At 71.0% G+C, this 115,343-nt stretch carries 85 protein-coding genes and 4 pseudogenes (2 of these 89 running past the window's edge); 31 read left to right on the top strand and 58 right to left on the bottom strand.

The genetic code is table 11. The features are described from left to right. Together BCF44_RS06260 and BCF44_RS06255 are read right to left on the bottom strand one after the other, a co-directional pair. Window positions 1-497, bottom strand: the 5' end (the start) of a protein-coding gene (locus BCF44_RS06260; RefSeq protein ID WP_116173151.1) for an aminotransferase class III-fold pyridoxal phosphate-dependent enzyme. The gene continues 781 nt to the left of window position 1, outside the view; only the first 497 of its 1,278 coding nucleotides appear in the window; its start codon is at window positions 495-497; the stop codon falls past the left edge of the window. Between the two features lie 60 nt (window positions 498-557). Then, the gene (locus tag BCF44_RS06255; protein WP_342775570.1) at window positions 558-1,415 is read right to left on the bottom strand and encodes an alpha/beta fold hydrolase; all 858 of its coding nucleotides are present in this window, start codon (window positions 1,413-1,415) and stop codon (window positions 558-560) included. 84 nt (window positions 1,416-1,499) lie between these two features. On the opposite strand from BCF44_RS06255, the gene BCF44_RS06250 reads away from it, so the two are divergent. After that, window positions 1,500-2,006 (top strand): CGNR zinc finger domain-containing protein, encoded by a 507-nt coding sequence (locus tag BCF44_RS06250; protein ID WP_170217365.1) that lies wholly within the window; start codon window positions 1,500-1,502, stop codon window positions 2,004-2,006. Window positions 2,007-2,051: 45 nt separating this feature from the next. On the opposite strand, the gene BCF44_RS06245 is transcribed toward BCF44_RS06250, so the two are convergent. From BCF44_RS06245 to BCF44_RS06215, 7 genes are read right to left on the bottom strand one after another with little or no spacing between them, the layout of a single operon-like run. Continuing rightward, window positions 2,052-2,468 (bottom strand): hypothetical protein, encoded by a 417-nt coding sequence (locus BCF44_RS06245; protein ID WP_116173148.1) that lies wholly within the window; start codon window positions 2,466-2,468, stop codon window positions 2,052-2,054. A 12-nt stretch (window positions 2,469-2,480) separates the two neighbouring features. Then, entirely contained in the window at window positions 2,481-2,900 is a 420-nt protein-coding gene (locus BCF44_RS06240; protein WP_116173147.1) for a hypothetical protein, read from the bottom strand. Window positions 2,901-2,935: 35 nt separating this feature from the next. Further along, window positions 2,936-3,364, bottom strand: coding sequence for a hypothetical protein (locus tag BCF44_RS06235; protein WP_116173146.1), 429 nt, complete (start codon window positions 3,362-3,364; stop codon window positions 2,936-2,938). Between the two features lie 11 nt (window positions 3,365-3,375). Then, window positions 3,376-3,801, bottom strand: a complete 426-nt coding sequence (locus BCF44_RS06230; RefSeq protein ID WP_147328401.1) for a hypothetical protein — start codon at window positions 3,799-3,801, stop codon at window positions 3,376-3,378. Further along, window positions 3,801-4,232: a hypothetical protein gene (locus BCF44_RS06225; protein WP_147328400.1), complete on the bottom strand. Its 432-nt coding sequence runs from the start codon at window positions 4,230-4,232 to the stop codon at window positions 3,801-3,803. The genes BCF44_RS06230 and BCF44_RS06225 overlap by 1 nt, the downstream gene beginning before the upstream one ends. A 2-nt stretch (window positions 4,233-4,234) precedes the next feature. Further along, on the bottom strand, window positions 4,235-4,693 hold the full coding sequence (locus BCF44_RS06220) for a hypothetical protein (RefSeq protein WP_116173143.1): 459 nt from the start codon (window positions 4,691-4,693) through the stop codon (window positions 4,235-4,237). 34 nt (window positions 4,694-4,727) lie between these two features. After that, the gene (locus tag BCF44_RS06215) at window positions 4,728-5,129 is read right to left on the bottom strand and encodes a serine/threonine protein kinase (RefSeq protein WP_116173142.1); all 402 of its coding nucleotides are present in this window, start codon (window positions 5,127-5,129) and stop codon (window positions 4,728-4,730) included. A 270-nt stretch (window positions 5,130-5,399) separates the two neighbouring features. On the opposite strand from BCF44_RS06215, the gene BCF44_RS06210 reads away from it, so the two are divergent. From BCF44_RS06210 to BCF44_RS06200, 3 genes are all read left to right on the top strand, one after another. Continuing rightward, a complete protein-coding gene (locus tag BCF44_RS06210; protein ID WP_116173141.1) occupies window positions 5,400-8,357 on the top strand; it encodes an AfsR/SARP family transcriptional regulator in 2,958 nt (985 codons plus the stop codon). A gap of 129 nt (window positions 8,358-8,486) precedes the next feature. Continuing rightward, entirely contained in the window at window positions 8,487-9,125 is a 639-nt protein-coding gene (locus tag BCF44_RS06205; protein WP_116173140.1) for a class I SAM-dependent methyltransferase, read from the top strand. Continuing rightward, window positions 9,118-9,642: a pyridoxamine 5'-phosphate oxidase family protein gene (locus BCF44_RS06200; protein ID WP_170217364.1), complete on the top strand. Its 525-nt coding sequence runs from the start codon at window positions 9,118-9,120 to the stop codon at window positions 9,640-9,642. The genes BCF44_RS06205 and BCF44_RS06200 overlap by 8 nt, the downstream gene beginning before the upstream one ends. Here BCF44_RS06200 and BCF44_RS06195 read toward each other — a convergent pair. Continuing rightward, window positions 9,639-10,517, bottom strand: a complete 879-nt coding sequence (locus tag BCF44_RS06195) for a LysR family transcriptional regulator (protein WP_116173139.1) — start codon at window positions 10,515-10,517, stop codon at window positions 9,639-9,641. The two genes, BCF44_RS06200 and BCF44_RS06195, sit on opposite strands and share 4 nt — an antisense overlap. A 70-nt stretch (window positions 10,518-10,587) precedes the next feature. On the opposite strand from BCF44_RS06195, the gene BCF44_RS06190 reads away from it, so the two are divergent. Beyond that, the gene (locus tag BCF44_RS06190) at window positions 10,588-11,511 is read left to right on the top strand and encodes a threonine ammonia-lyase (protein ID WP_116173138.1); all 924 of its coding nucleotides are present in this window, start codon (window positions 10,588-10,590) and stop codon (window positions 11,509-11,511) included. Here BCF44_RS06190 and BCF44_RS06185 read toward each other — a convergent pair. The 5 genes from BCF44_RS06185 to BCF44_RS06170 are packed head-to-tail and all read right to left on the bottom strand — an operon-like array spanning window position 11,499 to window position 15,111. After that, a complete protein-coding gene (locus tag BCF44_RS06185; RefSeq protein ID WP_116173137.1) occupies window positions 11,499-12,239 on the bottom strand; it encodes a metallophosphoesterase family protein in 741 nt (246 codons plus the stop codon). The two genes, BCF44_RS06190 and BCF44_RS06185, sit on opposite strands and share 13 nt — an antisense overlap. Then, window positions 12,236-12,484: a BON domain-containing protein gene (locus BCF44_RS55335; protein ID WP_170217363.1), complete on the bottom strand. Its 249-nt coding sequence runs from the start codon at window positions 12,482-12,484 to the stop codon at window positions 12,236-12,238. The genes BCF44_RS06185 and BCF44_RS55335 overlap by 4 nt, the downstream gene beginning before the upstream one ends. Continuing rightward, window positions 12,481-13,032, bottom strand: a complete 552-nt coding sequence (locus tag BCF44_RS06180; protein WP_170217362.1) for a nucleotidyltransferase family protein — start codon at window positions 13,030-13,032, stop codon at window positions 12,481-12,483. Before BCF44_RS06180 ends, BCF44_RS55335 begins: the two co-directional genes overlap by 4 nt. Before the next feature lie 29 nt (window positions 13,033-13,061). After that, a complete protein-coding gene (ligD, locus tag BCF44_RS06175; protein WP_342775568.1) occupies window positions 13,062-14,003 on the bottom strand; it encodes a non-homologous end-joining DNA ligase in 942 nt (313 codons plus the stop codon). Between the two features lie 4 nt (window positions 14,004-14,007). After that, window positions 14,008-15,111 (bottom strand): FAD-dependent oxidoreductase, encoded by a 1,104-nt coding sequence (locus BCF44_RS06170; protein WP_116173136.1) that lies wholly within the window; start codon window positions 15,109-15,111, stop codon window positions 14,008-14,010. 73 nt (window positions 15,112-15,184) lie between these two features. On the opposite strand from BCF44_RS06170, the gene BCF44_RS06165 reads away from it, so the two are divergent. Together BCF44_RS06165 and BCF44_RS06160 are read left to right on the top strand one after the other, a co-directional pair. After that, on the top strand, window positions 15,185-15,841 hold the full coding sequence (locus BCF44_RS06165) for a TetR/AcrR family transcriptional regulator (RefSeq protein WP_116173135.1): 657 nt from the start codon (window positions 15,185-15,187) through the stop codon (window positions 15,839-15,841). Window positions 15,842-15,886: 45 nt separating this feature from the next. Then, window positions 15,887-17,359: an FAD-dependent oxidoreductase gene (locus tag BCF44_RS06160; RefSeq protein ID WP_116173134.1), complete on the top strand. Its 1,473-nt coding sequence runs from the start codon at window positions 15,887-15,889 to the stop codon at window positions 17,357-17,359. Here the strand turns inward: BCF44_RS06160 and BCF44_RS06155 are convergent. Further along, window positions 17,337-17,723 carry a winged helix-turn-helix transcriptional regulator gene (locus tag BCF44_RS06155; protein ID WP_116173133.1) on the bottom strand — a complete coding sequence of 129 codons (387 nt, stop codon included), beginning with the start codon at window positions 17,721-17,723 and terminating at the stop codon, window positions 17,337-17,339. The genes BCF44_RS06160 and BCF44_RS06155 overlap by 23 nt on opposite strands. Before the next feature lie 48 nt (window positions 17,724-17,771). Here BCF44_RS06155 and BCF44_RS06150 point away from each other — a divergent pair, with 48 nt between their 5' ends. Then, window positions 17,772-18,650 (top strand): LLM class flavin-dependent oxidoreductase, encoded by an 879-nt coding sequence (locus tag BCF44_RS06150; protein ID WP_116173132.1) that lies wholly within the window; start codon window positions 17,772-17,774, stop codon window positions 18,648-18,650. 70 nt (window positions 18,651-18,720) lie between these two features. Here the strand turns inward: BCF44_RS06150 and BCF44_RS06145 are convergent, their stop codons facing one another. Beyond that, window positions 18,721-19,338: a P-loop nucleotide/nucleoside kinase family protein gene (locus BCF44_RS06145; protein ID WP_116173131.1), complete on the bottom strand. Its 618-nt coding sequence runs from the start codon at window positions 19,336-19,338 to the stop codon at window positions 18,721-18,723. A 65-nt stretch (window positions 19,339-19,403) separates the two neighbouring features. After that, a complete protein-coding gene (locus BCF44_RS58920; RefSeq protein WP_116173130.1) occupies window positions 19,404-20,756 on the bottom strand; it encodes a beta-1,3-glucanase family protein in 1,353 nt (450 codons plus the stop codon). A 243-nt stretch (window positions 20,757-20,999) separates the two neighbouring features. Here BCF44_RS58920 and BCF44_RS06135 point away from each other — a divergent pair, with 243 nt between their 5' ends. After that, on the top strand, window positions 21,000-22,769 hold the full coding sequence (locus BCF44_RS06135) for a galactose-binding domain-containing protein (protein WP_116173129.1): 1,770 nt from the start codon (window positions 21,000-21,002) through the stop codon (window positions 22,767-22,769). A 14-nt stretch (window positions 22,770-22,783) separates the two neighbouring features. On the opposite strand, the gene BCF44_RS06130 is transcribed toward BCF44_RS06135, so the two are convergent. Continuing rightward, window positions 22,784-23,500: an SDR family NAD(P)-dependent oxidoreductase gene (locus tag BCF44_RS06130; protein WP_116173128.1), complete on the bottom strand. Its 717-nt coding sequence runs from the start codon at window positions 23,498-23,500 to the stop codon at window positions 22,784-22,786. 56 nt (window positions 23,501-23,556) lie between these two features. On the opposite strand from BCF44_RS06130, the gene BCF44_RS06125 reads away from it, so the two are divergent. Continuing rightward, on the top strand, window positions 23,557-24,075 hold the full coding sequence (locus tag BCF44_RS06125) for a MarR family winged helix-turn-helix transcriptional regulator (RefSeq protein WP_116173127.1): 519 nt from the start codon (window positions 23,557-23,559) through the stop codon (window positions 24,073-24,075). A 109-nt stretch (window positions 24,076-24,184) separates the two neighbouring features. Then, window positions 24,185-24,958: a pentapeptide repeat-containing protein gene (locus BCF44_RS06120; protein WP_170217361.1), complete on the top strand. Its 774-nt coding sequence runs from the start codon at window positions 24,185-24,187 to the stop codon at window positions 24,956-24,958. On the opposite strand, the gene BCF44_RS06115 is transcribed toward BCF44_RS06120, so the two are convergent. Both BCF44_RS06115 and BCF44_RS06110 read right to left on the bottom strand, forming a co-directional pair. Then, window positions 24,950-27,166 carry an ATP-binding protein gene (locus BCF44_RS06115; RefSeq protein WP_116173125.1) on the bottom strand — a complete coding sequence of 739 codons (2,217 nt, stop codon included), beginning with the start codon at window positions 27,164-27,166 and terminating at the stop codon, window positions 24,950-24,952. The two genes, BCF44_RS06120 and BCF44_RS06115, sit on opposite strands and share 9 nt — an antisense overlap. Before the next feature lie 19 nt (window positions 27,167-27,185). Beyond that, window positions 27,186-28,112: an SDR family NAD(P)-dependent oxidoreductase gene (locus tag BCF44_RS06110; RefSeq protein ID WP_116173124.1), complete on the bottom strand. Its 927-nt coding sequence runs from the start codon at window positions 28,110-28,112 to the stop codon at window positions 27,186-27,188. A gap of 113 nt (window positions 28,113-28,225) precedes the next feature. Between BCF44_RS06110 and BCF44_RS06105 the strand changes: the two genes are divergently transcribed. Beyond that, window positions 28,226-29,044, top strand: coding sequence for a helix-turn-helix transcriptional regulator (locus BCF44_RS06105; protein ID WP_116173123.1), 819 nt, complete (start codon window positions 28,226-28,228; stop codon window positions 29,042-29,044). On the opposite strand, the gene BCF44_RS06100 is transcribed toward BCF44_RS06105, so the two are convergent. Continuing rightward, window positions 29,022-29,696: a hypothetical protein gene (locus BCF44_RS06100; RefSeq protein ID WP_116173122.1), complete on the bottom strand. Its 675-nt coding sequence runs from the start codon at window positions 29,694-29,696 to the stop codon at window positions 29,022-29,024. The two genes, BCF44_RS06105 and BCF44_RS06100, sit on opposite strands and share 23 nt — an antisense overlap. 259 nt (window positions 29,697-29,955) lie before the next feature. Here BCF44_RS06100 and BCF44_RS06095 point away from each other — a divergent pair. Beyond that, window positions 29,956-31,047: pseudogene (locus BCF44_RS06095) on the top strand (transcription termination factor Rho, short form); the annotation flags it as partial. A 15-nt stretch (window positions 31,048-31,062) separates the two neighbouring features. Further along, complete coding sequence (locus BCF44_RS06090; RefSeq protein WP_116173120.1) at window positions 31,063-31,935, top strand: NAD-dependent protein deacetylase; 873 nt, start codon at window positions 31,063-31,065, stop codon at window positions 31,933-31,935. On the opposite strand, the gene ligD (BCF44_RS06085) is transcribed toward BCF44_RS06090, so the two are convergent. From ligD (BCF44_RS06085) to pyrH, 3 genes and pseudogenes are all read right to left on the bottom strand, one after another. After that, entirely contained in the window at window positions 31,922-32,827 is a 906-nt protein-coding gene (ligD, locus tag BCF44_RS06085; RefSeq protein ID WP_170217399.1) for a non-homologous end-joining DNA ligase, read from the bottom strand. The two genes, BCF44_RS06090 and ligD (BCF44_RS06085), sit on opposite strands and share 14 nt — an antisense overlap. Window positions 32,828-32,863: 36 nt before the next feature. Next, window positions 32,864-33,295: pseudogene (locus BCF44_RS55330) on the bottom strand (DNA polymerase ligase N-terminal domain-containing protein); the annotation flags it as partial. A 10-nt stretch (window positions 33,296-33,305) separates the two neighbouring features. Further along, complete coding sequence (gene pyrH, locus BCF44_RS06080; RefSeq protein ID WP_116173118.1) at window positions 33,306-34,049, bottom strand: UMP kinase; 744 nt, start codon at window positions 34,047-34,049, stop codon at window positions 33,306-33,308. A gap of 62 nt (window positions 34,050-34,111) precedes the next feature. On the opposite strand from pyrH, the gene BCF44_RS06075 reads away from it, so the two are divergent. Then, window positions 34,112-34,633, top strand: a complete 522-nt coding sequence (locus tag BCF44_RS06075) for a YdcF family protein (RefSeq protein ID WP_116173117.1) — start codon at window positions 34,112-34,114, stop codon at window positions 34,631-34,633. Here BCF44_RS06075 and BCF44_RS06070 read toward each other — a convergent pair. The 5 genes from BCF44_RS06070 to BCF44_RS06050 all read right to left on the bottom strand — a co-directional run bounded on the left by BCF44_RS06070 (window position 34,630) and on the right by BCF44_RS06050 (window position 39,720). Then, window positions 34,630-35,208 (bottom strand): helix-turn-helix domain-containing protein, encoded by a 579-nt coding sequence (locus BCF44_RS06070; RefSeq protein ID WP_379800064.1) that lies wholly within the window; start codon window positions 35,206-35,208, stop codon window positions 34,630-34,632. The genes BCF44_RS06075 and BCF44_RS06070 overlap by 4 nt on opposite strands. A gap of 107 nt (window positions 35,209-35,315) precedes the next feature. Then, window positions 35,316-36,239, bottom strand: coding sequence for an aldo/keto reductase (locus BCF44_RS06065; RefSeq protein WP_116173115.1), 924 nt, complete (start codon window positions 36,237-36,239; stop codon window positions 35,316-35,318). 10 nt (window positions 36,240-36,249) lie between these two features. Then, window positions 36,250-37,212: a carbon-nitrogen hydrolase family protein gene (locus tag BCF44_RS06060; protein ID WP_116173114.1), complete on the bottom strand. Its 963-nt coding sequence runs from the start codon at window positions 37,210-37,212 to the stop codon at window positions 36,250-36,252. Further along, window positions 37,205-39,337: an oxidoreductase gene (locus BCF44_RS06055; protein ID WP_116173113.1), complete on the bottom strand. Its 2,133-nt coding sequence runs from the start codon at window positions 39,335-39,337 to the stop codon at window positions 37,205-37,207. Before BCF44_RS06055 ends, BCF44_RS06060 begins: the two co-directional genes overlap by 8 nt. Further along, window positions 39,334-39,720 carry an acyl-CoA thioesterase gene (locus BCF44_RS06050; RefSeq protein ID WP_116173112.1) on the bottom strand — a complete coding sequence of 129 codons (387 nt, stop codon included), beginning with the start codon at window positions 39,718-39,720 and terminating at the stop codon, window positions 39,334-39,336. The genes BCF44_RS06055 and BCF44_RS06050 overlap by 4 nt, the downstream gene beginning before the upstream one ends. 67 nt (window positions 39,721-39,787) lie before the next feature. Here BCF44_RS06050 and BCF44_RS06045 point away from each other — a divergent pair, with 67 nt between their 5' ends. The 7 genes from BCF44_RS06045 (at window position 39,788) to BCF44_RS06015 (ending at window position 47,186) form a co-directional block, all read left to right on the top strand. Beyond that, window positions 39,788-40,897, top strand: a complete 1,110-nt coding sequence (locus BCF44_RS06045; RefSeq protein ID WP_116173111.1) for a cupin domain-containing protein — start codon at window positions 39,788-39,790, stop codon at window positions 40,895-40,897. Window positions 40,898-40,907: 10 nt separating this feature from the next. Next, a complete protein-coding gene (locus BCF44_RS06040) occupies window positions 40,908-41,726 on the top strand; it encodes a fumarylacetoacetate hydrolase family protein (protein WP_116173110.1) in 819 nt (272 codons plus the stop codon). Between the two features lie 30 nt (window positions 41,727-41,756). Further along, complete coding sequence (locus BCF44_RS06035) at window positions 41,757-42,611, top strand: PaaX family transcriptional regulator (protein ID WP_211352938.1); 855 nt, start codon at window positions 41,757-41,759, stop codon at window positions 42,609-42,611. Between the two features lie 56 nt (window positions 42,612-42,667). Continuing rightward, a complete protein-coding gene (locus tag BCF44_RS06030) occupies window positions 42,668-44,281 on the top strand; it encodes an AMP-binding protein (protein ID WP_116173565.1) in 1,614 nt (537 codons plus the stop codon). Window positions 44,282-44,343: 62 nt separating this feature from the next. Continuing rightward, complete coding sequence (locus BCF44_RS06025) at window positions 44,344-45,147, top strand: SAM-dependent methyltransferase (protein WP_116173108.1); 804 nt, start codon at window positions 44,344-44,346, stop codon at window positions 45,145-45,147. 168 nt (window positions 45,148-45,315) lie between these two features. Then, entirely contained in the window at window positions 45,316-46,608 is a 1,293-nt protein-coding gene (locus BCF44_RS06020; protein ID WP_116173107.1) for a M14 family zinc carboxypeptidase, read from the top strand. Beyond that, window positions 46,599-47,186: a TetR/AcrR family transcriptional regulator gene (locus BCF44_RS06015; RefSeq protein ID WP_116173106.1), complete on the top strand. Its 588-nt coding sequence runs from the start codon at window positions 46,599-46,601 to the stop codon at window positions 47,184-47,186. Before BCF44_RS06020 ends, BCF44_RS06015 begins: the two co-directional genes overlap by 10 nt. On the opposite strand, the gene BCF44_RS06010 is transcribed toward BCF44_RS06015, so the two are convergent. Further along, window positions 47,176-48,027 (bottom strand): NADP-dependent oxidoreductase, encoded by an 852-nt coding sequence (locus BCF44_RS06010; protein WP_116173105.1) that lies wholly within the window; start codon window positions 48,025-48,027, stop codon window positions 47,176-47,178. The two genes, BCF44_RS06015 and BCF44_RS06010, sit on opposite strands and share 11 nt — an antisense overlap. Window positions 48,028-48,120: 93 nt before the next feature. Here BCF44_RS06010 and BCF44_RS06005 point away from each other — a divergent pair, with 93 nt between their 5' ends. Beyond that, window positions 48,121-48,522 carry a winged helix-turn-helix transcriptional regulator gene (locus BCF44_RS06005; RefSeq protein ID WP_246014866.1) on the top strand — a complete coding sequence of 134 codons (402 nt, stop codon included), beginning with the start codon at window positions 48,121-48,123 and terminating at the stop codon, window positions 48,520-48,522. A 326-nt stretch (window positions 48,523-48,848) separates the two neighbouring features. On the opposite strand, the gene BCF44_RS06000 is transcribed toward BCF44_RS06005, so the two are convergent. Continuing rightward, window positions 48,849-49,676, bottom strand: coding sequence for an SDR family NAD(P)-dependent oxidoreductase (locus tag BCF44_RS06000; protein ID WP_116173104.1), 828 nt, complete (start codon window positions 49,674-49,676; stop codon window positions 48,849-48,851). Window positions 49,677-49,756: 80 nt separating this feature from the next. On the opposite strand from BCF44_RS06000, the gene BCF44_RS05995 reads away from it, so the two are divergent. Beyond that, the gene (locus BCF44_RS05995) at window positions 49,757-51,343 is read left to right on the top strand and encodes an MFS transporter (RefSeq protein ID WP_116173103.1); all 1,587 of its coding nucleotides are present in this window, start codon (window positions 49,757-49,759) and stop codon (window positions 51,341-51,343) included. A 5-nt stretch (window positions 51,344-51,348) separates the two neighbouring features. Here the strand turns inward: BCF44_RS05995 and mftE are convergent, their stop codons facing one another. Genes mftE through mftA form a run of 12 tightly spaced genes read right to left on the bottom strand, consistent with a single transcriptional unit; the run spans window position 51,349 to window position 62,907 of the window. Further along, a complete protein-coding gene (gene mftE / locus BCF44_RS05990) occupies window positions 51,349-52,032 on the bottom strand; it encodes a mycofactocin biosynthesis peptidyl-dipeptidase MftE (RefSeq protein ID WP_342775567.1) in 684 nt (227 codons plus the stop codon). Then, window positions 52,029-53,390 (bottom strand): mycofactocin biosynthesis glycosyltransferase MftF, encoded by a 1,362-nt coding sequence (gene mftF / locus BCF44_RS05985; protein WP_116173102.1) that lies wholly within the window; start codon window positions 53,388-53,390, stop codon window positions 52,029-52,031. The genes mftE and mftF overlap by 4 nt, the downstream gene beginning before the upstream one ends. Then, window positions 53,387-54,172, bottom strand: coding sequence for a mycofactocin-coupled SDR family oxidoreductase (locus BCF44_RS05980; RefSeq protein ID WP_116173101.1), 786 nt, complete (start codon window positions 54,170-54,172; stop codon window positions 53,387-53,389). The genes mftF and BCF44_RS05980 overlap by 4 nt, the downstream gene beginning before the upstream one ends. Then, window positions 54,169-55,017: a mycofactocin-associated electron transfer flavoprotein beta subunit gene (locus tag BCF44_RS05975; protein ID WP_170217360.1), complete on the bottom strand. Its 849-nt coding sequence runs from the start codon at window positions 55,015-55,017 to the stop codon at window positions 54,169-54,171. Before BCF44_RS05975 ends, BCF44_RS05980 begins: the two co-directional genes overlap by 4 nt. A 5-nt stretch (window positions 55,018-55,022) precedes the next feature. After that, complete coding sequence (locus BCF44_RS05970; protein WP_116173099.1) at window positions 55,023-55,313, bottom strand: ferredoxin family protein; 291 nt, start codon at window positions 55,311-55,313, stop codon at window positions 55,023-55,025. Beyond that, window positions 55,310-56,665, bottom strand: coding sequence for an FAD-dependent oxidoreductase (locus tag BCF44_RS05965; RefSeq protein WP_116173098.1), 1,356 nt, complete (start codon window positions 56,663-56,665; stop codon window positions 55,310-55,312). Before BCF44_RS05965 ends, BCF44_RS05970 begins: the two co-directional genes overlap by 4 nt. Next, window positions 56,658-57,575 carry a mycofactocin-associated electron transfer flavoprotein alpha subunit gene (locus BCF44_RS05960; protein ID WP_116173097.1) on the bottom strand — a complete coding sequence of 306 codons (918 nt, stop codon included), beginning with the start codon at window positions 57,573-57,575 and terminating at the stop codon, window positions 56,658-56,660. Before BCF44_RS05960 ends, BCF44_RS05965 begins: the two co-directional genes overlap by 8 nt. Then, window positions 57,572-59,512 (bottom strand): mycofactocin system FadH/OYE family oxidoreductase 2, encoded by a 1,941-nt coding sequence (locus tag BCF44_RS05955; protein WP_116173096.1) that lies wholly within the window; start codon window positions 59,510-59,512, stop codon window positions 57,572-57,574. The genes BCF44_RS05960 and BCF44_RS05955 overlap by 4 nt, the downstream gene beginning before the upstream one ends. Continuing rightward, a complete protein-coding gene (locus BCF44_RS05950) occupies window positions 59,512-61,380 on the bottom strand; it encodes a mycofactocin system FadH/OYE family oxidoreductase 1 (RefSeq protein WP_211352907.1) in 1,869 nt (622 codons plus the stop codon). Before BCF44_RS05950 ends, BCF44_RS05955 begins: the two co-directional genes overlap by 1 nt. Beyond that, complete coding sequence (mftC, locus tag BCF44_RS05945; protein ID WP_211352906.1) at window positions 61,377-62,537, bottom strand: mycofactocin radical SAM maturase; 1,161 nt, start codon at window positions 62,535-62,537, stop codon at window positions 61,377-61,379. The genes BCF44_RS05950 and mftC overlap by 4 nt, the downstream gene beginning before the upstream one ends. Continuing rightward, window positions 62,538-62,807 (bottom strand): mycofactocin biosynthesis chaperone MftB, encoded by a 270-nt coding sequence (mftB, locus tag BCF44_RS05940; protein WP_116173094.1) that lies wholly within the window; start codon window positions 62,805-62,807, stop codon window positions 62,538-62,540. Between the two features lie 4 nt (window positions 62,808-62,811). Continuing rightward, a complete protein-coding gene (gene mftA, locus BCF44_RS05935) occupies window positions 62,812-62,907 on the bottom strand; it encodes a mycofactocin precursor MftA (protein WP_116173093.1) in 96 nt (31 codons plus the stop codon). Between the two features lie 86 nt (window positions 62,908-62,993). Here mftA and mftR point away from each other — a divergent pair, with 86 nt between their 5' ends. The 4 genes from mftR (at window position 62,994) to BCF44_RS05915 (ending at window position 68,653) form a co-directional block, all read left to right on the top strand. Further along, window positions 62,994-63,629, top strand: coding sequence for a mycofactocin system transcriptional regulator (gene mftR, locus BCF44_RS05930; protein WP_116173092.1), 636 nt, complete (start codon window positions 62,994-62,996; stop codon window positions 63,627-63,629). An 86-nt stretch (window positions 63,630-63,715) separates the two neighbouring features. Continuing rightward, the gene (locus BCF44_RS05925) at window positions 63,716-64,945 is read left to right on the top strand and encodes a cytochrome P450 (protein ID WP_116173091.1); all 1,230 of its coding nucleotides are present in this window, start codon (window positions 63,716-63,718) and stop codon (window positions 64,943-64,945) included. Continuing rightward, on the top strand, window positions 64,942-65,139 hold the full coding sequence (locus tag BCF44_RS05920; protein WP_116173090.1) for a ferredoxin: 198 nt from the start codon (window positions 64,942-64,944) through the stop codon (window positions 65,137-65,139). The genes BCF44_RS05925 and BCF44_RS05920 overlap by 4 nt, the downstream gene beginning before the upstream one ends. 229 nt (window positions 65,140-65,368) lie before the next feature. After that, a complete protein-coding gene (locus BCF44_RS05915; protein ID WP_116173089.1) occupies window positions 65,369-68,653 on the top strand; it encodes a S8 family serine peptidase in 3,285 nt (1,094 codons plus the stop codon). Window positions 68,654-68,736: 83 nt separating this feature from the next. On the opposite strand, the gene BCF44_RS55325 is transcribed toward BCF44_RS05915, so the two are convergent. Continuing rightward, window positions 68,737-69,168, bottom strand: a complete 432-nt coding sequence (locus BCF44_RS55325; RefSeq protein WP_211352905.1) for a VOC family protein — start codon at window positions 69,166-69,168, stop codon at window positions 68,737-68,739. A gap of 261 nt (window positions 69,169-69,429) precedes the next feature. Here BCF44_RS55325 and BCF44_RS05905 point away from each other — a divergent pair, with 261 nt between their 5' ends. Further along, a complete protein-coding gene (locus tag BCF44_RS05905) occupies window positions 69,430-70,278 on the top strand; it encodes a mycofactocin-coupled SDR family oxidoreductase (protein WP_116173088.1) in 849 nt (282 codons plus the stop codon). Window positions 70,279-70,326: 48 nt separating this feature from the next. On the opposite strand, the gene BCF44_RS05900 is transcribed toward BCF44_RS05905, so the two are convergent. The 9 genes and pseudogenes from BCF44_RS05900 to BCF44_RS05860 all read right to left on the bottom strand — a co-directional run bounded on the left by BCF44_RS05900 (window position 70,327) and on the right by BCF44_RS05860 (window position 99,027). Continuing rightward, window positions 70,327-70,590 carry a PqqD family peptide modification chaperone gene (locus BCF44_RS05900; protein ID WP_211352904.1) on the bottom strand — a complete coding sequence of 88 codons (264 nt, stop codon included), beginning with the start codon at window positions 70,588-70,590 and terminating at the stop codon, window positions 70,327-70,329. A 179-nt stretch (window positions 70,591-70,769) separates the two neighbouring features. Beyond that, complete coding sequence (locus BCF44_RS05895; protein WP_116173087.1) at window positions 70,770-71,522, bottom strand: thioesterase II family protein; 753 nt, start codon at window positions 71,520-71,522, stop codon at window positions 70,770-70,772. A 95-nt stretch (window positions 71,523-71,617) separates the two neighbouring features. Beyond that, entirely contained in the window at window positions 71,618-76,861 is a 5,244-nt protein-coding gene (locus BCF44_RS05890; protein ID WP_170217359.1) for a type I polyketide synthase, read from the bottom strand. A gap of 266 nt (window positions 76,862-77,127) precedes the next feature. Further along, window positions 77,128-92,658 (bottom strand): annotated as a pseudogene (locus tag BCF44_RS57400) (SDR family NAD(P)-dependent oxidoreductase); the annotation flags it as partial. Between the two features lie 151 nt (window positions 92,659-92,809). Beyond that, window positions 92,810-94,126 (bottom strand): methylaspartate mutase, encoded by a 1,317-nt coding sequence (locus tag BCF44_RS05880; protein ID WP_246014865.1) that lies wholly within the window; start codon window positions 94,124-94,126, stop codon window positions 92,810-92,812. Continuing rightward, complete coding sequence (locus tag BCF44_RS05875) at window positions 94,123-94,614, bottom strand: cobalamin B12-binding domain-containing protein (protein WP_116173085.1); 492 nt, start codon at window positions 94,612-94,614, stop codon at window positions 94,123-94,125. Before BCF44_RS05875 ends, BCF44_RS05880 begins: the two co-directional genes overlap by 4 nt. Then, the gene (locus tag BCF44_RS05870) at window positions 94,611-95,843 is read right to left on the bottom strand and encodes a type III PLP-dependent enzyme domain-containing protein (RefSeq protein ID WP_116173084.1); all 1,233 of its coding nucleotides are present in this window, start codon (window positions 95,841-95,843) and stop codon (window positions 94,611-94,613) included. Before BCF44_RS05870 ends, BCF44_RS05875 begins: the two co-directional genes overlap by 4 nt. Next, window positions 95,840-97,381 carry an AMP-binding protein gene (locus BCF44_RS05865; protein WP_211352903.1) on the bottom strand — a complete coding sequence of 514 codons (1,542 nt, stop codon included), beginning with the start codon at window positions 97,379-97,381 and terminating at the stop codon, window positions 95,840-95,842. Before BCF44_RS05865 ends, BCF44_RS05870 begins: the two co-directional genes overlap by 4 nt. A 119-nt stretch (window positions 97,382-97,500) precedes the next feature. Then, window positions 97,501-99,027 carry an AMP-binding protein gene (locus BCF44_RS05860; RefSeq protein WP_116173083.1) on the bottom strand — a complete coding sequence of 509 codons (1,527 nt, stop codon included), beginning with the start codon at window positions 99,025-99,027 and terminating at the stop codon, window positions 97,501-97,503. A 187-nt stretch (window positions 99,028-99,214) separates the two neighbouring features. Between BCF44_RS05860 and BCF44_RS05855 the strand changes: the two genes are divergently transcribed. Continuing rightward, on the top strand, window positions 99,215-99,463 hold the full coding sequence (locus BCF44_RS05855; protein WP_116173082.1) for an acyl carrier protein: 249 nt from the start codon (window positions 99,215-99,217) through the stop codon (window positions 99,461-99,463). 87 nt (window positions 99,464-99,550) lie between these two features. On the opposite strand, the gene BCF44_RS05850 is transcribed toward BCF44_RS05855, so the two are convergent. After that, entirely contained in the window at window positions 99,551-100,495 is a 945-nt protein-coding gene (locus BCF44_RS05850) for an ACP S-malonyltransferase (RefSeq protein ID WP_116173081.1), read from the bottom strand. Between the two features lie 13 nt (window positions 100,496-100,508). Next, window positions 100,509-101,405: a proline iminopeptidase-family hydrolase gene (locus tag BCF44_RS05845; protein ID WP_116173080.1), complete on the bottom strand. Its 897-nt coding sequence runs from the start codon at window positions 101,403-101,405 to the stop codon at window positions 100,509-100,511. A gap of 189 nt (window positions 101,406-101,594) precedes the next feature. Between BCF44_RS05845 and BCF44_RS05840 the strand changes: the two genes are divergently transcribed. Beyond that, complete coding sequence (locus tag BCF44_RS05840) at window positions 101,595-102,011, top strand: SRPBCC family protein (RefSeq protein ID WP_170217358.1); 417 nt, start codon at window positions 101,595-101,597, stop codon at window positions 102,009-102,011. 275 nt (window positions 102,012-102,286) lie between these two features. Here the strand turns inward: BCF44_RS05840 and BCF44_RS05835 are convergent. Next, window positions 102,287-107,968 (bottom strand): annotated as a pseudogene (locus BCF44_RS05835) (type I polyketide synthase); the annotation flags it as partial. Window positions 107,969-108,206: 238 nt separating this feature from the next. Next, a protein-coding gene (locus tag BCF44_RS05830) for a type I polyketide synthase (RefSeq protein WP_116173077.1) crosses the window boundary here: on the bottom strand, window positions 108,207-115,343 show its 3' portion. The gene runs 7,695 nt beyond the window's last position; the window shows 7,137 of its 14,832 coding nt (coding positions 7,696-14,832); its start codon lies off the right edge, out of view; its stop codon occupies window positions 108,207-108,209.

The raw sequence follows: 115,343 nt of genomic DNA, 5'->3' as shown, positions 1-115,343 counted from the left end.
AGTGCCGGAATGCCCGTCAGGGCGAGGGCGCCCAGCGTCTGACCGTGATACGCCGTGCGCCGGGCGACCGCTTTCACCCGCTCCGACTGGCCGTTGGCCACGTGGTACTGGCGGGCGATCTTCCACGCCGACTCGACCGCCTCGGAACCGCCGGACGTGAAGAAGGCCCGGTTGATCCCCACCGGCGCGAGGTCCGCGAGCCGCTCCGCCAGCTCGATCGCCGGCGGATGCGCCGTGTTCCAGTTCGTGTTGAACGGCAACCGCGTCAGCTGGGCGGTCGCCGCCTCGGCGAACTCCTCGCCGTAGGAGTAGCCGAGCTGGGCGCAGAACAGGCAGGACAGGGCGTCCAGGTACCGGCGGCCGTCCGTGTCGATCACGTGGACGCCCTCGCCACGGGCGATGACCAGCGGATATTCCCCGTCACGCAGCTTCGCGTGCTGGCCGAAGTGCATCAGCAGGTGGTCGCGCAGCCCCGTCTTCACGCCGTCGTCGGTCATGCCTCGATCCTGGCCCCGCGCCCGCTGCGGGGCCAGGTGAATCTGATACGACCGTCCGGCTCACAAGTGCTTCGGCAGGAACTGCCGGATCAACTCCGCCACCACTTCCGCCTGCGTTTCCAGCGCGAAGTGGCCCGCGTCCAGGATGTGGATCTCCACGTCCGGCACGTCCTTGGCGAAGGCACGAGCACCGTCGGCCCCGAAGATCTGGTCGTTCCCGCCCCATACCGCCAACACCCCTGGCTGCCGCTCACGGAGAAACGCCTGCCACTCCGGGTACATCGGCGGATTCGTCCGGTAGTCGTGGAACAACCGAAGCTGCACCTCCCGCGCCCCCGGCCGCGCCAGCAGCGCGTTGTCCAAGGCGATCGCATCGGGGCTGACCAACTCGGGGTCCACCTCACCGTGCAGGTACTGCCAGCGAATCGCCTCGGGCTCCAGCGCCGCCGCGGCCCCCGCCTCCGTCTCCGGATTCCAGTCCGCCCAGAACGCCCGCACCGGCGCCCAGAACTCCGGCACCAGGCCCTCCTCGTAGGCGTTCCCGTTCTGCGTCACGATCGCCCGCACCTGGTCCGGCCGCTTGAGCGCCAGCCGGAACCCCACCGGCGACCCGTAGTCCTGCACGTAGATCCCGAACGTGCCAAGTTCCAGCCGCGCCACGAACGCATCCACAACTTCGGCGAGCCGGTCGAAGGTGTACGTGAACTCCCCCACCGACGGCATGTCGCTGCGACCGAACCCCGGCAGATCGGGCGCGACCAGGTGGAAGTCGTCGGCCAGCAGCGGGATCAGGTCCCGGAACATCACCGACGACGTGGGAAAGCCGTGCAGCAGCAACAACGTCGGCTTCGACGGGTCGCCCGCCTCCCGGTAGAACACCGACACCCCGTCCACCGTCACCCTGCGGTACCGGATCACGATCCCAGCCTCCTCAAAGTAACGCCCAGTACGTTACTCGACAGACCGTAGCACACGTAACGCCGGATGCGTTACTATCAGTTCGTGACGACTTTTCCGCTGCTCGGCGAGCCCCTGGCGGTCGACCTGGCCAATACCGCCATCCGCCTGCGGGGCCGGGACGTCGACCTGCTCGCCGACGACGACGCCGTCACCGCCTGGCTGGACCTGCACCCCGACCTCGACCCCGTGCCGGGCGAAGCCCTGCGCACCCTCCGCGACGCCGTCCGCGAGATCTTCCGTTCCGCGGTCGACGCCAGCCCCGCGTCTCCGCCGGCCGTAGACACCATCAACAGCGCGGCGCGGGACTGCGAAGCCGTTCTGACGTCCACTTCGGACGGACCGGGAGTCGCCTGGACCGGCGGCGCCCTGGCCGTCATCGCCCGCTCCGCGATCGAGGTCGTCGCCGGCAACAACCTGCGCGGCTGCGCCAACCACGACTGCGTGCTGTTCTTCGCGCACGGCGACGACCGCCGGAAGTTCTGCGACACCAGGACGTGCGCCAACCGCGCCCGGCAGGCCCGCCACCGCGAACGCCACGCCCAGGCATGACAAGAACCCCCGGACCTTCGGTCCGGGGGTTCTTCGTCGACTCCGTCAGCAGCGCTGGCCGGTCTGCGCCGCGCCGTAGTCCGTGTCCTGGCTCCACACCCAGCCGTCGGCCCGGGTGCAGATGCTCAGCGTGTTGGTGCCGTAGGACCAGTTCTCCCGCGCGCCCTTGGCGCTGACGGTGTATCCGAGCGGGTCGCTACCGCCGTCGATGTAGCTGGCGATCACGTAGTCCGAGTGCTTGGACCGGAACTGGTCCCACACGTACGTGTAGGCCCAGTTCTTGTTGCACCCCTTGAACTGCTTCACCGACGCGATCGTCTCACCGCCGTAGGTGATGTACGCCGTCGAACCGATCTGCACCGTGCTCGAACAACCCGGCGCCGACTCCGCCTGCGCCACACCCGAACCCAGACCGGCAACGGTCAGCGCGGCCGCCACGGCCGCGACACCCAGAAACTTCACAACTCTCCTTTGTCAGCAGCGCTTGCCGGTAACGGCATCGCCCACGAAGTCGCCACTGGTGGTCCAGATCGCGCCGACCGCCTGCGTGCAGACGCTCAACGTGTTCGTGCCGTCGGACCACAGCTCGTGCGCGCCCCGCCCGCTCACCTGATACCCGAGCGGGTCGCTGCCCGCGTCGATGTAGGTGTCGATGGTGTAGTTCGTGTGGTTGGCGCGGTACTGGTCCCACACGTAGGTGTAGGCCCAGTTCTTGTTGCACCCCTTGAACTGCTTCACCGACGCGATGGTCTGGCCGCCGGACGTGATGTAGGCCGTCGAGCCGATCTGCACGGTGCTGGCACAACCCGGCGCGGACTCCGCCTGCGCCACCCCCGAACCCAGACCGGCGACGGTCAACGCGGCCGCCACGGCCGCGACACCCAAAACCTTCACAACTCTCCTAGTTCTCACTACCACGCACGCAGAACTCAGCACCGCGTGTCCGTCCAGGCCGGGTAGTTGTCGTACTGGTAGACCGAGATCAGCCCGTAGCCCGCGGTGCAGTCCGACAAGGTGTCGGTGCCCTTGGACCACAACTCGACGGGGTCGTTCGGGTTGTCCACGCCGCCCTTGTAGACGGCGTGCGGACCGGGGTTCACGTCGACGGCCGCGGTGAGGATCCAGTGCAGCCCCCGCTGCCGGAAGCTCTCCCAGACGTAGATGTACGCCCAGTTCTTCCCACAGCCCTTGAACTGCTTCACCGAGGCGATGTCCTGCCCCTGGAACTTCGCGTACGCCGTGGATCCGATTTGGACGGTGCTGGAACACCCCGGCGCGGACTCCGCCTGCGCCACACCGGCGCCGAGACCACCCGCCACCAACGCCAACGACGCCGCCGCAGCCAGAACGAACTTCACGGTTCCCCCCATCAACAACGCCAACCGGTCTTGGCCGACACGGTGCTGTCGCTACCGAACTGGATGTAGCCGGATGCCGCGGTGCACGAGTCGAGCGTGTTCGTGCCTTCCGACCACACCTCGACCGGGCTGCCGGACTTGTCCACGTCACCCCACGACATGCCGCCGTCGAACTGCACGTAGACGGAGGCGTGCGCACGGTAGGAGATGTGCCGGTCGCGGAAGCTCTGCCACACGTAGATGTACGACCAGTTCTGCCCACAACCCTTGAACTGCTTCACCGAGATGGCGTCCTGCCCCTGGTAAGAGCCATAGGCGGTGGACCCGATCTGGACGGTGCTCGAGCAGCCGGGCGCGGACTCCGCCTGCGCCACACCGGCCCCGAGACCACCCGCCACCAACGCCAGCGACGCCGCGGCAGCCAGCGCGAACCTCATCAGCACCGCCACCCCGTCTGGGCCTGGACGACGTTCTCGTTGCCGAAGGCCATCATTCCGGCGGCCTGCGTGCACACCGTCAGCGTGTCGGTGCCCGTGGACCACAGTTCGACCGGGCTGCCGGACTTGTCCACCTCGCCCTGGACCAGTTCGGCGTCGTCGTACTGAGCGTTGACGAAGGCGCTCAGCGAGTACTGGATGTGCTTGTCCCGGAAGCTCTGCCACACGAAGACGTAGGACCAGTTCTTGCCGCAGCCCTTGAACTGCTTGACCGAGATGGCGTTCTGGCCCTGGTACTGCCCGTATGCGGTGGCGCCGATCTGCACGGTGCTCGAACATCCCGGCGCGGTCTCGGCCTGCGCCGAACCCGCCCCGAACGTCGCCAGCGCGACCGCCGCGACTCCCGTGGCGCACAACAGCTTTCGCATCATGGTCAGCACCTCACGGAAGTGTGATTGTCGGGGAAGTCGCCGCTCACGTGCACACCGCCGTAGGCCGCGGTGCAGTCGGACAGCGTGTCCGTGCCCGTCGACCACAGCTCGCGCACCCGGTTGCCGCCCTGCACGATGCCCAGGTAGCGGTCCGGCTCCTGCTGCGAAGCGCTGCCGTACACGCCGATGCCGGCCTGAAGGGTGAACGACTTGCCACTGTCCACGAAGGACTGCCAGGCGTACACGTACGCCCAGTTCTTGCCGCAGCCCTTGAACTGTTTGACCGAGGCGACGGTCTGCCCGCCGTAGGTGACGTACGCCGTCGTGCCGATCTGGGTGGTGCCGGAGCAGCCCGGCGCGGACTCGGCCTGCGCGGTGCCGGCGGTGCCCAGCAGCGCGGCCAGCGCCGCCACGACGACGGTGATGGCGCCGGTGACCGACGCGCGCAGCTTCGCGTTCATTTCCCCTGTCCCCTCTCTACTCCCCCGACGGGCGTCAGCCGCAGTGGTCCCAGACCGGGCTCTCCCAGATGTCGTCGGTCATGCCGCCCCACTTGATGCAGTGGCCCGCGCCCGGCTCCGCGATCGCCGCGTAGTAGGCGTAGTTGTCGTCGTCGGTGTAGAACCCCTGCGGGTTGGTCTTCACCTCGAGAATCGCCTGGGTGTGGGTCTTGCGGCCGATGTTGGCGGTCTTGATCGTCGCCACGCAGTTGTTGGAGCCGTCGTACATCAGGTAGATGACCGCGCCGGAGATGCTGTGGTGGTCCAGCTCGTGGTAGCCGGAGCCGCAGGCGTCCTTGGCCGTGTACGGGTTGGTGGCGGCGTTCGCGGGCGAGGCCAGCGCGACCATCGAACCCAGAGCGGCGGCGACGCCCGCCGCGGCGATCAGCTTCTTCATTCCAGTCCCCTCATGTGGTGCTCGGGGAGAACCTTCGCGGCCGGCGCTGACTCGAACCTGACTCGGCACTGGCGGACGGCGTCAGGGTGGAGCGCTTCGAGTGACCCACCTCACCGTGACCCGGTCACGGTCACGCAGGCGTGACTTCGCCGTCTCGGACAGCGAAACCGCAGGTCACGGGGCGTCGCACGGAGCGCTGACTTTTTCCTGACATGTCGAGGTACAGTCGCGATATCCGAATCGTCCTTCTCATCTCGTGCAGCGGGGGTCATGTCCAACAGCGGCTGGGAGTTCGGCGTGCTCGGACCCTTGACGGTGCGCGCCGACGGCCGAACGGTGCAGTTGCGCTCAGCCAAACAGCAGACGCTGCTGGCAGTGTTGCTGTTGCGTGCCAACGAACCCGTCTCCGCCGACGACCTCATCGACCGGCTGTGGGGCGAAGGGCCGCCCGAAGGCGCGCGAGCGACCCTCCAGACGCACGTCATGCGGCTGCGCAATGCGTTGGGCGACAGCACGTTGGTGCAGACTGTGCCCGGCGGCTACTCCGTTCGGATCGAAACGGACGCGCTGGACCTGAACCGGTTCGAGCGGTTGCGGGCGCAGGCGCGGCAGGCCGAGCGGCGGGAGGACGCGGCCGAGGAGTCGCGGCTGCTCACCGAGGCGCTGGCGCTGTGGCGCGGCCCGGCGTTCACCGGCCATCCCACCGAGTCGCTGCGGCTGGACGAGCGCCGGTGGGACGCGGTGGAGCGGCGTAACGAGGTCGAGCTGAAGCTCGGCCGGCACGACACGATCGTCGACGAACTTCGCGAGCTGGTGCTCCTGCAACCGTTGCGGGAACGGTTCTGGGCGCAGCTGATCCTCGCCCTGCACCGCAGCGGGCAGCAGGCGCAGGCTCTGGACGCCTACCGCCGCTGCCGTGAGGTGCTCGCCGAGGAACTGGGCGTCGACCCGAACGCCGAGCTGCGGGCGCTGCACCAGGCCGTGCTGGGCGGCTCGACCGAGCCGGTCGGCGTGCCGCAGCGGACCGAGTCGGCGTGGGCGCCGCGCTGCGACCTGCCGCCGGCCGTCGCGAACCTGGCCGGGCGGACGGAGGAGGTCGTCCGACTGACGCACAGCCTGCGCGCCGAGCGTGACCCGCGTCGAGTGTGGATGATCACCGGCCCTGGCGGCGTCGGGAAGACGAGCCTCGCCGTGCACGTGGCGCACCTGGTGCGCAGCGGATATCCGGATGGCCAGCTGTACCTGGACCTGCGGGCGCAGGGGCGTCCGGTGGAGCCGTCGGAGGCGCTGGACCGGCTGCTGCGCGGCCTCGGCACGCCCGGCAGCGCGATCCCGGCGGCGCTGGACCAGCGGATCGCGCTGTACCGGGATCGGCTGGCGGACCGGCGGATCCTGGTCGTGCTGGACAACGCCGCCGGCGAGGCCCAGGTGCGGCCACTGCTGCCGGGCACGACGACGTCCGCGGCGCTCGTGACGAGCCGATCCGTCCTGGCGGGCCTGGAATTGGCGCAGGTCATGCCGTTGGAGGTGCTGTCCACCGACGACGCCGTGGGGGTACTCACCGACGCGTTGGGCGAGGCCCGGGTGGCGGCCGAGCCGGAGGCGGCCGAGCAGCTCGCGGCGTATTGCGGACGGCTGCCGCTGGCGCTGCGAGTGGCCGCCGCGCGGCTGGTCGCGCGGCCGCACTGGCGGCTGTCACAGCTGGTGGCGCGGCTGTCCGACGAGCGCCGGCGGCTCGACGAGCTGCGGTTCGGGGACCTGGACGTCCGGGCCAGCCTGACGCTGAGCTACCAGGAGCTGTCGGAGCCGCAGCAGCGGGCGTTCCGGCTGCTGGCGCGGCTCGACGTCGCCGACTTCCCGGCGTGGACGGCGGCGCCGCTGCTCGGCGTCGACCCCGACACCGCCGAGGACCACGTGGAGGCGCTGGTCGACGCGCGGCTGGTGGACACCGTCGGCTGGGACGCGCTCGGGCAGACCCGGTACCGGCTGCACGACCTGCTGCGGGTGTTCGGCCGCGACCTCGGCGGCGTCGACGACGCGCCGCTGACGGCGCTGGTGGATCAGTGGCTCGCGCTGGCCGAAGCCGCGGATCACCGGCTGGCGCAGCGGGGTCCGCGGCTGGGTCGCGGCGACGGCGGGGTGCTCGCCGACCGGCTGCTGGGCGACCCCACCGGCTGGTTCGACGCCGAGTGGCTGTCGCTGCGGGCCGTGCTCGAGCAGGCCGCCGCGCTGGGACTTGCCGAGCAGACGACGCGGCTGGCCATCGCCACCGCCGCGTTCTGCGACCTGCGCGGCCGGTTCGACGACTGGCGGCAGGTCAACCGGCTCGGTCTGGACGTCGCGGTCGGCGCGACGCCGGCCGAGGCGATCCTCGTGCAGCAGCGGGGGCTGCTGCACAGCCGGCTGCACTCCTTCGCCGACGCCCAGCAGGACTTCACCCGTTCCAAGGACGTCTTCGAGTACCTGGAGGACGCCGACGGCGCGGGCTACGCGTGGCACGGCATCGGGTGGATGCACGAGTGGCTCGGCCGGCAGGCGGACGCGAAAACCGCTCACGAGACGGCGATGCGGCGGTTCGAGGCGGCCGGCAACCGGCACGGCCAGGTCGACGTGCTGTGCTCGCTGGGCGCGATCGAGCGGCGGGCCGGCCGGTTCGCGTCGGCCGAGGCGTACCTGCGGCGGGCCCGCGAAACCGCCGCCGACCTGGGCGATCGCATGGGGGCGCTGTCGGCCGCGCTGGAGCTCGGGCGGGTGCTGCAGGCGCGGGGCGAACTGAGCGGGGCCGTCGAGCACATCCACGCCAGCCTCACCGACGCGCACCGGCTCGGCGACCCCGACCTGGTGGCGAACCTGCGGTTGACGCTGGCCGAGACGTACCTGCGGATGGGCGCCAAGGACACCGCCCACACGGAGGTGCAGCAGGCACTGGTGTTCTTCGACGAGCACGACGACGTGGCGGGCAAGGCGTGGGCGTGGCGGCTGCTCAGCTGGGTCGCCCAGCTGACCAACTCCCCCGAGTCCGCGCTGGCCCTGGCCGAACGCGCCGTCGCGACCACCGAGGGCCTCGGGCTGCCCCAGGAGCACGGCCGCGCGTTGCGGCAACTCGGGCAGGTCCTGGCCGACGCCGGCAAACCCGACGACGCCGACCTCTGCCGGCGGCAGGCCGAAGCCCTCCTGGACACCGCCGGCTTCCACGCCGAAGCCGCCGAAATCCGCGCCTCGCGCTGACCCCCGCGAGTCGCGCTCACAGACACACCGAATGTAGGTTTCAGGCAGAAACGAGCCTCGGGTCTCGGATCTGCACCAAACCTGCATTCGGTCTGGTGCTGAGCGCGATTCGCGGGGGTTGGGGGAAAGGTGACGGTGCTTGGGCGGCTCAATCGGTTCAACCAGCGGCATCCGTGGAGCCACAACGACCACTACGGGCCCTGGGTGGCTCGCCAGGTCGCCGGGGCGCGCGACATCCTCGACGTGGGCTGCGGCACCGGCAACCTGATCGACCGGCTCCGGCGCACAGCCACCGTCACCGGGCTCGAACCGGATCCGGCGACGGCCGAGATCGCCGCCGAGCGGTTCGCCGGCGACCCCCACGTCACGATCATCAACACGGACTTCGCGGGGCGGGACCCGGAGCGGCGGTGGGACGCGATCACGCTGGTGGCGGTCCTGCACCACATGCCGCTGACGCAAACCCTCCGGGAGCTGCGCGAATGCCTGAACCCCGGCGGCCGGCTGGTGATCGTCGGCTGTCACCGCGAGAGACGGCTGCTGACCGATCTGCCGGCGATCATCGCCAACCCGGTGATGGGCCTGATCAAGCACCCCACCCGCGCCGACGCCCCGCCGCCGCACATGACGGCGCCGACCGCCGAGCCCCAGGAGACCCTCGCCGACATCCGAGCGGCCGCGTCGAGCGCCCGGGTCCGGCGGCGGCTGTTCTGGCGGTACACCCTTGTCGAATCGGCGGCGGCTGGTTCGACGCACGGGTATGACTGACACCGTGAAAGAGCCGATCGCGACCCGCAACCTCAGCCGGGACGGCAGCGAGGAGCTGCCGTGGAGTCGCCCGCGCGACATTCTGGCCGCGGACACCCCCGGCGAGGACCTGACATTCTTCGTGGCGACGGTTCGCCCGGACGGGCGGCCGCACACGGCGGGCGTCGGCGCGATCTGGGCGGACGACGCCCTGTACTTCGTCGGCGGCCCGGGCACGCGACGGTCCCGCAACCTCGCCCAGAACCCGGCGTGCAGCGTGTCGGTACGGCTGCGTGGCATCGACCTGACGCTGGAGGGCGACGCCCACCAGGTCACCGACGCGGAGACCCTGGAGCGGATCGCGGCGGTCTACCGCAGCGGCGGCTGGCCGGCACGGGTGGAGGACGGCGGCTTCAACGCGTCGTTCATGGCCCCGAGCGCCGGCCCCGCGCCCTGGCACCTGTACCGGCTCACGCTGCACAAGGCGTACGGCGTCGCCTGCGCCGAGCCCTACGGCGCCACCGCCTGGGACTTCTAACGGGGCCAGCGCGGCGCGGCGCTGGCCGACAAGATGTCGAGAAGCGCCTGCGTGGGGGCGGCGAACGGCGGCCGCCCGTAGGTGGCGATCGACACCCGCCGCTCGTCGGGGAGGCGGACGATCCGCAGCTCGGGGTGCTTGTTGGCGACCAACGCGAGCCCCGGCAGGGTGCTGACGCCGAGGCCGGCGGCGACGAGGGCCTGCACGGCGACGTAGTCGTCGGTCTCGAACTCGATTCGCGGCGTGAAGCCGGCACGTTCGCAGGCGGCCAGCAGGTGCTCCCGGCAGCGCGAACAACCGGCGATCCACGGCCGCGAGGCGTGGTCGGCGAGCTCGCGCCCGCCCCGGTCGGCACGCCGCGTGACCAGGTACAACGGCTCCCGCAGCACCGGCCGCAGCTCGACGTTGCGAGGGGCGGCCGAGTCCCCGTGGTCGAACACCAGCGCGAGGTCGACCTCGCCGTGCCGCAGGGCGGTCATGGCCTGCGGCGGCTCGGCCTCGGTCAGGGCGAGCTCGACGCCGGGGTGGTCGGCCGCGAGTCGGGCGGCAGCCGCCGGCACGAGCGTCGCCAGCGCGGACGGGAACGCGGCCAGCCGCACGCGTCCGGTGCGCAATCCCGCGTGGGCGGCCACTTCCAGCCGCGCGGCCTCGACCTGGCCCAGGATCTCCCGTCCCCGCTCGGCCAGCAGCTGACCGGCGGAGGTCAGCCGAATCCCCCGGCCGACCCGCTGCACCAGCGTCACACCGGTCTCGGCTTCGAGCTTGGCGAGGTGGTGGCTGACGGACGGCTGCGCGTAGTGCAGCGCCTCGGCCGCGGCGGTCACCGAGCCCTCGTCGGCGACGGCCACCAGCACGCGCAGGCGGGTCAGATCCATAGACGAACACTATACTTCGGACGAAAATCGGCACTGGTTCTATGGATCGCGCAATGCCAGTGTTGGCCGCATGCGGATCCCGACCTTTCCCGATGTGCTGCGCGCCAACAACACCCTGCGCCGCTACCTGGCGCCGACACCGCTACGGTCGGCACTGGGCGTGTTCATCAAGCACGAGAACGTGCAGCCGACCGGCGCGTTCAAGGTGCGCGGCGGGCTCAATCTGCTCGCCGGCCTGAAAGCACAGGGCATCGTCGGCTACTCGACCGGCAACCACGCCCAGTCGCTGGCCTACGCCGCCGCGATCTTCGACGTGCCGTGCGTGATCGTCATGCCGGTCAATCCCAACCCCACCAAGGCGAACGCCGTGCGCAGCCTCGGCGCGGAACTCGTCGAGGCGGGCGCCAACTTCGACGAGGCCCGCCAGCACGCCGTCGACCTCGCGAAGGAACGCGGCTTGCGGCTGGTCAGCGCCGCCGACGAGCCGGACATCATCGCCGGTGTCGCCACCGCCTACCTGGAGCTTTTCCAGCAGCAGCCCGACATCGACACGGTGATCGTGCCGGCGGGCAGCGGCAGCGGGGCCGCCGCCGCCTGCCTGGTGGCCGCGGCCGTGGCGCCGACGTGCGAGATCATCGCCGTGCAGTCCGCTCAGTCGCCGGCCGCGCACGACTCCTGGCGTGCCGAGGAAATCGTCGACCGTCCTAACAAGACCGTCGCCGAGGGCCTGGCCACCGGCAGCGGATTCGAGCTGCCGCAGCACATCCTGCGCCGCCACCTGACGGACTTCGTCCTCGTCGACGACGCGGCCATCCGCCACGCGCAGTGGGTCATGCTGCGGGACGCGCAGACGCTGGCCGAGAGTGCCGGCGCCGCGCCGCTCGCCGCCTACCTCGCCGAGCCGGATCGCTTCCGGGACAAGAAGGTCGCGCTCGTCTGCACCGGCGCGAACGCCAGCGAGGCGGAGATCCGCGACACCGTCTACCGGGGATAGGCCGGTTCGACCGCCGCCGGCTCCAGCGTGTAGACGCGGTACGCGGCCTGGATGATCGGCTGCGCGACGTTGCGGACCCGGACGCCGCCGGCGGTGGTGCCGGATTCCGTGCCGTAGTGGGCGTGTCCGTGCACGGCGAGGTCGACGTCGCTGGCGTCGATCGCCTCGGCCAGCTGGTACGAGCCGAGGAACGGGAAGATCTCCGGCGGCTCGCCGCGCAGGGTCTCCGCCGACGGCGAGTAGTGCGTCAGCGCGATCCGGATGTCGGCGGTGAGGCCCTGCAAGGCGGTCCGCAGCCGCTCGGCGACCTCCTCGGTGTGGTGGATGAAGGCCTTCATCTCCCGCTCGCCGAAGGCGTGCCCGCACTTGCCGGCGAAGCCGCCGCCGAAACCCTTGCCACCGGCCACGCCGACCCGCACTCCGTCCACGTCCAGCACGGTCGCGCTGCCCTCGAGCACGGTGATGCCCCGGTCGGTCAGCAGCCCGGTGATCTTGTCCTCGGCGTCGGACTGGTGGTCGTGGTTGCCGAGCACCGCGATCACCGGCACGTCCAGGCCGGCGAACTCGTCGGCCACCACCTCGCCCTCGGCGACGGTGCCGAGCCGGGTCAGGTCGCCGGCGAGCAGCAGCAGGTCGGCGTGCTCGGCGATGTCGGCGTAGGACGGCCGGACCGTGCCCCGCATGTCGACGCCCAGGTGCACGTCGCCGACGGCGCCGATCCGGATCATCGCAGGTCCTCCTGACCGGTCGGCGGATCGTGCCGCACGACCCGGACCTCGTTGTGCAGGGCCAGACCGTCCGAATGCTCGGCGGCAACCTCCGCGATCGCCGCCCGCCGCTCCGGACAGGCCACGTCGCCGGTGAGGAACAGCTGATCGCCCCGGATCCGCACCTGCACACCCAGTTCCGCGGTGCGCGGATCCTCGGCCAGGGCCCGGCGCAGCTCGGCCACGTCGTACTGCGGCACATTCACGGCACTACCTCCTCGATGTCCAATCGCCTGAGCAGCAACAGGAACGCCTCCGCGTACGGGGATTCGGCGGTGCGGTCCCGGACCTCCTGCCAGTCGACCTGCTCGCGCAGCGCGCGGGCGATCGGCAGCACCTCGGTGAAGTCGCACCGGTGCGGCCCGAACACCAAAAGCTTGTCCACCAACAGATCCGTCGCGGTGGCGACCGGCATCTCCGCCGGCCCCACCCGCATCCACTCCGCGCGCTTGAGGACCGTGTCGGTGACCGGCTGCTGATTCGGATGGTGCAGCAGGTCGATCAGCCGGTCGCCGTCGTACACCTTGGCCAGCCAGGTCAGCGGCGTGTCCGCGGCGCGCATCCCGTACGCCACGAGCGCGCTGACCGCCCGCGGCACGTCCTCCTCGCGGACCAGCACGTCCACGTCGTGCGTGGTCGGCGGCCCGCCCCTCGCGTACACGGCGCACCCGCCGGTCAGCGCGAACGGCACGTCGGCGGCGATCAGCGTGTTCGCGACCTTGGCCAGCGAGCGCAGCAGCTCCGTCTGCTCCACAGGACACCGGATACCCGTTGACACAACGGCTAATCCGGGCAGCGGACCTCGTCGGGCCGGCGGTCCGGGCGCAGTCCGCGCCAGGACGAGTGCCGCAGCACGCGATCCACCGTGAACTTGCGGTATTCGACGTCGCCGACGAGCTCGGGCCGCAGCCAGTGCACGTGCCGGGCCCGGTCGCGCGGCACCGCGTTCGCGAACGGGGATTGCCGCTGCTCCAACGGTTCCAACTGGCGTTGCAGGTCACGCAGCGCCTGGTCGGTGAACCCCGTGCCGACATCGCCGATGTAGCGGAGCCCGTCCGAGTCGTACGCGCCGAGCAGCAGCGCGCCGATGGTGCCGTCGCGACGCCCCTGACCTGGGCGCCAGCCGCCGAGCACCACCTCCCGCGTGTGCACGAACGGGTGCTTGAGCCACTCCGGGCTGCGCCGGCCGGGGTGGTACCGGGAGTTCGTGGCCTTGGCGACCAGCCCTTCCAGGCCGGAGTCGGCGGCGATCTGGAGCAGGACCCCGGGGTCGATGTCGGCGTGGTCGTAGTACGGCGTGACGGAGATCCGCGGGCTGGCCGGGGTCAGCTCGGCGAGCAGCTCCCGGCGCGCGCGGTACGGCTCGTCCATCAGGTCGCGGCCGCCGAGTCGCAGCACGTCGAAGGCGAAGTACTGGACCTTCACGGCCCGGTTCTGGAGCAGGCTGAAGTCGGGCACGCCCCGCGCGTCCAGCGCGACGACCTCGCCGTCGAGGATCGCCTCGACGCCCAGGCCCGGCTCGGTCAGTTCCGCATAGCGGGCGTTTAAATCGTTGAGGTTCCGGCTGTTCAGCCGGGTAGTGCCGTCCTCGGCGACCCGCATGATCGCGCGGTAGCCGTCCCACTTGAACTCGTACGACCAGCCGGCCGCGTTCGGCAGCGTGCCGCCGTCGGAGCCGGCCAGCATCGGCTCCACCGGGTCCGGCACCGCCGACCGTCGCGCCACGCCATCACCGTAGCCCGGATGGAGTAGCCGCGCCGGTGAAGAAGTCGACGAGTCCGTGCGGCGCCCGGTCGCCCACGCAGAGGTCGAGGATCACGTACGCGTCCGCCGCCGACACCTCGCTGCGCGGGAACATCTCCTGCTCGTAGGCGGTGAGCGCCGCCTCGATGTCGCCGGGGTGCGCGGCGATCGCCAGTCCGAGCTGGGCGCCGTCGAACATCGCCAGGTTCGCGCCCTCGCCGGCCGGCGGCGCGAGGTGCGCGGCGTCGCCGACGAGCGTCACACCGGGCACCCGGTCCCAGCGGTGACCGGTCGGGAGGGTGTGCAGCTGGCGCACGACCGGCGGGGTCTCGCCGTCGGTGATCAGTGCTGTGAGCTCCGGGGCCCAGCCCTCGAACTCGGCCGCCACCCGCTCGGCGTCGATGTCGGCGAACCAGTCGACCGGGCGGGTCAGCTGGATGTACGCGTGCAGGACGTCGCCGGCCTCGCGATGTGCGGTGATCCCCTGCCCCGGGGCCAGCGCGAACATCCCGCCGCCGCCGACCGCCGCGGCCGTCGCCGGGTGCTTCTCGTCGACGTCGTACAGGTAGGTCTCGACGTACGAGGTGCCGACGTACTCGGGCTTCGCGTCGGACAGCAGCGGCCGAACCTTCGACCACGCGCCGTCCGCGCCGACGAGGAGGTCGGTTTGCACGGTGGTTCCGTCGGCGAAGGTCAGCTCGTGCCGGTCGCCGATCGACACGAGCTTCTTGCCCCACTGGATGGTGCCGTCGGGCAGCGACTCGATGAGGATCCGCCGCAGGTCGCCGCGAAGCACCTCGGGGCGGCCACCGTCGTCTGCGTCCTCGTGCAGCACGGTGCCGTGCCGGTCGAGGACGCGGGAGGCCGCGCCGCCCTCGTGGATGATCGCGCGGAACTCGGCGGTGAGGCCGGCCGCCGCGAGCGCGATCTGGCCGTCCTCCTCGTGGATGTCGAGCTGGCCGCCCTGGGTGCGGGCCATCGCCGAGGGCTCCGCCTCGTAGATCGTCGACTGTATGCCGTTGACGTGGAGCACCCGCGCGAGGACGAGGCCGCCCAGGCCCGCGCCGATGATCGTGACCGATGTCGTCATGAAAGGACTCCCTTCTGGAACGTTGTTCCAGTCCATGTTGGAACAACGTTCCAGTCCATGTCAAGATGGAGTCATGGCGACCAGGTCACAGCGCGCGGACGCGCTCTCGAAGGAGCGGATCGTCGAGGCCGCGATCGAGATCCTCGACACCGAGGGCGAGAGCGCGCTGACCTTCCGCGCGCTCACCGCGCGGCTGGCCACGGGCAGCGGGGCGATCTACTGGCACGTCGCCAACAAGAACGAGCTGCTCGCGGCCACCACCAACGACGTCATCGCCCGGGTCATGACCGTCGGCGACGCCGAGCCGCACGACGCGATCCGCGCCATCGCGCTGGGCATGTTCGACGCGATCGACGCGCACCCCTGGGTGGGCGCCCAGCTGTCCCGCGAGCCGTGGCAGCTGGCGATGCTGCGGATCTTCGAGGCCGTCGGCGGTCCGCTCCGGAGGCTCGGCGTCCCCGAGCGGGCGCAGTTCAACTGCGCGTCCGCGCTGGTCAACTACATCCTCGGCGTCGCCGGGCAGAACGCGGCGAACGCCCGCCTCGTCACGGCCGGGACGGACCGGACGGCGTTCCTCGGCGGCCTGGCCGACCAGTGGGCGCGGCTCGACGCCGAGGAGTACCCGTTCGTGCGGCAGATCGCCGCCGGGCTGCCCGAGCACGACGACCGGGAGCAGTTCCTCGCCGGCATCGACCTCATCCTGGCCGGCATCGACGCGCTAATCCCTTGACTGGTTGATATCTTAGAAGCTAAGTTGCTTGCCATGGGGGAAGTCATGAGCGAGCGCGCGTCGGTGTTGATCGTGGGGGCGGGCCTGGCCGGCCTGGGCAGCGCGATGTTCCTGGCTCGTCGCGGCGTCGACGTGCTGCTGGTCGAGCGGCGGAGCGGGACCTCGCCGTTCCCGCGGGCGGTGGGCCAGAACCAGCGCACCATGGAGCTGCTGGGCTTCGCCGGGGTGGCCGGGGACGTGCCGACCACCGAACACGGCGAGTTTCGGGTCCGGGTCGCCGCGACCCTGCCCGGACCGACGTTCCACGAGGTGATCTCCGAGACCGACACCGGGCTCGGGGCGCTGTCGCCGGCCCTGCCCGGCACGGCCGGTCAGGACGAGATGGAGCCGCTGCTGCGCCGGCGAGCCGAGGAATTCGGTGCGACGCTACGGTTCGACACCGAACTCGTGTCCTTCAGCCAGGACAACGACGGCGTGACCGCGGTGATCTCCGGGCCGGACGGTCGTAGCGAGGTCCGGGCCGACTACCTGGTCGCCGCCGACGGCGCCCGCAGCGGCGTGCGCGAGGCGCTCGGCATCGAGCGGCACGGCGCCGGCAAACTCGGCCAGAACGTCAGCATCGTCTTCGACGCCGACCTCAGCGACGTGGTCGAGCCGGCGCCGCCGACCCTGCACGTGCTGCACAACCCGGACGCCAACGGCGTGTTCATCACCATCGACGGCGACCGGCACCTGTTCAGCGTCAACGCCGAGAAGCTCGACGACGATCAGTGCGTCGAGCTGATCCGGCTGATCACCGAACGGCCGTCGCTCGCGCCGCGGATCGTGGCGGTGATGCCGTGGGAGATGGCCGCCGAGGTCGCCGACCGGCTCCGGGTCGGGCGGGTGCTGCTCGCCGGCGACGCCGCGAAGGTCACGCCGCCGAGCGGCGGATTCGGCGGCAACACGGCGATCGGCGACGCGTACGACCTGGCGTGGAAGCTGGCCGCGGTGCTGGATTCCACCGCCGGGCCCGGGTTGTTGGACAGCTACGACGCCGAGCGGCGGCCGATCGCCGAGCGCGTCGTCGCCGAGGCGCTGCGGTTGGCGGCGAATCGCGGGGTCACCGAGGAGGTGTCGGAGGCGCAGCGGGCGGTGGAGCTCACTCTGGGATTCCGGTACCGGTCGTGGGCGGTGGTCGCCGAGGACGACGATCCGCTCGACGCCGAGGACCCGTACCGGCCGAGCGGCCGTCCCGGTTTCCGCGCGCCGCACGTCGAGCTGGACGGAAAGTCCATTGTGGACCTCTTCGGCGACGGGTTCGTGCTGCTGACCGGCAAGGACGGCCTGTGCTGGACCGACACCGGTCTGCCGACGCACGTGATCGACAGCGACGAGTTCCTTGCGCGGTACGGGATCGGCCCGTCCGGGGCGAGCCTGGTCCGACCCGACGGCGTCGTCGCGTGGCGCATCGTCGACGCGCCGAGCGATCCGGCGCAGGCTCTGCTCGACGTGCTCACTTCGGTGCTGGCTCGGTAGCCTTCGCGTCGTAGTCGTCCCGCGCCTTCTCGATCTCCGCGCGGTGCTCCCGGGTCCAGGCCACCATCGGTTCGATCATGGTGAGCAGGCTGCGGCCCAGCGGGGTCAGGTCGTAGTCGACGCGGGGCGGCACGACCGGGTGCACCGTGCGCTCGACCATGCCGTCCCGTTCGAGGGTGCGCAGGGTCAGCGTGAGCATGCGCTGGCTGATCTCGGGGATGTCGCGGTGGAGCTCGCCGAACCGGCTGCGGCCCTCGCCGAGCAGCTCGACCACCAGCAGCGACCACTTCTCGGACAGGCGGTCGAGCAGGTCGCGGATCTCGCAGGAGGCGGTGTCACACACATTCGTGTGCCTGACTGACATGAAAGTGCCTTCTTCCCCTCGCCGGCCGGGCCGTCCGATGATCGTCGCATGTCGAGTACCGGGGTCGTGCTGCCCACCATGTCCACCCGTGACCGCGCCCCCGGCGACGTCGTCGCTGCCGCGCGGCACGCCGAGGACCTCGGGTTCGAGTCCGTGTGGGTGGTCGACCAGCTCATCGCCGGGACCGGCGTGCCCGTGCTGGACAGCCTCACGTCCCTCGCCGCGGCCGCCGGCGCGACCTCGCGGGTCCTGCTCGGCGTCGGCGTGCTCGTGCTGCCGCTGCGGTCCGTCGTCTGGGTCGCCAAGCAGGTCGCTTCGCTGCAACACATCTCCGGCGACCGGCTGCTGCTCGGCGTCGGTGTCGGCGGCGACCGGCACGACCGGTCGTGGGCCGCCGCCGGCGTCAGCCCTCGCGACCGGGGTCGGCTCGTTGACGAGGCGCTGGGCGTGTTGCCGTCGCTGATCGCCGGCTCGCCTGTTGATCTCGGTTCCGGCACCGTGCAGCTGAGCCCTGCGGCGACCGTGCCGCCGATCATCGTCGGCGGCATGTCCGACGCCGCCGTCCGGCGGGCCGCCGCTTTCGACGGCTGGTTCCCGATCGGCGGCCCCTCCGACATCCCCGCCCTCCGCCAGCGGGTGGCCAAGCCTTTGACGACCAACGCCGTCGTGGCCGTCGAGGGTGATCCGGCGCTCCCCTCGCGGGCGTCGATCATCCGTTCGTTGGTGGACCCCGACGGCATGTTCGGCTTCCCCGCCTCGTTCGCGGAGGAGGCGCTGGTGCATGGCGGACCGGCCGAGGTCGGAGAGCGTTTGGCGGCGTTCGAGGCGGACCGCGTCGTGATCACCATCGCCGCGGGCGACTGGTTCCGCCAGGCCGAACTGCTCGCCGAGGCCGCCAAACTGACGGAAGCCGCCCGGGCTCGGTAGGTCGGACTCGGCAGCCCCGAAAAATGCAGCCCCCGTTTCCATCCAACCACGGGGGTCTGACAGTTCCGGCTCAGCCGCCCGCCGTGAACCTCCGCCATCCCAAATTGTCAGCCCGCTCCGCTTGAATTGATTCGGGGGCTGCTTTTTCGGCGAGCGCGGCCAGCACGGCGTCATGGGTCTGGACGGGATCGCGCCCGCCGGTCGGCACCACCACGCAATCCGGCCGGCCGATCAGATACGCGGTGAGATGATCATGGATCCGCTCCAGCAGCACCGGGCCGCCACCGCGCGCGACGATCTCAGCGATGTGCTGGGCCGCCTCACCGTCAGTCGAACGCCCGGCGAACCGATCGATCGCCTGTTGCTTGTCAGCCATCAGCACGATCTCGCGGTACTCCGCACCGGCGCGCTCGGCGGCCGCCTGGAAACCCTCGACCTCTTCCCACTTCGTCGCTAGTTGCGGCATCACGACATCGTGCCCGGCCGACAAATGCGTCTCCGCCATGCCGATCGCGAGCAGCCGACCCGCTTTCAGCGCCTCCCAGAAGTTGTCCCGCCAACCGCCGATGAGACCGACGACCACATCGGTGTCGAGGTTGAGCACGCCGGGATGCCGGTCGGCATACATCCGGGCGACCGTCGACTTCCCCACACCGGACGGCCCGTTCAGATGGATCAGCTGCGCCATTCGCCGAATGCTACTGACGGAACCGGTCGTGGGCGGGAAAGCCCGCCCACGACCGGCGCCGACAATCACCAGCCGACCGCGACCTCCAGCCACTGCGGGTTGCCGTGCGAGATGAACGACGACTGCCCGGCCACGTCGTCGTACGGGAAGCCGTACGCGAGGTGGTTGATGCTGTGGTCGTGCCAGAACTTCGCGTAGTAGTTGGCCGGCGCGTTCAGGTAGAACTGCGTCGGGTCCTGCTGCTGCGACGACGGCAGCTGCGCGGTGTGCCGGTTCAGCGCGGCGCACATGTTCGGGTTGCCTGCCATGGTGTTGGCGCAGCCGAAGATGAACTGGGTGGTCTCGTTGACGCCGACGGACTGCGCGTAACTGGTGAAGTAGTTGGCGTACTGCCCGCCCGGCTGGAACGCGGCGACGCTGCCCGGCGCGGGAATCCGGTACGGCGCCTGCACCTGCGCCAACTGCTTGAACTCGGTCGGCACCTCGTTGATGAACTTCTGGAACGTGGCGCTGCGATCCTCCTGGAACGTCTGGTAGTCCTCGCCGACCTGCACGTCGTAGCCGTCGTGCGCGTGCAGGCGCAGGGCCAGCTTCAGCCCGAACGCGTCGACGCGCGTGGTGTTGCCGTTGAACACCGACGGCCCGACCGTGAACTCGATGAAGTCGTAGTACTGGCTGTTGGGCGTGCCCAGATAGAAGTACATGCGGCCGGCGGAATTGGCCGGCATGTCGACGTACGGCTGCTCGGCGATCGAATGGGTCTGGCCGTTGAAGCTCCAGAACACCTGGCTGTCCGGGTACTTGCCGTTGGTGCGGTTGAGCACCTTCACCATCACCACGTTCTGCGCCGGCGGGATGGTGCTGGTGTCGCCCCAGAACGAGTCCGGCGGCGCGCCGGTGCCGCCGCCACCACCGCCTCCCCCGCCGGTGATCGTGCCGTAGACCTGGAACTCCCAGAGCGAATATCCCCACTGGGTGGCGCGTTGCGTGCCGTACACGCGCACGTAGCGTCCGGTCCCGGTGACGGTGAGCGTCTGCACGCCGGCCGCGCCCGCGGTCACCGGCGTCAGATTGGTCCAATTGGCGTTGTCGCTGGACACCTGGATCTGGAACGCCTTGGCGTAGGCGGTCTCCCAGTTCAACACGATCTGGTCGATCGTGGCCGCGCCGCCGAGGTCGACCTCGAGCCACTGCGGGTCGCTGAACGCGGACGACCACCGGGTGCCGGTGTTGCCGTCGACCGCGTTGGGCGCGGTGAAGCTGGCGTTCTCTGTGGACGATGCGGTGGCAGTCTTGCCTTGCGATATCAGGGTTCCGGCGGCGTGCGCCGGCAGGGCGCCGAGGCAGGTGGCCGCCAGGGTGGCGACGAGCAGCAGCGGCGCGCGCAGCCAACGCCGCCGCGTTGCGGTGGTGGACATGTGTCCCTCTCCAGAGCCGGCAGGGGGCAGGGTGGGGAGAGCGCTCTCGCAAGGGCAGGCTCATACGATTACGGCCGGATGTCAAGGGTGTTGCCGCGACTGGCGGCACACCCCTTGACAGTTATCGGAATCGAGGGAGATGCTCTGTTGTGAGAGCGCTCTCGCCCGCTCGTGCTCCGAGAACTGTCCCCTGCCTCGGTGACGCCTCCCGCCAGACGCGGTCGCCCCTGCCAAGGAGTGCCCATGTCGATCAGGGACAAGTGCGCGCGCCTGGTCCGCTCACCCGGACGGCTCGCCACCGGCCTGCTCGCGTTGACCCTGACTGCAACCAGCGCGCTCGGCGTGACCGCCGTGGCCGCGCCCGCTTCCCCCCACGCCGTCGCCCAGCCGTCGGCCGTGCCCGCGCCGCCCGCGGGCTTCACCACCACCTGGAGCGACGACTTCAACGGCGCCGCGAACTCCGCGCTGGACACCGGAACCTGGCGCTACGACGCCGGTCCCGGCTCCAGCTTCGGCACCGGCGAGATCGAGACCACCACTACCAGCACGTCCAACGTCTACGAGGACGGCGCCGGGCACCTGGTGCTCAAGGCGCTGCATTCCGGCACCGATCCCAACGCCGGCTGGACTTCCGGCCGCGTCGAGACGCAGGCCGACGGCTTCGGCGCCCAGCCCGGCGGCGTCGTCCGCGTGCAGGCGTCCATACAGCAGCCCGATCTGTCAACGGCGAACGGCGCCGGATATTGGCCGGCATTCTGGATGTTGGGCGCCCCGCTGCGTATCGGCGTGCCGTGGCCGGGTTCCGGCGAGGTCGACATCCTCGAGGACATCAACGGCCGGTCGTCGGTGTTCGGCACGCTGCACTGCGGCGTCAGCCCCGGCGGTCCGTGCAACGAGGGCACCGGCATCGGCAGCGGCGAACGCGCCTGCGGCGGCTGCCAGACCGGCTATCACACGTACGCGGTGGAGATCGACCGCTCCACCTCGCCCGAGCAGATCCGCTGGTACCTCGACGGCACGCAGTACTTCACCCTCAACTCCACCCAGGTCGACGCCGCCACCTGGGCGAACGCCGTGGACCACAGCTTCTTCGTCATCTTCGACCTGGCCATCGGCGGCGCGTTCCCGGCCGCGTTCGGCGGCGGCCCCAACGCGGCGACGGCGTCCGGCGGCTCGCTGAACGTCGACTACGTGGCCGTGTACAACAAGAACCCCAACTACGGCACGAACATCGCGCAGGGCAAGCCGACCACGGCGTCCTCGTCGGAGAGCGCGCAGTTCCCGGCCGGCAACGCCACCGACGGCGACCTCACCACCCGGTGGTCGTCCGGGTTCAGCGACCCGCAGTGGCTCCAGGTCGACCTCGGCCAGAACTACAACCTCAGCCACGCGACCCTGACCTGGGAGGCCGCCGCCGCGTCGGCGTACCAGATACAGACGTCGACCGACGGCAACAACTGGGCGGTGGCCGCCTCCAACAACAATTCGCCACAGGATATCCAATCGCTGGCGCTGTCGGGAACGGCACGGTACGTGCGGGTCAACGCGACCAGCCGGGCGTCCCAATGGGGCGACTCGCTGTACGAGCTGGCGGTGTACGGCACGCCGGCCACCGGCGGACCCGGGAACACCTTGCTGTCACAGGGAAAGGCCGCCACCGCCTCGTCGTCGGAGAACGCGAGCTTCACCGCCGGCAACGCCGTCGACGGCAACACCGGCACCCGCTGGTCGTCGCAGTTCAGCGACCCGCAGTGGCTCGAGGTGGATCTCGGCGCCAGCCACCAGCTCAGCCGAGTCGACCTGAACTGGGAGACCGCGTACGCGCAGGCGTTCCAGATCCAGGTGTCCAACGACAACAACACGTGGACCAATCTGACGCCGGTGACCGCCGGCGCGGCCGGCCCGCAGTCGCTGACCGTGTCCGGCTCCGGCCGGTACGTCCGGATGCTTGGCACCCAGCGGGCCACGCAGTGGGGTTACTCGCTGTGGGAGTTCCAGGTCTACGGCAGCTGAGCCCCTGATCCACGTCAACGGGTGGTGTGCGCACCCCCGTTGACGTGGATCGTCTGGCCGGTGATGTGCCGCGCCCCTGGTGAGGCAAGGAATTCCACCGTCGCCGCGATGTCGTCCGGGTTGCCGGCGCGGCGGGTGTGCGTGGCGGCGACGAGGGCGTCGCGGCGCTGCTCGGTCATCCGGCCGCGGAAGAAGTCGGTGTCCTCGATGTAGCCGGGCGAGATCAGGTTGACGGTCAGGCCCCTCGGTCCGATCTCCGCCGACAGGCCGGCGGTCCACGCCGCCAATGCGGCTTTCGCTGCGCCGTACGCACTGCCGGCGTACTCCGCTGCGATCGACCCGACGTTGATCACGGTGCCGCCCGGGTTGAGACTGCCGAGCACCGCCGTCGTCGTGAGGACCGCGCCGAGCAGGTTGGCGTCGAGGTTGTCCCGCCAGGCCGCCGCGACCGCGTCGAGACCCTCGGGCTTCTCGCGGCCGATGTCGGTGTTGCCGCCGGCCATGTTGACCAGCACGTCCAGCTCACCGACCGCCTCCGCGAGTTCGCGCACCTGACGTGGATCCGCCGCGTCGCACACGACCGCCTCGGCGTCGATCTCGCTCGCCGTCCCGGTCAGCTTGGCGGCGTCGCGGCCGGTGATCACCACCCGGTCGCCCGCCTGTCGGAACCGGGCCGCCACCGCCCGTCCGATCCCACGGCTGCCGCCCGTGACCAGCACCGTGCGTGCCATCCCGCACCCCCTCGTCTGATACGTTTAGTGCTAAACGTAACCGGGAGGCGGCGGCAATGTCCAACTACCCACTCGACGATCCCCCGTCGACCTGGCCCGTCTCGGACATCGCCGACTCGTGGGCGCGAGAGCTTCCCGGCGCCCGCACCGACTCCATCGCCGTGATCACGCCCTTGTGGCGCACCGCCAAGGCCCTGGCCGACGACCGGCGGCGAACCCTCGCCGCGCTCGACCTCGACCCGTCCACGCTGGACCTGCTCAGCGTCATCCGGCGCGCCGGGCGCCCGTACGAGCTGACCACCCGTGAGATCACCGACCGCACCCTCGTCACCGCCGGCGCCATCTCGCAGCGGATCGCCCGCGCCGAGGAGGCCGGCCTCGTATCCCGGTCGCCGTCGACCGCCTCGCGCCGCGCCGTCGCCGTCCGGCTCACCGACGCCGGTCACCAGTTGATCGAGACGGCCGTCCGCCGGCTGTTGGAACACGAGTCCCGCTTGGTGGAGGCCCTGAGCGACGCGGAACGCTCCGCCCTCGCCACCTGCCTGGCCAAGATCGACGCCGCCTTGCACGGGTAGGCTGCCCACGGCCAAGTGAGCACCATGCCCGCCCGCCGACCCCCGAAGTCGGACGTCGTTCGCCGTTGGAGGTCCGCGCATGCGTGGTGTGTTCAGGACAGTCGGCTGGGTGTCGATCGGACTGGCGGCGACCGCTCTGGTCATGCTCGTCGCGGCGGCGTTCGGCTCACTCCCCAGTTGGCTGCTGGGTTTCTCGCCCGCCGCGGCCCGGCTGGGCGCGAACGAGCAGATCCTGGCCGAGGGCGCGATCCGCACCGCGTTGCTCCAGGCGGTCGGCGGAATTCTGCTGGTGTTCGGCGCGGTGACGGCATGGCGGCAGATGCTGATCGCGCGCGGTCAGCAGCGCATCGGACGACGGGCGGCCGTGACGGAGGCGTTCGCCAAGGCCGTCGAGCAGTTGGCCAACGACGACGCGGTGGCGTTGCGACTCGGCGGTGTCTACGCCATGGACCGGATCGCCGACGACGACCCGACCGAACGGCCGCGGATCGCCGAGATCCTTTCCGCCTTCGTGCGCGACGGTGCGTGCGCCGATGGTGAACTGCCGCGCGACGTGCGGGCCGGTTTGCAGGTTCTGACCCGACGTGACTGGACGGTGGGCGTCGACCTGGCCGGCGCCCGACTGACCGGCGCGCGCCTGCCCACGGCCCGGTTGGCCAACGCGTTCCTCGCCGGCACGGACCTGTCCGACACCACCCTGCGCGGCGCGGTGTTGAGGGGCGCCGACCTCAGCGACGCCGACCTACGGCGCGCCGACTTGTCGGCGGCCGACCTGCGCGAGGCGACACTTGCCGGCGCCCGCCTGTCGGCCGCGGTCGCGGACGCGTCGACCCGCTGGCCGGACGGGTTCGTCCCGGCCGAGCACGGCGTCCGGTCAGGCTGACCCGCGCAAACGCTCGAACCGCTCCGCGAGCTCGACCACGTCACGGGCCCGGGCAATCGCGTCGGCCAAATCCGGATCCCTCACCTCGTGCACCACGACGCGGTCCTCGAACGCCGGAATCATCAGGTGCGTGACCCCGGTGTCCTCCTCGAGCGGCGACCGGTGTTCGAGATCTGCCGCAGCGTCGGCGAGCAGTGCGCGTGCCCCGTCCCAATCACCTTCCAGCGCGGCGGCGACGCCACCGTTGTAACGGCTCAGCGCTCGTTGGTCAGCGGCCTTGCTCAGCGGCACCGCACGGCGCACCCAGTCCCGAGCGGCCGAATAGTCACCCGCGACGAGGTTGAGGTACGCGAGGTTGTTCGCGGGACCCCAGTACGGGAACAGGCGAAAGGCGGTGTCCAGGTGCGAGAAAGTGGCGACGATGTCGCCGACCTCATAGGCGTCCAATGCCGCCGACACGTGACGATGGGCCATGTGCGGCCGCTTCTCGGGATAGTCGAACCTCTCGACGAGCCACTCGACGATCTCGGCCATCGGTTTGAGCGGAATCGTGCTGCGCTCGGCCCGCAGGACCCCACCGAGCCCGGCTATCCGCTCCTGCGCCGCCCGGAACGCCGGGTCGGCGTCGAGGTCGAAATCATCGGCGGCCCCGCGACAGATCCACCGGGTCGCCGTCGTCTCCCCGTACGAGCACTCGACGCTGGTCAGGTGCAACGCCTGCGGCATCGCGGATTCGAGGATCGCCTCGTGCAGATACTCGACGGTATAGCTGATCTCGCGGTCGGCGGGCAGTTCGCGGAGGTCGAGCACGCCCTGGTCCAGCAGCTCCGAGCGCATTGCCAGGCAGCAGGTGCGCAACAGCCATCGGTCACCGCCCAGCACGTGGTGGTCCAACAGCCTCCACAGCTGCGAGGCGAGCAGGTACCTGAAGTTGACCGAACTGAGCAGAATGGAGGCCCGCGGGCCCAGTCGCTGTACGGTCGACAACCGGACCCAGATGTGTTCGGCCGCGTCGCCGATCAGCCGAACCGTGTTGTTGACCAGCTCGATCAGGCCGTCGCGGACGAACCCGTCGAGGTGGCGGTCCAGCTGATCCGCGTCCAGAGCGATGGCGCCGGACACGCGGGAAGCGAACCGGATCTCGTCGACGGTGGCCTGTTCCAGGGCTGAGCACCAGATGTTGAGCGCCAGCAGCGCCTCGTCCGACATCTGCCGGACGGCCTTGACCAACGGGCGGTCGACGTGCTCGTTTCCGACGTCCAGGGTCGCCCGTACGTCGTCGACGGCCTGAGCCGTCAGGACCATGGTGGCGGCGCCGTCGGTCTGCCACCGGGCGAACATGACATGGCAGAACAACTGGATCTCGTACGGATTGCCGTCGGTCAGCGGCATCAGGTCGCTGGCGACGTCCTCGACCGGGCGGCCGAAACATCGTGACGGATCCAGACCGACAGCCTCCAGCGGCCGCGCCATGCACTGCACCACGTCGGCGGCCTCGGAGAATCGTTCGACCCTGACGAACTCGAACTGGCGGAGCAGAAAGTCGAAGACCTCGTTGATCCGCGCCACCAGTTCCGGCGTGCCCGCGAGCACGAGCACGTAGCCCTCCAGCCGCATGCCCAGCGTCCGCAGCAGGGAAAGGACGTCCGGCCGGTCGGCGATCATCTGCGCCTCGTCGACCAGCAGCACGATGGGCCGGCCGACCAGCTCCATCAGGTGGCGGAGGTCGTTGCGCAGCGCCATCTCCGACAGTTGGCCGCCGGTGATCGCGTGGGCGAGGTTCTCCGGGAACTCCAACGGGAAGTCGCCGTCGACCGGACCGCCCTCGATGATCCGGCGCACCACGCGTGGCGTGATCTTCCGGCCGTCCGGGCTGGTCAACTCGCACACACCGGCGACCGCGCCGATCAGCTCCTCGTACACCGTGGCGAAGAAGCTCGCCGGATCGGCGTTCGCCGGAACGAGATTCGCCCGCGCGACAAGGTAGCCGCGCTCGGCGGCCAGCTTCTCGGTCATGTTCAGCAGGCTGGTCTTGCCTGCCGCGCGTCGGCCGTACAACGCCAGGTACCCGACGGGGCGCGTGGTGCCCGCCTGCTTGAGCACGTAGTCGATCGTGGCCAACTGCGAGCCGCGACCGGCGAAGTACTCGACGGTCCGCACCGGGTTCGCGTAGTCGTAAGGATTGCGAAGCCCCGTGATGTCCACCATGCCTTCAGTCTGCCGGATTTCACGCGGGACTCGTGGGGGTTGTCAGAAGCTGGCGGGAGAGGCGCCAGAGACGGGTGGCGCGGGCGGGGTCGACGGCGTAGGGGGCGACGCCGGCGAGGGTGCCGGGTTCGTTGAGGTCGGCGGGTTGGCAGTCCTCGAAGTAGCGGCCCGTGATGCCCTCGACGTACGGCGAGGCGGCCAGCAGGACGGAGGTGGCGGCGCCTTGCTCGATCGTCTTCCACATCAGCGCCGGGTCGGTGGCGCCGAACGAGGACGGGGCCGCGGCGGTGGTCTCGTCGCCGATGTGCCGCATCAGGTTGGTACGGATCCGGCCGGGCATGAGGGCGTTGACGGCGATGCCGTCGGCGGCCCAGCGCCGGGCGGCCTCGACCGCGAACAGGACGTTGGCCGTCTTGGACGCGCTGTACGCCTGCCAGCGGTCGTAGGGCCGGTGCTCGAAGTTGACGTCGTCGAGGTCGATGTCTCCGCTGAGGTGCCCGCGGGAACTGACAACCACCACCCTCGACCCCGGCGCGAACACGTCGTGCAGGCCGACGGCCAGCGCGAAGTGACCGAGGTGGTTGGTGGCGAACTGCATCTCCCAGCCCTCGGGCGTGCGCAGCTCGGGCGTCGCCATGATCCCGGCGTTGCAGACGAGGATGTGCAGCGGCCCCTCCCAGTCGGCGACGAACTTCGCCACGGAGGCCCGGTCGGCAAGGTCGAGGTGGGCGACCCGTACGTCGCCGGGCAGGTCGGCGGCGACCCGGCGGCCGGCCTCGACGTCGCGGACGGCCAGCGTGACCTCGGCGTGCGCGCCGGCCAGGGCCCGCGCGGTCTCGACGCCGATGCCGGACGCGCCGCCGGTGACGACCGCCCGTTTGCCGGCGAGGTCGACGCCGTCGATCACCTCGGCGGCGGTGCTGGAGAACCCGAACGGAACAGCCATGATCAGCCCTTCTGCGGTCTAAGCGGAACCAGTTCCGCTCTTTTCACGATAAGCGGAACCGGGTCCGGTTGCAAGTGCGCTATACATGGCGACGTCCGAATCTGAGGGGAACCATGGGCAGCCTGTCTGCGCGTGACTACGAACGCATGCTCGACCTCGCCGCCGCGGTGATGGACACGGCGGCGCCCGAGTCGCCGTGGCCGCTGGTGGCCGACGAACTGGCCCGGTCGCTCGGCGGCACCATGGTGCTGCTGTCCGACGTCGACGGCGCCGCCGGCACCGCGAGCATCGACGCGTGGGCACCGGAGTGGATCGGCTCACTGCCGCTGAACACGTTGCTGCGTAAGGGACTTGAGGGCGGGCACCCGCTCGCCCGGCACTACGCCCAGACCGGCGACCAGCGCCCGCTCGCGGTGACGGACGTTGTGGAGATGAGCGCGTGGCGACGCACCGAGGCGTACGCGACGCTGCACGAGACCGTCGGTGTGGTCCGGCACATCGCCATTCCGCTGCCCACCACCTCGCGGGGCCGGTTCCGGACGTTCGTCGTGCACCGTGACGGCGGCGACTTCGACGACCGCGAGCGCACCTACGTCCAGCGGCTGCAACCGCTGCTGGTGAGCGTCGATCGGTTCGTGCGGCAGCTCGCCGAGTGGGGCGAGGCCATGCGCGAGGACGCGCAACCGGTCGACTCCGTCACCGAAACGAGGCTGACGCCGCGGGAGGTCGCCGTGCTGAGCCTGCTCGGCGACGGCATGACCGCCGAGGCGATCGGCCGCCGGCTGGGGATCTCGAACCGCACCGTGCACAAGCACACCGAGAACCTCTACCGGAAGCTCGCCGCGACCGACCGGCTGACGGCGGTGCTGCGCGCCCAGGCGCTCGGCCTGCTCCCCGCCCGCGCCGAGGTCAGGAGTTCGGGGAGCCGCTGATGCGGTCCGTGCGGTCGTTGTCCGGGGCGAAGGCGACGCCGCGGGCGCGGGGCACGGTCGGAAGGCCGCCGATCGGGTAGTCGAGGGCGCGCAGCACGTCGTCGGGCAGCGACTCGGCCGGGACGCCGACGCGGAGCAGCACCTCGCGGACCTGGTCGGGCCGCGAGCGGGCGAGGATGTCGAAGACGCCGGCGCGCAGCAGGGTGAGCCGGCGGGTGAAGCGCTGCACGTCGACGGGCCGGCCGCCGCGCAGGTCGCGCCAGTCGGCCTGGTGCTTGCGGGCCATCTCGGTCAGCCGAACGTAGTCGAGCAGGCTGCTGCCGGAGCCCGAGCGGGCGACGTCGGTGAACTCGGTGCCGTCGATCACCGGCTGCGGCCAGTGCCGGTGGTAGTCGGCCGCCGACGGCGTCCGGTAGGCCCACAGGAATACGCCGCCGCCGTCCGTTGTTTCCACGATGACGGCGTTGGTCGGCAGCCCGTATACCTCGGCGATCCGGCCGGTGGCGGCGTTCGCGAGGTGCGGTGTCGTGCCGTGGACCCGACCGCACCAGCCGTAGGGCGTGGGCATCGCATCGAGTTGACTGCCCGGCAGCGGTCCCGTCGTTGAGGCGATCTCCCCCGCCCACACCGCCACGATCTCGGCCCGCTCCATGCCGAGAACGATAGGCCACTTGATCAACCCCCACCCCGGCGAGTCGCGCTCTCGGACACACCGAAATGCGGTTTCGGGCACACAGTTGCGCGGCGCGCAGCTTCTGCTCTACCATCCGAAGCGTCTACCTCGGGTGGGTGCGGAGCTGATCCCCCACCGAGGAGCCTCTCCACCGAGATCCAGCCTTGGGCCGATCTCTATCCGCGGCACGTCCGCCGCATCCATCGAAAGCAAGGAACACAAACCCATGAACAGCAACGAAAGCACCGCGCTCGAGGATGTCGGCGGCATCCTCGACATCGTCGGAAACCGAGCCTTCCTCCGGGTCGACGGCTATCTGCCCGGCCCGGACGACGTGCAGGTGACGACCGCCCAGGTCCGCGAACACGACCTGCGCCGCGGCGACACCGTGAGCGGGAAGGCCACCGCCGCAGGGAAACTGACCCAGGTGACCCAGGTCAACGGGCAGGCGCCGGGGTACAGGAGGCCCCGGTTCGCGGACCTGACTCCGTTGTACCCCAACGAAAGGCTCCGCCTGGAGACCGAGCCGCACCTGCTCACCACCCGCGTCGCGGACCTGGTGATGCCGGTCGGCAAGGGCCAGCGGGCCCTGATCGTCGCCCCGCCGAAGGCGGGCAAGACCTCCGTCCTCCAGGCGATCGCCCACGGCATCAGCAAGAACCACCCGGAGTGCCACCTGATGCTGGTGCTGGTCGGCGAGCGCCCCGAGGAGGTCACGGACATGGCCCGGGCGGTCCCGGGCGAGGTGATCGCGGCCACCTTCGACCAGCCGCCGAAGGACCACACGGCCATCGCCGAGCTGGCCATCGAACGCGCGAAGCGCCTGGTCGAGGCCGGCCGGGACGTGGTCGTGCTGCTGGACTCGCTGACCCGGCTGGGCCGCGCCTACAACCTGGCGGCCCCGCAGTCGGGCCGGATCCTGTCCGGCGGCGTCGACGCGGGCGCCCTGGTGCCGCCGAAGAAGTTCCTCGGCGCGGCCCGCAACATCGAGGACGGCGGCTCGCTCACGATCTTCGCTACGGCACTGGTCGACACCGGCTCCCAGGGCGACAACCTGATCTTCGAGGAGTTCAAGGCGACCGGCAACGCCGAGCTGCGCCTGGACCGCAGGACCGCCGCCAAGCGGGTGTTCCCCGCCGTCGACGTGGCCCAGTCCGGCACCCGCCGCGAGGAGCTGCTGATGACGCCGGCCGAGCTGTCGGCGACCCGCCGCATGCGCCGCGCGCTGGACGGCCGCGACGTGGACGTGCTGCTCGACGGCCTGCGCAAGACCAGCACGAACGCCGACTTCCTGGTCCAGATCACGCAGACCACACCGCCGGCGCGCTGAACGTAAGCTGGGTGGGTGCGGACTCGCCCCACCCTGACCTGGACGGACCCCGACGCCGAGCTGCCCCGGACCACCAGCCTGGCCGAGGTCGTGGACGTCGTCGGGCGCGGTCGGGTCGCCGTCCTGAGCGGCGCCGGCATCTCCACCGAGTCGGGCATCCCCGACTACCGCAGCGACACCGGCCGCCTCAAGCGGCACGTCCCGATGACCTACGACGACTTCGTCGCCAGCGAGCACGGCCGGCGCCGATACTGGGCCCGCAGTCACGTCGGCTGGCGGACCATCGCCCGGGCCGCCCCGAACGACGGCCACCGCGCGGTCGCCACCTTGCAGCAACGCGGTTTTCTCACGGGCGTCATCACGCAGAACGTCGACGGCCTGCACCAGGCGGCCGGCGCGAGGGACGTGATCGAGCTGCACGGCAGCCTGGACCGGGTGATCTGCCTCGGCTGCCGCACCACGACCGGCCGCGACGAGCTGGATGTCCGGCTGCACACCGCCAATCCCGCCTTCGGCGGCGTGGCGACCAGGATCAACCCGGACGGCGACGTCGAGCTGGACGAGCAGGTGGTGGCCGGTTTCGAGCTGGTGGACTGCACGGACTGCGACCGGGGCGTGCTCAAGCCGGACGTCGTGTTCTTCGGCGAGAACGTGCCGCGGCCCCGGGTCGAGCAGTGTTACCGGCTCGTCGACGACTCCGATGCCTTGCTGGTGCTGGGTTCCTCGCTGACGGTCATGTCCGGGCTGCGCTTCGTGCGGCACGCGGCGAAGGCCGGCAAGCCGGTGCTGATCATCAACCACGGCCGCACCCGCGGCGACAAGGAGGCGACGGTCCGGGTCGACCGCCCGCTCGGCGAGGCCCTGACGGAGCTGGTCAGCGCCGTGTAGGCAGGCGGCCGGGCTCCTTGTGCAGCTCGGCCAGCAGATCCCCGTGCCTGTCCAGCCGCTTCAGCACATCCGGGGCGGTGAAGACCAGGTCGTCGGGCTTGCGGCAGCGTTCCACCTCGCGCCAGGTGACGGGCGTGGACACCGTCGGCAGGTCGCGGGCCCGCAGCGAATACGGCGCGATGGTCGTCTTGGCGGTGTTGTTCTGGCTCCAGTCAACGAAGACCCGCTCCGCCCGCCGCGCCTTGGCCATCACGGCCACGTACCGGTCGGAGTGTTCCGACGCCAGCCGCTGCGCGACTTCCCTGGCGTACTCGGAGGTTCGCTCGGCGACCGTCACCCGCACCGGCACGTAGAGCTGCATCCCCTTGGCGCCGCTGGTCTTCGGGAAGCCGGTGAGCCCGTCCTCGGCCAGGATCTCCCGGATGTCCAGCGCCGCCCGGGCGCACTCGAGGAGCGTGGTGCCGGGCCCGGGATCCAGGTCGAACACCAGCAGGTCCGGCTCCCGCACGCCGCCGCGCGGGCCGACGGTCCACTGTGGAATATGCAGCTCCAGGGCGGCGAGATTGGCCGCCCACACCAGTCCCGGCAGGTCATCGATCATCGCGAAGTCCAGCGTCTCCGCGCCCCGGGAGCTGCCCGGCGTCGGCAGGGTCATGGTGCGCAACCACTCCGGCGCGTGCCGGGACACGTTCTTCTCGAAGAACGACTCCGCGTCCACGCCGTCGGGAAAACGCTTCAACGTGACCGGCCGCTCGGCCAGGTGGTCCAGCAGGAACGGCGCGACCTGGCGGTAGTAGTCGATGACGTGCGCCTTGGTGAAGCCGTCCGGGTAGAGCACCTTCTCCAGGTTGGTCAGCTTCAGCCGCCGGCCCTCGACCTCGACCTCGACCATGGTGGAGGTGTTGACCCGCTTGCCGCGCTTGCGGACCAGCCAGTCCTTGTCCTCCTTCTGGATGAACACATAGCGGCCGTCCAGCCGCTCCCCGTGGAAGGTGACGTCGATCTCGTAGTCGGTCCACTTGTGCGTCTCGTAGGTGCCACGGTCCCAAATGGACACATGGCCGCCGCCGTACTCCTTCTTGGGGATGTCCCCCTCGAAGGCGGCGTACTCCATCGGGTGATCCTCGGTGTGCACGGCCAGGCGCACCGCGCCGGGGCTCATCACCAGCCCCTTCGGCACCGCCCACGACACCAGCACGCCGTCCCGCTCGAAGCGCACGTCGTAGTGCAGGCGGGTGGCGTGGTGCTCCTGCACCACGAAGACGTCGTCGTCACCGACCGGCAGCGGGCCCTCCGCCGGCACCGGCTCCGGGGTGCGCCGGGCATCCCGTTTCCGCCGGTACTCGCCGAGATCGGCCATGCCGGCCAGGCTACCGCCGATCGAACGCGTGGGCAGAGCGTTCCACGTCCGGCCCGATGTAGGTGCCGCGCCGCTCGCCACGGCAGATCGCCGCCATCACGCCGCTCTGCTCGATGTCGAACACGTGCATCGGCAGCTTGTGGTCGCGGGCCAGGATGAACGCGGACTGGTCCATCACGGCCAGCCCCTGCTCCAGCACGTGGGCGTACGTCAGCTTGCGGAACCGCAGCGCCTCGGGGTGCTTGTGCGGGTCGCTGTCGTAGACGCCGTCGACGCCGTGCTTGGCGACCAGCAGCGCGTCCGCGTCGACCTCGATGGCCCGCTGCACGCTGGGGTAGTCAGTGGTGACGAACGGTTGGCCGATCCCGGCGGCCAGCACGACCACCGCCCCTTTCTCCAGATGGTGCATCGCGCGCAGCCGGATGTACGGCTCGGCGACGGCGTCGATCGGCACCGCGGTCATCACCCGCACGTCCGGCTCGCCCAGCGCGGTCAGGCGGCCGCGCAGCAGCAGGCTGTTGATGACGGTGCCGAGCATGCCGATGTTGTCGGCCTCCACCCGGTCGATACCCCAGGCGTCGGACCGGTTGCCCCGGAACACGTTGCCGCCGCCGACCACGACCGCCACCTGGACACCCAGCCGGCGCACGGAGACCACTTCGGACGCCAGGTGGTCCAGCGCGGCGGCGCTGAACCCGTACTCGTCCGGGCCGGCGATGGCCCGGCCGCTCAACTTGACCACGATGCGACGCACGGCCCCCGAGGGTAGACGTTGTGGATGGCAACGTCTCCGTGCGACCGAACGATGTAGCGGCTATGCGCCGCAAGCTCGCTGTCGTCGCCGTCCTGGCGGTCGTCCTGTTCGGGGTGGCGACGGTCCGGATCTTCGTGGCGCCCGACCTGCCACCGCTGCCGGCGCACGTCGACGCCATCATCGAGCTCGCCGGGCCGGGCATCCGCGACGCCGCCACGATGGCGCTGGTGCATCAGGGGCGGGCGCCCGTGGTCGTGCAGTCGACGACCCAACTGGAGGACGGCAAGCACACCTGCCTGCCGGCGACGCCCGACGTCGAGGTGCTGTGTTTCAACCCGAAACCCGGCACCACGCGCGGCGAGGCGCACTACATCGCGGCCACGGCGGCGCAGCGGCACTGGAAGTCGATCATCATCGTCACCACGCCCGACCACGCCCTGCGCGCGCGGCTGCGGATCGGCCGGTGCTTCCCCGGCACCGTGTACGTGGCGGAGTCGCCGCTGCCGTGGCTGTACTGGTTCCGGCAGATCCCGTACCAGTGGGCGGCCAGCGTGAAGGCCCTGGCCTTCCAGACGGCCTGTTAGGACTGCTTGGGGGCCGCGCGGACGTGCATCCGCTCGCCCTGGGGGCCGAACAGGCTGAGGATCTCCACCGGGCGGTCGTCGCCGTTGCCGAACCAGTGCGGCACGTGCGTGTCGAACTCCGCCACCTCGCCCGTCTTCATAATCACGTCGTGCTGGCCGAGGACCAGCCGCAGCCGCCCGTTCAGCACGTACATCCACTCGTAGCCCTCGTGCGTCTTCGGCTCCGGCGTGAGTCGGCTGTTGGCCGGGATGATGTGCTTGAACGCGCGGAGGCCGCCCGGCTGGCGGTTCAGCGGGATGATCGTCTCGTCGCCGCGGCGCATCGGCTGGAGGTGCACCCGCGGGTCCCCCGTCGGCGGCGCGCCGACCAGCTCGTCCAGCGGCACCTGGTGCGCCTTGGCCAGCGGGAGCAGCAGCTCCAGGCTGGGTTTGCGGCCGCCGGACTCCAGCCGGGACAGGGTGCTGACCGAGATGCCGGTGGCCTTGGACAGGGCTGCCAGCGTGACGCTGCGGCTCTCGCGCAGGGCCCGCAGCCGGGGGCCCACCTCGGTCAGCACCTGCTCCAGCTCGTCCATGCCTTCCATTGCAGTTTCAGCAACGGAGTTTGTCAAATCGGCACGGATTTCAACGCAGGGAAGGGGGCTTTCCCTGCGTTGAATGCAGGAAAGCCCCCTTCCCCGCATCACGCGGAGGCGGTGGTGAGGGCGTCCAGTTGGGCGGGGGTGAGCTGGAGGCTCGCCGCGGCCAGCAGGGCCGGCAGCTGGTCGAGCTTGCGGGCGCTGGCGATCGGGGCCGCGACCTGCCGGCGCGAGCTGAGCCAGGCCAGGGCGATGGAGGCGAGGTCGGCGCCGGTCTCGGCGGCGATCTGGTCCATGACCTCGAGCACCCGCCGGCCCCGCTCCGAGTTCACGTAGCCGGCGACGGCCCCGGACCGCATCGAGTCAGCCTCCACGCCGGGGCGGTGCTTGCCGGTGAGGAAGCCCATGGCCAGCGAGAAGTACGGGAAGACGGCCAGGTCGAACTTCTCGGCGACGTCGGCCAGCGGGCCCTCGTACGTGTCCCGCGACATCAGACTGTAGTGAGGCTGCAACGCAACGTAGCGAGCGGTGCCGTTGGCGGCGGAGAAGTCCAGCGACTCCGTCAGCCGTTCGGGTGAGAGGTTGGAGGCGGCGATCTCCCGCACCTTGCCCGCCCGGACGAACTCGTCGAGGGTGCCGACGATCTCCGGGATGGTCACCGTCTCGTCGTCGTGATGGGTGTAGAGCAGGTCGATCCGGTCGGACCGCAGCCGGCGCAGGCAGTCGTCCACGGCGGCCCGCATGGTGTCCGGCTTGAGACCCTTGTGCACCTCGTTGGTCGGCCAGCCGATCTTGGTCGCGACCACGACGTCGTCGCGCCGGCCCCGGCCGGCCAGCCACTCGCCGATGAACGTCTCGGACACCGTGTTGCCGTACAGGTCGGCGGTGTCGACGAAATCGCCGCCGCCGTCGACGAAGGCGTCGAGGATGCGGGCGGCGTCGGCGGCGTTGTCCACGGCCCGGCCGAACACGTTCGTGCCGAGGCAGAGCGGGCCGACGGTCAGGGAGCCGATCGATGTGGAACTCATGCGCCCAACCCTAGGCGGTGAAGGTGACCGGCGCCCGGGGCGTGTTGTCGACGGTGAGGTGGAAGATGTCGAACCGGTTGTAGTGCCCGATGATGTCGTGCATCTGCTTGGGCTGGATGCAGCGGGCCAGGTCGATCTCGGCGTAGACGATTCCCTCCTCGTCGACCAGCGGGTCGACGAGCGGGCGGCCGTCGGGGCCGAAGACGCCGGACAGGGCGCTGCGCTTGCGGCGCATCCGCTCGGCGATCACGGCGTTGTCGCCGGCGGCGATCTCGATCATCTCCTCGGTGATGGTGGAACAGGCGACGATGGAGAACAGCTTGCCCTCGAAGCAGTGCGCGGCGGTGCGGATGGCGATGGCGTCGGACATGTCGTAGTCGGCCGGCGCGACCGGCAGCGAGATGTAGTTGGCGACGTGCACGAGCTCGCCCTGGGCCAGCAGCGTGAAGCGGGCGAGGGTGTTGGTGTTCTCGCCGCAGGCCAGCGCGCCGAGCGGCCCGATCGGGGTCTGGTGCACGCGCAGCGAACTGCCGTCGCCGTTCGACCAGGTGAGCTTCTCGGCCCAGGTCGGCACGAGCTTGCGGTGCACGCCCAGCAGCGTGCCGTCGGGGCCGATGATCAGCACGCTGTTGTACAGCACGCCGAGGCTGTGCGGGCCGCGTTCGTTGACGCCGATGACAACGGTGCAGCCGGTGGCCGCCGCGGCGGCGCAGAGCGTCTCCACGTACGGGCCGGGGACGTCGATGGACGACCTGTAAAGCCGTTCGTACCAAGGAGAACCGTCGACCGGGTTCATGGTCCAGTTCCAGTACGGGTAGCCCGGCACGAAGACCTCGGGGAACGCCACCAGCCGCGCGCCGTTGCCGGCGGCCTCGTGGATCAGCGCCACGGCCTTGTCGACGGTGGCGGCGGCATCCAGGTAGACGGGCGCGGCCTGCACGGCGGCGGCGGTGAACCGCGGGAAGTCATCCATTGGCCCTCCAACGGCGGTGCAGCTGGTCATTCTCGTTGGGCAACAAGGAAAGCTGCGGTCGGGCGCGGCCGGCAGACGGCGGACGTCGGCTGCCGGCCGCGTGCATGGCGGGCCAGCACGCGCCCTCGCCGGCGTAGCCGAGCGAGGCGGCGGCGTGCAGCGGCCAGGACGGGTCGTGCAGCTGCGCGTAGCCGACGGCGATCAGGTCGGCGCGGCCGGCGAGCACGATGGAATTGGCGTCGTCGTGGGAGGAGATGCCGCCGACGGCGATGGTCGGGGCTCCGACGTCGGCGCGGATCCGTTCCGCGAACGGGGTCTGGTAGCTGCGGCCGTAGGCCGGCTTCTCGCCCGGGACGACCTCGCCGCTGGAGACGTCGATCGCCGCCGCACCACCGGCGACGAAGGCGGCGGCCGTCTCGACGGCGTCCTCGATGGTGGTGCCGCCGGGCGCCCAGTCGACGGCGGAGATCCGCACGATCACCGGCAGCTCGCCGAGCGTCGCGTCGAGAACCCGGAGCGGGAACTCCCGGTCGATACGCGTGTTGGTCAGCGGCGACAGGTGGACCGAGAGCAGATTCCCGTGCCCGGCCTGGAGTTCGATCACGTCGAAGCCAGCGGCGACGGCGTTCCTAGCGGCGCTAGCGAAACTGTCGGCGATAGCATCCGCCGGCAGGTCGAGATCGCGGGAGGCATGGCTTAGCTGCACTCCGATCAGGGAACCGGTGTGCTCGTGGACGAAGTCGGTGATCCGCCGCCAGGCCCGCACCTGCTCGTCGGTGTAGAGCCCGGTGTCGCCGGGGGTCGCACGCCCCTCGGCGCTGACGGCCGTGCGGCCGGTGAGCACCAGCGCGGAGCCGCCGAGGGCCTTGCCGGCCAGGTGCGCGAACTCGACGTCGCCGGGCACGCCGTCGACGGCGGCGTCCAGGGTGATCGGTGCGCTGACGATCCGGTTGCGCAGCCGGACATTCCCCAGCTGGAAGGGCTGGAACAGCGGCGGGTTGCCGTCACCGAACCACCGGTCCAGGCCGGCGACGTACGACGGGTCGCGCTGGCGCAGGTTGTCGTACGTGACGCGGCGGCTGCGGGTGAGCAGGTTGAACGCGAACTGCTCGGGCTCCTTGCCCACCGCGTGCTCGACCGTCTCGAACCACTCCAGGCTCGCCTGCGCCGCGCGCTGCGTCGATTCCACCACCGGCCGCCGATCGTCCTCATAGGACAGCAATGCCGACGGGATGTCGTTGTCGCGGCCCAGGTCAGCGGCCAGTGCCAGGGCGTCCTCCATGGCCAGCTTGGTGCCGGAGCCGATGGAGAAGTGGGCGGTGTGCGCGGCGTCGCCGAGCAGCACGATGTTGCCGTGCCGCCAGGTCCTGTTGCGCACGGTGGTGAAGCGCAGCCACTTGGAGTTGTTGGTGATCAGCTTGTGCCCGCCGAGGTGGTCGGCCAGCAGCTCGGAGCACCGCAGCGGCCCGCACTCGTCGGTCAGCTCGGCGGCCCGCCAGGTGCGCTCGGTCATCTCCACGATGAACGTGCTGCGCTCGTCGCTGAACGGGTAGGCGTGCACCTGCATCGGCCCGAACTGCGTCTCGGCGACGATGAACGTGAAGGCCTCGAACACCCGGTCGGTCCCCAGCCACATGTACCGGCAGTTGCGAATGTCCAGCGACGGCTGGAAGACACCCGCGTGCACGGCGCGGGTCAGCGAGTTCACGCCGTCGGCGGCGACCACCAGGTCGTAGTCCGGCGACAGCTCCGCCGCTGTCGGCGCGACCGCCGAGAACCGGACGTCGACGCCGAGCTCGATACAGCGTTGCTGGAGGATCTGGAGCAGCCGCATCCTTGACAGGGCAGCGAACCCGTGGCCGCCGGAGGTCTGCACCCGACCCCGGTAGTGGATGTCGATGTCGCTCCAACGTGCGAACTCCGCCTCCATCGCGGCGAAGATCACCGGGTCGGCGGCGGCGATGCCGTCCAGCGTCTCGTCGGAGAACACCACCCCGAAGCCGAAGGTGTCGTCGGCGGCGTTGCGCTCCCACACGGTGATCTCGCGCGAGGGATCAAGACTCTTCGCCAGCGCGGCGAAGTACAGTCCGCCGGGCCCGCCGCCGATGACGGCGTAACGGCTCATGACTCGCCGCCCAAAGCCGCGACCACTTCCGGCGGCCACGGGGAGGCGCTTTCCTGATCGGGTTCGGCGTGCACGACCACCACCGAACCGGTGGCCGCCAGGCCGTGCTCGCCGTGCACCTCGAACGCGAACGTCAGGGAGGTGCGGCCGAAGCTCTCCACCCAGAACCGGATCTTGCACAGCTCGCCGAACCAGAGCCGCGACCGGTAGTCGACCTCGTGCCGGACCCGGGGCGTGCGGCCGAACAGCCAGGCGACGCCGTGCCGGCGACAGAGCTCCGCCTCGGCCGCCTCGGCCCACCGCAGGATCACGGAGTGGTGCTGGTGGCCGGCCGCATCGGTGTCGTACCACTCCACCGCGCGCTCGATCGTCACTTCAGGCATAGCGGCCTCCTTGACACCCCCAAGCTATAGCGCAACTATGACGACCGTCAAGACAAGGAGATACGGCATGACACTCAGCGACGATGTGCTCGGCCGGGCGAGGGTGGTCGACACTGACGATCTGAAGGCGTACTACGAGAAACTCGGCCACCGCGGCGCCGGTGCACTGTGGACGGTCGCGAACGAGATCGAGCCCTGGTACCCGCAGCCGAAGTCGGTGCCGATGCTCTGGTCCTACCGCGAGCTGCGCCCGCTGGTGCTGGAGGCGCTGGGACTGGTCAGCGGCGACGACGCCGGCCGGCGGGTGGTGATGCTGGTCAACCCGGGCCGCAAGGACATCTCCGCCTCCGTCGGCCTGCTCTACAGCGGCCTCCAGGTGATGGGCCCCGGCGAGTCGATGACCGCGCACCGGCACCAGGCCGCGGCGCTGCGGTTCGTCCTCGAGGGCCAGGGCGCGTGGACCGTCGTGGACGGGCAGAAGCTCAAGGTCGGGCCGCGGGACTTCGCGATCACCCCGAACTGGACGTGGCACGAGCACGGCAACGAGGGCTCCGACGAGCCGGTCATCTGGCAGGACGGCCTGGACATCCCGCTGGTCAACGCGCACGACGCGGGCTTCTACGAGGTGCACCCGGACCTGTACCAGAAGCAGGGCGAGGTGGTGAACTCCTCGCTGCTCACCTACGGTCACGGCCAGCTCCGCCCGTACGGGTTTCAGGCGTGGGACAAGCGCTACTCGCCGCTGTTCGCCTACCCGTGGGACCGGACGTATCCGGCGCTGCTGGACGTCGCCGCCGCGAGCGACGGATCTCCTTACGACGGCATCATCCTGGAGTACAGCAACCCGCTGACCGGCGGCTCGGTGATGCCCACCATGAGCGCGCACCTCCAGCTGCTGCGGCCCGGCGAGGCCACGAAGGCCCACCGCCACACGGGTTCCGTGATGTACACGGTGGCCAAGGGCAGCGGGCACTCGGTGATCGCCGGCAGGCGCTACGACTGGCAGGAGGGCGACGTCTTCTGCGTGCCGTCCTGGGCGTGGCACGAGCACGCCAACGGCAGCGCCGACGACGACGCGGTTCTGTTCTCGTACAACGACTTCCCGGTGATGCGCTCGCTCGCGTTCTGGCGCGAGGAGGCATACCCGGACGACAACGGCCACCAGACCGTCGAATAGGGGCTGCCCGATGCTGCTCGTCACGTACTCGATCGACGGCGGCCCGCGCCGCGTCGGCGTCCAGCGGGACAACGAGGTCTTCGAGACCACCGCACAGTCCATTCTCGACAGTGGGCTCGCCGAGACCGGCGCGAAACACCCGCTGTCCGCGGTGACGCTGCACGCCCCGCTGCGGCCCGGCAAGATCGTCGGTATCGGCCTGAACTACACCGAGCACGTCGCCGAGTCGGCGCGAACCCTGGACACCGACAAGGAACTGCCGCAGCGGCCGGTGCTGTTCGACAAGCCGGCGACCGCCGTCGTCGGCCCGGGCGAGCCGATCCAGCACAACGGGAACCTGACGCAGCAGCTGGACTGGGAGTGCGAGCTGGCGGTGGTCATCGGGCGCACCGCGCGCCGGGTGCGGCCCGAGGACGCGCTGTCGCACGTGTTCGGGTACAGCATCATGAACGACATCAGCGCCCGCGACCAGCGCCGCTCCGGGCAGTGGTTCTTCTCCAAGGGCCAGGACTCCTACGCCCCGTTCGGGCCGGCGATCCTCACCGCCGACGCCGTGCGGGACCCGCACGAACTGGACCTCTCGCTGCGCGTCAACGGCGAGGTGAAGCAGAAGTCCAACACCCGCTACATGTTGTTCCGGATCCCGGAGCTGATCGCGGACATCAGCGCCGGGATGACCCTGGAACCCGGCGACGTGATCTCCACCGGCTCGCCCGCGGGCGTCGGCGCGAGCTTCACGCCGCAGCAGTTCCTGCGGCCGGGCGACGTCGTGGAGGCCACCGTGCAACACATCGGGACGCTGCGGAATCCCGTTGTGGACGCGCGGTGAGCTCCCCGCTGCTAGATTTCGGGGATGGCGATCACAGCTGCCGGGGAGGCCTTCACCGACGGTGAATTCGGCGCGCGGTCCGCGCAGCCGCGCCAGTTCATCGTCACCGTGTACGGCCTGTACGCGCGCGAGGACGGCGGGTGGCTGTCGGTGGCGTCGCTCATCACGCTGCTCGCCGACCTCGACATCGACGAGCCGGCGGTGCGGTCGTCGATCTCGCGGCTGAAGCGCCGCGGCATCCTCGTCGCCGAGCGGCGCGGCGGCGCGGCCGGCTACGCGCTGTCCGAGGAGGGCCTGGCGCTGCTGCGCGAGGGGGATGAGCGGATCTTCCGACGGGAGCGGTCGACGCTGGACGAGGGCTGGCTGCTGGCCGTGTTCTCGGTGCCGGAGTCGGAGCGCAACAAGCGGCACGTGCTGCGAACCCAGCTGACCCGGCTGGGTTTCGGCACGGCCGCGCCGGGCGTCTGGATCGCGCCCGCGCACCTGCACCACGCCACCGCGACCATGCTGCGGCAGCAGGATCTGGACGGCTACGCGGATCTGTTCCGCGCCGACCACCTGTCGTTCGCCGACGTGGCGGCGAAGATGCGGCAGTGGTGGGATCTCGACGAGCTGGAGCGGCAGTACACGGCCTTCCTGGACGACCAGGAGCCGGTGTGGCAGCGCTGGCGGCGCAAGCGCGCCGGCGACGACCGCGAGGCGTTCGTGGACTACGTGCGCGTGCTGACGTCGTGGCGGCGCCTGCCGTACCTGGATCCCGGTCTGCCGTGCGAACTCCTGCCCACCGACTGGGTCGGCTCGCGCGCCGCCGACCTGTTCTTCACCATGCGCGAGCGACTGGAATCCGGGGCACAGGAGCACGTCTCCGCTATCGCGTTCTCTTGACTGCCGTCAACACCGATGCATACTGGTGGCAACTCCTCACCGAAGAGGTGCTGCCGATGCGGGCTGCCAGATCAGCGCACGTGGACACCTTCTGCCGGGATCACCTCCCGCCCGCCGACGCGTGGCCGGACCTGGTGTTCGACCTTCCCGAGCTGCACTACCCCGAGTGGCTCAACTGCGCCGACTCGCTGCTGGACGACACGGTGCGGCGGCTGGGCCCGGACCGGCCGTGCCTGCGCACCGAGACCGGCACGTGGACGTACGGCGACCTGCTGTCGGCCGCCAACCGGGCCGCGCACGTGCTCACCGACCACTTCGGACTGCGTCCGGGCAATCGCGTTCTGTTGCGGGGCCCCAACAATCCGTGGCTGGTGGCCGCCTGGTTCGCGGTGCTCAAGGCCGGCGGCGTGGTCGTCACGACGATGCCGCTGCTGCGGGCCCGGGAGATCGCCGACCTGATCGAGCTCACCCGGCCCGATCTGGCCATCTGCGATCACCGCTTCCTGGAGGAGCTGCGCCTCGGCGCGCCGGAGCTCCCGGTCATCGGCTACGGCGGCCCCAGCCCCGACGACCTCACCGCGCTCGCATCGTCCACAAGCGACACCTTCACCAGTGTCGCCACCGCCGCCGACGACGTGGCCATTCTCGCGCCGACCTCGGGCACCACCGGCAAGCCCAAGGCCACCATGCACTTCCACCGGGACCTGCTGATCTGCGCCGACACCTTCTCCCGGCACCTGGTGCAGCCGACGCAGGACGACGTCTTCGCCGGCTCGCCGCCGATCGGCTTCACCTTCGGACTCGGCGGCCTGGTGCTGTTCCCGTTGCGGGCCGGCGCTTCCACGCTGTTGCTGGAACGGGCCACGCCGCTGGAACTCGCCGACGCCGTCGCCAAGCACCACGTCACCGTGCTGTTCACCGCGCCGACCGCGTACCGCGCGATGTTGGCCGGCGGCAAGGCATCCGCCCTACGAGGACTGCGCCGCTGCGTCTCCGCCGGCGAGCACCTGCCGACCGCCACCTGGCAGGACTTCCTCGCGCAGACCGGGATCCGCATCATCAACGGCATCGGCGGCACCGAGATGCTGCACATCTACATCGCCGCCGCCGACGAGGAGATCCGCCCCGGCGCCACCGGCCGGGTGGTGCCCGGCTTCCACGCCGTCATCCTCGACGACGACGGGCAGCCGGTGCCCGACGGCGTCTCCGGGCGGCTGGCCGTGAAGGGACCCACCGGCTGCCGGTACCTGTCCGACGAGCGGCAGCGCACCACCGTCCACAATGGATGGACGCTGACCGGCGACAGCTACCACCGGGACGCCGACGGCTACTACTGGTTCGAGGCCCGCAGCGACGACATGATCGTGTCCGCCGGCTACAACATCGCCGGTCCGGAGGTGGAGGCCGCGCTGCTGGACCACCCCGAGGTGCTGGAGGCCGCCGTGATCGGCGCGCCCGACGCCGAGCGCGGCGCCGTCGTGAAGGCCTTCGTGGTGCCACTGCCGGGAAGCGAGGTGACCACGGACGAGTTGCAGCAATTCGTCAAACGGACTCTTGCACCCTACAAATATCCCCGCGAGGTGGTGTTCCTGGACGCCCTCCCCCGCACCGCGACCGGCAAGGTGCAGCGCTACCGTCTGCGGTCGATGCCTCCATCCGGTCGACTTTGATCGACCCCGGGTGGACCGGCGGTACGCTGCCGGCAGGGCCGAACGGACGTGAGGGGTGACCGGTGACCGTCAACCAGGCCGCGTGGGTGCCGAAGGACGTCGACGTCGACCTGCCCAGCGCCGCCCGGGTGTACGACTACCTGCTCGGCGGGGCCCACAACTTCGCCGCCGACCGGGCCGTCGGCGAGAAGGTGCTGTCGGTGCTGCCCGACGGCCGGCAGGTCGCCATCTCCAACCGGTCCTTCCTCCGCCGCGCCGTCCGCTACCTGCTGGAACAGGGCATCACCCAGTTCCTGGACCTCGGCTCCGGCATTCCGACCTCTGGCAACGTGCACGAGATCGCCCAGCAGGCCGACCCCACGGCGAAGGTGCTCTACGTCGACTACGACGAGGTCGCGGTGGCGCACAGCGAGCTGATACTCGCCGGCAACACCAATGCCACCGTGCTGGCCAGCGACCTGACCAGGCCGGACGCCGTGCTGGATGCCCCGATCACCCGCGATTTCCTGGACTTCAGCCGGCCCATCGGGCTGCTGCTGGTGGCGGTGTTCCACTTCGTGCCGGACGAGCAGAGCCCGGCCGAGATCGTCGCCACCTACCGCGACGCCCTGCCGGCCGGCAGCTACATCGCCCTGTCCCACCTCACCGCCGACCACCAGCCCGAGGCCATGGCCGGGGTGGTGGAGGCGATGAGGCACAGCCGGGACCCGATGTTCTTCCGCCCGTACGAGGAGGTCGCACCGATGTTCGCCGGCCTCGACCTGGTCGAACCCGGCCTGGTCAGCGCCCCGCACTGGCGCCCCGACGCCGGCGCCCGCCCGCTCGGCCCGGAGGGCGTCTACGCCGGCGTCGGCCGCAAGCCCTAACCCGTTCGCGGGGCCCTGTTCATGCAGGGAAGGACGCCTTACCCGCGTCACGTGCGGGTAAGGCGTCCTTCGCCGCGTTCGGGATTACCCCCGTCCTGAGGGGATACGAGACGCCGCCGGATCGGTAACCTGATTACGAAAGTAGTCGGATTACTGCGGAGGTGGCCCGTGATCCCGACCGTCGACCAGGTGCTGTCCGAGGTCGAGAAGCTGGCCGCCGATCTACCCGAAATCTGTCGGACGAGGCGCATCGGCACGTCGCGGCTGGGCGAGCCGCTCCGGCTGCTGTCGGTCGGCCACGGCGCGCGCAACGCGCTGGTGGTGGGCTGCCCGCACCCGAACGAGCCGATCGGCCTGCGCACCGTGCTGGACCTGGCCGCGCGGGTGGCCGCGAACCCCGAGTTACGCGAGGGCATCGACCTCAGCTGGCACTTCGTGCCGTGCATCGACCCGGACGGCACCCGCCTGAACGAGGGCTGGTTCGACGGCCCGCTGACGATCCGCGGCTACCACGAGAACTTCTACCGCCCGGCCCGCGAGGACCAGCCGGAATGGACCTTCCCGGTGCTCGACGAGCGGGCCTTCTTCGACCGCATGCTGCCGGAGACGCAGGCGCTGGCCCGGGTGATCGACGAGCTGCGGCCCAGTTTCCAGTACTCCTTGCACAACGCGGACTTCGGCGGCGTGCACTTCATCCTCAACGGCTGCCTGCCCGGCATGGCCGACGACCTCGGACGGGTGGCGGCCGAGCAGGAGGTGCCGCTGTCGCTCGGGCCGATGGACACGCTCGGCTGGGAGACCGCCGGACCGGCGGTCTACCTGATGCCGTCGGCGCAATCGCTGTTACAGGCGCCGGAATCGGTGCGGCACGGGGCATCCAGCGCGCACTACGCCCAGCGGTACGGCACGACCACGCTGATCACCGAGGTTCCGTTCTGGCGGGACGCCCGCGCGGACGACGTGTCCGACGCCGGCGGGTCCTACGGGGACACTCTGCGACACGCGGCCGCCGAACTGCGGGACGATGTGGATGTGTTGTCCGAGATGTACCAGCGGATGCGGCCGCGGCTCGTGGTGCCGTCGCCGATGCGGAAGTCGATCGTCGACCAACTGGCCACGGCGTCGGCGTCGGCCGCCGTCAACGAGATGATGGCCGAGCGGACCCCGGAACGGCAGGCCACCGTGGCCGAGGCGTTCGCCGCCGCCACCGTCGTGCACATGCTGCGGCTGCGGGCCAGCGGCATGATGCGCCGGCACCTGGCCGTCGAGCACGCGGCCGGCAACCAGCCGCCGAGTTTCCGCGCCGTCAAGCGGCGCCTGGACGAGCTGTTCGACGGCTGGTGCGCCGCCGCCGAGAGCGACCTGTCGCAGGACCCGTATCCGGTGCGGCGGCTGGTGTCCGTGCAGACCGAGGCGGCGCTGGCGGTGGTGTCCAGACTGGTGGGCCAGCGATGCGCCTGACCCGGTCGCAGTCGCGGCAGCGCAACCGGGACGCGCTGATCGACGCCGCCCTGGTGGAGATGGCCGAGCGCGGCTACCAGCAGGCCCGGCTGGACGACATCGCCGAACGGGCCGAGCTCACCACCGGCGCCGTGTACTCCATCTTCGGCAGCAAGCGGAACCTGCTGCTGGCGGTGGTCTCCCGGTACGCCGACGAGCTGGACAACCAGCTCGCCGAGCTGTCCGATCCCCGCCTGTCGCTGGACGAGGTGCTGACCGGCTGCGCCGACGCCTTCCACCTCGTCGCCACCGCGTCGGATGCCCGCCGGCGGTTCGCGTTCGAGCTGGAGCTGGCCGGCCTGATGCTGCGGGACCCGACCGTCATGTCGCTGACGACGTCGAGCCGGCTGGTCGGCCTGCTGGTCGGACGCTCCCATCCCGGCGGCTCCGTCACCGACGAGCAGGCCGAGCAGCTCGCCCCGGCGCTGGCGGCGCTGCTGGGCGGGCTGGTCCACCGAGCGGTGCTCGAACCCGGCACGGTGGACCAGGAGTACTTCCGCCGCTCGGCGCTGGCATTGACGTACCTGCTCAGAACGTGAGGACGAACTTGCCGGCGACGCCGGCGTCGGCGCGGGTGTGGGCCTCGACGGCCTGCTCGGCGGGCAGCTCGCCGGCGACGCGGGTGCGCAGGCGACCCGCGGCGAACGCGGTGATCAGGGCGTCGAGGTCGTCGCGGTCGGGCTTGACCTGCACGGCGTCGACGCGGATGCCGCGCACCGGCTCGGGCTTGGCCATCGCGTTGACGCCGACGAACGTGCCGCCGTCGCGAACGGCGGTGATCAGCTGCGGTCCGGCGATGCCGGCGTCGAGGACGGCGTCGAACTCGCCGTGCACATCGCCGCGACCGATCACGGACTTCGCACCGAGAGACGAGACGTAGTCGGCATCCGTGGCCATGGCGACGACGTGCACGCCGGCGGCCGCGGCCAGCTGCACGGCGAAGCCGCCCACTCCCCCGCCCGCGCCGGTGACCAGCAGCGTCTGGCCGGCCTGCACGCCGGCGAGGTCGAGGGCCTGCTTGGCGGTCTGGGCGGACAGCGGCACGGTGGCGGCGGCGATCGGGTCGGCGCCGTCGGGCAGGGGCACGAACCAGTCACGGTGGACCGCCACGAAGTCCGCATTCGTGCCACGTCGGGCCACGAACCACGGGACCATGCCCACCACCGGTCGACCGTCGACCGTGCCGGCGAAGTCCCAGCCCAGCACCAGCGGCGCGGTCAGCTGGGGGAAGCGACCGGCGCGCGCGGCCCGGTCGACGGGGTTGATCGTGCTGGCCCGCACCCGGACCAGGACCTCGTTCTCGCCGGCCACCGGATCGGGCCGGTCGACCAGCGCCAGCACCTCGGGCCCGCCGAACCTCTGCACCTCGACGACTCGCATGACAACTCCTTCGCTCGACTGTGCTCCGAGCCTGCCGCCGCGTAGGTACGATTCGTAAGTAGGTACCTAAAAGTGCCTAAGGGAGGCGGAGCGGTGACGAAGACGGCCGAGCAGCGCCGGGCCGACGAGAAGGTGGTCTACAACGCCTTCATCGAGACCTGCCCCACGCGGCAGATGCTGGCCTCGATCGCGGAGAAGTGGACGGCGCTGACGGTGTCGGCGCTGGCCGACGGCCCGATGCGGCACGGCGAGCTGATGCGGAAGATCCGCGGCGCCAGCCAGAAGATGCTCACGCAGACGCTGCGCAAGTTGGAGCGGGACGGCCTGCTCGTCCGCACGGTCACCCCGACCGTCCCGGTGCGCGTGGACTACGAGCTGACGCCGCTCGGCCAGACCCTGGTGCCGGTGCTGGTGGCGGTGAAGGCCTGGTCGGAGACCCACATCGAGGAGGTCATGGCGGCCAGGGACGCCTTCGAGGCGGCAGAACAGAAATGAAGGCGCGCCTGGCGGCGGCAGCGGCCACGAATGCCGCATTCGTGGCGGCAGGACAAGACAGCGCACCGCAGCCAGCGATCGACCGCGACGCGCCCGAATGAAGGCGCGCCCGATGGCAGCCACAGCCACCAAGGCCACATTCATAGCAGCAGGACAAGACAGCGCACCGCAGCCAGCGATCGACCGCGACGCGCCCGAATGAAGGCGCGCCCGATGGCAGCCACAGCCACCAAGGCCACATTCGCAGCGGCAGGACAAGACAGCGCACCGCAGCCGACGGTCGGCCGCGGTGCGCCAGGCGGAAGTGTGTCTGATGTGGACGTCGCTCAGACCTCCACGCCGATCCGGCGGGACGCGATGTCCCACAGCTTGCGGGCGTTGTCCACGTCCAGCACGACCGGGTTCTCCTGGGTCCGCTCGTTCTTGAAGTAGTAGCCGCCGTCGAGCTTGTCCTCGGTCTCGCACAGGAACACCAGGCGGGCCGCGGCGACCTCGGGGGTGTCGAGCAGCTTCTGGAGCGGCTTGCCCAGCGGCGTCTTGAGCAGCAGCTGCTGGAACTTCTGGTCCCGGGCGAACTCGCTGGCCACGATCCCGGGGTGGTAGTCGGCGGTCTGGATGTCGGGGTTGCGGCGCTGGAACTCCCGCAGCAGCAGGGCGGCGCCGACCTTGCTGCTGGTGTAGACCTCGTGCGACTTGTAGCGGTGCTCGCTGTCCAGGTCGTCCAGGTCGATGTGGCCGTGCTTGTGCACCATCATGGTGGACGTGTTGATCACACGGCCCCTGCTCTCCCGCAGCCGGTCGGTCAGCAGCCGGGTGAGCAGGAACGGCGCCAGGCAGTTGACCTGGAACTGCTGCTCGTTGCCGTCCTTGGTCAGCTCGCGCTTGACCCACTGCCCGCCGGCGTTGTTGGCCAGCACGTCGATGCGCGGGCAGCGCTCCAGCAGCGCGTCGGCCAGCCGGCGCACGTCCGACAGATCGGCGTAGTTGCAGGTCAGGCCGGGCTCGCCGAGCTCATCGGCGATGGCCGCGGTCTTGGCCGCGTTCCGGCCGACCGGGATGACCTTGACGCCGTCCCGGTGGAGCTGACGCGCGGCGGCGGCGCCGATGCCGGCGCTGGCCCCGGTGAGAACGACGATCTTGCCAGCAGCACTCATGATCTGACTCCTTGCAGGTCGGAACCCATTTCATACATTCGTTCTATACAAACGTCAGAGACGTATGTATAGTTCTGGTCATGACACACGCCACGCAAACCCCTCGCCTGGCAGGACGCCGTGAATGGATCGGCCTGGCCGTCCTCGCCCTGCCCCTGCTCCTGGTCTCGATGGACATGACCGTGCTGTACTTCGCGATCCCGTCCATCGCGTCGGCGCTGCAGCCCACCGGCACGCAGCAGCTGTGGATGATCGACATGTACGGCTTCGTGCTGGCCGGACTGCTGATCACGATGGGCAACGTCGGCGACCGCATCGGCCGCCGCCGACTCCTGATGATCGGTTCCGCGATCTTCGGCGCCGCCTCGGTCGCCGCCGCCTTCTCCACCGACCCGACGATGCTGATCGTCGCCCGCGCCGTGCAGGGCATCGGCGGCGCCACCCTGATGCCGTCCACGCTCGCCCTGGTGCGCAACATGTTCCAGGACGAGAAGCAGCGCCGGTCCGCGATCGCCGTGTGGTCCACCGCGCTGTCCGCGGGGGCCGGCCTCGGCCCGGTCGTCGGCGGCCTGCTGCTGAACAACTTCTCGTGGGGCTCGGTGTTCCTGATCAACGTGCCGGCGATCATCGTGCTGCTGGCGCTGTGCCCGGTGCTGATCCCGGAGTACCGGCTGCCCAAGGCCGAGGCCGGCAAGTTCGACATCGCCTCGGCGGTGCTGTCGCTGGGCGGCGTGCTGTCGATCATCTGGGGTCTCAAGGAGATCACCGTCAACGGCCTGAGCGCCCTGCCCGGCGTGGCCATCGTCGCCGGCATCGTGCTCGGCTACGTGTTCGTGCGGCGGCAGAAGTCGCTGTCCCACCCGATGATCAACCCGGCGCTGTTCCGCAACCGCGACTTCGGCGCGTCCCTGAGCGTGGCGCTGGCCTGCTTCTTCTGCATGATCGGCTCGGGCATCTTCACCACGCAGTACCTGATGGAGGTGCTGCACATGAGCCCGCTGGAGGCGGCGCTCTGGACGCTGGTGTCGCCGGTCGTGGTGACCATCGCCGTGCCGTTCGTGACGGTCGTGGCCCGCACCGTCCGCCCGGCCTACATCATCGCCGCCGGCTTCCTGGTCGGCACGGTCGGCTTCCTGATCATGACGCAGGTCGGCACGGACCGGAACATGTTCCTGGTGGTCGCCGGGACGATCGGCGTCGGCCTGGGCGTGGCGGTGGCCCTGACCTGCATCACCGACATGGTCGTCGGCGCGGCGCCCGCCGAGCACGCCGGTTCCGCCGGCGCTCTCGTGCAGACCGGGCAGGAACTCGGTGGCGCGCTGGGCATCGCGGTCCTGGGCTCCATCGGCGCCCTCGCCTACAGCTCGAACTTCGACGCCGACGCCCCGCACAACGTGCCGGCCGCCGCGCTGAACGCGGCCCGGCAGACCGTCGCCGGCGCGTCCGAGGTGGCGCAGCAACTGCCGGCGGCGCAGGGCAACGCGCTGCTCGACGTGGCCCGCGAGGCCTTCACCGGCGCGGTGCACACCGCCTCGCTGGCCGGCGGCGCGGTCGCGCTGCTCACCGCGATCTTCACCATCGCCCTGCTGCGGCGGATCAAGCCCACGCCGCCGCAGCCCACCGTCTCCGACGAGGACAAGGAGGTGCGGGAGCCGGCCGCGGTCTGACGCGGTCACGAGACTGGTGTCCATGTGTCGTACGCCGAGAGCAGGCCGGCCGTCCAATGCTCCAGGACGCGCCGGCCTTCTCCGCCGGAGGCGCCGGTCGGATCACCGAGAACACCGTTGGCACTGACGGAAACAACTCCAGAGCGGACCAGCAGCGGCATGATCTCCCGCAGCGGCCGGCGGTCCCCGGGCTCGGCCCGGTCGAGCCGGACGGATTCGGGGCGCAGCGCCAACATCACCGACGTCTCGGTGCGGCCGGCGTGACTGTCCACAGCGGACCCGGTCGGCGACCAGCAGGTGACGCGACGACCCTCGTGGTTGAGCCGCTGCACAGCGCGGGACACCGCGGCGGCGTTGCCGCCGTGCCCGTTGACCAGCAGGACGCCGGCGAACGCGTCGGCGGAGCGAACCAGTTCCACCAGCAGGGTCTCGACGGCGTCGAGACCGATCGACAGCGAGCCCGGGAATGCAGCATGTTCACCACTGGAGCCGTACGAGAAGGCGGGAGCCACGACCACCCGGTCGCGGGCCTTCGCCAGCCGGCCGCACAGCGCGGCGGCGATCTCGGTGTCCACGGTGAACGGCAGGTGCGGGCCGTGCTGCTCGGTCGAGCCGACCGGAACGGCCAGCACGCTGGCCGCGGCGACGGCCTCGACCTCCGGCCAGGTCATGTCGATCAGGCGGTTCACGTGCGGCCGACCCCGTCCCGGCCGGGCCAGTCGGACAGGTCCGGCAGCAACGGCCTGACGGTGCGGTGCTTGACCGCGCCCCACCAGACGCCCGCCCCGTACGCGAGGTCGTCGAGGATCCGGGCGGCGAGCCAGCCGGGCAGGCCGACCTTGGCCCCCCGGGTGTACCACTCCTCGACGTGGCGGGCGAACGCCGCCAGCAGAACCCAACGGCCCCAACGGGTCGACGCCAGCACCGGGATGGCCACCGGCCACCACGAGCGCACCACGGCATCGCCCAGCAGCCGCCCCGCGCCGACATGGCCGCGGACCGCGAGCTGCACCGACTCCGTCGCCGGCACACCGACGTCACTCAGTTTGCGTGGCAGCAACGACGCGGTGGTGCCGGCGACGGCTCCAGCCAGCACCGGCCGCCCGGCGGCGACGAGCGCCCACGCCAGGGCGCTCCACATCGAGATCTTCACCGGAGCAACAGCTCTGCCATGGCGGAGCGCCAGCGGGGCGGCGGAAGTGCCGTACCCGAATCGCTGCCGCACCCAGGCCGACCACGTCTCACGGGGGCGATGATGAACAATTGCGGTTGGCTCGTAACGGATCTGCGCGCCCGCCTCGTGGAAGCGCCAGACCAGGTCGACGTCCTCGCCGAAGCGCATGTCCTCGTCGAAACCGTCGTGCTCCAGGAGCGCGTTGAAGCGGACGACCAGCGCGGCCGACGGGACGTAACTGACTCGGCTGCCGGGCCGGACCGGCGCCTCGGCGGCGCCCAGGTCCAGCGGCGAGCGGAGTTCTTCGTAGCGGTCGAGCACGGACGGACCCGGCGTGCTGGCCACGCGCGGCGCGACGGCGACGACGCTCGGGTCCTCGAAGTGCGGCAGGATCGTGGCCAGCCAGCCAGGTTCGGGCCGCACGTCCGCGTCCAGGAAGGCGACGAGCTCGGTGCCGGCGAGCCGCCAGCCGGCGTTGCGCGCGGCGGCCGGGCCCTTGGCCTTGTGGTGTCGGACGGTCGCCGCTCGAATCGGCTCGGCCGATCCGTCGTCGATCACCAGCACCTTCGCGACCTCGGACAACGCCGGCAGCAGGCGGGCGAGATCATCGGCGTGGTCGCGCACCGGCACGACTACGGTCACATCCTGCGCGGTGAGGCTGGTGATCTCGCGTTTGGGGTGTAGAATTCCCTTACGCACCAGCAGATCTGCCAGCTTGGCGTCGTCGGGGGCGACCGGCTCGCCGGCCAGCCAGGCGTCCACTCGGGACACCGCCTTGGCGGAGAGCCTGAGCACGACGTACGGCGAACCGCCCAGGATCAGGTTGCCGATGCGGCGCGCGCCGGGATCCGGGGTGACGCGCAAAGGGATCATGCGGTGAACCCCCCGTCGGCGTGCACGACGGTGCCGGTGATGGCGGACGCCTCCCTACCGCACAGCCAGCACACGACGTCGGCCACCTCCTCGGGCCGCAGCAGCCGCTCGGTGAGGTGGTAGCGGCTGAATTCCTCGACGTCGGCCAGGTCGTAGAGGGCGGCGCTGGCGTCGAGCAGATCGGTTCGGGTGCTGCCCGGGGACACCGCGGTCGCGGTGACGCCGGTGCCGCGAAGGTCGTGCGCCAGGCCCCGGATCAGGCCGACGACCCCGTGCTTGGTCGCGTTGTAGCCGGCGGCGTGCCAGAGGCCGCGGTGGCCGGCGGCCGAGGCGAGCGCGACGAACCGGCCGGAGCGGGGCTGCTGTTCTCGGAGCATCACGGGGATCGCCGCGCGGGCCAGGTTCGCCACGCCGAGGACGCCGATGTCCAGTTGCAGCCGCCATTCGTCGTCGCCGGACTCCCACAGCGGACGTCCGCCGGCGATCACCGCCGCCGCCGCGACGGCCGCGTCCAGCCCGCCGAACTCCGTGTACGCCAGCTCGGCCGCGTCCTGGAGTGCGCGGTTGTCGCGCACATCGGCGACGACCTCGCGCACCTCGTCCGGGAACCGGCGGGCCAGCGTGAGCAGTTCTTCCTTGGATGCCAACGAGTAGCCGAGGCCGGGGATGTCCTCGCAGATGTCCACCGCCACGACCCGCCAGCCGTCGCCGGCCAATCGGCGCACGACGGCCGCGCCGATGCCACGGGCCGCGCCCGTGACGATCGCGACTCGTGGCGTCATGTCGTGTCCCCCAGATAGCCGTGCTCGGTCAGGTACTCGATCACCAGGTCGGCCGCGGCCGCCGCGTCGGGCGGCGTGACCACGGTCGCGGAGCCGCCGGTGGCCAGCGCGTTCGCCCCCAACCCGTTCGTCAGTGCAACTATGCGGTCTATGGCGCGATCGGCGGCCGGTATCGGAACAATTCTGGCGCGCGGCCGGTATGCCCTGGGCGCTGTGGCCTTCACCGGCCCCGAGGGAAATCGATGCTGCGGAACGTCTGGCCGCACGACGGGGATTTTCGTGTTACGAGCGGCCAACATCGCCGGCAGGCCGGCGCGCCGGGGCCGCAGCACCGGCTCCACCGAGCACACCGCCGGCAACGGGATCTCCAACCGTTCGCGGCGGCCCTTGTCCAGCCGCCGCAGTCCACCGAGGACGCCTCCGTCGGCCGTGAGTTCCAGCAGCCCCAACGCCTGCGCCGCGTCGGTGAGCGCGGCGAGGTAGCCGGGGACCGCGCCGGAGTCGTCGCCGAACACCACGACATCGGGAGGGCCGTGGTGTTCGGCGACCGCCGACAGCAGCGCTCGGGCCGCCGCCTCGTCATCCGCCGGGTCCGCCTCGACGCGGAGCACGTGCAGCGCCCCGGCCGCCAGCGCCTCGCGCAGCATCTCGTCCGCCTGCGGCGGCCCGATCGTCACGGCCAGCGCCCGGCCGCCCAGAGACTCCGCCAGCCGGAACACGTGTTCCAGCGCCGCCAGCCCCGCCGCGCTCGCACCCGGACGGCCCTCCTCGGTCCGCACCGTGCCCGTCAGCTGGTCGACCGCGACGCGCGGGCCGGGCCAGGTCAACGCGGCGACAACCAGCACGCCGATCACCCCTTCCGGAAGGCGACCCCGTGGCCGCCGTCGGGATAGGTCCAGCTCAGGGCGCCCTGCCCCGAGCAGACCTGGTAGCACGTGCCGCATTCGAAGCACTGCTCGTAGTTGAACAGGATGCCGCCGTCGGAGGTCGGCACGAACAGCTTCGCCGGGCACGCGTACACACAGTCGGTCGTCCGGCACGACCGGCACACCTCGTTGTTCACGGTGATGTGCGGCCGCCGCGCGACCTCGAAGTCCACAGTGGACATGTGATCGTCGAACGCGGGCTGGTCGTAGGTCATCCGAACGACCTCACTCCGGTCAGCGCGTCGGACACCACGTCCCGCGTGCGAATGCCGTGGCGCTTCAACGTACGGCGAACCAGCTTGAGCAGCCCTGGTTTCGGTTGCGGGTTGTCCACGTGGAACAGCCCCTGCGCGAGATCGCACAGCATCGCCGGGTAGCTCTCCTGCATCCGTTGCCCCAGCACGAGTCCGGGCACCCGGCGCAGCTTTCGGTGGTCGGCCAGCACGAACGACTCGTCCAGCATGCGCCGGTATGAGGCGAGGCCCGTCTTGGAGGTGTCGCCGACCTTCAGGGCGTCGACCGCGGCGCGGCCGGCGTACATGCCGGCCCCGAGGGCGAAGTTGACGCCCTCCAGCCAAATTCCGGCCGCCAGGCACATGGCCGCGGCGTCGCCGGCGACCAGGAAGCCGTCGCCGACAAGTTCGGGCATGGTGTCGTAGCCGCCCTCGGGGATGAGGTGCGCGGAGTACTCCAGCAGCTCGCCGCCCCGTACCAACGGTTCTATAGCCGGGTGCCGCTTGAGGTCGGCGACCAGCTCCTCGGGCCGCAACCGCTTGCCGGCCAGGCCGTGCGGATCGACGACAACGCCGACGCTGAGCGAGTCGAGGTTGGTGTAGACGAAGCCGCCGCCGGGGATTCCCCTGGTGCAGCCGAGGATCTCGATGTCGACGCCGTCCTGGCCGGCGACGCCGAACCGCTCGTCGATGACGCTGCGTGGCAGCCGCAGGGTCTCCTTGACGCCGAGGGTGACGTGCCCGGTGGGCTTGCCGGCGAACATGCCGGCTTCCTTGGCCAGGAAGGAGTTCACGCCGTCACAGGCGATCACGACCTTGGCGGTGAGGTCTCCGTCCGGACGGTCGGTGCGGACGCCGACGATCGCGCCGGCGGTGTCGCGCAGCAGCCCCGTGGCGACGGTCGAAGGAACGAGGACCGCGCCTTCCTTCTCGGCGAGGCCGGCGAGCCAGCCATCGAGGTCGGAGCGGTGCGCGGTGGCCCCGTTGTACGGCGGGCCGGCCCACGCCTGCGTGCGGAAGTCCACGGTGAGCGCCTGCGTCGGCGTCATGATCATGGTGCTGCGGCGGGTCACCCAGCGCTGCACCGGCATCTGCTCCCACCAGCGCGGCACCAGCTCGTCCAGCACCCGGCCGTACACCACGCCGCCGTAGACGTTCTTCGAGCCGGGATACGGGCCGCGTTCCAGCAGCACCACCGAATGCCCGGCACGGGCCACTTCCAGCGCCGCCGCCGAGCCGGCCGGTCCCGCGCCGACCACCACCACGTCCACCGCGCGCTGCGGCGTCGCGGCGACGACCGTCGACGTCGTGCCCGGGCCTGCGTGCTCAGGCATCTCTCTCCTCCAGCCGCCGTGCGAGTTCCGCCAGCACCGCCGGGGCGTCGGCGACGATGCCCAGGTCGGCCCGGGCCGTCATCGGGCAGCAGGGATCGGTGTTCACGCTGATCACGTGCCGCGGGCTGCCGAGGCCGCCCACGTGCTGCGCCGCGCCGGAGATCCCGAACGCGACGTACAGGTCCGGGTCGATCACCACACCCGTCGTCCCGATCTGCCGTTCGTGGCCCACCCACCCGGCGTCCGTGACCACACGCGTCGCCCCCGTCGACGCGCCGAGCCGCTCCCCGACCCTCGCCAGCAGCTCCATCTGCTCCGGCCCGGTGACCAGCCCCGCGCCGGCCCCGAGCACCCGGCGCGCCTCCGCGAGGTCCGCCTCCTGCGCGTTCGGCGTCGTCACCTCGACCGACACCGCGTCCTTCACCTCGACGCCCGTCAGCGCAATCTCGACGAGCCGGGCCGGAGTCGGCAGCGGTGCCGCACCCCGGACACCCGGCTGCAACGTCGCCACGAACGGGCCGTCCGGCGTCAGTTCCACCAGCGCCTGGCTCCCCCAGCGCAGGACGTCCGCGCTCGTCCTCGTGACCGCGTTTGCGCCGGTCAGGAGGGGTCGCCGCAGCGCGTAGGCCAGTCTGGGCGCGAGGTCGCGGCCGTCCGGGGAAGAAGAAAGCACGATCGTTCGTACACCTTTCACGACCGGAGTCAGCGCGGCGGCCAGCGCGGCGGGGGCGACCTTCGGGCTCTCGGCGATCCAGGCGGTCCGGGCGGCGGTCAGCTGCCCGGCAGCCACCTTCGCGTCGGTTCCGACGACCAGCACCGAGCCATCGGCCTCGGCGGTGACCTCGTCGGCGCCGAGGGGCAGCTCGCCGTCGCGGACGACGACGATGGCAAGGAAATCCGTGTCGATCACAGCGATACCCCCACCCGGTGTCCCTCGATGACCGCGGCGTGGGCTCGGCGCGGGGTCAGGCAGTCGCCCACCCGGTGCACCTCGAACGGCGCGCCCTTCAACCCCCGCCACAGCTCGTCCTCGGGCTCCTGGTGCACGGCGCAGACCACCCAGTCGAACCTCGAGGTGGTCATCTCGCCGGTGGTGTGCCGGAGGATCTGCACCTCGACGCCCTCGGACGCCCCCATGACGACCTCGTCGGTGGTCAGGGCGATGCCCTTGTGGTGGGCCCGGAGCAGGAACATCTCCATGTCCAGGGTGACGCCGAGGTCCTGGCCGACGACCATGCCGGGGGTGCTGATCCGGACCCGGCAGCCGCGGTCCGCCAGCAGTTCGGCGACGGAAGTGGCCTGGTGGAAGCCGAGTTCGTCGATGACGAGCACGTCGCCCACCGGCTCGGCACGGCCCTCCAGCACGTCACGAACGTCCACGACCTGAGCGAGATCGCCGGCCCAGTACGGTGGCTTGGGGCGGGCGCCGGTGGCAAGGATGACGACGTCGGGGCTCTCGGCCCGCAACGCCTCGACGGTGGCGTCGACGCCGGTGCGGACCTCGACGCCGTGTCGCTTGCACTCGGCGAGGAGATTCCGTGGCAGATCAAGGAATTCGGCCCGGGACGGGACGGTGGCGGCGAGGGCGGCCTGGCCGCCGGTTGCCGGGGAGCGTTCGAACAGGGTGACCTGGTGCCCGCGCTGGGCGGCGGTGGCGGCGGCCTGCAAGCCGGCGGGGCCCCCGCCGACGACGAGGATCCGCCGGCCGCGCCGGCGAGGGGCGGACAGCGGCACGGATTCGTTGCCGGCACGGGGATTCTCGATGCAGCCAAGGGTGTGGTTCAGGCCCATCCGCCCGACGCATTCCTGGTTGCACGACAGACACGTTCGGATGTCGCTGACGTGCCCGGAACGGGCCTTGGCCATGAACTCGGGGTCGGCGATCTGGCCGCGGACGACGCCGACCAGGTCGCAGTGGCCCTCGGCGAGGGCGCGCTCGGCCTGTACGGGGTCCTTGATCCGCCCGACGCCGATCACCGGCAGTTTGACGGCCTGCCGCATGGCGTTGGCGATGAACAGGGCGTAGCCGGGCGGGATCGCCATGGACGCCTCGATCATGAACAGGGTCGAGGTGGCGACGCCGATGGAGGTGTTGATGTAGTCGACCTGGCCGGTGGCTTCCACGAGACGCGCCACCTCGACGGCCTCGTCGAGCTTGATGCCGCCCTCGATGAGCTCGTCGCCGCAGAGCCGCACGCCGAGCGCGCGGCCGGGGCCGATGGCCTCGCGGACCGCCGCCACGATCTCCAGCAGGATCCGGGCGCGGTTGCCCAGCGGGCCACCGTAGCGGTCGGTGCGCTTGTTCGTCGCCGGCGAAAGGAATCCCCGCACGATGGACGAGTGCGAGCACTGGAGCTCGACGCCGTCGAAGCCGCCCTCGGCGCAGTGCCTTGCCACCAGGGCGTAGCCGGCGACGATCTCGGCGATGTCCTTGTCGTCGACGGCCTTGGGCACCTCGCGGAACAGCGGGTCCGGCACCGGCGACGGGGCCAGCACCGGCAGCCGTGAGTACAGGCTGGAGGCCTGGCCGCCGTTGTGGTTGAGCTGGGCGAAGATCGGCACGCGGTGGGCGTGCACGGCGTCGGTGATCCGGCGGTAGCCCTCGACCACCTCCGGGTTGAAGCCGTGGATGAGCTTCTCGTACGGCCAGTCCGACGGGTGGGTGGAGTGCTCCTCGGTGATGATCAGCCCGACGCCGCCGGCGGCGCGCGCGGCGTAGTAGGCGGCGTGCTGCGCGCTGGGCAGCCCGTCCTCGGCGTAGTTGGTGAGGTGCGCGGAGAAGACCACCCTGTTCGCGAGCGTCACCGGGCCGACCCGGAACGGCGAGAACAGGAAGCGGAACGCCATCAGCCGACCTCCTGGGCCGCGCGCCGGCCCTCCAACACGGCCTCGTACAGGGTTCGGGGCGCCACGCAGTCGCCGGCCCGCAGCGGGCCGGGCGTCTCATCCGGCAAGCGATGTCCACAGTGGACGACCAGGCCGCAGGCGAGCTCCTGCTTCTCGCCGGTGAGCACGTGTTCCACCACGACGCTGGCGTCTCGCACCGCCAGCAGCGTCGACCGCTTGACCAGTCGCACACCGGCGCGGTGCAGCCGGGCGTTGGCGTCGGCGAGGTCGCCGGTGACCGCCAGTTGGGTACCGATGACGGCGTCCCGTGTGACGACGGTGGTGTCACGACCCGACGACGCCAGCAGTTCGGCGATGCGTGCGCCGACGGAGTCGCCGACGGGGTCGAAGACCACCACCGGGCCGGCCGGCAGGTCGTCGAGGCCGGCCCGCAGTACCTCGGCCACATCGAGCACCTGGCCGCCGTCGATGTCGTACGAACGTGGCCCGGGCACCGAACCCGTTGCCAGCACCACGGTTCGTCCGGTCAGGTCGGCGCTGGTGGCCGCCTCGCCGGTGCGGATCTTCACGCCCAGGCGCCGCACCTCCGCCTCCAGCCAGCCGGCGAAGCTCTCCAGCGGCGACAGCCGCAGCGAGCCGCCGAGCTGCGAGTCCCGTTCCATCAGCTCGACGCTGTGACCGCGATCGGCGAGCGCCCGCGCCGCCTCCAACCCTGCCGGACCGCCGCCGACGACGAGCACCTCGCGCGGGGCGGTGGTCGGCGCCGGCGGCCGGTCCGTCGTCTCGTGGCCGCTGGCCGGCTCGACGACGCAGCTCACGACGGCGTTGCGGCCATCACGGACGCGGCACCGCTGGTTGCACAGCAGGCACGGCCGGATCCGCTCCGGCTGCTCGGCGTCGTACAGGGCGACGAGGTTCGGCTCGGCGATCTGCGCGCGGGTCATCTCCACCAGGTCGGCGACGCCGGTCTCCAGCGCCCACTCGGCCTGCCCCGGGTCGACGACCGACCCTTGCAGGATCACCTCGGCGACGCCACCCACCGCGGACCGAATGTCCCGGCACAGGTCCATGTTGAAGCCGGCGGGGGTGTGCAGGTCGGGGCGGGTGGCCGAGGTGGACATCGCCGAACCCCGCACCACCGCGATGTAGTCGACGCATTTCGCCAGCTTGGCGGCGAGTTCGGCGGCGTGCTCGGGGGTGATGCCGGCCCACGGGGCCAGTTCGTCGCAGGAGAGCCGGAGGCCGAGGACGCGGTCGGCGCCGAGCACATCCCTTACGGCGCTCAGAGCCTCGCGGAGCAGCAGTGCCCGATCGGCGCCGTACTCGTCGGCACGCTGATTGGTCAGCCCGGAGAGGAACTGCCGCAGTAGGCTGTGCTGGCCGGCATCGATCTCGACACCGTCCACATCGGACTCCATGGCGATGGCGGTGGCGTACGAGAAGCCCGACAGCAGCCGGTCGATCTCCGCCTCCTCCATCTCCATCGGGAGTTCCCGGCTGGCGACGTCCGGAACCCGCGAAGGGGCCCAGAGCGCCGTCCGCGAATACGCCGAGGAGCCCTGGGAACCGGCGTGGCCCAGCGACGCCAGCACGAGCGTCCCATGTGGACGGCAGGCGGTCACCACGGACGCCCAGCCGGGCTGGCACTCGGCCGCCAGCGGGGCCCTTTCGTACGGCCAGTCGCTGTCGTCCACGCTGGCGGTCTCGGTGACGACGATCCCGGCGCCGCCGGCCGCGCGGCGCTCGTAGTAGGCCACGTGCCGCAGCGAGATCGCCCGCTTGCGGCCCAGATTCGTCTCGTGCGGCCCGAACATCACGCGGCTGGGCGCGGTCCGGCCGGCCAGCACGACCGGCGTCGTCAGTCTCACCGCATACCCGCCAGGGGACTCGTGTCGCAGGCTCGGTCCGCCGGTCGGCCGAAGCCGATCGACACCGGCACCGGCTTGCGGCGGGAGTGGTCGGCCGACGGCCGGGGCGGAGCGCCCGCGGTGGCCAGCGCCAGTTCCCCGTGACCCTGCACGCATTCGGGGTCCGGGCCGTCCATCGGCAGGCCGGTGAAGAACTTCGCGGCCATGCAACCGCCGCGGCAGCTGTCGAAGGACGGGCAGGACGAGCAGGTCCCCGCCGACGTCGGACGGCGGAGGTCGGCGAACAGAGGGGAGTTCCGCCACACCTCCGTGAATCCGCCCGGAGCGCGTACGGTGCCGGCGAGGAACTGCTCGTGGATCGCGAAGGGGCACGCGTACACGTCCCCTACTGGGTCGATCAGGCACACCACCTTGCCCGCGCCGCACAGGTTCAGCCCCGGCAGCGGGGTGGACCCGAGGGCGTTGAGATGGAAGAAGGAGTCGCCGGTGAGGACGCCTTCCCCGTGTGCCACCAACCAGTCGTAGAGCTGCCGCTGCTGGGCGGCGGTCGGGTGCAGCTCGTCCCACACGTCGGCGCCACGCCCCGACGGCCGCAGGCGCGTGATGCGCAGCTGCGCGTCGAACGAGTCGGCGATGGCCGCGAAGTCGTCGAGCTGGTCGACGTTCTGCCGGGTCATCACCACGCTGATCTTGAAGTCGCGGAAGCCCGCCTCGGCGAGATTCCCCATGGCGCGCATGGCCGTGGCGAACGAGCCGGGCCCGCGCACGGCGTCGTTGACCGCCGCGGTCGCCCCGTCCAGCGAGATCTGCACGTCCACGTAGTCGCTGCCGGCCAACCACTGCGCCCGCTCCGGCGACAGGCGGACGCCGTTGGTGGAGAACTTCACGCCGACCTGGTGGTCGGTGGCGTACTCCACGAGCTCCCAGAAGTCCGATCGCACGGTGGGTTCGCCGCCGCCGATGTTCACGTAGAACACCTGCATGCGCTGCAATTCGTCGATCACCGCACGGCACTGGGCGGTGTCCAGCTCGCGCGGGTCGCGGCGGCCGGAGGAGGAAAGGCAGTGCACGCAGGCGAGATTGCAGGCGTAGGTGAGCTCCCACGTCAGGCAGATCGGCGCGTCGAGACCCGTCTCGAAGTGGTCGACCAGCTTCATCTAGCGCTCCCGCGGTTGAATCGTGCCCGCGTCGGCCAGGCCGGCCAGCGCGCGCAGGTAGGCGGCGCGCTGGTCCGGCGCCACCCCCACGGAGTCCAAAGTGGAGTCGACGTCGGCGTTGTCCTCGAGCGTGGCGACGACTTCGGCCAGCTGCCGGGTCTTGAGGAAGGACAGCCGCCGGGTGCCGAAGTGGTAGACCAGGGCGCCGAACGGCTCGGGCCGCAGCGCCACCTGGGGCGCCCGGCGGTACGGTCGGGTCGGGTCGATCATCGGCTCAGTACACGCCGCACATGCCGTCGATGGAGACCTCCTCGACCAGGAGCTCGTCCACGTCATCAGAAGTAGTGGGCTTTTCCGCGTCGTTCGCCATGACAGACTCCAGAGGGTTTGGGGCGACGCTCTGACAGGGGCGACAGCAACGAAGCTAATGACACCCGGTGCCGATTGGAAGACAGCATGGCTGAGGTCGGGGGAAACACCCAGTATTGCGGCCGCGGCGGGCGGCGGCGCGTCACCACCCACCTCGACCTGGAGCACGTGGCGCTGGACCTGTTCACCGAGCACGGCTACGAGGCGACCACGGTGGACCAGCTGGCGCTGGCCGCCGGCATGAGCCGGCGCACGTTCTTCCGGTACTTCCCGTCGAAGAACGACATCGCGTGGGGCGGCTTCGACCGCGAGCTGGAGCGGCTGCGCCGGTGGCTGCGCGACTGCGCGCCGGGCCTGCCGGTGATGGACGCGATCCGGCAGGCCGTGGTGGCCTGCAACCGACTGGAAGAGGACGAGATCCCCTGGCACCGCAAGCGAATGGCGCTCATCCTGCGGGTGCCGGCGCTCCAGGCGCACGCCACCCTCCGGTACGTGCAGTGGCGGCAGGTGATCGCCGATTTCGCCGCGCCACGCCTGGGCCAGCCGGCGGATTCCCTTGTGCCGCAGGCGATCGCGTACGCGGCGCTGGGAGTGGCGATCGCCGCGCACGAGCAGTGGCTCGCCGCCGAGCACGCGGATCTGCCGGCGCTGCTGGACATCGCGCTGCGAGAACTGGCGTCAGGCTTCACTTTGCCGTCGCTGGCCCGGGTTAGGGGTGCCTAGGGGCTGACAATGCCCGGTGTCGATGGCCGACCGTACCGGCGAGGACCGTCCGTGAGGCGCTCGCACCCGATCGAGAGGTAGCACTCATGACCGCCGAAGTCACCACCGCCCCCGTCGAGGCGCCGCCGGCCTTTCCGCTCAGCCGCAGCCGGTGCCCGCTCAGCCCGCCCCCGGAGTACGCGAGGCTGCGGGAGGAGCAGTCGGTCAGCAGGGTGACGCTTCGCGTGTCCGGCAAGCAGGTCTGGGTCGTCACCCAGCACGAGCAGGTGCGGCAGGTGCTGGGCAGCCCGGACATGAGCTCCAACTGGAAGCTGCCCGGCTACCCGCTGCAGGTGCCGCTGCCGCCGGAGGTCCTGGAGTCGCTGGAGCTGCCGCTGGTCGCGATGGACCCGCCGGACCACACCGTGCGCCGCCGCGCGCTGATCCCGGAGCTGACGGCGCGGCGCATGCAGGCCCTGCGGCCGCGCATCCAGGAGGTCACCGACGAGCACATCACCGCGATGCTGGCCAAGGGCGGCCCGGTCGACCTGATCCAGGAGCTCGCGGTTCCGGTGCCGTCGCTGGTGTTCTGCGACCTGATCGGCGTCGCCCCGGACAACGTCGGCTTCTTCCGCCACTACGCCGAGCAGATGGTCAACCGGGACATCAGCCCGGAGGAGATGGGCGCCGCCCAGTACGAGATGGAGATGCACCTCCAGGGCCTGGTCGCGCAGAAGACCGAGACCCCCGGCGACGACGTGCTCAGCCGAGTGATCATCAAGAACAAGGTGACCCAGGAGCTGGAGCACAACGACATCGTGGCGCTGGCCCGGATGCTGCTGTTCGGCGGCTTCGACACCACCGCCAACATCATCGGGCTGGGCACGGTCGCGCTGCTGCAGAACCCCGAGCAGCTGGCCCAGGTCAAGGCCGACCCGTCGCTGATGCCGAGGGCGATCGAGGAGCTGCTGCGCTACCTGAGCATCTCCGACTCGGCCACGGCCCGGGTGGCCACCAAGGACGTGGAGATCGGCGGCGTGCTGATCCGCGCGGGCGAGGGCATCATCGCGCTGAACGGCTCGGCCAACCGGGACGACCGGTTCTTCGCGAACCCGGACGAGCTCGACATCCACCGGGACGCCAAGGGGCACCTGGCCTTCGGCCACGGCAACCACCAGTGCCCGGGCGCCAACCTGGTCCGGGTCGAGCTGGACTGCGTGTTCAGCACGCTGTTCCGCCGGATCCCCGAACTGCGGCTGGCCGCGCCGGTCGAGGAGCTGGAGTTCAAGCACGACCAGCTGATCTACGGCCTGTACTCGCTGCCGGTGACCTGGTGAGGATCCGCCACGACCGGGAGCGCTGCGTCGGCTCCGGCGCGTGCGCGTTCACGCTGCCGGACATCTTCGACCAGGACGAGGACGACGGCCGGGTGCTGGTGCTGGTGGAACGGCCCGGCGAGGAGCGCCGGAAGGCGATCGAGGACGTCGCCGCGAGTTGCCCCGTGTTCGCATTGACGATAGAGAACGACTGACGAGCCGCCCCGCGCCCGCGGGGCGGTTTCGTCGCGCCGGAATAGCGGTCGCCGACGACCGGAACGGGGACGATATCCGAGAGAACGAATCGCGGACACTGCCTCTTCACTCGGCAGGGTCGGATCTTCCGCCCGCCGGGTGATATGCGTGCAGCGATCGACCCGATACGCATTGATTTGCGAATCTGGACAGCGAACGCTCATTTCGACGCACGGAGACGGTGCACGCATGAGGCTTTCCTCTCGAAACGCGCGTTTGGCGCTGGCGGCGGTGACGGTCGGCGGCCTGCTCGCCACCTCGCCGGCGGGCAGTTCCCTCGCGGCCACGGACGACACCGGCCAGCAGCCGGTGATCGTGGTGCTCTCCGACCAGCTCGCCGCGGCGGCCACACCGCAGGACACCGGCAGCCGCCGCCAGCAGGCCGACGACGCCCAGAACGCCGTGCTGGGGCGGCTCGCCGGCGCCGCGCCGCGCAACGTCGAGCACTACACGCTCGGCAACGCCTTCGCCGCGACGGTCACCGGCGCGCAGGCCGCGGCGCTGAGCCGGGATCCTGCGGTGGCTACCGTCGTGCCCGACCGCAAGGTCGCCGTGGCCAAGCCCGCGGCTGGCAAGCCGAGCGGCGGCGCCGCCGAGCCGAAGGCGGCCAACCTCCAGCCGCCGAACGCGCTGTGCCCGACCGACCCGGCCAAGCCGCTGCTGGAGCCGCAGGCGCTGGCCACGGTCCATGCCGCCAGCGCCGACGGCACGCCCAGCGCCGCCGACATCGCGACCGGCGCCGGCGTGAAGGTCGCCGTCATCGGCGACCAGATGGACCCGCACGCCCCGGACTTCATCCGTCCGGACGGCTCCCCGGTGTTCGTCGACTACCAGGACTTCAGCGGCACCGGCACGCAGACGACCACGGCCGAGGGCGAGGCCTTCGGCGACGCGTCCATGATCGCGGCGCAGGGCACCGTCGTGCACGACCTGTCCAAGTTCGTCAACGCCAAGCACCCGCTGCCGGCGGGCTGCACCATCGTGCTGCGCGGCGTCGCGCCCGACGCCAGCCTGGTCGGGCTGAACTGGGACAACCCGGACGGCACGTCGGACTCGTCGATCCTCCAGGCGATCGACTACGCGGTGACCGTCGACCACGTCGACGTGATCAACGAGTCCCTCGGCGGGAACGTCTACCCCGACAACCTCGCGCGCTCCGCCGTGCGGGCGTTCAACGACCAGGCCGTGCGCGCCGGCGTCACCGTGGTCACGGCGACCGGCGACAGCGGCGGCACGTCGACCATCTCCAACCTGGCCGCCGACCCGCAGGTGATCGCGGTCGGCGCCAGCACCAACTTCCAGGCGTCCATGCAGGCGGGGGCGACCGGGACGCCGCTGTCGACGAACGGCAAGTGGCTCGACAACGGCATCGCGCCGTTCTCCTCGTCCGGCATCAGCCAGGCCGGCCGCACGATCGACCTCGTCGCGCCCGGCAACGACGACTGGGCCGCCTGCGCGCCCGCGTTCTCGGGCTGCACCGACTTCAACACCCCGCCGAAGCCGACCGACCTGCTTTTGTTCGGCGGCACCAGCGAATCCGCGCCGATCACGGCCGGCACCGCCGCGCTGGTCATCCAGGCGTACCGCAATTCCCACCACGGCCGCACTCCGACTCCGGCGGTGGTGAAGGAATTGCTCACCGGCACCGCGCATGACCTCGGCATGCCCAGTGACGAGCAGGGGGCCGGGCTCCTCGACGCGCGGACGGCCGTGGACGCCGCCCGTGGCCAGGGGCAGTTCACGCTGTCCACCAGCCAGGTGACGTTCGAGGGCGCGCCGGGCACTTCGCACACGGCACTGGTGCGCGTGACCAACACCGGCAAGACGCCCACCACCGTCTCCGCCGCCGGGCGCACCTTCCGTACCCAGAGCGACCAGACGCAGACCATCCCGTTCGACGCGCGAGCTTTGCCGACCTACGCGAGCACCACCGGCGCCGCCAGCGCGTACAAGAAGGTGACCTTCGACGTGCCGCCGGGCGCGCAGCGGCTGGCCGCGAGCATCGCGTGGAAGGGCGACGCCAAGACCGTCAACGGCGCTTCCGTCACACCCGTGGCGGTGCTGGTCCTGCTCACTCCCGACGGCACGTTCGCGACCAGCAGCCAGCCGCAGAGCGCCACCGTGTCGGCGAACTTCGCCGGCGTCGACGTGCCGTCGCCGGTCGCCGGCAGGTGGACCGCGGTGATCGTTTCGCCGGCCAGCGCCGCCGGCTACACCGGCGACGTCCAGCTGCGGACCACCACCGAGCAGACCGCGCCGTACGGGCGGGTGACGCCGTCGACACTGACGTTGGCGCCGGGCCAGACCGTGCCGGTCGCGATCACCATGCCGACCCCGGCGTCCGGCGGCGACGCCGACTACGACGTCGCCTTCTCCGGTTCCGGCGGACAGCGGACCGTCGTCGGCGCGGTTGTGCGCAGCGTCGTGCGTGACACGTTCGCCGGCACGATCACCGGCGGCAACGGGCGGTCCAACGCCCCCAGCCAGACGCTCACGTACGACTTCGACGTGCCCGTCGGCAAGAAGGATGTCGACGTCAGCACGCAGTTCCCCGCCGGCGGCGGGGTCGTGGCCGGGCTGCTCGTCGACCCGCACGGAGAGGTCGCCGACATCAACAGCACCAAGGGCGCCGGGCTCCAGTTGACCGTCGCCGACCCGATTCCCGGCCGTTGGCGGTACGTGATCGTCGTGCAGGGGCCGGTCAGCGGTACTGCGACCACCACGCCGTTCACCGGCCGTATCCAGTTCGACCAGGTGTCGGTGGCTGCCGATCCGTTGCCGCTCAGGTTGCCGGCCGGCAAGCCCACCACCGTGGCCGTGACGGTGCACAACACCGGTGTGGAGCCGATTTCCGTCGGCATCGATCCGCGGACCACTGCCCAGCAGACGCTGCCGATGGCGCTGACGCCCGACTCCGGGCCCGCCGAGTTCGACGTGCCGCCGATCGCCGGGCCGAACTACCTGGTGCCGCCGGAGACCAGCAAGATCACCTTTGCCGCGACCATGAGCACGCCGATGCAGCTGCTCGCGCAGAGCCCTGCCGCCGGCTTCGAGCTCGTCAGCGATCCCCATGCCGCCAATCCGACGGTGGTGGTTCAGGAACCGACCGGCTTCGTCGGGCCCGGCGAGTGGGGCACCGCCGTCCAGCCCTTCGGTCCCTTCGGCGCTGCCCCGGCACCGGTCGGTCACGCCAAGCTCACCGCCACCATGGTGACTGCTGGCTTCGACGCCGCCGTCACGTCCAGCACCGGTGACCCCGTGCGGGAACCCGGATCACCAGTGGCGATCCCGGTCGGCGGCACCGCGACGATCACCGTCACCTTCACGCCGCCGTCCAGCGGCTCGGTGGTGTCCGGGCACCTGAACATCGTCACCGTGCCGCTGTCGAAGACCACCACCGCCGGCAACGCGCTCCCCCAGCTCGGCACCGGCGAGGTCCTCGCCCGCGTGCCGTACCACTACGTGGTGAGCTGACCCTTTGCGCACGTGAGTGGCTCACTCGGTCGCCAGAGCCAAGTGAGCCAGTCACGTACGTGCACGTCGTCCCAGCAAGGGGGTTAGTCCGGGGAGGACTGGAGCTCGATGAGGTTGCCGTCGGGGTCGCGCAGGAGGGCGATGCGCGTGTCCTCGCCCCACTCGGGGACGTCGGCGGCCGGCACGACGACGGTGGCGCCGGCGGCCAGGCAGGTCTCCTGGGCGGCGTCGACGTCGGCGACGCGGAAGCAGAGCAGGGAGGCGTCGCCGGCGGCGCGGGAGAACTCGACGGCGCCGGCGGCGGGGGTCATCACCTGGCGGTTCATCAGGGCCAGGTACGGCTTCTGGAACTCGACGTCGAAGCGCGCGTAGGGCCACTGCTCGTCGCCCTTGGCCAGCTTGGCGCCGGTCAGCTCGGGCAGCACGGCGTTGTAGAAGCGGAAGCATTCGACGTACTTGTTGACCAGGAGCCGCGTGTGCAGTGTGTCCACGAGAATCGGTGGCCGGGAACCCATGAGCGCTCCTCACGATAGGGACGGCGAGATAGGGCCTACCGATGAAGGTAACCGCCCTGGGAACGCTTTCACACCCCTAGAACCCCTGTTGTTGCCCCGTAAACAGGAACCACCGAATACTACGCGCCGTGTGCACGAATCAACCCCAGGTGTCATCCCCCTAGTGGAACTGGTGGCTTCACTAAGGGGGCTCGCGGCCCGTACGGGTCACGGCCGACAATCGATTTCGGCTGTGACAAACAAAACCAGTGGGAGGGCCTGATGGGCCGGGTAGCAGACAAGGTCGTGGCGATCACCGGCGCCGCGCGGGGACAGGGCCGCAGCCACGCCGTGCGGCTGGCCGAGGAGGGCGCCGACATCATCGCGATCGACCTGTGCGAGGACGTCGAGATCGCCGAGTACGCGATGGCCACCGCCGAGGACCTGGAGGAGACGGCCCGCCTGGTGGAGAAGACGGGCCGGCGCATCGTCACCCGCAAGGCGGACGTGCGCGACTACGCGGCCCTGAAGACGGCCATCGCGGAGGGCGTGGCCGAACTCGGCCGGCTGGACTCGGTCGTGGCCAACGCCGGCATCAGCCCGATCGGCCAGGGCCGCCCGGTGCGGGCCTTCACCGACACCCTGGACATCAACCTGGTCGGCGCCATCAACACCGTGCACGCGGCCCTGCCGCACCTGGCCGACGGCTCGTCCATTGTGGTCATCGGCTCGGCGGCCGGCCTGATCCCGGGCCGCGGCGGCAACGGCCCGGAGGGCCCCGGCGGCGCCGGCTACAGCTTCTCCAAGCAGACGCTGGCCGAGTACGTCAACACGCTGGCGCTCCAGCTGGCCCAGAGCGGCACCCGCGTGAACGCGGTGCACCCCACCAACTGCAACACCGCAATGCTGCACAGCGCCCCGATGTACAGGACCTTCCGCCCGGACCTGGAGGAGCCCACCCGCGAGGACGCGGAGCTGGGTTTCGTCGCCTTCCAGGCGATGCCGATCCCCTACGTGGAGCCCTCGGACGTCTCGCACGCGGTGACGTACCTGGTGTCGGACGAGTCCCGCTACGTCACGGGCCTTCAGCTGAAGGTGGACGGCGGCGCGTTGGTGAAGCTGGGTTTCTGACAGCCGAGTTCGGACCGGGCACTTGTGGTCAGTGCCCGGTCCGTCCCACTACGGTGTGGCGCCGACGAGTCCGGCGTCGCACAGCTCGTCGACCCACAGGTCCAGGTCGGCTCGGATGTTGGTGGCATCGGTCTGCCACGCCCCGGCCAGCGTTCTGGCCGCGGTCTCGATGTCGCCACCGTGCTGGCGAAGCGCGATCCACATCGCCGTTCCCACGGTGTCGCACCGCATTCTGATGCCCGTGGTCGACGACACCAGTTCGAGTCGGCCGTCGCCACGCAGCACGGCGGTGACGCCGGCAGTCGGTTTCACAGGCACGTGCACCCCACTCAGGTTCTACGGTGACCTCGCTGTCCTGCCGCGAACGCCGCCCTCGGGCGGCGTTCGCGGCTTTCGCCCGCGCAGGATGGCCGATTTGGTCGGATGAAACAGGACGGGTACTGCTCCGGCCGGTCCGGGAGGTTCTCCCGGACCGGCCGCGTCTTGGTGGGTCAGGCCGCCAGCGGAGTCCGAACTCCGGCGGTCTCGCGGATCAGCCGCATCGCGGCGGCGGCGTGCTCGTTGATGAAGAAGTGGCCGCCGGGGTACACCTTCAGGTCGAAGGGGCCGTTGGTGTGCTCGGCCCACGCCTCGGCCTCGTCCATGGTGACCATGGGGTCGTTGTCGCCGGTGAGCACGGTGACCGGGCAGTTGAGCAGCGGCCCGTCCTGGTGCTGGTAGGTCTCGACGGCCTTGTAGTCGCTGCGGACGGACGGCAGGATCATCCGCAGGATCTCCTCGTCGCCCAGCACCGCGGAGTCGGTGCCGGACAACGACTTGAGCTCGGTGATCAGGCCGTCGTCGCTGGCCAGGTGCATGCGCTCGTCCCGGTAGCGGGACGGGGCGCGCCGGCCGGAGGCGAACAGGGTCAGCGGCGCGGTGCCGCCCTTCTCCATGCGCCGGGCCACCTCGTACGCGATCATCGCGCCCATGCTGTGGCCGAACAGGGAGATCGGCTTGTCGGCCAGCGGCTCCAGGTGGGCGGCGATGATGTCGGCCAGCTCGCCGATGGAGTCCACACAGGACTCCGAGCGCCGGTCCTGCCGGCCCGGGTACTGGATGGCGATCACGTCGATCGCCGGGGACAGCGCCCGGGAGACCGGGAAGTAGAAGGTCGCCGAGCCGCCCGCGTGCGGGAAGCAGACCAGCCGCGTCGGGGCGTCCGACACCGGGTGGAAGCGGCGGATCCAGGCATCGCCTGACATGACGGGTACATCCTCTCGGTGTGGCGGGGCTGATGCGGGGAAGGACGCCTTACCCTCGCTGACTGCAGGTAAGGCGTCCTTCCCTGCATGACGAGCTACGCGATGGAGTCGAGTTCGTTGTCGAGAATGTCGAAGAGGTCGGTGGCGCTGACCGAGGTGAGGTCGTCGCCGGCGCTCTGCTGGTCGTCGGCCCACTTGGACGTCAGGGCGCGCAGGCGGGCGGCGATGCGGGAGCGCTCGGTGTCGTCGGGGTTGGCGGTGAGGGCGGCGGCGATGGCCGCCTCCAGCTTGCCGATCTCACCGTCCAAAGCGGACAGCGTCGACGGCGCCTCGCCCCCGCCGAGTTCCTCGCGGAGGAAATCGGCGATGGCCGACGGCGTCGGGTAGTCGAAGACGAGGGTGGCGGGCAGGCGGAGGCCGGTCTCGGTGGTGAGCAGGTTCCGGAAGTCGACCGCCGACAGGGAGTCGAAGCCGAGCTCGCGGAAGTCGCGGTCGGGGGCGATGGCGTCGACGGTGGCGTGACCGAGCACCGCGGCGACACGGGCCCGGACCAGGTCCAGCAGGACGCGGGTCTGGTCCGCCGCGGACAGCCCGGCGAGACGGTTCTTCAGGCCGCCAGTGGGTTTCGTCGCAACCCGCGCCGGTGTGCGAACGAGGCCGCGCAGCAGCGCGGGGATCTCGTCGGTGCGCTTGCCGAGGGCGACACCGTCGACCTTCATGGGGACGACCACGGCCCGGTCGGCGGCGATGCCGGCGTCGAAGAGGGCGAGACCTTCGGCGATGGGCAGCGCGGGCAGGCCCTGGCGGGCCATCCGGGAGAGGTCGGCCTCGGAGAGGTCGGAGGCGAGGCCGACGCCGGAGTCCCAGAGCCCGAACGCCAGCGAGGCGGCCGGCTGGCCGTTGGACCGCCGGTGTTGGGCGAGGGCGTCGAGGAACACGTTGCCGGCGGCGTAGCTGGCCTGCCCGGCGGCGAGCACCATGCCGCCGGCCGAGGAGAACAGCACGAACGCCTTGAGGTCGCCGGTGAGCTCGTGCAGGTGCCAGGCGGCGTCGGCCTTGGGCCGGACCGTCGACTCGAACGCCTCGTCGGTGACCGCGCCGATCAGGGCGTTCTCGGCGGCCGCGGCGGCGTGCACCACGGCGGTCAGCCCGGGAATGCCGCCGACGAGCGCGGCGACCTGCGAGCGGTCGGTGACATCGCAGGCCTCGATCGCCACCGTCGCGCCCAGTTCGGCGAGCTCGGTCTGCAACTCGCCGGCACCGGGGGCATTGAGACCACGGCGGCTGGTCAGCACGAGGTTGCGGACGCCGTGCGTGGTGACCAGGTGCTTGGCGACCAGAGCGCCGAGGCCGCCGGTGCCGCCGGTGATCAGCACGGTGTCGTCGGCGTCCCAAGGCACCGATGTGACAGCGCTTACGGAAGCGAGCCGCGGCACCAGCAGCGAGCCGTCGCGGACGGCGATCTCCGGCTCACCGGCGGCCAGCGCGTGCGGCAGCGCGTTGTCGGAGGCGCTGGTTCCGTCGAGGTCGACGAGGGCGAACCGGCCGGGGTTCTCGGCCTGGCCGGCCCGGATCAGGCCCCACACCGGCGCCTGGCCGAGGTCGATGTCCTCGCCGGTGGCGCGCACGGTGACCACGGCCAGCTTGGAGTGGGCGAACCGCTCGTCGGCCAGCCACTCACGGGCGATGGCCAGCACGTGCTTCGCGGCCGCGCGCACGCCGGCCGGGTCCTGCGGCACCTCCGGCACCACCGTCACGACCAGATCCGGCACGACGTCGATGTCGGCGAGGGTCGGGACGGCCTTGCCCAGCCCCAGGTCCCGTCCGATCACGGCGGCGGACCCCAGCTGGCCGGTGGCCGGCAGCGGAACCCACTCGATGCCGTACAGGTCGTCCGGGCCGGCGCCGAGCTGTTCGGCGGACACCGGCCGCGAGACCAGCTCCGCCACGGTCAGCACCGGCTGCCCGGCCTGGTCGGCGATCCGCATCGACGACACCTCGTCGCCGCGGACCTGTCGGATCCACACCCGCAGCGCGGATGCCCCGGTGGCGTGCAGCGTGACTCCGTTCCAGGAGAACGGCAGCAGCGTGGCCCCCTCGCCGCTGTCGTCGACGAGGTCGGCGTGCATGGCCGCGTCGAGCAGCGCCGGGTGCAGGCCGAACCGGGCCGCCTCGGTGCCCTCGGGCAGCGCGACCTCGGCGAACACGTCGTCGCCACGCCGCCACGCGGCCTTCAGGCCCTGGAAGGTCGGGCCGTAGCCGTAACCGCGGGCGTGCAGTAGATCGTATGCACCATCCATTTCCAACGGTGTCGCGTCGGCCGGCGGCCACGCGGTCAGATCGAAGTCCGGGGCATCGGTCGCGGCGGTCAGGATGCCGGTGGCGTGCCGAATCCAGTCGCCGTCGTCGATCCGCGAGTAGGCGCCGACCGAGCGGCGGCCGTTGTCGTCGGCCCCGACGACCACCTGCACCTCGACCCCACCGCGTTCGGGCAGGATCAGCGGCGCGGCCAGCGTGAGCTCCTCGATGGTGTCGCAGCCGACGTGCCGGCCCGCGTCGCCGACGAGCTCCACGAAACCCGTGCCGGGGAACAGGATGCTGCCCAGGATGTCGTGGTCGGCCAGCCACGGGTCCGTGTCGACGGCCAGCCGGCCGGTGAGCACGACGCCGCCGGTGTCCGGCAGCTCGACGACCGCGTTGATCAGCGGGTGGTCGGTGTTGCCGAAGGCCTTGACCGTGCGGGTGCCGGCCTGGAGATCCGACCAGAAACGCTGGCGCTGGAAGGCGTAGGTGGGCAGGTCGACCCGCCGCACGTCGAGGCCGGCGAAGAACTCCTTCCAGTCCACCGCGACGCCGTTGGCGAACGCCTTGGCCAAGCCGGCGACCAGCTCGTGCTCCTGCGGCTTGTCCTTGCGCTGCAAGGCGATGAACACGCTGTTCTCGTTGGTCGCGCACCCCGCGCCCATGCCGGCCAGCACGCCGTCGGGGCCGATCTCGACGAACTTGGCGACGCCCTTGGACTCCAGCGTGCGGATGGCGTCCAGGAACCGGACCGCCTCCCGCACGTGGTTCACCCAGTACTCCGGGTCGGTCCACTGCCCGCCGCCGGCGGACGTGATCACCGCCGGGATCCTCGGCGCGGCGAAGGTCAGGCCGCCGACCACCGAACGGAAGTCGTCCAGCATCGGCTCCATCAGCGGCGAGTGGAACGCGTGCGAGACGCTCAGGCGCGTGGCCTTGCGGCCGCGAGCCTCGAAGTCCGCCTTGATGGCGAGGACGGCGGCCTCGTCGCCGGAGATCACCACCGACTGCGGGCCGTTGACCGCAGCGATGCCGACGCCGTCGACCAGCGTGATCTCGTCCTCGGTGGCCTGGATGGCAACCATCGCGCCGCCGGCCGGCAGGGCCTGCATCAGCTTGCCGCGGGCGGCCACCAGCTTCCGGGCATCTTCGAGGGAAAGCACGCCGGCGACATGCGCCGCCGCGATCTCGCCGACGGAGTGGCCGGCCAGGAAGTCCGGCCGCACACCCCAGGACTCGACCAGCCGATACAGCGCGACCTCGTGCGCGAAGAGAGCGGGTTGGGCGTTGCCGGTCTGGTTCAGGGCCTCCTGGTCGGGGCCCCACACAACGGCCGCGGCCTCAGGTGTGATGGCCTGGTCCCAGGCTTCCTTGTAAGCGGGGAAGGTGTCGTAGAGCTCGCGGCCCATGCCGAGGCGCTGCGAACCCTGACCGGTGAACAGGAAGGCCACCAGGCCCTGGGTGCGGGCCACGACGTGGTTGGTGCCTTCGGCGATCGACGCCAGGCCCGCACGGTCGACCGCCACCGCGCGGTGCTCGAACGGGGTTCGGGCGGTGGCCAGGGTGAAGGCGATGTCGGCGGCCGTTCCGTCCACGGCGGACAGTGCGGCGGCGTTCGCCGCCAGCGCCTCCGGGGTCTTGCCGGTGACGATCCACGGCAGGACCCGCTCGGTGACAACACGTTCCGCCGGCTCCTCGACGGGGGCCTGCTCGATGATCACGTGAGCGTTGGTGCCGCCGAGGCCGAACGACGAGACGCCGGCGCGGCGGGGGCGGTCCACCGACGGCCACGGGCGGGCCTCGGCCAGCAGCGACACGTTGCCGGCGGTCCAGTCGACCTGCGGCGTCGGCTCGTCGGCGTACAGGGACTTGGGCAGCAGACCGTGCTCGATGGCCTTGACCATCTTGATCACGCCGGCGACGCCGGCGGCGGCCTGGGTGTGGCCGAGGTTGGACTTGATCGAACCGAGGTACAGCGGCTCGGACCGGTCCTGGCCGTAGGTGGCCAGCACGGCCTGCGCCTCGATCGGGTCGCCGAGCTTGGTGCCGGTGCCGTGCGCCTCGATGACGTCCACATCGGACACCTTGAGGTCGCCGGCGGCCAGCACCTGGCGGATCAACCGCTGCTGCGACGGGCCGTTCGGCGCCGTCAGGCCGCTGGACGCCCCGTCCTGGTTGACGCCGCTGGACCGCACGACGGCCAGCACCGGGTGCCCGTTGCGCTGCGCGTCGGACAGCCGCTCCAGCAGGATCAGGCCGGCGCCCTCGGAGCAGCCGACGCCGTCGGCCGACGCGGCGAAGGACTTGCACCGGCCGTCGGGCGCCGCGCCGCGCTGGCCGGAGAAGTAGACGAACATGTCGGCGTTGGACATCACGGTGATGCCGCCGGCCAGCGCCAGGTTGCATTCCTTGCCGCGCAACGCCTGCATGGCCGAGTGGATGGCGACGAGCGACGACGAGCAGGCGGTGTCGACCGTGACGGCCGGCCCCTCCAGGCCCAGCGTGTACGCCAGACGTCCGCACACGAGGCAGCCGTCGGACGAGCCGAGGCCGTAGTCGTGGTACATCAGGCCGGTGAAGACGCCGGTGCGGCTGCCCTTCAGCGACGCCGGGTCGATGCCCGCGCGCTCGATCGCCTCCCACGCGACCTCCAGCAGCACCCGCTGCTGCGGGTCGATGGCGATCGCGTCGCGCGGGCTGACGCCGAAGAAGTCGGCGTCGAAATCGGCGGCGTCGTAAAGGAATCCGCCCTCGCGGGTGTAGGACTTGTCGGGCGTGCCGGGCTCCGGGTCGTACAGGCCGTCCAGGTCCCAGCCGCGGTCGGCGGGGAACGCCGACACCGCGTCGCGGCCCTCGACGACGAGGTCCCACAGCTGCTCCGGCGTCGACACCCCACCGGGGTATCGGCAGGCCATGCCGACGATGGCGATCGGCTCGCTGGCCTCCGCCACGAGCCTGGCGTTCTGCTGGCGCAGCTTCTCGTTGTCCAGCATGGACTTGCGCAGCGCGGTGACGACCTTCTCGAGTTGTGCGTCCACGTCCGTTCTCCCGGTCAGTTGTCGGCCGCGAGGGCGGCGGCCACGAGGTCGTCGATGTCCATGTTCTTGATCGCTTCGCTCTGGTCGTCGGCGACGTCCGCGGGCGCGGATCCGGCGAGTTCCAGCAGCTGGGCGAGGATTCCCGCCTCGCGCAGCCTGGTCACCGGGATGGCCGCCACCGCGCGCTGGATGTCCTCGTCGGACTGCTTGTCCAAAGAATCAGACACGGTGGCGGGAGCCTCGCCGATGGCCGGCAGCAGCTCCTCCAGCAGGAACTTGGCCAGCGCCACCGGGCTCGGGTAGTCGAACATCAGCGTCGCCGGCAGCCGCAGGTCGGTCGCCGCCTGGAGCCGGTTGCGCAGCTCGATTGCGGCCAGCGAGTCCAGGCCCAGCTCGGTGAAGCCCTTGGTCACGTCGATCGCGTGCGGGTCGTCGTGCCGGACCACCGCCACGTGCGTGCGCACCAGCTCGACCAGAACCCGGTCGCGCTCGGTCGCGTTCAGCACGGCGAGCCGCTCCTCCAGCGACGCACCGCCCTCGAGCTCGGCCGGGGTGTCGACCACGGCGGCGCGGGTCGGCTTCTTGGGGGCCTTCACGACGTCCTTGAGCAGCAAGGGAATCTCGTCGGCCGCCGTCACGGTGATCGGCACCAGGATCGGCTCGGCGACGGTCATCGCCTCGTCGAACTGCCGCAGCCCGTCCTCGGTCGGCGTGGTGAGAATTCCCAGCCGCGCCATGCGGTTCACGTCGCCGTCGGCCGAACCGCTCATGCCGGTGTCGGTTGCCCACGGGCCCCAGCCGAGCGCGGTGGCGGGCAGTCCTGCGGCCCGGCGGTGGGCGGCGAGACCGTCCAGGAACCGGTTGGCCGTCGCGTAATTGCCCTGACCTGCGCCGATGACGAGCCCCGAGCACGAGGAGAACAGCACGAACCAGGCCAGCGGCAGGTCCTTGGTCAGTTCGTGCAGGTGCCAGGCCGCGTCCACCTTGGGCCGCAGCACGTTGTCCATCTGCTGCGGGGTCAGGCCGCCGATCAGCGCGTTGTCCATCACGCCGGCGGCGTGCAGGACGCCGGTCAGCGGGTGCTTCTTGGTGATCTTGAGCAGCTTCGTGAGCGCCTTGCGGTCGGCCACGTCACAGGCCGCGACCTGGACGTCCGCGCCGAGGTCGGTGAGCTCCTTGCGCAGCTCGTCCGCGCCGGGCGTGTCGATGCCGCGGCGGCTGGTCAGCAGCAGGTGCTTGACGCCGTTGGCGGCCAGGTGCCGGGCGAAGACCGCGCCGAGGCCGCTGGTGCCGCCGGTGATCAGAACGGTGCCGTTCGGGTCGAGCTGGGGCACGTCCGCGGGGCTCGGGGCCACGCGGGCGAAGCGCGGCACCTTCATTCCGCTGCCCCGCAACGCGATCGCCGGCTCGCCGGAGGCGACGGCCGCCGGCAGCAGGTCCTCCGAGCCGTCGGTGTCGACGACCACGATCCGGCCCGGGTTCTCCTCCTGCGCGGACCGCACCAGGCCCCAGACCGGCGCCTGCGCCAGGTCGACGTCCTCGTCCGCGACGGCCACGGCGTTGCGCGTGACGACCACGAGCTTGGAGTTCTCGAACCTCGCGTCCGCCAGCCAGGCCTTCAACGTGGCCAGCACGCCGTTCGCGACCGCCCGGACCTGCGCGGGAACGTCCTTCCCCGCCGTGGCGACGGGCAGCAGCGCGACCTCCGGGGCGCTGGTCAACGCCTCGACGTCGGCGGCGGTGGTCACCGTGACCCAGTCGCCGCGGGCGGCGGCGTGCAGGCTGCCCAGCGGCAGCTGGTTCCACCCGATCTTGTATACAGAATCCAGCGTGCCAGATCCCGTAGCCGCGGCGGCGTTGACCTTGTCCGCGGTGACCGCGCGGACCACCAGCGAGCGGATGGTGGCCACTGGCCGGCCCGACGGGTCGGCCAGTTCCAGCCGCACGGCGTCGGAACCGTCGGCGTAGACGACCCGTCCGCGCAGCTTGTTGGCCCCGGTGGCGTGGATCGTGACGCCGGTCCACGCGAACGGCAGCTGCGTGCCGCCGACGTCCTGCGGCTTGCGGCCGGCCATGAAGTCGGTGGTGCTCAGCGCGGAGTCCAGCAGGCCCGGGTGCAGGAAGAACTCGGCGGCGTCGGCCTTCGCGTCCTCCGGGAGCGCTACCTCGACGAAGGTCTCCTCGCCGCGCTGCCAGATCCCCCGCAGGCCGCGGAACATCGGGCCGTAGATGTAGCCCTGGCCGGTCAGGTAGTCGTAGACGCCGCTGATGTCGACGGCCTCGGCCCCGGCCGGCGGCCACTCGCGCAGACCGACGTTGAACGCCTCCGGCGTCGGGGTCGGCTTGTTCTCCGCGGTCAGCGCGCCGGACGCGTGCCGCGTCCAGGTGTCGGCCCCCTCGGCGCGCGAGTAGATCGTCACCGTGCGGGCGCCGTGCTTGTCCTCGGGGCCCACAACCGTCTGTACGGCAAGGCCTTCGCCGCGCGGCGGGATCGGCATCAGCGCCTCGATGGTCAGCTCGTCGACGGTGTCGCAGCCGACCTCCTCGCCGGCGCGGACGGCCAGCTCGACGTACGCGGTGCCGGGCAGGATGACCGTGCCCAGCACGTCGTGATCGGCCAGCCACGGGTGGGTGTCGATCGACAGGCGGGTGGTCAGCGTGACGCCGCCGGTCTCCGGCGACTGCACGACCGCCGCCGCCAGCGGGTGCTGCGCGGCAACCTGGCCCAGGCCGGGCGCGTCCTCCACGCTCGCCGCCGGCACATCGAGCCAGTAGCGGCGCTTCTGGAACGCGTAGGTCGGGAGGTCGACCCTGTGGCCGCCGGCAAAGAACTTCGCGCCGTCGAGGTCGAGGCCGACCGCCGCGAGCAGCGTCTGCGGCTCCGGCCGGTCCCTGCGCAGCGACGCCCTCAGCACGGCGGCGTTCCAGTCGTCGTCACGGGTCAGGCAGCCCTGGGCCATGCCGGTCAGCACGCCGTCGGGGCCGATCTCCAGGTACTTCGTGACGCCCTGGGCCTCCAGCGTGCGGATGGCGTCGCAGAACCGGACCGCCTCGCGCACGTGGTTGACCCAGTACTCCGGCTGCGTCCAGTCGCCGCCGGCGGCCGAGGTCGTGACGACCGGGATCGTCGGCGTGCGGTAGTTCAGGCTCTCGGCGATGGCCCGGAACTCGTCGAGCATCGGCTCCATCAGCGGCGAGTGGAACGCGTGCGAGACCTTCAACCGCGTGGCCTTGCGGCCCTTGGCCTCGAACTCGGCCTTGATGGCGAGCACGGCGGTCTCGTCGCCGGAGATCACCACGGAGGTGGGGCCGTTGATCGCGGCGATGCCGACGCCGTCGACCAGCGTGATCTCGTCCTCGGTGGCCTGGATGGCAACCATCGCGCCACCGGCCGGCAGGGCCTGCATCAGCTTGCCCCGCGCGGACACGAGCCGGCACGCGTCCTCGAGCGAGAGGACGCCGGCGACGTGCGCGGCGGCCAGTTCGCCGATGGAGTGGCCGGCGAGGACGTCCGGCCGCACGCCCCAGGATTCGACCAGTCGGTATACCGCGACTTCGAGGGCGAACAGAGCGGGCTGGGTGGTGCCGGTCTGGTTGAGGGCCTCCTGGTCGGAACCCCAGATGATGTCCTGGAGGCCAGCCTCGAAGCCGCCGATGACCTCGTCCCAGGCCTTGGCGAAAGCCGGGTAGGCGTCGTACAGCTCGCGGCCCATGCCGAGGCGCTGCGCGCCCTGGCCGGTGAACAGGAACGCCATCTGGCCGTCGGTCTTGGCGCCCCGCACGACACTCGGCGACTCCTCGCCGTTGGCCAGGGTCGTCAGCGCGGACAGTGCCGACTCGCGGTCGTTGGCCAGCACCACGGCCCGGTGGTCGAGCCGGGCCCGGGTCGTGGCCAGGGAGAAGCCGGTGTCGAACAGGTCGGCGCCGGTGGAGAGGAACGCCCGCAGCTTCTCGGCCTGGTCCGGCAGGCTGGCGGCGGTTTTCGCCGACAACACAAGAGGAATCACCGGAGTAGACCGGCCGGTCTCCGCGACGACGGCTTCCGGCGCCTGCTCGATGATCACGTGCGCGTTGGTGCCGGAGAGGCCGAACGACGACACCGCACCGCGCCGCAGCCCCTTCGACTCCCACTCCCGGGACTCGGTCAGCAGCTTCACCGCGCCCGCGGTCCAGTCGACCTGCGGCGACGGCTCGTCCACGTGCAGGGTCTTCGGCATCACGCCGTTGCGCACGGCCATGATCACCTTGATCAAGCCGCTCACGCCGGCCGCCGCCTGGGCGTGGCCGAGGTTGGACTTGATGGATCCCAGCCACACCGGGTCGTCCTCGGAGCGCTCCTGCCCATAGGTGGCGAGCAGCGCCTGCGCCTCGATCGGGTCACCGAGCCGGGTGCCGGTGCCGTGGCCCTCGATCAGGTCCACGTCCGCCGCCGTCAGGCCGGACACCGCCAGCGCCTTCTGGATGACCCGCTGCTGCGAGGGGCCGTTCGGCGCGGTCAGGCCGTTCGACGCGCCGTCCTGGTTGATCGCGGAGCCGCGGATCACCGCGAGCACCTCGTGGCCGTTGCGCTTGGCGTCGGACAGCCGCTCCAGCAGCAGCATGCCGATGCCCTCGGACCAGCCGGTGCCGTCGGCCGCGCCGGCGAACGCCTTGCAGCGGCCGTCGGGGGCCAGGCCGCGCTGCTGGCTGAACTCCACGAAGATCTCCGGCGTGGACATCACCGTCACGCCGCCGGCCAGCGCCATGCTGATCTCGCCGGTGCGCAGCGCCTGGCAGGCGGTGTGCACGGCGACCAGCGACGACGAGCAGGCGGTGTCGACCGTGACGGCCGGCCCCTCCAGGCCCAGCGTGTACGCGACGCGGCCGGAGGCGATGGAGCCGGCGTTGCCGTTGCCGATGTAGCCGGCGAGGTCGTCGGGGATCTCCCGCAGCCAGGTTCCGTAGTCGTGGTACATCACGCCGGCGTAGACGCCGGTCTGGCTGCCGCGCATGGCGTTCGGGTCGATGCCGGCCCGCTCGAACGCCTCCCAGGACGCCTGGAGCAGCAGCCGCTGCTGCGGGTCCATGCACAGCGCCTCGCGCGGCATGATGCCGAAGAACTCGGCGTCGAAGTCGGCGGCGTCGAGCAGGAATGCGCCGTCCTTGGCGTAGGTGTGGCCGGGCTTGCCGGGCTCCGGGTCGAACAGGGACTCGACGGCCCAGCCGCGGTCGGTCGGGAACGGCGTGACGGCGTCCCGGCCCTCGGCGACCAGCCGCCACAGGTCCTCCGGCGACGTGACACCGCCGGGGAAACGGCAGCTGATGCCGACCACCGCGATCGGGTCGTCCGCCCGGACCTGGGTCGTGACGGCCTTCCTGGCCGGTGCGGCGACGCCGCCGACGAGCGTGGCGACGAATTCCGCCACCCGCCGGGAGTTCGGGTAGTCGAACACCAGCGTGGCCGGCAGCTTGAGGCCGGTGGCCGAGTTGAGCATGTTGCGGAGCTCGACCGCCGCCAGCGAGTCGAAGCCGAGCTCCTTGAACGCCTTGTCCGCCGGCACGGCGTCGATGCCGTCGTGACCGAGGACCGCGGCGACCTTGCCGCGCACCAGTTCCAGCAGCGCGCGGTCGAGGTCGGCGCCGGCGAGGCCGGCGAACTGGGTGGTGGGAGCCGGGCCATGGGTGGCGGCCCGGCGGGCCTGGCCTCGGACGAATCCGCGCAGCAGGGCCGGGATCTCCTCGGTGCGGGTGCGCAGCGCGTCGCGGTCGATCTTCAGCGGCACCAGCACGGCCTCGTCCGCGGCGAGGGCCTGGTCGAACAGCTCCAGGGCCTCCTCGGCCGACAGCGCGGGGGTGCCGAGGCGGCGCATCCGGTCCAGGTCGGCGTCTTCGAGCTCGCCGCCGAGGCCGGTGTTGACCGCCCACATGCCGAACGCCAGGGCGTTGGCCGGCAGGCCGTTCGCGCGGCGGTGCTGCGCCAGCGCGTCGAGGAAGACGTTGGCCGCCGCATAGTTCGCCTGCCCGGCGGCGAGGACCATGCCGCCGGCCGAGGAGAACAGGACGAAATGGGTGAGCGGCAGGTCCTTGGTGAGCTCGTGCAGGTGCCAGGCGGCGTCCGCCTTGGGGCGCAACACCTTGTCGACTCGCTCGGCGGTGAGCGTGTCGATCAGGCCGTTGTCCACGACGGCAGCGGCGTGCACGACGCCGGTGAGGTCGGGGATCTGGCGGACGACGTCGGCCAGTGCGGCCCGATCCGTGACGTCACAGGCGAAGAAGCGGACGTCGGCGTCCAAGGTGGACAGCTCGGCCGCGCCGGGGGCGTCCGCGCCGCGGCGGCTGAGCAGGGCCAGCTTGGTGACGCCCTGCGTGGCCACCAGGTGCCGGGCGATGATCGCGCCCAGGCCGCTGGTGCCGCCGGTGATCAGGACCGTGCCGTCGACGTCCCAAGTGGACGTTCCGGTCGGCTGGGTGGCGGTCAGGCGTGGCACCAGGATCTCGCCGTTGCGGATGGCGACCTCGGGCTCGCCGAGAGCCGCTGCGGCGGAGAGGGCCTTGGCCGAGGCGTCGGTGCCGTCGCTGTCCACGAGCACGAGCCGTCCCGGCTGCTCCGCCTGGGCGGCACGGATCAGACCCCACACCGGTGCCTGGCTCAGGTCGGCGATGTCCTCGCCGCCGGTCGACACCGCGCCGCGGGTGACGATCGCGGTGACGCCCAGATTGTCATCAGCTCGGGTGCCGTCGGCCAGCAGCGACTGGACATCGTTGAGGACCAGCGCCGTGACTTGGCGGATGGCTGCCGGGATGTCGCCGTCGGCGCTCGGGCAGACGTAGTGCAGGACGTCGACCTCGCCGGGCTGGGCGGTCGTCGGCTTCCACTCGACGCGGTGCAGGCCGTCGGAACCCTTGGCGGCGCTGAGCTGCTCGGCCGAGACCGGCCGGGAGACCAGGGATTCCACCGTCAGCACGGGCTGGCCGGTCTGGTCGGCCATCCACATCGCGGAGACCTCGTCGCCGCGCAGCCGCTGGATCCGCACCCGCAGCGAGGTCGCGCCGACCGCGTGCACGGTGACGCCGTTCCAGGCGAAGGGAAGCAGGGTCGGGCCGTCGCCGTCGTCGAGGAGGTCGGCGTGCATGGCGGAGTCGAGCAGCGCCGGGTGCAGGCCGTAGCGTTCGCCCTCGCTGCCCTCGGGCAGGCTGACCTCGGCGAACACCTCGTCGTCACGCTTCCAGGCGGCGGTCAGGCCCTGGAAGGTCGGGCCGTAGCCGTAGCCACGGTCGGCGAGGCGGCCGTAGGCGTTGTCGACGTCGATCGCGGTCGCGCCGGCCGGCGGCCACTCCGTGAGGTCGAAGGCGGGGGCCTTCGCCGGGGCGACCGTGCCGCTGGCGTGCCGGGTCCAGGCGCCGTCGCTGCCCTCGGGGCGGGAGTGGATCGTCACCGGCCGAGCGCCGCTGCCGTCCGCGCCGCCGATGGTGACCTGGATGGCGTAGCCGCCGCGGGGCGGCAGGATCAGCGGGGCCTGGAGGGTCAGCTCCTCCACCGCCTCGCAGCCGACGTGCTGGCCGGCCTGGCCCGCCAGCTCGACGAAACCGGTGCCCGGCAACAGGATCGAGCCCAGCACCTGGTGATCGGCCAGCCAGCCCAGGGACTCGGCTGCCAGCCGGCCCGTGACGACGACGCCGTCGCCGTCGGCCAGCGCGATGACCGCACCGAGCATCGGGTGTCCGACGGCGACCTGGCCGACCGACGTCACGTCGCCGCTGGTGGCCGTGGCGTTCAGCCAGTAGCGCTGGTGCTGGAAGGCGTAGGTGGGGAGGTCGGTCCGGCGCGCCTCGGTGCCGGCGAAGAACTTGTGCCAGTCGACGGCCTGCCCGTTGGCCCATGCCTTCGCCAGGCCGGTGAGCAGCTCGTTCTCCTGCGTGCGGCCGCGGCGCTGGGTGGCGATCACCGCGGCGTCGTCGACGCAGTTGGCCGCCATGCCGGTGAGCACGGCGTCCGGGCCGATCTCCAGGAACCGGGTGACGCCCTGTGCCGCCAGTGCCTTGACGCTGTCGTAGAAGCGAACCGCGTCGCGGACGTGGTTGACCCAGTACTCGGGCGACGTCCAGTCGCTGCCGGCGTTGGGAATCCGCGGGGCGGAGAAGGTCAGGCCGGTGACGATGGCGCGGAACTCGTCCAGCATCGGCTCCATCAGCGGCGAGTGGAAAGCGTGCGAGACGTTGAGCCTGGACGTCTTGCGGCCGCGGGCCTCGAAGTCCGCCTTGATCGCCAGCACGGCGGCCTCGTCGCCGGAGATCACCACCGACTGCGGGCCGTTGATCGCCGCGATGCCGACGCCGTCGGGCAGGGCGACCTCGTCCTCGGAAGCCTGGAGGGCGACCATCGCGCCGCCGGCCGGCAGGGCCTGCATGAGGCGTCCCCGAGCGCTGACCAGCTTCTTCGCGTCTTCCAGCGAAAGGACCCCGGCGACGTGCGCGGCGGCGATCTCGCCGATGGAGTGGCCGGCGACGAAGCCGGGCGTGACACCCCAGGACTCCAGCAGTCGGGAGAGGGCCACCTCGAAGGCGAAGAGGGCAGGCTGGGTGGTGCCGGTCTGGTTGAGGGCCTCCTGGTCGTCGCCCCAGACGACCGCCTGCACCTCGGGGGTGATCGCCGCGTCCCAAGCCGCCGCGAAGACCGGGAACCGCTCGTACAGCTCGCGGCCCATGCCGAGCTGCTGCGCGCCCTGGCCGGTGAACAGGAACGCCGTGAAGCCGTCGTTGGCGACGTCGACGATCTTGCCGGCGGCCAGGTCGGCGAGGGCCGTCGAACGGTCGGCGGCCACGGCGGCGATGCGGTGCTCCAACGCGGCACGGGTGGTGGCCAGCGAGAAGGCGATGTCCACCGGCTCGCCGTCCACAGTGGACAGCTTCGATGCCTGCGCGGAGGCAGCCTCCGAAGTCTGGCCGGAGACCAGCCACGGGACGAGGCGGGGCTCGACAGTCCGGGCGACCTCCGGCACCACCGGCGGCTGCTCGATGATCACGTGCGCGTTGGTGCCGGAGATGCCGAACGACGAGACACCGGCCCGGCGCGGGCGATCCACCGAAGGCCAGGGCTGGGCCGAGGTGAGCAGCCGCACCGCGCCCTCGGTCCAGTCGACCTTGCTGGAGGGCTCGTCCACGTGCAGGGTCTTGGGCAGCACGCCGTGCCGCATGGCCATGACCATCTTGATGATGCCGGCGACGCCGGCGGCGGCCTGCGTGTGGCCCATGTTGGACTTGATCGACCCCAGCCACAGGGGCTCGCGCCGGTCCTGTCCGTACGAGGCGAGCAGCGCCTGCGCCTCGATGGGGTCGCCAAGGGTGGTGCCGGTGCCGTGGCCCTCGACAACGTCCACATCGGACGTCGACAACCCGCCGGAAGCCAGCGCCTGCGCGATGACTCGCTGCTGCGAAGGTCCGTTCGGCGCGGTCAGGCCGTTGGAGGCGCCGTCCTGGTTGATCGCGGAACCCCGTACCACGGCGAGGATCTGGTGGCCGTTGCGCTGGGCGTCGGAGAGCCGCTCGACGAGCAGCAGGCCGACGCCCTCGGACCAACCGGTGCCGTCCGCGCCGGTGGCGTACGACTTGCAGCGGCCGTCGGCGGCCATGCCGCGCTGGCGACTGAAGTCGACGAAAGTGTCCGGGGTGGACATCACCGTGACGCCACCGGCCAGGGCCAGCGAGCATTCGCCGGCGCGCAGGGCCTGAATGGCCCAGTGCAGGGCGACCAGCGACGACGAGCAGGCGGTGTCGACCGTGACGGCCGGGCCCTCAAGGCCCAGCGCGTAGGCGATACGACCGGAGACGACGCTGGCGAGGCTGCCGTTGCCGAGGTAGCCGGCGACGTCCTCGGACACCTCGCCGAGACGCGTGCCCCAGTCGTGGTACATGACGCCGGCGAACACGCCGGTGTCGCTGCCGCGCAGGGAAACCGGGTCGATGCCGGCGCGTTCGAACGTCTCCCACGCGGTCTCCAGCAGCAGCCGCTGCTGCGGATCCATCGCGGACGCCTCGCGCGGGCTGATGCCGAAGAACGCCGGGTCGAACTCGGCGGCCTCGTGCAGGAAGCCGCCCTCGCGGCTGTAGCTCTTGCCGGGCTTGCCGGGCTCGGGATCGTAGAGGCCGTCCACGTCCCAGCCGCGGTCGGTCGGGAACGTCGTGACGACGTCCCGCTCCTCGGCGACGACCCGCCACAGGTCCTCCGGCGAGGAAACCCCTCCGGGGTATCGGCAGGCGATGCCGACGATGGCGATGGGCTCGTCCGTGGCCGCCACCACCGGCGTCTTCAACACGACCTTGTCGGCGACGCTGAGCAGCTTGTCGCCGATGAGCTTGGCCAGCGCCACCGAGGTCGGGTAGTCGAAGGTCAGGGTGGCCGGCAGCCGCAGGCCGAACGACGAGTTCAGGCGGTTGCGCAGCTCGACCGCGGCCAGCGAGTCGAAGCCCAGCTCGGTGAAGGCACGCTTCGGGTCGATCGACTCCGCGCCGTCGTGGCCGAGGACGTCGGCGACCTGCTTGCGGACCAGGTCCAGCAGCACACGGTCGCGCTCGGCGTCGGACAGCTCGGCGAGCCGGTGCGCCGGCGACTGCTCGACCGACACCGGGCCGGAGGCCGTCGGCCGCTGCGTGCGGACGAGGCCGCGCAGCAGCGCCGGCACGCCGTCCGGACGGGCCTGCAACGCGCGGGCGTCGACCCGGACCGGCACGGCGTTGGCCAGGTCGGAGGCCACCGCGGCGTCGAACAGCGCCAGGCTCTCCTCGGCGTTCAACGGGTCCAGGCCGAGGCGGCGGATCCGCTGGATGGCCAGCTCGTCGAGCTGCTCCCCCATGCCCGCGCCGACCGCCCACAGGCCCCAGGCCAGCGCGGTCGCCGGCTGGCCGAGGGCGCGGCGGTGCCGGGCCAGGGCGTCGAGGAAGACGTTGGCGGCGGCGTAGTTGCCCTGGCCGGCGCCGTCGACGAGGCCGGCGGAGGAGGAGAACAGCACGAACGCCTTGAGGTCGCTGGTGAGCTCGTGCAGGTGCCAGGCGGCCTCGGCCTTGGGCCGCAAGGTGGTGTCGATGCGGTCGGCCGTCAGGGTTCCGACCAGGCCGTCGTCGATCACACCGGCCGCGTGCACCACGCCGGTCAGCGGGTGCTCGGCCGGGATCGTGGCGAGCACCGCCGCCAGCGCCTCGCGGTCGGCAACATCGAGGGCCGCGATGGTGACGTCCGCGCCCAGCTCGGTCAGCTCGGCGGTGAGCTCCGCCGCGCCGGGGGCTTCGGTGCCGCGACGGCTGGTCAGCAGCAGGTGGCGAACTCCCTTGTCGGCCACCAGGTGCTTGGCGACGATGCCACCCAGGCCGCCTGTGCCGCCCGTGATCAGCACCGTGCCGTCGGCGGTCCAGGGGTTGTCCACAGTGGACACGGTCGTCTTGGCCAGGCGCGGCACGAGGATTTCGCCGCCGCGCAGGGCCAGCTCCGGCTCGCCGGAGGCCAGCGCGGCCGGCAGCAGCTCGGCGGAGTGCTCGTCCACGTCGACGAGCACGATCCGGCCCGGGTTCTCCGACTGCGCGGACCGCAGCAGGCCCCACAGCGGGGCGCAGCACAGTGCCGAGGACTCGCTCGACTCGGTGACCGCGCCCTGCGTCACCACGACCAGGCGGGAGGTGGTGAACCGTTCGTCGGCCAGCCACTCCTGCACCAGCTCCAGGGCCCGATACGTGGTGCGGCGCACCGCGTTCGGCACGTCGCCGTGGCACGGGGCGAACGGCGCGAGCACGATCTCCGTCGGCAGCGCGCCGTAGTCCAGGGTCTCGCGGTGCGCCTGGAGGTCGGCGTGTACGGTGATGCCGCTGCCGAGCGCGTCGGCGAGGCCGATGTAATCCGCGCCGACCACCGCCCAGCCCTTGACCGACGGGGCCTCCGTGGCCGGAGTGATGGCCTCCCACCGGACCTCGAACAGGGCCTCGCCGCCGCGACCGGCGGCGCGCAGCTGCTCGGCGGTGACGGCCCGAACGACGAAGGACTCGACCGTGGCGATGGGCGCGCCGGTCGAGTCCGCGATGTCGAGGGAAACAGCCTCACGGCCGGTGGACTTGATCCGCACCCGCAGCGCCTGAGCGCCGGTGGAGTGCACGGAAACGCCGCTCCAGGCGAACGGGAGGCGGATGTCGTCGCCGACGGGGTCGTCGGAAGCGAAGTCGGTGGCGTGCAGGACGGCGTCCAACAGCGCCGGGTGCAGCGCGAACGCGCCGGCCTTCTCCTGTTCCGGCAGCGCCACCTCGGCGAAGACCTCGGAACCGTTGCGCCACACGGCTCGCAGGCCCCGGAACACCGGACCGTAACCGTAGCCCTGGCCGGCCATGTCGGCGTACAGCGTGGAGATGTCGATGGGCTGGGCACCCTTGGGCGGCCAGGCATCGAGGCTCACCGGGTTCGTCACGGTGCGGCGGCCGAGGGCGCCGGTCGCGTGCCGGGTCCACGAGTCCTCGGTGCGGGAGTAGAACTCCACGCTGCGGCGGCCCTCGTTCTCGTCGCCGACAACGATCTGGAGGTCGACGCCACCGCTCTCCGGCAGTGCGAGAGGGCTCTCCAGGGTCAGCTCCTCGACGAGGTCCAACCCGACCTGGTCGCCCGCGCGGACGGCCAGCTCGACGAAGGCCGTGCCCGGGAACAGAACCACGTCGCCCATCACGTGGTCGGCCAGCCACGGGTGCGTGCGCAGCGACACCCGTCCGGTCAGCACCACGCCGTCGCCGCCGGCCAGGCCGACGACCGCGCCCAGCAGCGGGTGGTCGGCGGCGACCTGACCGAAGCCGGTCGCGTCGCCGGAACCGACCGCCGAGGACATCCAGTAGCGGCGACGCTGGAACGCGTAGGTCGGCAGCTCGACCGTTGCGGCGCCGGCGAAGAAGGAGCTCCAGTTCACCTTCGCGCCGCGGGACCAAGCCGTGCCGAGAGCGGTCAGCAGCTCGCGGACCTCGTCCCGGTCGCGACGCAGGGCGGCCGCGAACACGACGTCACCGTCGACGCTTTCCTTGCCCATGGCGGACAGCACCGGATCGGGGCCGAGCTCCAGGAACGTCGTCACGCCCTCGTCGACCAGAGTCGTCATGCCGTCGGCGAAACGCACGGCCTGGCGGGCATGCCGCACCCAGTAGTCCGGCGAGCACAGGTCCTCGGTGCTGGCCACACCGCCGGTCACGTTGGACACGACGGTAATCTGCGGCGGATGGAAGTCCAGCACGCTGGCGATGAGGCGGAACTCCTCCAGCATCGGCTCCATCAGCGCGGAGTGGAACGCATGCGAGGTGCGCAGCCGCTTGGACTTCTCGAACTTGCCGGCGACCGCGAGAACCTGCTCCTCGACACCGGAGATCACGATCGACCGCGGCCCGTTGATGGCGGCGATGCTCACGCCGTCTTCCAGCGCCGCAAGGACTTCGGCCTCGCTCGCCCGCACGGACACCATCGCGCCGACGCGCGGCAGGTCCTGCATCAGGCGGCCGCGCGCGGCGACCAGCGTGGCGGCGTCCTCCAGCGACAGCACGCCGGCGACGTGCGCGGCGGCCAGCTCGCCGACCGAGTGCCCGGCGACCAGATCCGGTGTGACACCCCAGGATTCGAGCAGCCGGAACAGCGCCACCTCGACCGCGAACAGCGCGGCCTGCGTGTAACCGGTCTCTCCCAGCAGGTCTTCATCGTCGCCGAACAGGACGTCGTGCAGGGAGCGGTCCAGCTGGACATCGAGGTGGGCGATGGCGTCATCGAGGGCGTTGGCGAAAACCGGGAACCTGTCACGGAGTTCGCGACCCATGCCGATGCGCTGCGAGCCCTGGCCGGTGAACAGGAATGCCAGCCGGCCACCGACCGTGTTGGAAGCCGTGTCCCCGGCGGCGATGGCGTCGAGGCCGCGCAGCAGCTCGTCCCGGTCGCCGGCGACGACCACCGCGCGGTGCTCCAGTGCGGCCCGGGTGGTGGCCAGCGAGTTGGCCAGGTCCACCAGCGGCAGGTCCACAGTGGATGCCAAACGCGCAGCCTGCGCCTTCAAGGCTTCGGTGCTGCGGGCGGAGACGACGAAAGGCGCAACGGTGCTTGTTGGCCCCGCCTCCGGCAGGGCGTCGGTCGCGCCCCAAGCCGCCGTCTTCCCCTTGTCTGCTTCGACCGCGCGAAGTCCTTCGGTGCTTTTCGCTCGGGGCGCGGCCGAACCAGCCTGCGGGTCCAGACGACGGCGCGCGACCGAGTCCGTGGTCGGCTCGACGGACTCGTTCGCGCTCTCGGGTGCCTGCTCCAGGATCAGGTGGGCGTTCGTGCCGCTGACACCGAAGGACGAGACGCCGGCCCGTCGCGGTTGGCTCTCCCAGGCAACCTCCTCGGTCAGCAGCGTCACCGCCCCGCCGGCCCAGTCCACGTGCGGGGTGGGGGCGTCGATGTGCAGCGTCTTCGGCAGCACGCCGTGCCGCATCGCCGTGACCATCTTGATCACGCCGGCGACGCCGGCGGCGGCCTGCGTGTGGCCGATGTTGGACTTGAGCGACCCCAGCCACAGCGGCCGGTCCCGGTGCTTGCCGTACACCGCCTGCAAGGCGTTGGCCTCGATCGGGTCGCCGAGCGTGGTGCCGGTGCCGTGCGCCTCGACGGCGTCGACGTCCGAGGCCGTGAGGCCGGCGTTGGCCAGCGCCTGGCGGATGACCCGCTGCTGGGCCAGGCCGTTCGGCGCGGTGATGCCGTTGGACGCGCCGTCCTGGTTGATCGCGGAACCCCGGATCACGGCGAGGACGTTGTGCCCCGACCGCTGGGCCTCGGACAGCCGCTCCAGCACGAGAATGCCGACGCCCTCGGCGAAGCCGGTGCCGTCGGCGGCGGCCGCGAAGGCCTTGACCACGCCGTCGGCGGCGAGGCCGCGCTGACGGGCGAAGGCGGTGAAGGTGCCGGGGCTGCCCATGATCGCGACACCGCCGGCCAGCGCCAGCGTGCACTCGCCCAGCCGCAGCGACTGCACGGCCAAGTGCAGCGCGACCAGCGAGCCTGAGCACGCGGTGTCCACGGTGAGGGTGGGGCCCTCCAGCCCCAGGGTGTAGGCCACCCGCCCGGAGACGACGCTGGGGGCGTTGCCCGTCAACAGGTATCCGTCGAAACCGTCGGGGGCCTCGTGCAGCCGCACCCCGTACTCCTGCGGCTCGGCGCCGACGAAGACGCCGGATCGGCTGCCCCGCAACGACTGCGGGTCGATGCCGGCACGCTCCAGGGCCTGCCAGGCGGTTTCCAGCACCAGCCGCTGCTGCGGGTCCATCGCGGACGCCTCACGCGGGCTGATGCCGAAGAAGTCGGCGTCGAAGTCGCCGGCGTCGGGCAGGAAGCCGCCGTGCCGGACGTAGGTGGTGCCGGGGTTGTCGGGATTGGGGTCGTACAGCCGTTCCAGGTCCCACCCGCGGTCGGTGGGGAACTCGTCGCTGACGTGGCCGCCGGCGGAAACCAGCTGCCACAGGGCATCCGGGGAGTCGATGCCACCGGGGAGGCGGACGCCGACGCCGACGATGGCGATGGGCTCGTCGTCGACAGCGGCGGAGGCGACCGTTTCCGGCGCCTCCGCCGCTGCGTCGAGTGACTCGGTCGCCACCAGCTGCGCCCGAAGGTGCTCGGCGAGCAGAGCCGGTGTCGGGTAGTCGAAGGCGACAGTCGGCGGGAGGGTGAGCCCGGTGTCCCCGCCGAGCCGCAGGTGCAGCTCGACCAGGCCCAGCGAGTCCAGCCCCAGTTCGCGGAAGGCCCCGTCCGGTCCGACCCGGACGGCGCTGTCCGGGCGGATCCGCCGCAGCACGGCGAGGGTGTGCTCGCTCACCAGACCCAGCAGGATCCGGCGCTGTTCGGCCGGCGGCACCTCGCCGAGCCGACGCGCGAACGCCCCAGGAACGACGTTTCCGGACTCGCTCATCTGCCCACTCTCCACACCGCTTCGTCTCGACCGGCCGTCAGACGCCTACCGCGAGCGCCGACGGCTCCTCGTCGTATTTCCGTCGAACGTATGACAGGTCGTCCAGCAAACCGCTAGAAGTGATGCGCCGGGACCGTCCGCCGGCCACCAGGTGCCCCAACGGAAGCGATCCGACCTCACCCCATCGGAGCCACCCGTCGCCGTCGATGTAGCTGCGGCTCCTCCCCGCATTGTCCGGGTGCAGGCAGTAGGGAACATCCAGATATCCCTGCTTGAATGCCAGCAGCAGAGCCTGTCCGAGGTCGTTGTGCAGGTTCAACACGGCGTGCACCAGTGCCCGGGCCTCCTGGTACGTCTGGGAATTCGCCAGTTCCGTGGAACCGCCGACGCCCGGACGGACGACCCGCGTGCTGGTGTGCGCGTGCTCCAGCGCCTGCACGTTCTCCGCGATGGTGGGGATGCGCCGCGACTCGGCGACGGTCTTGACGATCACGCGCTCCGACCCGGTGGCCACCGCCAGCTCGGCGGCGGTCGACAGCAGGCGTTCGCACCCGTGGTCGGTCACCGGGTACATGCCCATGTACGTGTAGATCACCACATGCCAGTTGACGGTCGGCAACAACTCGGCGCACAGCGCGCGAAGCGCCTGCACCGCCTCGATGTCCTGGTCCAGGTTGGTCTGCTGGGCGTAGCTCACGGACACGCTGCGCAGGCCGTGGTGGCAGAAGAACAGGGCCTCCAGCACGCTGATCGCGACCAGCATGCTCGGCGGGCACAGCTGCCCCATCATGCAGCCGCCGAACGTCTCCAGGTGCGGCTCGATGCCACGGTCCTGGAGCTGGGTGAACATCTCGCAGCACTGCGACCAGTTGCGCACCGAGTCCTGAAGCGGCACACGGCCGTAGGGCAGGCAGTAGGAGACCGGGCCGCCCTCGGTGGCGTTCAGGTTGAGCTTGACCATGGAGGCGAAGATGTTGAGCGGCGTGGCCGAACCGTGCCGCACCTGCACCGGGAACTCGTCGTCGCGGACGCCGTCCAGCACCCAGTTCGTGGTCTCGGTGGAATGGTTGACGATCGGGTAACCGTTGAGCGCCAGGCCCTCCCGCAGCGCGGTGTCCGCGGCCTCGTGGTCGCCGACGCGGGTGTAGCTGTCCAGGGTGAGCGTGCCGACCGTGGTGGCGTCGGCGTTCTTGGTGGCGATGAGCCCCTCTCGCATGCGGCTCGGGTCGCTGAACCCCATCCTCGGCTGGGCCACGATCGAGCCGCGGCCGCCGCGCGCCCGGACGAACTCCCCGAAGTCCACGGGGTTCTTGTCGCCGGAGCCGGTCGTCGAGGTGGGCAGGCAGGCGTTCACACCGCCACCCTGGTCCGGGCCGGTAGCGGGGTCGCCGCCGAGGGCAGAGCTGCCATGAAGTCGTAGAACGGGACGATCGTCTTGGCGCCGTCCTCGAATACCGCGTCGAACCCTGCCGACACCAGCCGGGCCGCGCTACCCTCGTCGAGTTCCCCGGCCACGCCGAGCTTGCCGCCGATCACGACCGGCGTGGCGACGAGTTCCGGGCTGCTGCGGACGGCGTCGATCAGGCGCATGCCGTCCTGGTAGCCGTGCCCGTTGACGGATGAGATGACCACCAGCGCCGGCTGGTGCTGCTCGCACTCGGCCACCAGCAGCTCGGCGGGCACGCACGGGCCAAGGTTGACCACGTCGTAGCCGAGCTCCTCGATCATCAGCTGCAGGAAGACCAGGTTCCAGGTGTGGGCGTCGGAGGCGACGCCGCTGACCACGACGGTGCCGCGGCTGGCGGTGACCGTGCTGTTGTCGTCGAAGATCTGGATGCTCATCGGGCCACCGCCTGGTTGGAGTACACACGGCTGTGGTCCAGCCGGGAAACGGACACGATCTCGTCGCCGCGCACCACGACCTCGGTGGGCGAGGGGCGGCCGAGGAACATCAGCAGGCTCGCGGTCGGGCCGTAGGCGCCGACGTTGGGGATCCGGACCACGTCGCCGGGGGCCAGGTCGGGGACCTTGACCGCGCGGCCGAACGTGTCGCCGGGGGTGCACAGCGGGCCGACCAGGCTCACCGTCTGGGTGGTCTCGGCGTCGGTGCCGACCTGCACGGGCAGCAGCCGGCCGAGCCCGGACATGCCGCCGAAGGTGTTGATGCCGGCGTCCAGGATGACGAACCTGCTGCCGCGGCTGACCTTCACGTTGGTCACGCCGGCCAGCAGCGTGCCGCTGGCGCCGATCAGGTAGCGGCCGGACTCGCAGGCCAGCTGCGGGGTGCCCTGCCGCCACTCCGGGAAGTGCGTGTCCAGGGCCACTTCCAGCTCGTGGCGCAGCTTCGGGTACGACGCGCGGCCGCCGGGAATGCCGTAGGGGATGGAGAATCCGCCGCCGATGTCCAGGTAGCGCAGCGGCAGGTCCAGCTGCTCGGCCAGCGCCGCGGCGCCGGCGATGGTGTTCTGGAACTCGCCGACCAGCGCCTCCTCGTCGGCGGTGTTGGACAACGGGAACAGGTGCATGCCCGCGATGGTCACCCCGTCCACGCGGCGCAACTGCGGCAGCTCCTCGGGCAGGAGTTCGGCGTCGAATCCGAACTGCGAGGGCGTGCCGGTCATCCGGATGCCGCTGCCGGCGCTGGCCGTGGCCAGGTTGACGCGCAGCAGCACCTCGGCGGTGATGCCCAGCTCGGTGGCGATCGTGCCGACGTGCTGGACGTCGGTGACGGAGTCGGTGGAGAACATCCGCACGCCCAGGCTCATCGCCTCGCGCAGCTCGCCGAAGGTCTTGCCGGGGCCGGTGTACAGGCAGTCGCTGCCGGCGAAGCCGGCGGCCAGGGCGTTGGCCAGCTCGCCGGTGGAGCTGATCTCCGCCCGGCACTTGCGCCCCTCGCCGGACCGCAGCGCGGCCAGCAGGTCGGGATGGGGATTGGCCTTCAGGGCGTAGAACAGCTCGAACGGCTCGGGCAGCTGGTCGAACAGCTGCTTGCGGGCGGCCTCGACCTCGTCGAGGTCGTAGACGTACAGCGGCGTGCCGAACTCCGCGGCCAGGTCCTCGTAGCGGCTCATTTCGCACTCCCCTCCAGGAGGCTCACGAGCGCGGCCCGCGAGTTCTTGCCGTGCAGGGTCAACGGGAACTCCTCGAGCACCCGGCAGATCGACGGAATCTTCTGCGCCTCCAGGCGCTTGGACAGCTCGCGCAGCACGATCGCCGGCTGGAGGTCGGCCTCCACGAACAGGGCCAGGTCGTGGTCGGCGGTCGGCGCCAGCGCGGCGGCCGCCCGCACGCCGGGAATGTCCATGGCCGCCGCCTCGATCTCCAGCGTGCTCATGCGGATTCCCTTGCGCTTGAACATGTCGTCGCGCCGGCCCTCGAAGTACAGGTAGCCGTCGGCGTCGACGGAGCCGTAGTCGCCGGTGTGCAGGCGGGTGCGGCCGGTGCGCGGATCGACGCGGAACGCCTTGGCGGTCACCTCGGGGTTGCGCCAGTAGCCGGGCATCACGTGCGGACCGTCGGCGACGATCTCACCGACCGTGCCCGCGGGCACCTCGTCGCCGTGCTCGTCGACGATGGCGACCCTGGTGCCGGGCAACGGAATCCCGGAGGAGCCCGGGCGCTCGGTGTCCTCGTCCGGCGGCATGACCGTGATGCGCTTGCACTCGGTCTGGCCGAACTGGCGGACCACCTTGACACCGGGGAAGTTCTCACGCAGGCCGTCGATGGTGGCCTGCGGCAGCGCGGCGCCGGTGTTGGTGAACATCCGGACCGGCGGCGGGACCTCGTTGTCCCGCGAGGCCAGGGACACGATCATGGACGCCAGCGACGGCACGATCGGCACGACGGTCGCGCCGGTCTCCCTCATGCGCCGCAGCAGGGCCAGATCGGACTCCTCGCCGGCCAGCACGATCTCGCACCGGCTGGCCGCCGTCATCAGCACCTTGTAGAGCCCGTAGTCCCAGGAGAGCGGGAACCGGCAGAAGACGATGTCGTCGCTGCGGTATCCCAGCGCGGTCACGAGGCCGCGGGTCGCGAACACGACCTGCGAGTGCGGGCACATCACCGCCTTCGGGGCGGAGGTGCTGCCGGAGGTGTAGATGAGCACGGCCAGGTCGGTCGGCTCGACCACGTGGGCGATCGGCGCGGCGTCCTGCTCCTGGACGTCCGACCAGATCGCGTCGAAGTCGTGCACCGGAACGGTCGCGGTGACCTCCCGGACGGCCTCGACCGCCACACCCTTGCCGATGATCAGCCGCGGCTCCGAGTTGTCCAGCACGGACTTCATCAGGAACGGCTTCATCGCGGGGTTCAGCGGCACGAAGACCACGCCGGCGCGGGCGGCGCCGAAGAACATGGCGACCAGTTCCCGAGTGCTCGGGAGCTGGACCACGATCCGGTCGCCGTGGCCGACGCCGTGGGCGCGCAGCCAGTGCGCGAACCGGTGGCTGTGCTCGGCCAGCTGGCGGTAGGTCCAGTGGCCTTGAGAATCCCGGACGGCAACGTCGTCGGGGACCTCGGTCAGGGCGCCGTCGAGCAGCGAGTGAATGAGTTCACCCGGCGCGGCGGACGCCTCGCGGACAGTGTCGAGTGGCTTGAAAGTGGTATCCACGGTCGCTCTCCGTACGCTCGAAAAGAACGACGAGTGATTCAGTTCCGCGTGCGCCGAACCAAATCCTCACCACTCAAGAGTAAGATCTGTACGTACGTCCGTCATCCCCCCTACCGCCCCTATTGTGCGCCCCCGGCCCGGACCACGCGCGAATTCAGCAGGTCAGCGGCCGTCGCGGCGAGCCGCAGGCGGTCCACCTTGCGGTTGGAGTTGAGCGGGAACTCGTCGACGTGCTGATAGTGCTTGGGCACCATGCTCTGCGGCAGCCGGTCGCACAGCCGGCGGTTGAGCTCGGCCGGCGGCACCTTCTCCCCCGTGTAGAACACGACGAGCTCCAGGCCGCCGGGCGTCTCCCGGGTCACGGTGACCGCGTCGTCCACCCCGCTGGCCCGCACCGCGTTGTCGATCTCGGCCAGTTCCACGCGCAGCCCGTGGATCTGCACCTGCGAGTCCATCCGCCCCAGGTAGGCCATCTCGTTGGGGGCGACCCAGCGGACCCGGTCGCCGGTGCGGTACCAGGTCTGGCCGCCGTGCTCGAGGAACCGCCCCTTGTCGTCCTCGGGATCGAGGTAGCCGGGCGTCATCTGCGGGCCGGTGATGCAGAGCTCGCCCTCGTCCTCGACCGGCTCGCCGTCGGGATTGATGAGCAGGTGCACGTGGCCGGGGTTGAGGCCGCCGATCGGCACCACCCCGTTCACGGCCAGGTCCGCCGACTCCGCGTTCCAGCGGTGGGCGGTGATGGTGACGGTCAGCTCGGTCGGGCCGTACAGGTTCTCGAGGGTGGACCCTGGGGCCGCGGCCTGCCAGTCGGCGGCGTCCGCGCACTTCAGGGCCTCGCCGGCGAAGAAGCTCCAGCGCAGCGTGGGCATGCCGCCGGGGGTGAGCCCGCCCATGCGGCGGACCAGGCCGATCGCCGACGGCGTGGAGAACCAGACCGTCACGTTGTGGTCGGCGAAGAACGCCGGCATGTCGCGGTAGGCGTGCGGCGGGATGAAGCAGATCTCGGCGCCGGCGCCCCAGGCGCAGAACAGGTCGAACATCGCGCAGTCGAAGTTCAGGTCGAACGTCTGCGAGAAGACGTCGTCGGGGGTGAAGTCGAAGCGCTCGTCGAGGTAGGAGAAGTAGTGATGGGTGTTGCCGTGGGTGATCGGCACGCCCTTGGGCCGGCCGGTCGAGCCGCTCGTGAACAGCATGTACGCGGTGTCGGTCTCGGTCACCGCGTGCGGCCAGAGCAGGGCGTTCGCCGGATCGGGGTCACCGTTTAGGTCGAACACCGGCATGGTGTCGCCGCACAGCACGTCGTCCAGCACGGCCAGGCCGTACTCGTCGGCGAGCAGCGCGGTCACCCCGGCCAGGTCGATCATGGCGCGCAGCCGGGCGGCCGGGAAGCTGACGTTGAGCGGGACGACCGTGGCGCCGGAGTAGAGGGCCGCGAGCAGGCCCTGATAGGAGTCGGCGGACTTGCCGAACAGGACCCCGACCACCGCCGGCGGCCTCGGGCCACTTGCATGTAGGGCACCTGCCCACAGCAGCGCCTTCTCGTGGGCCTGCCGGTAGGTCACCACCTGGTCGCCGAACCGGATCGCGGCCCCGTCCGGCGAGCGGTCGAGGCCACGAAGGAATCGGGCGGACAACGATGAGTTCATTCTTCCTCCTCTATGACATGCATGTCACGGCGGTACTAGGGATTTCAAGGATCGTCCCGAAATTCGAGGGAAATCCCGCCCCCTGTTTGCGCCATGCTGGACAGGGGTAGCGACCGGGGGGTGTGCCGGTTTAGCTTCTCATAGAGCCGGACCAATTCGGCCGGGGGTAAAAAGATTGGAGTCACCCATGTGGGACGCGCGGTTCGAGGAAGTCCTGCGCCCGTACCTGCCATTCCTGCCGGCTGACGAGCCGCTGACGCCGGAGTCGAGCCTGCGCGACCTGGGGCTGGACTCGCTGGGCACCGTCGAACTGCTCGGCGCCCTCGAGCACGAGTTCGGCGTGCGCTTCGTCGACGACGCCCTGAGCCTGGAGACCTTCGCCAACGCCGGCGTGCTCTGGGCCGCCTTGGACAACCTGCTCAAGCAGGCTGCCTGACCCCTTCGGCAAGAGCGGGCATGTCCACGGTGGACATGCCCGCTCTTGCTGTGCGGACGGGGGGACCCTGCGGGTCCCCCCTTCTCCTCACGCCGCGGTGCGCTTGCGGGGAGCCAGCGCCAGCTTCGGGTCGCACGGGACGACCTGGAAGTTCTTGTTCGTGACCGCCACCCGGCCGAACAGGCTGTCCTGGCCGGCGACGTGCACCTTGGCCACACCCAGCCGCTTCAGCGTGGCCACGGCGTCGGGCCACCGGACCGTGTTGACGATGCCGTCCAGCAGCATGTCGCGGACCTGCTCGCCGGTGGTGAGGATCGCGCCGTCCTGGTCGTTGACGACCGGCAGCGTCGGGTCGCGGAACTCCAGCCGGTCGAACACCTCGGTCCGGATCTTCTCGCGCAGCGGCCCGAACGCGCTGACGTGCATCGGCGGATGCATGGTGTAGAGCGACATGCCGCCGCCCCGGCGCAGCTTCTGCTGGAACCACTCCAGGTTGTCCCGGCTCAGCGACACCATGTGGAAGTCGTGGTCGATGTGGCAGGACACGTCGTGCCAGTAGCCGAGCTCGTCCATCTCGGCGAACAGGGCCGCCAGCACGTCCTGCGGGGTCCGCACGAACGAGTGCGTGACGATGTCGGCGAACTCGGTTTCGAAGAACTCGTCGAGGCAGCGGGCGAACTCCGAGGTCATCCACACGGCGTCCGAGAAGGACAGTGCGCCGGAGTGGGCGGCCAGCGCCTTGCCGCCGAAGCTGGGGCCGACCACGACCTCCGGCTTCGCGCCCAGCTCACCCTGCGCCCACCGGGCCAGCGCGACGCAGTTGACCAGGAAGCTGACCTGGGCCGGCCGGCTGTAGTCGCCCTCGGTGTCGCGGAAGGCGTCCACCAGCGAGTGACCCAGCCGCTCGTCGGCCTCGGCGACCAGGCGGCGGGCGTAGGGGTTGATGACCATGAACTTGCCGACGTCGGCGAACCGGGACGGCCCCATGCCGGGGAAGACGACCGCCTCGGACGCGGTGAACTCGGTGACCATTGGCTTGTCTCCGCTACAGGCTGGACAGGTAGGTGTGCAGGACGTCGTCGAACCGCTCGGGCTCCTCGAGGTGCGGCACGTGGCTCGACTCCTCGAAGATCTCCCAGCGGTTGTCGGGGATCAGGTCGGCGAAGGGCTGGACGGTGGCCGGCGTGGCCTCGTCGTGCCGGCCCGAGATGATCAGCGTCGGCACCGCGATATCGGGCAGGACGTCGATGACGCCCCAGTCCTTGAGCGTGCCGATCACGTGGAACTCGCTGGGGCCGTTCATGGTGAAGTAGACGGTGGAGTCGTTGTAGATCTCGTACTGGGACGCCTGCATGTCGCGCGGCGCCGGCTTGATCCGGCAGACGTGCCGGTCGTAGAAGGCCTGCATGGTGTCGTAGTACTCGGGGCTGTCGGTGGTCCCGGCGGCCTCGTGCCGGCGCAGGATCTCGTCGACGCCGGGCGGCAGCTGGTCGCGCAGGACCTTCATCTCCTGGAGCCACAACGGGTAGGAGGCCGGCGAGTTGGCGATCACCAGGCCCTTGAGGCCCTTCGGCCTTCTCGCGGCGTGCATGGCGACGAGCAGGCCGCCCCAGGACTGGCCGAACGGCACGTAGTTGCCGTCGACGCCCAGCTGCTGCACCAGGTTCGTCAGCTCCGCCTCGAACAGCTCCGGCGTCCAGAAGTCCGGGCCCTTGCCGGGCAGGTGCGTGGAGCCGCCGTTGCCGAGCTGGTCGTAGTGCACGACCGGCCAGCCCCTGCCGGCCAGCTCGCTCATCCGCAGCAGGTAGTCGTGCGTGCTGCCGGGGCCGCCGTGCACGACGACCAGCACCGGCTTGCCGCAGCCGGGGTCGCCCGTCACCCGGTACCACGTCTTGTAATCGCCGAACTTCACGGTCCCCTTGGCGCTGGGGGCAAGCGACATCGTTCCACCACCTCGTCGATAGTCCTTGGCCGCCAACGCGTGCGGCGGCGCACCGCAGGTCGACGGTAGCGCCGCAGAAGGTGGGGAAACCCTTCGATCGAAGTCCCTACGCTCCCCCTTGCGGCCGCCCGCCGGCCGCTGTACATTTGTCTTATACGTAAGTACGTATTACTCCACTGGAGGATCCCCGTGTGGCACTACGAGCGCAGCATCGACGCCGACGCGACCCCCGCGGCGGTCTGGGCGCGCTACACCGACGTGGCCGGCTGGCCCGAGTGGAACGCCGGGATGGAGAAGATGACCATCGACGGCCCGTTCGCCAGCGGCTCCACCGGCGTGATCACCAACGCGCAGCAGGGACCGGCGGCGTTCACGCTCGTCGACGTCGTTGACGGCGTGAGCTTCACCCAGGAGACCAGGATCGACGAGAACGTGACGCTGCGGTCGCACTGCAAGGTCGTGGCCGGCCCCGGCGGCGGCTCGACGATCACCCACCGCACCGAGCTCGACGGCCCCGGCGGCGACCAGATGGGCGGCGCCATCGGCCAGTTCCTCAGCGCCGGCATCGACGAGGGCATCTTCGCCCTGGCCAAGCTCGCCGGCTGAGTTCGGACCCGCCGGTCGGGTCGGGCGGCACGTTCCCCGGCCCGGCCGGTGCCCACTTTTTCCTACGCCCCAAGCTATACAGCCGGTTCTGCGGGCCACTCCCCCGGGTCCCGCGCCGACCGGCCACCGGACGTCAACCCCTCCTCCCGACGACCGGTGATCCCCGCAACCCCTCCACCCCTGGGGTTGCCAACAGCCCCGGCGTGATGGTCACGCCGGGGCTGTTGTCGTGCCGTCCCCCGGTCTGCCGATCCCAGACCGGGGGAACAGCCGTCCTATCGGGAGAGCCAGTCGTTGACGGCCTGGGCCGTCGCCGCGGCGTGCTCCTCGACGATGGTGAAGTGGGTGGCGCCGGGCACGGTCACCACGGTGTGCGCGGGATCCCAGGCGACGGCGCGCCAGTCGTCGGTCGGGTCGTCGGGGTTCATGAAGGACTTGTCGGCCCGCAGGAACAGCACCGGCACGTCCATCGACCCGAGGTCGAAGCCCGGCAACAGGTCGATGTACGCGTTCATGCCGCTCAGCCTGGCGCTGTCGAACGTCCCGAACACGGTCTCCTTCTCCAGCAGCACAACGGCCAGCTGCTCGAAGACGTCCCGTTCCTCGCCCTCGCTGACGTGATAGCTGTCGACGAGCACGACCCCGTCCGGTCGAAGGCCCTGGCTGGCAAGGTGTTTCGCCGTCGCGTAGGCCAGCACGCCGCCGGAGGAGTAGCCGAGCAGCACGAACGGGTCGCCCTGCGCCGCCTGCGTGACGGCCTCGCCGAGCACGCTGACCGCCGCTTCCGCCGTGGTGGGAAGGCTTTCGCCGCGGGCGAAGCCCGGCACCGGCAGCGCGCTGACGTGCCGGCCGCCGCCGATGTTCGCGGCGACGCGGGCATGTTGGTGCGTGCCGCCGAGCGCCATCGGCGTGCTGACGCAGATCAGCCTCGGCGTGGTCTTGCCGTCCGCGAACACCACCGGCTTCGGCAGGTGATCGACGTCCGCGACGCCCGTGAACTTCGGCCGGATGTCCGCGACCGCCCGCAGCAGCGTCAGTCCCTTTTGGAGGTTGCCGGACAGCACCGACTCCCGGAAGAAGTCGCTCAGTGTCTCGTCCGCGTTGGTGTCGGTGCTCTGCGTGCTGCCGAGTTCGGCGCGCAGCCACCGTGCCAGCTCGGCCGGCGACTTGTTGTCGAAGACCACCATCGCCGGCAGGGTGAGCCCCGTCGCCGCGTTCAGGGCGTTGCGGAGTTCCATCGCCGTCAGCGAGTCGAACCCCGAGGCCAGGAAGTCCCGGTCCGGGTCGACGCTTTCCGGGCTGGGGTGGCCCAGCACGATCGCCGCGTTGGCCCGGATCAGTTCCCGCAGCACGGTTTCCTGGCCCGCCTCGTCCAGACCCGCCAGCTGCTTGCGCAGCGCCGACGGATCCGCGCCCTTGCCGGCGGCCTTGCGGGTGGTGCGGATCAGGCCGTGGAAGACCGGCGCCAGCCGGTCCGGGCCCGCCGCGTTCAGCGCCTTCACGTCGAGGCGGATCGGCGCCAGGTTCGGGTTTTCGCTGGTGTAGCAGGCGTCGAACAGCGCCAGGCCCTCGTCGGTGGTGAGGCCCAGCACGCCGGACTTCTGCATCCTGGACGTGTCGGCCTGGTCGCCCATGCCGTCGTCCCAGAGTCCCCACGCCAGCGACACCGCCGGCAGTCCTTCGCCGTGCCGAAGCTCCGCCAGCGCATCCAGGTAGGCGTTGGCCGCGGCGTAGTTGCCCTGACCCGGCGTGCCCAACGTGCCGGCAGCCGAGGAGAACAGCACAAACGCATCCAGGGCCAGGTCCTTGGTCAGCTCGTGCAGGTTCCATGCGGCGTCGGCCTTGGGGCGGAACACCTTGTCGAAACGGTCCGGTGTCAGGGCGGAGATCACGCCGTCGTCGAGGACGCCGGCCGCGTGGATCACGGCCTTGAGGTCGGGGGTGATCACCTTGGCCAACGACGCCTTGTCGGACACGTCGCAGGCGACGATCGTCGCTCCGAGCTCTTCCTGGAGCTCTTTGGCACCGGGGGCGTCCAGGCCGCGCCGGCTGGTCAGCACCAGGTCGGTCACGCCGTGATTGGCCACCAGGTGCCGAGCCAGCTTCGCACCGAGGCCGCCGGTGCCGCCGGTGATGAGCACCTTACCGGTAAAGGGATTTGTCGACTCCGGCACCGGCACGCGGGCGAGGCGGGCGGCAAGGATTTCGCCCCCGCGCACTCGGACCTGCGGCTCACCGGAACCGATGATCTCAGGCAGCCGGTCCAGCGAAGCCCCGGGCTCAAGATCGACAAGAACGACCGAGCCGGGGTTCTCCGACCAGGCAGAACGGACAAGACCGGAAACAGCGGAACCGGAAAGGCCACCCCGGCTCACCACGACCAGCTGCGATTCCTTCTGGAGCTCCGCCAGCGTCGCGTAAGTCGCCTCACGCACATCACCAGTCGGCTCGAACACCTCCCATCCGGCGACATCCGCCGGGCTCGCGGTGATCGGCGACCACGTCAGCCCGAACAGCGAGTCGTTGGCCCGCCGCGCAGTCGCCTGGTCCAGCGCGACCGGCCGCAGCATCAGCGAGTCCACCGACACGACGCTGCCGCCGGCCGGGTCGACGGCGTGCAGCGCGACGACGCCCTCACCGGTGGGTCGGACGTGCACCCGCAGCGCCGAAGCGCCGGTGGCGTGCAGGGAAACACCGGCCCAGGAGAACGGCAGCGCCGGTTGGTCGCCGGTGACGCCGGTCAGGCTGATCGCGTGCAGCGCGGCATCGAGCAGCGCCGGATGCACGCCGTAGCCGTCGATCTCCACGCCCTCGGGCAGCGCGATCTCGGCGAATACCTCGTCGCCACGCTTGAACGCTGTCTGCAACCCCTGGAACACCGGGCCGTACGCCAGGCCGGCGTCGGCGAGCACGTCGTAGTAGCCGGTCAGGTCGACCGCCTCGGCAGTGGCGGGCGGCCATTCCACGGTCCCCGCCCGAGCTCCGCTGCCGAGGCGGCCGGTCGCGTGCCGCGTCCACGTCTCGTCCTCGTCGGCACGCGAGAAGACGCCGATCTGCCGGTCGTCGCCGACCCGCACCTGCACCGCCACGCCGCCACGCTCCGGCAGCACGAGCGGCGCCTCCAGCGTCAACTCCTCGACGGTGTCGCAGCCGACGAACTCGCCGGCGCGCAGCGCCAGTTCCACGAACCCGGTGCCCGGGAAGAAGATCGAGCCACCGACGACGTGATCGGCCAGCCACGGCAGGGTGCTCGGCGAGAGGCGGCCGGTGAGCACGAGACCGTCGCCGTCCGGGGCGGTCAGCACCGCGCCGAGCAGCGGGTGGCCTGCGGACTCGAGCCCGGCCGACACCACGTCGCCCGCGCCGCCGCCCAGCCACGAGTTGGCCAGATAGTCCTGCGCGCTCAGCCAGAACGCCTGGTGCTGGAACGCGTAGGTCGGCAGATCGACCCGCCGCGCCTCGCGCCCCTCGAAGAACCGGTGCCAGTCGACGGCAACGCCGTGGGCAAACGCTTGCGCCAGGCCGGAAACCAGCTCGCGCTCCTGCGGCTTGTCCCGACGCTGGGTGGCGACGAACGCGCCCTCGTCCACGCAGGCCTGGGCCATGCCGGTCAGCACGCCGTCCGGCCCGACCTCGACGAACCTGGTGACGCCCTTGCTGGACAGCGTCTTGACGGCGTCGGCGAAGCGTACGGCGGCCCGGACGTGGTCGACCCAGTAGTCGACGGTGTCGACCGCTCCGCCGCCGGCCGAGGTCGTCACCATCGGGATGGTCGGCTCGGCGAACTCGATGGCCTCGACGACCTTGCGGAACTCGTCGAGCATCGGTTCCATCAGCGGCGAGTGGAACGCGTGCGAGACCTTGAGCCGCGTGGTCTTGCGGCCCTTCGCCTCGAAGTCGGCCTTGATCTCGAGCACGGCCTCTTCGACGCCGGAGATCACCACCGACTGCGGACCGTTCACCGCAGCGATGCCCACGCCGTCGACCAGGGTGACCTCGTCCTCGGTGGCCAGGATGGCCACCATCGCGCCGCCGGCCGGCAGGGCCTGCATCAGCTTGCCGCGGGCGGCCACCAGCTTCCGGGCGTCCTCCAGGGAGAACACGCCGGCGACGTGCGCCGCGGCGATCTCGCCGACCGAGTGCCCGGCGACGAAGTTCGGCTTCACGCCCCAGGATTCCAGCAGCCGGTACAGGGCCACCTCGAACGCGAACAGTGCGGGCTGCGCGAATTCCGTACGGTTCAAGGCGTCCTGATCGTCGCCCCACACCACGGACGCCATCGAGTGGTCGACGGCCGCGTCCCACGCCTCGGCGAACACCGGAAACGCCTCGTACAGGTCGCCGCCCATGCCGACGCGCTGCGCGCCCTGTCCCGTGAACAGGAACGCCGTCGAACCGGCGCCCTTGGCCAGGCCACGCGACGTCGAAACGCCATCGGCCAACGCCTGCGCGCCCCGCCGCAGCTCCTCCAAGTCGGTGCCGACAATCACGCCGCGGTGCTCGAACATTGCCCTGCTCGTGGCCAGCGAGTAGGCGATATCCAGCGGCTGACCGTCCACCGAGGACAGCCTCGAAGCCTGCGCGTCGAGACCTTCCGGCGTCTTCGCGGACAGGATCCACGGCACCGGTCGGTCTATCACCGTGCGTTCGGCGACCTCCTCCTCAGGGGCCTCCTCGATGATCACGTGCGCGTTGGTGCCGGAGATGCCGAACGACGAGATCCCCGCCCGGCGCGGGCGATCCGCCGCCGGCCAGGCGCGGGTCTCGGTCAGCAGCTCGATGTTGCCGGCGCTCCAGTCCACCTGCGGCGTCGGCACGTCCACGTGCAGGGTCTTCGGCATGGTCCGGTTGCGGATGGCCATGACGACCTTGATGATGCCCGCGACGCCGGCGGCCGCCTGGGCGTGGCCCATGTTCGACTTGATCGACCCCAGCCACAGGGGCTCAGTTCGGTCCTGGCCGTAGGTCGCCAGAAGTGCCTGCGCCTCAATGGGATCGCCCAGGGTGGTGCCGGTGCCGTGCGCCTCCACCATGTCGACCTGGTCGGCCGACACCTGCGCCGCCGCCAGCGCGGCCTTGATCACCCGGCGCTGCGACGGGCCGTTGGGCGCGGTCAGGCCGTTCGACGCGCCGTCCTGGTTGATCGCGCTGCCGCGGACGATCGCCAGCACCTCGTGTCCGTTGCGACGGGCGTCGGAAAGCCGCTCCACCACGAGCATGCCGACGCCCTCGCCCCAGCCGGTGCCGTCCGTCGCGCCGGCGAAGGACTTGCACCGGCCGTCCCTGGACAGGCCGCGTTGCTTGCTGAACTCGACGAACGTCTCCGGCGTCGCCATCACGGCCACGCCGCCGACCAGCGCCAGCGAGCAGTCGCCGGCCCTCAGAGCCTGAACCGCCCAGTGCAGAGCAACCAGCGACGACGAGCAGGCGGTGTCGATCGTCACCGCCGGCCCCTCGAAGCCGAACGTGTAGGAGACGCGGCCGGAGGCGATCGCGCCGGTGGAGTTGTTGGCGGCGTAGTCGTGATACATCATGCCGGCGAAGACGCCGGTGCTGCTGCCCTTCAGCGTCGTCGGGTCGATGCCCGCCCGCTCCAACGCCTCCCAGGTCGCCTCCAGCAGCAGGCGCTGCTGCGGGTCCATGACCAGGGCCTCGCGCGGCGAGATGCCGAAGAACGCCGGGTCGAAGTCGGCCGCCCGGTGCAGGAAGCCGCCCTGGTCGGTGTACGTGGTGCCGGGGCGCTCGCCGGTCGGGTCGTAGAGCCGGTCGGTGTCCCAGCCGCGGTCGGTCGGGAACGACGTCACCGCGTCCACGCCGTCCGCGACCAGCCGCCACAGCTCCTCCGGCGAACAAACCCCACCGGGGTATCGGCAGGACATGCCGACGATGGCGATCGGCTCGCGCAGGGTCGCCGTCAGCCTGCGGTTCTGCACCCGCAGCCGCTCGGTCTCCTTCAGCGACGCCCGCAGCGCGTCGACCAGCTTCTTGTCGGATTCGGCCATCGCAGTCTCACGCTTCCCGCGTCGAGTCGGCGTGGTGCACGCCGACCATCTTCGTGTCGGGCCCGGCCATCCGCCTCACGCCTCCCGCACCGCGCTGCTTCCCCTCGGACTCCGCCATCCGCCTCATGCCTCCCGCATCGCGTCGTCCAGGTCCACGGCGACCGCCCTCTCCCGCCCGCTCGGCCATCCGCCCTCACGCCTCCATCGCGCCGTCGAGGTCCAGATCGCCGAGCGCCATCGAGATCAGGCTGTCGGTGTCCATGTCGTCGATCGACTCCGTCTCCTCGGCCTCGACCACGGCCTTCTCGACCCGCACGCCGGCGAGTTCGAGCAGGCTGTCCATCAGCCCGGAGTCCCGTAGCCGGGCCAGCGGGATGGACTGGAGCGCCCGCCGGATCTCGTCCTCCCCGCCGCCGTCGGTGACGGTCGGCGCCAGCTCGTCGAGCAGGTGCTCGGCCAGCGCCTGCGAGCTGGGGTAGTCGAAGATCAGCGTGGCCGGCAGCTTCAGTCCGGTCACCGTGTTGACCTGGTTGCGGAACTCCACCGCCGACAGCGAGTCGAAGCCCAGTTCGCTGAAGGCACGCTCCGGTTCGATCGCCTCCGGCCCGGCGTGGCCGAGCACGGCGGCGGCTTCCCGACGCACCATATCCAGGACGGTGCTGGCACGATCCTCGATCGGGAGTCCGATCAGCTTGTCCCGCAACGACCCCGCCGCCGCGCCGCCGGCCGCCCGGCGGGTGGGCCGGACCAGGCCGTGGAACACGGGCGGCAGCCGGTCGACACCCGCGGCGTTGAGCGCCCGGACGTCGATGCGGATCGGCATCAGGTTGGGGGTTTCGCTGCCTGCGACCGCGTCGAACAGCGCCAGGCCTTCCTCGGTGCTGAGGCCCAGGACGCCGGACTTCTGCATGCGGGCGGTGTCCGCGTGATCGCCGCCCATGCCGTCGTCCCAGAGGCCCCACGCCAGCGACACCGCCGGCAGTCCTTCGCTGTGGCGAAGTTCGGCGAGGCCATCGAGGAATGCGTTGGCGGCGGCGTAGTTGCCCTGACCCGGCGTGCCCAACGTGCCGGCAGCCGAGGAGAACAGCACAAACGCATCCAGGGCCAGGTCCTTGGTCAGCTCGTGCAGGTTCCATGCGGCGTCGACCTTGGGACGGAACACCTTGTCCAGACGCTCCGGCGTCAGCGCCGAGATCACGCCGTCGTCCAGAACACCGGCCGCGTGGATGACCGCCTTGAGGTCCTTGCTGATCACCTTCTTCAGGGACTTCTTGTCGGACGCGTCGGCGGCGGCGATCGTCACCTTGGCGCCGAGCGCCTCCAACTCCTTCTGCAGGTCCTTGGCCCCGGGGGCCTTTGCGCCGCGGCGGCTGGTCAGCACCAGATCCGTGACGCCGTGGTTGGCCACCAGGTGCCGGGCCAGCTTCGCGCCGAGACCACCGGTGCCGCCGGTCAGCAACACCTTGCCGGTGAAGGGATTCTGCGGCTCCGGCATCGCGACGCGCGTGATCCTGGCCGCCTGGATCTCGCCTCCGCGCACCCGGACCTGCGGCTCGCCCGAGCCGATGATCTCGGCGAGCCCGTCCATCGGGGCACCGGGCTCGAGGTCGACCAGGACGACCCGGCCGGGGCTCTCGGACCAGGCCGAACGGACCAGACCCGTGACAGCGGAACCGGAAAGGCCGCCGCGAGTCACCACCACCAGCTGAGTTTCCCTCTGCAGCTCGGCCAGCGTCGCGTAGGTCGCCTCACGCACATCACCGGTCGGCTCGAACACCTCCCAGCCGGCGGTGTCCGCCGGGCTCGCGGTGATCGGCGTCCACGTCAGCCCGAACAGCGAATCGTTGGCACGGCTGGACGTCAGCTGATCCATGGCAACGGCCCGCAGCGCAAGCGTGGTCACGGTGGCGACGGCACCGCCGGCGGGGTCGACGGCGTGCAGCTCGACCGTGCCCTCGCCGACGGGCTTCACCCTGAGGCGCAAGGCCTTCGCGCCGGTGGCATGCAGTGCGACACCACCCCAGGCGAACGGCAGCGCGGCCTGGTCGCCGGTCACGCCGGTGAGGCTGATCGCGTGCAGGGCGGCGTCGAGCAGCGCCGGGTGCAGGCCGTAGCCGTCGATCTCGACGTCGTCGGGCAGCGTGACCTCGGCGAACACCTCGTCGCCACGCTTGAACGCGGTCTGCAACCCCTGGAACACCGGGCCGTAAGCGAGACCGGCGTCGGCGAGGTTGTCGTACAGGCCGTCGAGGCCGATGGGCTCGGCGTCGGCCGGCGGCCATTCGACCGTGCCGGCGGCCGGTGCACCGGCGCCGAGTCGGCCGGTGGCGTGCCGGGTCCACGGTTCGTCGTCGTCGACACGCGAGTAGATGCCGATGGCCTTGTTCTCGTCGACCACGACCTGGATCGCCACGCTGCCGCGTTCCGGCAGCACGAGCGGCGCCTCCAGGGTCAGGTCCTCGACGACGTCACAGCCGACGTGGTCGCCGGCGCGGACCGCCAGCTCGACGAATCCGCTGCCGGGGAAGAAGATCGAGCCGCCGACGACGTGATCGGCCAGCCACGGCACGGTGTTCGGCGACAGCCGGCCGGTGAACACCACGCCGTCGGAGCCGGCGAGCGGAACCGCCGCGCCGAGCAGCGGGTGATCGGCGGTGGTCAGGCCCATCGACGCCGCGTCGCCGCCGCCGCTGAGCTGGTCTGCGCGCAGCCAGAACCGCTGGTGCTGGAAGGCGTACGTCGGCAGATCGACCTTGCGGGCGCCGGTGAAGAACCTGGTCCAGTCGACGGCGACGCCGCTGGCGTAGGCCTGCGCAATGCCGGCGACGAGCTCCTGCTCCTGCGGCCGCTCCCGCCGCTGCGTGGCGACGAACGTGCCGTCCACGCAGGCCGCGCCCATGCCGGTCAGCACACCGTCCGGGCCGACCTCGACGAACTTGGTCACGCCCTGGGCGTTGAGGCTGGTGATCGCGTCCGCGAACCGCACAGCCTCCCGGACGTGGTCGACCCAGTACTCCGGCTCGTGCCACTGGCCACCGCCGGCCGAGGTGGTCACCACCGGAATTCTGGGCTCGCTGAAGCCCAGACCGGCGACGACGTCGCGGAACTCCTCGAGCATCGGCTCCATCAGCGGCGAGTGGAACGCGTGCGAGACCTTCAAGCGGCTTGTCTTCCGGGCGCGAGCGTCGAAGTCGGCCTTGATGGCGAGCACGGCCTCCTCGTCGCCGGAGATCACCACCGACTGCGGCCCGTTGACCGCGGCAATACCTACACCATCCCGGAGAGTCACTTCTTCCTCGGAGGCTTGCAATGCCACCATCGCACCGCCGGTCGGCAGCGCCTGCATCAGCCGACCACGCGCACTGACCAGCGCCTTCGCATCCTCCAGCGACAGAACACCGGCCACGTGCGCCGCGGCGATCTCGCCGACCGAGTGACCGGCGACGAAGTCCGGCCTCACGCCCCACGACTCGAGAAGTCGATAGAGCGCCACCTCGAACGCGAACAGCGCGGGCTGAGCATTGCCGGTCTGGTTCAGAGCCTCCTGGTCGTCACCCCACACGACATCCGAGTCGATCGCCGCATCCCAGGCCGCCGCGAACACCGGGAACTTCTCGTGCAGCTCCCGGCCCATGCCGATCCGCTGCGACCCCTGACCGGTGAACAGGAACGCCGTCTTGCCGCTGGTCGCGGTCCCCGTGACGACGCCCGCGCCGGACGTCCCCGAGGACAGGGCGATCAGGCCCCGGACCAGGTCGTCACGGTGGTCGGCGACCACCACGCCCCGGTGCTCGAAGGCGGCCCGGGTGCTGGTCAGCGAGTGGGCGACGTCCAGCGGTTCGAGGTCGTCGACCCTGGTCAGGAGGTTGCTTGCCTGCGCGCGCAACGCCTCCCGGGTCTTGCCGGAGATCACCCACGGCAGAACCCTCGGCGCGATCTCCCGCTCGGGTTCCGAGCCGACGGGCGCCTGCTCGATGATCACGTGGGCGTTGGTGCCGGAGATGCCGAACGACGAGACCCCCGCCCGGCGCGGCCGATCCACTGAAGGCCAGGGCCGGGACTCGGTCAGCAGCTCGACGCTGCCGGCGGTCCAGTCCACGTGCGGGGTCGGCTCGTCGACGTGCAGGGTCTTGGGCAGCACGCCATTGCGCATGGCCATGACCATCTTGATGATCCCGGCGACACCGGCGGCGGCCTGCGTGTGGCCCATGTTCGACTTGATCGACCCCAGCCACAGGGGCTCGTCCCGATCCTGGCCATATGTCGCCAGCAGGGCCTGCGCCTCAATGGGGTCGCCCAGGGTGGTGCCGGTGCCGTGCGCCTCCACAGTGTCCACATCGGACGTCTCCAGGCCGGCATTGGCCAGCGCCTGCCGGATGACCCGCTGCTGCGCGGGACCATTCGGTGCGGTGAGGCCGTTCGACGCACCATCCTGGTTGATCGCGGAGCCCCGGACGACCGCCAGCACCTCGTGTCCATTTCGGACTGCGTCCGAAAGCCGCTCCACCAACAGCAAGCCGACGCCCTCGCCCCAGCCGGTGCCATCCGTCCGACCGGCGAAGGACTTGCACCGGCCGTCCGGCGAAAGCCCGCGCTGCCTGCTGAATTCCACGAACGTCTCCGGCGTCGCCATCACGGTCACGCCGCCGGCCAGCGCCAGCGAGCACTCGCCGGTGCGCAGGGCCTGGATCGCCCAGTGCAGCGCCACCAGCGACGACGAGCACGCGGTGTCAACGGTGACCGCCGGGCCCTCCAGCCCGAACACGTACGAAACCCGGCCGGAAGCAATGGATCCGGTGTTGTTGTTGGTCGCGTAGTCGTGGTACATCATGCCGGCGAACACGCCGGTGTTGCTGCCCTTCAGCGTCGCCGGGTCGATGCCGGCCCGCTCGAACGTCTCCCACGCGGTCTCCAGCAGCAGCCGCTGCTGCGGATCCATGATCAGCGCCTCGTTGGGGCTGATGCCGAAGAACGCCGGGTCGAACTCGGCCGCTTGGTGCAGGAAACCGCCCTCGCGGGTGTAGGTCGTGTTGGGGCGCTCGCCGCTCGGGTCGTAGATCCGCTCGGTGTCCCAGCCGCGGTCGGTCGGGAACTCCGAGATCGCGTCCACGCCGTCGGCGACCAGCCGCCACAGATCTTCCGGCGACTTCACCCCACCGGGGTATCGGCAGGCCATGCCGACGATGGCGATCGGCTCGTCCGACGTGGAGGTGGTGGCGACAATCCTCGCGCCCGGCCCGTCGCCGCCGAGCACCTCGCCCAGCAGGTACTGGGCCAGGGCCAGCGGTGTCGGATAGTCGAACACCATCGTCGCCGGCAGGCGGATGCCCGCCTCCTCGCTCAGCGCGTTGCGGAACTCCACGGAGGACAGCGAGTCGAACCCGAGCTCGTTGAATGCCTTCTCCGGCTCGATCGCCTCCGGCCCGGCGTGGCCGAGCACCGCGGCCGCCTCGCGCCGGATCACGTCGAGCACCGCGGTCAGCCGCTCCTCCGCCGGCACGCCGGCGATCCGCTGCTGGAGCGCGCCGTTTGCGGCGGCTCCGCCGGCGACGCGGCGGCTGGCCCGGACGAGGCCGTGCAGCACCGGCGGCAGGCGGTCGGCGCCGGCCGCGTTCAGCGCCCGGATGTCCAGGCGGATCGGCACGAGCGCGTCGGCGTCGCTGCCGGCGACGGCGTCGAACAGCGCCAGCCCCTCGTCCGCCGACAGGCCGAGCACGCCGGTCCGCTGCATGCGGCCCGTGTCAACGTGGTCGCCCATGCCGTCGTCCCAGAGGCCCCACGCCAGCGAAAGGCCGGGCAGGCCCTCGCTGCGCCGATGCGCCGCCAGGGCGTCGAGGTAGGCGTTGGCCGCCGCGTAGTTGCCCTGGCCCGGCGCGCCCATCACACCGCCGGCCGAGGAGAAGAGGATGAAGGCGTCGAGCGGCAAGTCCTTCGTCAGCTCGTGCAGGTTCCATGCCGCGTCCACCTTGGGGCGGAACACCTTGTCCAGACGCTCCGGCGTCAGCGCGGAGATCACGCCGTCGTCCAGGACGCCGGCGACGTGGATCACGGCGCGAAGGTCGTCCGTGATCACCTTGGCCAGCGATTCCCGGTCGGCGGCGTCGCAGGCGACGATCGTCGCTCCGAGCTCCTCCTGGAGTTCCCTGGCGCCGGGGGCGTCCAGGCCGCGCCGGCTGGTCAGCACCAGGTCGGTGACGCCGTGGTCGGCCACCAGGTGCCGGGCCAGCTTCGCGCCAAGGCCTCCTGTGCCGCCGGTGATGAGCACCTTGCCGTCAAAGGGATTTGTCGACTCGGGCAGCGGGACCCGGGCCAGCCGGGCGGCCTGGATCTCGCCGCCGCGCACCCGTACCTGCGGCTCGCCGGAGCCGATGATCTCGGGCAGCCGGTCGAGGGAGGCACCGGGCTCAAGGTCGACGAGAACGACCGAGCCGGGGTTCTCCGACCAGGCGGAACGGACAAGACCGGAGACGGCGGAACCGGAAAGGCCGCCCCGGGTCACCACGACCAGCTGCGATTCCTTCTGGAGTTCGGCCAGCGTCGTGTACGTCGCCTCACGCACATCACCAGTCGGTTCGAACACCTCCCATCCGGCGGTGTCAGCCGGGCTCGCGGTGATCGGCGTCCACGTCAGGCCGAACAGCGAATCGCCGGTGCGGCGGGCACCGACCTGCTCGACCGCGACGGGCCGCAGCATCAGGGAGCTCACCGACACGACCGCGCCGCCGGCCGGATCCGCGGCTTGCAGGCTGACGACGCCGTCGCCGGTGGGCTTGACGCGCACGCGGAGCGCGGACGCACCGGTGGCGTGCAGGGCGACGCCGGCCCAGGCGAAGGGCAGCACCGCCTGCTCGCCGACGATGCCCGTGAGGCCGATGGCGTGCAGGGCGGAGTCGAGCAGCGCCGGGTGGACGCCGTAGCCGTCGACATCGGCGCCGGCGGGCAGCGCGACCTCGGCGAACACCTCGTTGCCGACGCGCCAGGCGTTGTGCAGGCCCTGGAAGGTGGGGCCGTAGACCAGGCCCGCGCCGGCGAGGTTGTCGTAGAGGCCGTCGAGGTCGATGGGCTCCGCGCCGGCCGGCGGCCAGGCCGTCAGGTCGAACGCCGGCACCGGGGCCTTGCCGACCGCGGCGGTGGCGTGCCTGGTCCAGGACTCGTCGTTGTCGCCGCGCGAGTACACGGTGACCTGGCCGTCCCTGACGATCAGCTGGAGCGCGACGCCGCCCTGCGTGGGCAGGACGAGCGGGGCCTCCAGGGTGAGGTCCTCGATGACGTCGCAGCCGACCTGGTCGGCGGCCCGCAGCACGAGCTCGACGATTCCGGTGCCGGGGAA

It is taken from the genome of Kutzneria buriramensis (assembly GCF_003387475.1).
Taxonomy (GTDB): domain Bacteria; phylum Actinomycetota; class Actinomycetes; order Mycobacteriales; family Pseudonocardiaceae; genus Kutzneria; species Kutzneria buriramensis.
Note: the sequence above shows the minus strand (reverse complement) of the source record. Positions and strands in the feature narration are given on the sequence as shown.

Excerpts from the sequence above, each read along its gene's own strand:
- BCF44_RS05995 (WP_116173103.1), top strand. The coding sequence starts at position 49,757 with ATGACACACGCCACGCAAACCCCTCGCCTGGCAGGACGCCGTGAATGG.
- BCF44_RS06100 (WP_116173122.1), bottom strand. The coding sequence starts at position 29,696 with ATGGAGCGGGCCGAGATCGTGGCGGTGTGGGCGGGGGAGATCGCCTCA.
- mftB (WP_116173094.1), bottom strand. The coding sequence starts at position 62,807 with ATGATCGACCCGACCCGACCGTACCGCCGGGCGCCCCAGGTGGCGCTG.
- BCF44_RS05845 (WP_116173080.1), bottom strand. The coding sequence starts at position 101,405 with ATGTCGCTTGCCCCCAGCGCCAAGGGGACCGTGAAGTTCGGCGATTAC.
- BCF44_RS06015 (WP_116173106.1), top strand. The coding sequence starts at position 46,599 with ATGCGCCTGACCCGGTCGCAGTCGCGGCAGCGCAACCGGGACGCGCTG.
- BCF44_RS06050 (WP_116173112.1), bottom strand. The coding sequence starts at position 39,720 with ATGCCTGAAGTGACGATCGAGCGCGCGGTGGAGTGGTACGACACCGAT.
- BCF44_RS06225 (WP_147328400.1), bottom strand. The coding sequence starts at position 4,232 with ATGATGCGAAAGCTGTTGTGCGCCACGGGAGTCGCGGCGGTCGCGCTG.
- mftF (WP_116173102.1), bottom strand. The coding sequence starts at position 53,390 with ATGATCCCTTTGCGCGTCACCCCGGATCCCGGCGCGCGCCGCATCGGC.
- BCF44_RS06030 (WP_116173565.1), top strand. The coding sequence starts at position 42,668 with ATGCGGGCTGCCAGATCAGCGCACGTGGACACCTTCTGCCGGGATCAC.
- BCF44_RS06065 (WP_116173115.1), bottom strand. The coding sequence starts at position 36,239 with ATGAGTTCCACATCGATCGGCTCCCTGACCGTCGGCCCGCTCTGCCTC.
- BCF44_RS06000 (WP_116173104.1), bottom strand. The coding sequence starts at position 49,676 with ATGAGTGCTGCTGGCAAGATCGTCGTTCTCACCGGGGCCAGCGCCGGC.
- BCF44_RS05980 (WP_116173101.1), bottom strand. The coding sequence starts at position 54,172 with ATGACGCCACGAGTCGCGATCGTCACGGGCGCGGCCCGTGGCATCGGC.
- ligD (WP_170217399.1), bottom strand. The coding sequence starts at position 32,827 with ATGGTCGAGGTCGAGGTCGAGGGCCGGCGGCTGAAGCTGACCAACCTG.
- BCF44_RS06195 (WP_116173139.1), bottom strand. The coding sequence starts at position 10,517 with ATGGATCTGACCCGCCTGCGCGTGCTGGTGGCCGTCGCCGACGAGGGC.
- BCF44_RS06215 (WP_116173142.1), bottom strand. The coding sequence starts at position 5,129 with ATGAAGAAGCTGATCGCCGCGGCGGGCGTCGCCGCCGCTCTGGGTTCG.
- BCF44_RS55325 (WP_211352905.1), bottom strand. The coding sequence starts at position 69,168 with ATGGGTTCCCGGCCACCGATTCTCGTGGACACACTGCACACGCGGCTC.
- BCF44_RS05860 (WP_116173083.1), bottom strand. The coding sequence starts at position 99,027 with ATGAACTCATCGTTGTCCGCCCGATTCCTTCGTGGCCTCGACCGCTCG.
- BCF44_RS06185 (WP_116173137.1), bottom strand. The coding sequence starts at position 12,239 with ATGATCCGGATCGGCGCCGTCGGCGACGTGCACCTGGGCGTCGACATG.
- BCF44_RS06105 (WP_116173123.1), top strand. The coding sequence starts at position 28,226 with ATGGGCAGCCTGTCTGCGCGTGACTACGAACGCATGCTCGACCTCGCC.
- BCF44_RS06230 (WP_147328401.1), bottom strand. The coding sequence starts at position 3,801 with ATGAGGTTCGCGCTGGCTGCCGCGGCGTCGCTGGCGTTGGTGGCGGGT.
- BCF44_RS06150 (WP_116173132.1), top strand. The coding sequence starts at position 17,772 with ATGTCGAGTACCGGGGTCGTGCTGCCCACCATGTCCACCCGTGACCGC.
- BCF44_RS06075 (WP_116173117.1), top strand. The coding sequence starts at position 34,112 with ATGCGCCGCAAGCTCGCTGTCGTCGCCGTCCTGGCGGTCGTCCTGTTC.
- BCF44_RS06130 (WP_116173128.1), bottom strand. The coding sequence starts at position 23,500 with ATGGCACGCACGGTGCTGGTCACGGGCGGCAGCCGTGGGATCGGACGG.
- BCF44_RS05905 (WP_116173088.1), top strand. The coding sequence starts at position 69,430 with ATGGGCCGGGTAGCAGACAAGGTCGTGGCGATCACCGGCGCCGCGCGG.
- BCF44_RS06190 (WP_116173138.1), top strand. The coding sequence starts at position 10,588 with ATGCGGATCCCGACCTTTCCCGATGTGCTGCGCGCCAACAACACCCTG.
- mftA (WP_116173093.1), bottom strand. The coding sequence starts at position 62,907 with ATGGCGAACGACGCGGAAAAGCCCACTACTTCTGATGACGTGGACGAG.
- BCF44_RS06135 (WP_116173129.1), top strand. The coding sequence starts at position 21,000 with ATGTCGATCAGGGACAAGTGCGCGCGCCTGGTCCGCTCACCCGGACGG.
- mftR (WP_116173092.1), top strand. The coding sequence starts at position 62,994 with ATGGCTGAGGTCGGGGGAAACACCCAGTATTGCGGCCGCGGCGGGCGG.
- BCF44_RS06070 (WP_379800064.1), bottom strand. The coding sequence starts at position 35,208 with ATGGACGAGCTGGAGCAGGTGCTGACCGAGGTGGGCCCCCGGCTGCGG.
- BCF44_RS58920 (WP_116173130.1), bottom strand. The coding sequence starts at position 20,756 with ATGTCCACCACCGCAACGCGGCGGCGTTGGCTGCGCGCGCCGCTGCTG.
- BCF44_RS05875 (WP_116173085.1), bottom strand. The coding sequence starts at position 94,614 with ATGAGCATCCAGATCTTCGACGACAACAGCACGGTCACCGCCAGCCGC.
- BCF44_RS06060 (WP_116173114.1), bottom strand. The coding sequence starts at position 37,212 with ATGGATGACTTCCCGCGGTTCACCGCCGCCGCCGTGCAGGCCGCGCCC.
- BCF44_RS05925 (WP_116173091.1), top strand. The coding sequence starts at position 63,716 with ATGACCGCCGAAGTCACCACCGCCCCCGTCGAGGCGCCGCCGGCCTTT.
- BCF44_RS06040 (WP_116173110.1), top strand. The coding sequence starts at position 40,908 with ATGCTGCTCGTCACGTACTCGATCGACGGCGGCCCGCGCCGCGTCGGC.
- BCF44_RS05970 (WP_116173099.1), bottom strand. The coding sequence starts at position 55,313 with ATGACCTACGACCAGCCCGCGTTCGACGATCACATGTCCACTGTGGAC.
- BCF44_RS06145 (WP_116173131.1), bottom strand. The coding sequence starts at position 19,338 with ATGGCGCAGCTGATCCATCTGAACGGGCCGTCCGGTGTGGGGAAGTCG.
- BCF44_RS06165 (WP_116173135.1), top strand. The coding sequence starts at position 15,185 with ATGGCGACCAGGTCACAGCGCGCGGACGCGCTCTCGAAGGAGCGGATC.
- BCF44_RS06160 (WP_116173134.1), top strand. The coding sequence starts at position 15,887 with ATGAGCGAGCGCGCGTCGGTGTTGATCGTGGGGGCGGGCCTGGCCGGC.
- BCF44_RS06045 (WP_116173111.1), top strand. The coding sequence starts at position 39,788 with ATGACACTCAGCGACGATGTGCTCGGCCGGGCGAGGGTGGTCGACACT.
- BCF44_RS06110 (WP_116173124.1), bottom strand. The coding sequence starts at position 28,112 with ATGGCTGTTCCGTTCGGGTTCTCCAGCACCGCCGCCGAGGTGATCGAC.
- mftC (WP_211352906.1), bottom strand. The coding sequence starts at position 62,537 with ATGAAGCTGGTCGACCACTTCGAGACGGGTCTCGACGCGCCGATCTGC.
- BCF44_RS06010 (WP_116173105.1), bottom strand. The coding sequence starts at position 48,027 with ATGCGAGTCGTCGAGGTGCAGAGGTTCGGCGGGCCCGAGGTGCTGGCG.
- BCF44_RS06055 (WP_116173113.1), bottom strand. The coding sequence starts at position 39,337 with ATGAGCCGTTACGCCGTCATCGGCGGCGGGCCCGGCGGACTGTACTTC.
- BCF44_RS05850 (WP_116173081.1), bottom strand. The coding sequence starts at position 100,495 with ATGGTCACCGAGTTCACCGCGTCCGAGGCGGTCGTCTTCCCCGGCATG.
- BCF44_RS05965 (WP_116173098.1), bottom strand. The coding sequence starts at position 56,665 with ATGCCTGAGCACGCAGGCCCGGGCACGACGTCGACGGTCGTCGCCGCG.
- BCF44_RS06210 (WP_116173141.1), top strand. The coding sequence starts at position 5,400 with ATGTCCAACAGCGGCTGGGAGTTCGGCGTGCTCGGACCCTTGACGGTG.
- BCF44_RS05870 (WP_116173084.1), bottom strand. The coding sequence starts at position 95,843 with ATGAGCCGCTACGAGGACCTGGCCGCGGAGTTCGGCACGCCGCTGTAC.
- BCF44_RS05915 (WP_116173089.1), top strand. The coding sequence starts at position 65,369 with ATGAGGCTTTCCTCTCGAAACGCGCGTTTGGCGCTGGCGGCGGTGACG.
- BCF44_RS06170 (WP_116173136.1), bottom strand. The coding sequence starts at position 15,111 with ATGACGACATCGGTCACGATCATCGGCGCGGGCCTGGGCGGCCTCGTC.
- BCF44_RS06115 (WP_116173125.1), bottom strand. The coding sequence starts at position 27,166 with ATGGTGGACATCACGGGGCTTCGCAATCCTTACGACTACGCGAACCCG.
- BCF44_RS06200 (WP_170217364.1), top strand. The coding sequence starts at position 9,118 with ATGACTGACACCGTGAAAGAGCCGATCGCGACCCGCAACCTCAGCCGG.
- BCF44_RS06125 (WP_116173127.1), top strand. The coding sequence starts at position 23,557 with ATGTCCAACTACCCACTCGACGATCCCCCGTCGACCTGGCCCGTCTCG.
- BCF44_RS05955 (WP_116173096.1), bottom strand. The coding sequence starts at position 59,512 with ATGGCGTTCCGCTTCCTGTTCTCGCCGTTCCGGGTCGGCCCGGTGACG.
- BCF44_RS05855 (WP_116173082.1), top strand. The coding sequence starts at position 99,215 with ATGTGGGACGCGCGGTTCGAGGAAGTCCTGCGCCCGTACCTGCCATTC.
- BCF44_RS06155 (WP_116173133.1), bottom strand. The coding sequence starts at position 17,723 with ATGTCAGTCAGGCACACGAATGTGTGTGACACCGCCTCCTGCGAGATC.
- BCF44_RS06220 (WP_116173143.1), bottom strand. The coding sequence starts at position 4,693 with ATGAACGCGAAGCTGCGCGCGTCGGTCACCGGCGCCATCACCGTCGTC.
- BCF44_RS05895 (WP_116173087.1), bottom strand. The coding sequence starts at position 71,522 with ATGTCAGGCGATGCCTGGATCCGCCGCTTCCACCCGGTGTCGGACGCC.